This window comes from Luteimonas sp. MC1895 (assembly GCF_016457215.1).
In the GTDB taxonomy this organism is placed as follows: Bacteria; Pseudomonadota; Gammaproteobacteria; order Xanthomonadales; family Xanthomonadaceae; genus Luteimonas.
The window spans coordinates 343,041-457,790 of sequence record NZ_JAEMDY010000001.1 but is presented as its reverse complement, the minus strand read 5'-3'; the positions used below and the strand labels follow the sequence as shown (position 1 = coordinate 457,790).

The 114,750-nt window shown below is 69.3% G+C and carries 100 protein-coding genes and 4 tRNA genes (2 of these 104 running past the window's edge); 65 read left to right on the top strand and 39 right to left on the bottom strand.

The genetic code is table 11. The annotated features are described in order from the left end of the window. The 13 genes from asnB to JG616_RS01945 form a co-directional block, all read left to right on the top strand. Positions 1-1,460 carry the 3' portion of an asparagine synthase (glutamine-hydrolyzing) gene (asnB, locus tag JG616_RS02005; RefSeq protein WP_199391512.1) on the top strand. Its footprint begins 493 nt before the window's first position, so the window shows 1,460 of its 1,953 coding nt (coding positions 494-1,953); the start codon falls outside the window, past its left edge; the stop codon is at positions 1,458-1,460. Beyond that, positions 1,460-2,503, top strand: a complete 1,044-nt coding sequence (locus JG616_RS02000; protein ID WP_199391511.1) for an EpsG family protein — start codon at positions 1,460-1,462, stop codon at positions 2,501-2,503. Before asnB ends, JG616_RS02000 begins: the two co-directional genes overlap by 1 nt. A 10-nt stretch (positions 2,504-2,513) precedes the next feature. Next, positions 2,514-4,475 carry an acyltransferase family protein gene (locus JG616_RS01995; protein ID WP_199391510.1) on the top strand — a complete coding sequence of 654 codons (1,962 nt, stop codon included), beginning with the start codon at positions 2,514-2,516 and terminating at the stop codon, positions 4,473-4,475. Further along, positions 4,475-5,533: an acyltransferase gene (locus JG616_RS01990; RefSeq protein WP_199391509.1), complete on the top strand. Its 1,059-nt coding sequence runs from the start codon at positions 4,475-4,477 to the stop codon at positions 5,531-5,533. The genes JG616_RS01995 and JG616_RS01990 overlap by 1 nt, the downstream gene beginning before the upstream one ends. Positions 5,534-5,537: 4 nt before the next feature. Beyond that, on the top strand, positions 5,538-6,596 hold the full coding sequence (rfbB, locus tag JG616_RS01985) for a dTDP-glucose 4,6-dehydratase (protein WP_199391508.1): 1,059 nt from the start codon (positions 5,538-5,540) through the stop codon (positions 6,594-6,596). Continuing rightward, complete coding sequence (rfbA, locus tag JG616_RS01980) at positions 6,593-7,480, top strand: glucose-1-phosphate thymidylyltransferase RfbA (RefSeq protein ID WP_199391507.1); 888 nt, start codon at positions 6,593-6,595, stop codon at positions 7,478-7,480. The genes rfbB and rfbA overlap by 4 nt, the downstream gene beginning before the upstream one ends. An 18-nt stretch (positions 7,481-7,498) precedes the next feature. Then, positions 7,499-8,659 (top strand): glycosyltransferase family 4 protein, encoded by a 1,161-nt coding sequence (locus JG616_RS01975; protein ID WP_235972910.1) that lies wholly within the window; start codon positions 7,499-7,501, stop codon positions 8,657-8,659. Beyond that, complete coding sequence (locus tag JG616_RS01970) at positions 8,656-9,132, top strand: VanZ family protein (RefSeq protein ID WP_199391506.1); 477 nt, start codon at positions 8,656-8,658, stop codon at positions 9,130-9,132. The genes JG616_RS01975 and JG616_RS01970 overlap by 4 nt, the downstream gene beginning before the upstream one ends. Before the next feature lie 53 nt (positions 9,133-9,185). Beyond that, positions 9,186-10,532: a phosphomannomutase gene (locus JG616_RS01965; protein ID WP_199391505.1), complete on the top strand. Its 1,347-nt coding sequence runs from the start codon at positions 9,186-9,188 to the stop codon at positions 10,530-10,532. Positions 10,533-10,707: 175 nt separating this feature from the next. Further along, complete coding sequence (locus JG616_RS01960) at positions 10,708-11,631, top strand: SOS response-associated peptidase family protein (RefSeq protein WP_199391504.1); 924 nt, start codon at positions 10,708-10,710, stop codon at positions 11,629-11,631. Positions 11,632-11,839: 208 nt separating this feature from the next. Further along, the gene (locus JG616_RS01955; protein ID WP_199391503.1) at positions 11,840-12,088 is read left to right on the top strand and encodes a type II toxin-antitoxin system Y4mF family antitoxin; all 249 of its coding nucleotides are present in this window, start codon (positions 11,840-11,842) and stop codon (positions 12,086-12,088) included. Beyond that, a complete protein-coding gene (locus tag JG616_RS01950) occupies positions 12,085-13,344 on the top strand; it encodes a type II toxin-antitoxin system HipA family toxin (RefSeq protein ID WP_199391502.1) in 1,260 nt (419 codons plus the stop codon). The genes JG616_RS01955 and JG616_RS01950 overlap by 4 nt, the downstream gene beginning before the upstream one ends. Positions 13,345-13,435: 91 nt before the next feature. Then, positions 13,436-13,966 (top strand): outer membrane beta-barrel protein, encoded by a 531-nt coding sequence (locus JG616_RS01945; RefSeq protein WP_199391501.1) that lies wholly within the window; start codon positions 13,436-13,438, stop codon positions 13,964-13,966. Positions 13,967-14,120: 154 nt separating this feature from the next. Here the strand turns inward: JG616_RS01945 and JG616_RS01940 are convergent, their stop codons facing one another. The 5 genes from JG616_RS01940 to JG616_RS01920 form a co-directional block, all read right to left on the bottom strand. Next, complete coding sequence (locus tag JG616_RS01940; RefSeq protein ID WP_199391500.1) at positions 14,121-14,672, bottom strand: DUF2058 domain-containing protein; 552 nt, start codon at positions 14,670-14,672, stop codon at positions 14,121-14,123. 96 nt (positions 14,673-14,768) lie between these two features. Next, a complete protein-coding gene (gene ligD / locus JG616_RS01935; protein WP_199391499.1) occupies positions 14,769-17,468 on the bottom strand; it encodes a DNA ligase D in 2,700 nt (899 codons plus the stop codon). Positions 17,469-17,528: 60 nt separating this feature from the next. Further along, positions 17,529-18,959: a deoxyribodipyrimidine photo-lyase gene (locus JG616_RS01930; RefSeq protein WP_199391498.1), complete on the bottom strand. Its 1,431-nt coding sequence runs from the start codon at positions 18,957-18,959 to the stop codon at positions 17,529-17,531. A gap of 49 nt (positions 18,960-19,008) precedes the next feature. Beyond that, positions 19,009-19,236: a DUF378 domain-containing protein gene (locus JG616_RS01925; protein WP_199391497.1), complete on the bottom strand. Its 228-nt coding sequence runs from the start codon at positions 19,234-19,236 to the stop codon at positions 19,009-19,011. Further along, on the bottom strand, positions 19,233-19,760 hold the full coding sequence (locus tag JG616_RS01920; RefSeq protein ID WP_199391496.1) for a fasciclin domain-containing protein: 528 nt from the start codon (positions 19,758-19,760) through the stop codon (positions 19,233-19,235). Before JG616_RS01920 ends, JG616_RS01925 begins: the two co-directional genes overlap by 4 nt. A 98-nt stretch (positions 19,761-19,858) precedes the next feature. Here JG616_RS01920 and JG616_RS01915 point away from each other — a divergent pair, with 98 nt between their 5' ends. The 8 genes from JG616_RS01915 (at position 19,859) to JG616_RS01880 (ending at position 27,493) form a co-directional block, all read left to right on the top strand. After that, positions 19,859-20,746, top strand: coding sequence for a MerR family transcriptional regulator (locus JG616_RS01915; RefSeq protein WP_199391495.1), 888 nt, complete (start codon positions 19,859-19,861; stop codon positions 20,744-20,746). 82 nt (positions 20,747-20,828) lie between these two features. Then, the gene (locus JG616_RS01910; protein ID WP_199391494.1) at positions 20,829-21,992 is read left to right on the top strand and encodes a zinc-dependent alcohol dehydrogenase; all 1,164 of its coding nucleotides are present in this window, start codon (positions 20,829-20,831) and stop codon (positions 21,990-21,992) included. A gap of 68 nt (positions 21,993-22,060) precedes the next feature. After that, the gene (locus JG616_RS01905) at positions 22,061-22,552 is read left to right on the top strand and encodes a ferritin-like domain-containing protein (RefSeq protein WP_199361576.1); all 492 of its coding nucleotides are present in this window, start codon (positions 22,061-22,063) and stop codon (positions 22,550-22,552) included. Between the two features lie 99 nt (positions 22,553-22,651). Further along, on the top strand, positions 22,652-23,659 hold the full coding sequence (locus JG616_RS01900; RefSeq protein WP_199391493.1) for an NAD-dependent epimerase: 1,008 nt from the start codon (positions 22,652-22,654) through the stop codon (positions 23,657-23,659). Between the two features lie 434 nt (positions 23,660-24,093). After that, a complete protein-coding gene (locus tag JG616_RS01895; protein ID WP_199391492.1) occupies positions 24,094-25,440 on the top strand; it encodes an MraY family glycosyltransferase in 1,347 nt (448 codons plus the stop codon). 36 nt (positions 25,441-25,476) lie between these two features. After that, a tRNA-Leu gene (locus JG616_RS01890) sits at positions 25,477-25,565 on the top strand. A 112-nt stretch (positions 25,566-25,677) separates the two neighbouring features. Then, positions 25,678-25,765 (top strand) — tRNA-Leu (locus tag JG616_RS01885). 93 nt (positions 25,766-25,858) lie between these two features. Beyond that, the gene (locus JG616_RS01880) at positions 25,859-27,493 is read left to right on the top strand and encodes an FMN-binding glutamate synthase family protein (protein ID WP_199391491.1); all 1,635 of its coding nucleotides are present in this window, start codon (positions 25,859-25,861) and stop codon (positions 27,491-27,493) included. Positions 27,494-27,607: 114 nt separating this feature from the next. Here the strand turns inward: JG616_RS01880 and JG616_RS01875 are convergent, their stop codons facing one another. The 5 genes from JG616_RS01875 to JG616_RS01855 are packed head-to-tail and all read right to left on the bottom strand — an operon-like array spanning position 27,608 to position 32,479. Then, complete coding sequence (locus JG616_RS01875; protein ID WP_199361572.1) at positions 27,608-28,855, bottom strand: cation:dicarboxylase symporter family transporter; 1,248 nt, start codon at positions 28,853-28,855, stop codon at positions 27,608-27,610. 1 nt (position 28,856) lies between these two features. Further along, the gene (locus JG616_RS01870) at positions 28,857-29,123 is read right to left on the bottom strand and encodes a hypothetical protein (RefSeq protein WP_199361571.1); all 267 of its coding nucleotides are present in this window, start codon (positions 29,121-29,123) and stop codon (positions 28,857-28,859) included. 10 nt (positions 29,124-29,133) lie between these two features. Continuing rightward, on the bottom strand, positions 29,134-29,970 hold the full coding sequence (locus JG616_RS01865; RefSeq protein WP_199361570.1) for a MurR/RpiR family transcriptional regulator: 837 nt from the start codon (positions 29,968-29,970) through the stop codon (positions 29,134-29,136). Between the two features lie 7 nt (positions 29,971-29,977). Next, positions 29,978-31,081: a dipeptide epimerase gene (locus tag JG616_RS01860; RefSeq protein ID WP_199391490.1), complete on the bottom strand. Its 1,104-nt coding sequence runs from the start codon at positions 31,079-31,081 to the stop codon at positions 29,978-29,980. A 3-nt stretch (positions 31,082-31,084) separates the two neighbouring features. Next, complete coding sequence (locus tag JG616_RS01855) at positions 31,085-32,479, bottom strand: SH3 domain-containing protein (RefSeq protein WP_199361568.1); 1,395 nt, start codon at positions 32,477-32,479, stop codon at positions 31,085-31,087. A gap of 227 nt (positions 32,480-32,706) precedes the next feature. Here JG616_RS01855 and JG616_RS01850 point away from each other — a divergent pair, with 227 nt between their 5' ends. From JG616_RS01850 to JG616_RS01830, 5 genes are all read left to right on the top strand, one after another. Beyond that, the gene (locus JG616_RS01850; protein WP_235972845.1) at positions 32,707-34,293 is read left to right on the top strand and encodes a transglutaminase domain-containing protein; all 1,587 of its coding nucleotides are present in this window, start codon (positions 32,707-32,709) and stop codon (positions 34,291-34,293) included. Between the two features lie 46 nt (positions 34,294-34,339). Further along, entirely contained in the window at positions 34,340-37,321 is a 2,982-nt protein-coding gene (locus JG616_RS01845) for a TonB-dependent receptor (protein ID WP_199391489.1), read from the top strand. A 172-nt stretch (positions 37,322-37,493) separates the two neighbouring features. Beyond that, positions 37,494-38,987: a serine hydrolase domain-containing protein gene (locus JG616_RS01840; RefSeq protein ID WP_343224959.1), complete on the top strand. Its 1,494-nt coding sequence runs from the start codon at positions 37,494-37,496 to the stop codon at positions 38,985-38,987. 84 nt (positions 38,988-39,071) lie between these two features. Further along, positions 39,072-39,905, top strand: a complete 834-nt coding sequence (locus tag JG616_RS01835) for a response regulator (protein ID WP_199391488.1) — start codon at positions 39,072-39,074, stop codon at positions 39,903-39,905. Beyond that, a complete protein-coding gene (locus JG616_RS01830; RefSeq protein WP_199391487.1) occupies positions 39,902-41,125 on the top strand; it encodes an EAL domain-containing response regulator in 1,224 nt (407 codons plus the stop codon). The genes JG616_RS01835 and JG616_RS01830 overlap by 4 nt, the downstream gene beginning before the upstream one ends. A 49-nt stretch (positions 41,126-41,174) precedes the next feature. Here the strand turns inward: JG616_RS01830 and JG616_RS01825 are convergent. Continuing rightward, positions 41,175-41,249: transfer RNA gene (locus JG616_RS01825), tRNA-Val, on the bottom strand. Positions 41,250-41,419: 170 nt separating this feature from the next. On the opposite strand from JG616_RS01825, the gene JG616_RS01820 reads away from it, so the two are divergent. The 3 genes from JG616_RS01820 to JG616_RS01810 all read left to right on the top strand — a co-directional run bounded on the left by JG616_RS01820 (position 41,420) and on the right by JG616_RS01810 (position 44,364). Then, positions 41,420-42,385, top strand: coding sequence for a Ku protein (locus JG616_RS01820; protein WP_199391486.1), 966 nt, complete (start codon positions 41,420-41,422; stop codon positions 42,383-42,385). A gap of 9 nt (positions 42,386-42,394) precedes the next feature. Then, entirely contained in the window at positions 42,395-43,261 is an 867-nt protein-coding gene (gene ligD / locus JG616_RS01815; RefSeq protein ID WP_199391485.1) for a non-homologous end-joining DNA ligase, read from the top strand. Positions 43,262-43,347: 86 nt separating this feature from the next. Beyond that, positions 43,348-44,364 carry an SDR family oxidoreductase gene (locus JG616_RS01810; RefSeq protein WP_199391484.1) on the top strand — a complete coding sequence of 339 codons (1,017 nt, stop codon included), beginning with the start codon at positions 43,348-43,350 and terminating at the stop codon, positions 44,362-44,364. Positions 44,365-44,367: 3 nt separating this feature from the next. Here the strand turns inward: JG616_RS01810 and JG616_RS01805 are convergent, their stop codons facing one another. Next, positions 44,368-45,690, bottom strand: coding sequence for a DUF445 domain-containing protein (locus JG616_RS01805; protein ID WP_199391483.1), 1,323 nt, complete (start codon positions 45,688-45,690; stop codon positions 44,368-44,370). Between the two features lie 15 nt (positions 45,691-45,705). Here JG616_RS01805 and JG616_RS01800 point away from each other — a divergent pair. Together JG616_RS01800 and JG616_RS01795 are read left to right on the top strand one after the other, a co-directional pair. Continuing rightward, positions 45,706-45,781: transfer RNA gene (locus JG616_RS01800), tRNA-Phe, on the top strand. Positions 45,782-46,229: 448 nt separating this feature from the next. Further along, positions 46,230-47,387 carry a DNA adenine methylase gene (locus tag JG616_RS01795; RefSeq protein WP_199391482.1) on the top strand — a complete coding sequence of 386 codons (1,158 nt, stop codon included), beginning with the start codon at positions 46,230-46,232 and terminating at the stop codon, positions 47,385-47,387. 419 nt (positions 47,388-47,806) lie between these two features. Here JG616_RS01795 and JG616_RS01790 read toward each other — a convergent pair whose 3' ends face one another. The 10 genes from JG616_RS01790 to JG616_RS01745 all read right to left on the bottom strand — a co-directional run bounded on the left by JG616_RS01790 (position 47,807) and on the right by JG616_RS01745 (position 56,835). Further along, on the bottom strand, positions 47,807-48,523 hold the full coding sequence (locus tag JG616_RS01790; RefSeq protein ID WP_199391481.1) for a type II restriction endonuclease: 717 nt from the start codon (positions 48,521-48,523) through the stop codon (positions 47,807-47,809). A 101-nt stretch (positions 48,524-48,624) separates the two neighbouring features. After that, entirely contained in the window at positions 48,625-49,290 is a 666-nt protein-coding gene (locus JG616_RS01785; protein WP_235972843.1) for a hypothetical protein, read from the bottom strand. 35 nt (positions 49,291-49,325) lie between these two features. Continuing rightward, complete coding sequence (locus JG616_RS01780) at positions 49,326-50,072, bottom strand: phage terminase large subunit (protein WP_199391480.1); 747 nt, start codon at positions 50,070-50,072, stop codon at positions 49,326-49,328. Then, positions 50,053-50,727, bottom strand: coding sequence for a hypothetical protein (locus JG616_RS01775; protein WP_199391479.1), 675 nt, complete (start codon positions 50,725-50,727; stop codon positions 50,053-50,055). The genes JG616_RS01780 and JG616_RS01775 overlap by 20 nt, the downstream gene beginning before the upstream one ends. Then, entirely contained in the window at positions 50,714-51,058 is a 345-nt protein-coding gene (locus tag JG616_RS01770) for a hypothetical protein (RefSeq protein ID WP_199391478.1), read from the bottom strand. The genes JG616_RS01775 and JG616_RS01770 overlap by 14 nt, the downstream gene beginning before the upstream one ends. 102 nt (positions 51,059-51,160) lie before the next feature. Then, on the bottom strand, positions 51,161-51,886 hold the full coding sequence (locus JG616_RS01765) for a hypothetical protein (protein WP_199391477.1): 726 nt from the start codon (positions 51,884-51,886) through the stop codon (positions 51,161-51,163). 721 nt (positions 51,887-52,607) lie between these two features. Beyond that, positions 52,608-54,551, bottom strand: a complete 1,944-nt coding sequence (locus tag JG616_RS01760; RefSeq protein ID WP_199391476.1) for an AAA family ATPase — start codon at positions 54,549-54,551, stop codon at positions 52,608-52,610. Then, positions 54,548-54,787 carry a helix-turn-helix domain-containing protein gene (locus JG616_RS01755; RefSeq protein ID WP_199391475.1) on the bottom strand — a complete coding sequence of 80 codons (240 nt, stop codon included), beginning with the start codon at positions 54,785-54,787 and terminating at the stop codon, positions 54,548-54,550. Before JG616_RS01755 ends, JG616_RS01760 begins: the two co-directional genes overlap by 4 nt. 81 nt (positions 54,788-54,868) lie before the next feature. Beyond that, the gene (locus JG616_RS01750; protein ID WP_199391474.1) at positions 54,869-55,423 is read right to left on the bottom strand and encodes a hypothetical protein; all 555 of its coding nucleotides are present in this window, start codon (positions 55,421-55,423) and stop codon (positions 54,869-54,871) included. 2 nt (positions 55,424-55,425) lie between these two features. Further along, complete coding sequence (locus JG616_RS01745) at positions 55,426-56,835, bottom strand: tyrosine-type recombinase/integrase (protein ID WP_199391473.1); 1,410 nt, start codon at positions 56,833-56,835, stop codon at positions 55,426-55,428. 295 nt (positions 56,836-57,130) lie between these two features. On the opposite strand from JG616_RS01745, the gene JG616_RS01740 reads away from it, so the two are divergent. After that, positions 57,131-57,574 carry a DUF6491 family protein gene (locus JG616_RS01740; protein ID WP_199391472.1) on the top strand — a complete coding sequence of 148 codons (444 nt, stop codon included), beginning with the start codon at positions 57,131-57,133 and terminating at the stop codon, positions 57,572-57,574. Here the strand turns inward: JG616_RS01740 and JG616_RS13575 are convergent. From JG616_RS13575 to ftsY, 4 genes are all read right to left on the bottom strand, one after another. Further along, the gene (locus JG616_RS13575; RefSeq protein WP_199361558.1) at positions 57,550-57,825 is read right to left on the bottom strand and encodes an oxidative damage protection protein; all 276 of its coding nucleotides are present in this window, start codon (positions 57,823-57,825) and stop codon (positions 57,550-57,552) included. The two genes, JG616_RS01740 and JG616_RS13575, sit on opposite strands and share 25 nt — an antisense overlap. After that, positions 57,822-58,865 carry an A/G-specific adenine glycosylase gene (gene mutY, locus JG616_RS01730; RefSeq protein ID WP_199391934.1) on the bottom strand — a complete coding sequence of 348 codons (1,044 nt, stop codon included), beginning with the start codon at positions 58,863-58,865 and terminating at the stop codon, positions 57,822-57,824. The genes JG616_RS13575 and mutY overlap by 4 nt, the downstream gene beginning before the upstream one ends. Positions 58,866-58,936: 71 nt before the next feature. Then, a complete protein-coding gene (locus tag JG616_RS01725) occupies positions 58,937-60,181 on the bottom strand; it encodes a hypothetical protein (protein ID WP_199391471.1) in 1,245 nt (414 codons plus the stop codon). Beyond that, positions 60,178-61,587 carry a signal recognition particle-docking protein FtsY gene (gene ftsY / locus JG616_RS01720; protein WP_199391470.1) on the bottom strand — a complete coding sequence of 470 codons (1,410 nt, stop codon included), beginning with the start codon at positions 61,585-61,587 and terminating at the stop codon, positions 60,178-60,180. Before ftsY ends, JG616_RS01725 begins: the two co-directional genes overlap by 4 nt. A 62-nt stretch (positions 61,588-61,649) precedes the next feature. Between ftsY and rsmD the strand changes: the two genes are divergently transcribed. The 6 genes from rsmD to JG616_RS01690 all read left to right on the top strand — a co-directional run bounded on the left by rsmD (position 61,650) and on the right by JG616_RS01690 (position 66,356). Further along, positions 61,650-62,246: a 16S rRNA (guanine(966)-N(2))-methyltransferase RsmD gene (gene rsmD, locus JG616_RS01715; RefSeq protein WP_199361556.1), complete on the top strand. Its 597-nt coding sequence runs from the start codon at positions 61,650-61,652 to the stop codon at positions 62,244-62,246. 66 nt (positions 62,247-62,312) lie between these two features. Beyond that, positions 62,313-62,813 (top strand): pantetheine-phosphate adenylyltransferase, encoded by a 501-nt coding sequence (gene coaD, locus JG616_RS01710; RefSeq protein ID WP_199391469.1) that lies wholly within the window; start codon positions 62,313-62,315, stop codon positions 62,811-62,813. A 39-nt stretch (positions 62,814-62,852) separates the two neighbouring features. Continuing rightward, complete coding sequence (locus JG616_RS01705) at positions 62,853-63,350, top strand: hypothetical protein (protein ID WP_199391468.1); 498 nt, start codon at positions 62,853-62,855, stop codon at positions 63,348-63,350. Between the two features lie 69 nt (positions 63,351-63,419). After that, entirely contained in the window at positions 63,420-63,674 is a 255-nt protein-coding gene (locus tag JG616_RS01700; RefSeq protein WP_199361553.1) for a YfhL family 4Fe-4S dicluster ferredoxin, read from the top strand. Between the two features lie 23 nt (positions 63,675-63,697). Beyond that, on the top strand, positions 63,698-65,449 hold the full coding sequence (ggt, locus tag JG616_RS01695) for a gamma-glutamyltransferase (RefSeq protein WP_199391933.1): 1,752 nt from the start codon (positions 63,698-63,700) through the stop codon (positions 65,447-65,449). Between the two features lie 10 nt (positions 65,450-65,459). Continuing rightward, complete coding sequence (locus tag JG616_RS01690; RefSeq protein ID WP_199391467.1) at positions 65,460-66,356, top strand: MBL fold metallo-hydrolase; 897 nt, start codon at positions 65,460-65,462, stop codon at positions 66,354-66,356. 3 nt (positions 66,357-66,359) lie between these two features. Here JG616_RS01690 and JG616_RS01685 read toward each other — a convergent pair whose 3' ends face one another. Then, positions 66,360-67,016: a winged helix-turn-helix domain-containing protein gene (locus tag JG616_RS01685; protein WP_199391466.1), complete on the bottom strand. Its 657-nt coding sequence runs from the start codon at positions 67,014-67,016 to the stop codon at positions 66,360-66,362. A gap of 121 nt (positions 67,017-67,137) precedes the next feature. Further along, entirely contained in the window at positions 67,138-67,767 is a 630-nt protein-coding gene (upp, locus tag JG616_RS01680) for a uracil phosphoribosyltransferase (RefSeq protein ID WP_199391465.1), read from the bottom strand. Between the two features lie 185 nt (positions 67,768-67,952). On the opposite strand from upp, the gene JG616_RS01675 reads away from it, so the two are divergent. From JG616_RS01675 to JG616_RS01665, 3 genes are all read left to right on the top strand, one after another. Next, positions 67,953-70,478, top strand: coding sequence for a TonB-dependent receptor (locus JG616_RS01675; protein ID WP_343224981.1), 2,526 nt, complete (start codon positions 67,953-67,955; stop codon positions 70,476-70,478). Positions 70,479-70,489: 11 nt separating this feature from the next. Continuing rightward, positions 70,490-71,656 carry a phytase gene (locus tag JG616_RS01670; RefSeq protein ID WP_199391463.1) on the top strand — a complete coding sequence of 389 codons (1,167 nt, stop codon included), beginning with the start codon at positions 70,490-70,492 and terminating at the stop codon, positions 71,654-71,656. 113 nt (positions 71,657-71,769) lie between these two features. Next, positions 71,770-73,125: a metallophosphoesterase family protein gene (locus JG616_RS01665; protein ID WP_234446631.1), complete on the top strand. Its 1,356-nt coding sequence runs from the start codon at positions 71,770-71,772 to the stop codon at positions 73,123-73,125. A 72-nt stretch (positions 73,126-73,197) separates the two neighbouring features. Here the strand turns inward: JG616_RS01665 and JG616_RS01660 are convergent, their stop codons facing one another. Further along, positions 73,198-74,691 (bottom strand): aminotransferase class III-fold pyridoxal phosphate-dependent enzyme, encoded by a 1,494-nt coding sequence (locus JG616_RS01660; RefSeq protein WP_199391462.1) that lies wholly within the window; start codon positions 74,689-74,691, stop codon positions 73,198-73,200. Between the two features lie 135 nt (positions 74,692-74,826). On the opposite strand from JG616_RS01660, the gene JG616_RS01655 reads away from it, so the two are divergent. From JG616_RS01655 to secF, 9 genes are all read left to right on the top strand, one after another. Beyond that, positions 74,827-75,258 (top strand): Lrp/AsnC family transcriptional regulator, encoded by a 432-nt coding sequence (locus tag JG616_RS01655; RefSeq protein ID WP_199362227.1) that lies wholly within the window; start codon positions 74,827-74,829, stop codon positions 75,256-75,258. Positions 75,259-75,265: 7 nt separating this feature from the next. Next, positions 75,266-76,297: a tRNA preQ1(34) S-adenosylmethionine ribosyltransferase-isomerase QueA gene (gene queA, locus JG616_RS01650; RefSeq protein ID WP_199391461.1), complete on the top strand. Its 1,032-nt coding sequence runs from the start codon at positions 75,266-75,268 to the stop codon at positions 76,295-76,297. 70 nt (positions 76,298-76,367) lie between these two features. After that, a complete protein-coding gene (locus JG616_RS01645) occupies positions 76,368-77,501 on the top strand; it encodes a Fe(3+) ABC transporter substrate-binding protein (protein ID WP_199391460.1) in 1,134 nt (377 codons plus the stop codon). A 9-nt stretch (positions 77,502-77,510) separates the two neighbouring features. Beyond that, positions 77,511-79,238 carry an iron ABC transporter permease gene (locus JG616_RS01640; RefSeq protein WP_199391459.1) on the top strand — a complete coding sequence of 576 codons (1,728 nt, stop codon included), beginning with the start codon at positions 77,511-77,513 and terminating at the stop codon, positions 79,236-79,238. Next, positions 79,235-80,248: an ABC transporter ATP-binding protein gene (locus tag JG616_RS01635; protein WP_199391458.1), complete on the top strand. Its 1,014-nt coding sequence runs from the start codon at positions 79,235-79,237 to the stop codon at positions 80,246-80,248. The genes JG616_RS01640 and JG616_RS01635 overlap by 4 nt, the downstream gene beginning before the upstream one ends. Before the next feature lie 40 nt (positions 80,249-80,288). Then, the gene (gene tgt, locus JG616_RS01630; protein ID WP_199362222.1) at positions 80,289-81,422 is read left to right on the top strand and encodes a tRNA guanosine(34) transglycosylase Tgt; all 1,134 of its coding nucleotides are present in this window, start codon (positions 80,289-80,291) and stop codon (positions 81,420-81,422) included. 154 nt (positions 81,423-81,576) lie between these two features. Next, on the top strand, positions 81,577-81,912 hold the full coding sequence (yajC, locus tag JG616_RS01625) for a preprotein translocase subunit YajC (RefSeq protein ID WP_199362221.1): 336 nt from the start codon (positions 81,577-81,579) through the stop codon (positions 81,910-81,912). Between the two features lie 105 nt (positions 81,913-82,017). After that, on the top strand, positions 82,018-83,883 hold the full coding sequence (gene secD, locus JG616_RS01620) for a protein translocase subunit SecD (protein ID WP_199362220.1): 1,866 nt from the start codon (positions 82,018-82,020) through the stop codon (positions 83,881-83,883). 16 nt (positions 83,884-83,899) lie between these two features. Continuing rightward, complete coding sequence (gene secF, locus JG616_RS01615) at positions 83,900-84,865, top strand: protein translocase subunit SecF (RefSeq protein WP_199362219.1); 966 nt, start codon at positions 83,900-83,902, stop codon at positions 84,863-84,865. Positions 84,866-85,521: 656 nt separating this feature from the next. Here secF and JG616_RS01610 read toward each other — a convergent pair. Beyond that, on the bottom strand, positions 85,522-86,346 hold the full coding sequence (locus JG616_RS01610; protein WP_199362218.1) for an inositol monophosphatase family protein: 825 nt from the start codon (positions 86,344-86,346) through the stop codon (positions 85,522-85,524). A gap of 86 nt (positions 86,347-86,432) precedes the next feature. On the opposite strand from JG616_RS01610, the gene JG616_RS01605 reads away from it, so the two are divergent. The 3 genes from JG616_RS01605 to JG616_RS01595 all read left to right on the top strand — a co-directional run bounded on the left by JG616_RS01605 (position 86,433) and on the right by JG616_RS01595 (position 90,329). Further along, entirely contained in the window at positions 86,433-87,200 is a 768-nt protein-coding gene (locus JG616_RS01605; RefSeq protein ID WP_199391457.1) for an RNA methyltransferase, read from the top strand. 70 nt (positions 87,201-87,270) lie between these two features. Continuing rightward, the gene (locus JG616_RS01600; RefSeq protein ID WP_199391456.1) at positions 87,271-88,203 is read left to right on the top strand and encodes a phosphate/phosphite/phosphonate ABC transporter substrate-binding protein; all 933 of its coding nucleotides are present in this window, start codon (positions 87,271-87,273) and stop codon (positions 88,201-88,203) included. After that, positions 88,200-90,329 carry a GGDEF domain-containing phosphodiesterase gene (locus JG616_RS01595; RefSeq protein WP_199391455.1) on the top strand — a complete coding sequence of 710 codons (2,130 nt, stop codon included), beginning with the start codon at positions 88,200-88,202 and terminating at the stop codon, positions 90,327-90,329. Before JG616_RS01600 ends, JG616_RS01595 begins: the two co-directional genes overlap by 4 nt. Before the next feature lie 16 nt (positions 90,330-90,345). Here JG616_RS01595 and JG616_RS01590 read toward each other — a convergent pair whose 3' ends face one another. Both JG616_RS01590 and JG616_RS01585 read right to left on the bottom strand, forming a co-directional pair. Beyond that, on the bottom strand, positions 90,346-90,975 hold the full coding sequence (locus JG616_RS01590) for an exopolysaccharide biosynthesis protein (RefSeq protein WP_234446614.1): 630 nt from the start codon (positions 90,973-90,975) through the stop codon (positions 90,346-90,348). Then, positions 90,968-92,275, bottom strand: a complete 1,308-nt coding sequence (locus tag JG616_RS01585) for a hemolysin family protein (RefSeq protein ID WP_199362213.1) — start codon at positions 92,273-92,275, stop codon at positions 90,968-90,970. Before JG616_RS01585 ends, JG616_RS01590 begins: the two co-directional genes overlap by 8 nt. Before the next feature lie 274 nt (positions 92,276-92,549). Between JG616_RS01585 and JG616_RS01580 the strand changes: the two genes are divergently transcribed. The 3 genes from JG616_RS01580 to JG616_RS01570 are packed head-to-tail and all read left to right on the top strand — an operon-like array spanning position 92,550 to position 95,701. Continuing rightward, positions 92,550-93,176 carry a DUF47 family protein gene (locus tag JG616_RS01580; protein WP_199362212.1) on the top strand — a complete coding sequence of 209 codons (627 nt, stop codon included), beginning with the start codon at positions 92,550-92,552 and terminating at the stop codon, positions 93,174-93,176. Between the two features lie 10 nt (positions 93,177-93,186). Next, positions 93,187-94,314 (top strand): inorganic phosphate transporter, encoded by a 1,128-nt coding sequence (locus JG616_RS01575; protein ID WP_199362211.1) that lies wholly within the window; start codon positions 93,187-93,189, stop codon positions 94,312-94,314. Positions 94,315-94,342: 28 nt separating this feature from the next. Continuing rightward, a complete protein-coding gene (locus JG616_RS01570) occupies positions 94,343-95,701 on the top strand; it encodes a hypothetical protein (RefSeq protein WP_199391454.1) in 1,359 nt (452 codons plus the stop codon). A gap of 31 nt (positions 95,702-95,732) precedes the next feature. Here JG616_RS01570 and JG616_RS01565 read toward each other — a convergent pair whose 3' ends face one another. After that, positions 95,733-96,143 carry a hypothetical protein gene (locus tag JG616_RS01565; RefSeq protein WP_199362209.1) on the bottom strand — a complete coding sequence of 137 codons (411 nt, stop codon included), beginning with the start codon at positions 96,141-96,143 and terminating at the stop codon, positions 95,733-95,735. A 41-nt stretch (positions 96,144-96,184) separates the two neighbouring features. Here JG616_RS01565 and JG616_RS01560 point away from each other — a divergent pair, with 41 nt between their 5' ends. Then, positions 96,185-96,517: an MGMT family protein gene (locus tag JG616_RS01560; protein WP_199362208.1), complete on the top strand. Its 333-nt coding sequence runs from the start codon at positions 96,185-96,187 to the stop codon at positions 96,515-96,517. A 65-nt stretch (positions 96,518-96,582) separates the two neighbouring features. Continuing rightward, the gene (locus tag JG616_RS01555) at positions 96,583-97,239 is read left to right on the top strand and encodes a rhomboid family intramembrane serine protease (RefSeq protein ID WP_199391453.1); all 657 of its coding nucleotides are present in this window, start codon (positions 96,583-96,585) and stop codon (positions 97,237-97,239) included. Positions 97,240-97,262: 23 nt separating this feature from the next. Here JG616_RS01555 and JG616_RS01550 read toward each other — a convergent pair whose 3' ends face one another. Further along, positions 97,263-99,269: a M13 family metallopeptidase gene (locus JG616_RS01550; RefSeq protein WP_199391452.1), complete on the bottom strand. Its 2,007-nt coding sequence runs from the start codon at positions 99,267-99,269 to the stop codon at positions 97,263-97,265. Between the two features lie 209 nt (positions 99,270-99,478). Then, positions 99,479-101,557 carry a M13-type metalloendopeptidase gene (locus tag JG616_RS01545; protein WP_199391931.1) on the bottom strand — a complete coding sequence of 693 codons (2,079 nt, stop codon included), beginning with the start codon at positions 101,555-101,557 and terminating at the stop codon, positions 99,479-99,481. A gap of 399 nt (positions 101,558-101,956) precedes the next feature. Here JG616_RS01545 and JG616_RS01540 point away from each other — a divergent pair, with 399 nt between their 5' ends. After that, a complete protein-coding gene (locus JG616_RS01540; protein ID WP_199391451.1) occupies positions 101,957-103,390 on the top strand; it encodes a DEAD/DEAH box helicase in 1,434 nt (477 codons plus the stop codon). 6 nt (positions 103,391-103,396) lie between these two features. Here the strand turns inward: JG616_RS01540 and JG616_RS01535 are convergent, their stop codons facing one another. The 3 genes from JG616_RS01535 to trxA all read right to left on the bottom strand — a co-directional run bounded on the left by JG616_RS01535 (position 103,397) and on the right by trxA (position 106,900). After that, positions 103,397-105,463: a bifunctional serine/threonine-protein kinase/formylglycine-generating enzyme family protein gene (locus tag JG616_RS01535; RefSeq protein WP_199391450.1), complete on the bottom strand. Its 2,067-nt coding sequence runs from the start codon at positions 105,461-105,463 to the stop codon at positions 103,397-103,399. A 72-nt stretch (positions 105,464-105,535) separates the two neighbouring features. After that, positions 105,536-106,006, bottom strand: coding sequence for a DUF4442 domain-containing protein (locus JG616_RS01530; RefSeq protein WP_199391449.1), 471 nt, complete (start codon positions 106,004-106,006; stop codon positions 105,536-105,538). Positions 106,007-106,009: 3 nt separating this feature from the next. Further along, entirely contained in the window at positions 106,010-106,900 is an 891-nt protein-coding gene (trxA, locus tag JG616_RS01525; RefSeq protein ID WP_199362202.1) for a thioredoxin, read from the bottom strand. 142 nt (positions 106,901-107,042) lie between these two features. Here trxA and JG616_RS01520 point away from each other — a divergent pair, with 142 nt between their 5' ends. After that, positions 107,043-107,630: a DUF998 domain-containing protein gene (locus JG616_RS01520; protein WP_199391448.1), complete on the top strand. Its 588-nt coding sequence runs from the start codon at positions 107,043-107,045 to the stop codon at positions 107,628-107,630. A gap of 7 nt (positions 107,631-107,637) precedes the next feature. On the opposite strand, the gene JG616_RS01515 is transcribed toward JG616_RS01520, so the two are convergent. After that, positions 107,638-109,368: a diguanylate cyclase gene (locus tag JG616_RS01515; protein WP_199391447.1), complete on the bottom strand. Its 1,731-nt coding sequence runs from the start codon at positions 109,366-109,368 to the stop codon at positions 107,638-107,640. A 96-nt stretch (positions 109,369-109,464) separates the two neighbouring features. On the opposite strand from JG616_RS01515, the gene JG616_RS01510 reads away from it, so the two are divergent. The 5 genes in view from JG616_RS01510 to rsfS are tightly spaced (at most 47 nt apart) and all read left to right on the top strand, a layout consistent with a single transcriptional unit that may run on beyond the window. Beyond that, positions 109,465-112,224: a class I tRNA ligase family protein gene (locus JG616_RS01510; protein ID WP_199362199.1), complete on the top strand. Its 2,760-nt coding sequence runs from the start codon at positions 109,465-109,467 to the stop codon at positions 112,222-112,224. Between the two features lie 47 nt (positions 112,225-112,271). Continuing rightward, entirely contained in the window at positions 112,272-112,811 is a 540-nt protein-coding gene (gene lptE, locus JG616_RS01505; RefSeq protein ID WP_199362198.1) for an LPS assembly lipoprotein LptE, read from the top strand. 12 nt (positions 112,812-112,823) lie between these two features. Next, positions 112,824-113,861, top strand: coding sequence for a DNA polymerase III subunit delta (gene holA / locus JG616_RS01500; RefSeq protein WP_199362197.1), 1,038 nt, complete (start codon positions 112,824-112,826; stop codon positions 113,859-113,861). Then, entirely contained in the window at positions 113,858-114,535 is a 678-nt protein-coding gene (nadD, locus tag JG616_RS01495) for a nicotinate-nucleotide adenylyltransferase (protein ID WP_199391446.1), read from the top strand. Before holA ends, nadD begins: the two co-directional genes overlap by 4 nt. Before the next feature lie 29 nt (positions 114,536-114,564). Next, positions 114,565-114,750: the start of a ribosome silencing factor gene (rsfS, locus tag JG616_RS01490; RefSeq protein ID WP_199362195.1), read on the top strand. It continues 264 nt past the right edge of the window; the window shows 186 of its 450 coding nt (coding positions 1-186); it begins with the start codon at positions 114,565-114,567; the stop codon falls past the right edge of the window.

Genomic DNA, 114,750 nt, shown 5'->3' with positions numbered 1-114,750 from the left:
GCTCGGAGCTGAAAGCGCTTGCCGCGCATCCGGCGTTCAGTGCGTCGGTCGACCGTGGGGCCTTGGCCTTGCTGCTGCGGCACAATTACATTCCTGCGCCGTACTCCATCTACCAGGGAATCCAGAAGCTGCCGACGGGCAGCTGGTTGCGCCTGGAAGCCGGGCAGCGCGAGCTTGAGCCGGTGGCATGGTGGTCGCTTGTCGATGTCGCGGAGCGTGGCACGGCCCATGGATTCCAGGGCACCGAGGTCGAGGCGATCGATGCGCTCGAAGGGTACCTGGGTAAAGCGGTACGCGGGCAGATGGTCGCGGACGTGCCCTTGGGCGCGCTGCTTTCAGGCGGAATCGATTCGACGGTGATTGCCGCGCTGATGCAGGTGGCTAGTAGCCGGCCGGTACGGACATTCACCATCGGCTTCGAGGAAAGGCAGTACGACGAGGCGGCGCATGCGCGCGCAGTGGCCGCTCACTTGGGCACCGACCATACCGAACTGCGACTGGCAGGCAGCGATGCGCTGGCGTTGGTGCCCAGGATGCCGGCGATGTACGACGAGCCTTTCGCCGACTCTTCGCAGCTGCCGACACATCTGGTCATGGCGCTAGCACGCCAACATGTGACCGTGGCCCTTTCGGGAGATGCAGGAGACGAGCTGTTTGGCGGCTACAACCGATATGTGATGGGTCCCCGAACGTGGGACAGGATCCGCCGGATTCCGCCGGGTCTGCGCGGTACCTTCGGGTCTCTCCTGACTGCACTTCCTGCTACCACCATGAACCGCTGGCTCGGATCTCTCGCTGGTCATGTGGGTATCGCCTTGCCGGGCGACAAGGCGCACAAGCTGGCATCAGCACTCACCGGCGTACGCGGACTCGACGACCTGTATGTGGCGTTGGTTTCGGGCGGGTGGCGGGACCCTGGGGCGATGGTGATTGGCGGCACGATGCCGCCAAACCTGCTGGACGACAGGGCCCGATGGCCACAGCTGGACGATCCAGTGGCACGCATGATGGCGTTGGACTCGATGACATACCTGCCCGACGACATCCTGGTGAAGGTCGACCGCGCATCGATGGCGGCGTCGCTAGAGACGCGGGCTCCGTTCCTGGATCGCGATGTGATCGAGTTCGCATGGTCGCTGCCCATGCACATGAAGTTGCGCGATGGAAATGGCAAATGGCTTTTGCGCCAGCTGCTGGACCGACATGTGCCGCGCACGTTATTAGAGCGGCCAAAGATGGGGTTCGGCATTCCCCTCGACCAGTGGTTGCGCGGACCCCTGCGTGAATGGGCCGAGACCCTCCTGGCCGAAGACCGCTTGAAGCGTGAGGGCTACCTGGACCCTGCTCCGATCCGTGCGACGTGGCTCCGTCATCAGAGGGGCGAGGCCTCCTTCGGTCACCGGCTTTGGGCAGTGCTGATGTTCCAGGCCTGGCTAGAGCAGCAGGGCAGGCCCGCCTGATGTGGCCCTTCTGGCTAATGTTCCTGTTGCCGGCTTTCGGGATGCTGGTCCCGCGGAGCCTTCCAGCAGGGCAGGCGCGCATCGTGTGGCTGGCCGTCGGCACGTTGTTTGCGGTGATGATCGGGCTGCGCCACGAAGTTGGCGGAGACTGGTTCACTTACTTCGTACATTTCCAGCGTGCCGCCGATTTGAGCCTCGCCGATGCTGCGACCATGCCGGACCCCGGCCACTATGTCCTGAACCGGCTGGTAGCCGGGCTGGGCGGCGATATCTACACGGTTAACCTGATCTACGCTGCGATCCTGATGGTCGGCACGGTGATCTTCTGTCGACGCCAGCCCCACCCTTGGCTGGCGCTGCTTGTGGCGGTCCCGTACATGCTGATCGTGGTTGGTATGGGGTACACGCGACAGTCGGTTGCGCTTGGATTTGCGTTGCTGGGCCTGGTGGCGCTGCGCGACGGGCGTCTGAGGAGGTTCGTGCTGTTCGTGGCTTTGGGTGCCCTGTTCCATAAGTCCGCCGTGCTGCTGCTACCGATTGCGGCGCTGGCGGCGAGTCGAAACCGCTGGTTGACTGGCGCTTTGGTCCTGGCGACTACGCTGCTGATGTACTTCCTGTTGTTGGCCGACAGCGCCGAGAATCTGTGGACGAACTACGTTGCAGCTGACATGCAATCCTCGGGCGGAGCTATCCGTGTGGCGATGAATGCATTGCCCGCGGCCCTGCTTCTGTTGTTCCGTCGAAGACTGGTTCCCGACCCCGAGGAGAGGAAGCTGTGGCTTTGGATGGCGGTATTCGCCCTGTTGTGCGTGCCCCTGGTCGGGCTGGCCTCAACTGCGGTGGATCGCGTCGCGCTGTATCTGATCCCGTTGCAGCTTTTCGTGTTCGCGCGCCTACCCCGGCTGGCAAAGACGACCAAGACCAGAACTCCGCTCGTGCTAGGGATCATCGGTTACTACGTGGCGGTGCAGTTTGTCTGGCTCAATTTTGCTACCCATTCACAGTATTGGTTGCCGTACCAGTTCATGCCGCTGTGGAGTTGAGACACGCACGATGAAGTATCAACCGCATATCGACGGCCTCCGTGCCGTGGCCGTGTTGCTGGTGATCTTTCACCACCTTGGAGACTGGGGCGGGCTTGCCGGCGGCTTCGTTGGCGTGGACGTGTTCTTCGTGATTTCAGGATTCCTGATTACGAGTATCGTGAAGTCCGAGATCGAAGCAGGAACGTTCTCCTTTGGCGGCTTCTATAAGCGGCGCGTGGTTCGATTGGCCCCGGCATATTTCACGGTAGTGCTCGCTACCACAGTCGCCGCACTGATATGGATGCTGCCCGCTGAGTTGTTGGCATACGCCCGCAGCATGATTGCTTCCAGCCTGTTCCTGGCCAATTTCCACATGTGGCAGGAAGTGGGTGGCTACTTTGGCGCGAGCGCCGAGACGGTCCCGCTGCTGCACTTGTGGACGCTTGCCGTCGAAGAGCAGTTTTACCTGTTCTGGCCGGTGGCCATGCTGGTTGTTCATCGACTGCTTCCGCAGAAGTGGCGCCTGTGGGTGCTTCTCCTTGTCGTGGTGATCGGCACAGTGGTCTCCCAGTGGGGCGTTGCACACTACCCGGCCGCTGCCTATTACCTGCTGCCCACGCGCTTCTTCGAACTTGCGATTGGTGCACTACTGGCGTACTTGCCCGCCTCTACTCGAGGTAGGTCTTGGGCCTCTGCTGTCTCGTTGGCGGGCATGGCGATGATTCTGTATGCCGGCCTCTACTATTGGAAGGAGACGTTGTTCCCAGGATATGCAGTCTTGATGCCGGTGCTTGGCACCGCGATGGTGCTGCGTTGGGGTGAGGGGACGGTGGTTGGTAAGGCGCTCAGTACGTCTATCGCCACATTTATCGGCAAGATCTCATACCCGGCCTATTTGTGGCACTGGCCAATTATCGCGTTCTTAAATCTCAACGAAGTTGCAATCACCGTGCCGAACGGTGTGTCTGTTGTGGTTGCGACTTTGATGTTGGCTTGGATGACGTACCGTTGCATCGAGTTGCCAGCGCGTCGCTTCCGCTCATTCTCGGGCATGCGCGTAGTGCTGACGGGCGGTGCCGCTCCAATACTGGCTTCGGTGGCGCTTGGGCTTCTCCTCGTGGGTGTTAACGGAATTCCAGGCCGGTTCCCGGACAGCCTCAACAAGAAGAGTGAGGCCCTGCTCGCATCTCCGAGCAAGGCCCGTGGGCGTTGCAACGAAGGGCCACCGACCGCACCGCTTCCGCCTGATCAGTGTGTGGTGGGGCGCTCGAGCGGCAAGGTGGACTTCCTGTTGGTAGGAGATAGCCACGCCAATCATTTCACCGGGTTCCTCGACGTCCTTGGCAAGGATGCCAACCTCAGGGGATACGACATGACACGGAGCAATACGCCGTTCCTGCCTGGCGTCGACCGTTGGTCGGTGCGCGATGGGTCGCTGGATCATCATGGGAACTTCGCTCCTCGCAACAGGTACGTCACGGAATTGCTCGATCGCGAGCGGATCGAAACTGTTGTTCTGGCTGGCAACTACACGCGTTTTTACAACGACGAGATTCTTCGCGCAGGATCCCTTGAGGGACGAGGAGCGTTTGAATCAGGGATGCGGGCGGCTATTGGCGTGGCGCAGTCATCTGCTTCGCGTGTCGTCATCCTTAGCACAATTCCACTGCTCACTAAGGGATTGCACGATTGTGTGCTGCGTGCCGAGCGGTTTCAGACGGATAGGGAATGCGTGTTGCCAACAAAGGATTATCTGGAGCGTACCAGGGATGTCGAAGCCTTCTTCGCCAGCCTTCGAGAAGAGTTTCCCGATGTGATCTGGATTGATCTGTCCAGGTTGATGTGCGGCCCGACGACGTGTGTAACGGAGATGGATGGGACGCCTCTGTATAAAGACGATGGCCATCTCAATGACATCGGGTCAAGGCTTCTGGCCAAGGCGTGGATTGAGAGGTTTGGGAATCCGCTGGCGAGCGGCGGTGTCCAATGATGATGTCAGTTGCGAGAACCAAGAAGCTGGAGGGGCTTGAAGCTCTGCGTGGGTTTGCGGCGTTGTGGGTTCTTCTTGTACATGCTAATCAGGCCACGACGCATTTTGTCAATTGGGATGCGGGTGCGGCAGGTCAGGTGATTGCTAACGGCTTCCTCGGCGTTGACTTCTTCTTCGTCCTCTCGGGATTCATCATCGCGTTTACGTCACAGCGGCTGGCGGATCGGGGCGGCGGATTTCGCGCCTACGCGCAAGCGCGGTTGCTGCGGATCTATGTCCCCTACCTTCCGATCGGCATCGGCATCTATCTGCTCTACATTCTGCTCCCCGGGTTGAGTGAGGCGGAGCGTTCACCCGGTCTTCTGACCAGTTTCGCGCTGCTGCCATCCAATTCGCCACCGGCGCTGTCGGTAGCGTGGACGTTGGTTCATGAGTTGATCTTTTACGCGGTCTTCTCAGTTTGGTTCGTGTCGCGAAGAGTTTTGTGGGCATTGTTGGGGGTGTGGGCTGGAGCAATTGCGGCTGTATGGATGCAGGACGTGGAGTTGTCCAGATTCGCCGGGTACTTCCTCTCCCCGCTGAACCTGTGTTTTCTGCTCGGAGTCGCGGTGTACCGGATCTCAAGGCGGTTGCGGACTGCGGGGGGGGCGAAGACTGCATTGGCGTTGGCAATGGGCGGGCTCGTAGCGGTCTGCTTGCAGGCGTTGCAGCTCGAACCGGTGCGATTCTGGGTTGCCATCGGCTTCGGCGCGATCGTGTTGGCCGCCTCGATGCCGGCCGGAGCACGCGTGAGAATTTGGCGACCCCTCATGGTGCTGGGTGCCGCCTCATACGCGGTTTATCTGATCCACAACCCGCTGCTGTCCGTCGCGGTGCGCGTGGCAGTGAAGGTAGGGGTGCAAGGCTGGGCTGCGTTCCTATTGATCAGCGCGGTCGCGCTGGCGGGTGGCCTGATGTATTGGGCGTTGTACGAACGGCGTGCCCTTGGTCTGACGCGACGATGGCTGACTGGCCGCAAGGCCCGGGAAGAAATCCAGCGATCTGTAGGGAGCTTGTAGTTTCATGAAGAAAGCTTGGCTTGTCACCGGCGGCGCCGGCTTCATCGGCGGCAATTTCGTGCTCGAGGCGGTCGCCGCCGGCGTCCGCGTTGTCAACCTCGACGTGCTCACCTACGCCGGCAACCTGGACACGCTGTCCTCGCTTGAAGGCAACCCCGACCACGTCTTCGTGCACGGCGACATCGGCGACGGCGACCTGGTCGCCCGGCTGCTGGCCGAACACCGGCCGGACGCGGTCGTCAACTTCGCCGCCGAGAGCCACGTCGACCGCTCGATCGACGGCCCGGCGGCCTTCGTGCAGACGAACGTGGTGGGCACCCTGGCGCTGCTCGAGGCCGTGCGCGACTACTGGAAGGCGCTGGAGGGCAAGGCGAAGGACGCGTTCCGCTTCCTGCACGTCTCCACCGACGAGGTCTACGGCACCCTGGGCGAGACCGGCCTGTTCACCGAGACCACGGCCTACGCGCCCAACTCGCCGTATTCGGCGTCGAAGGCGGCCTCGGACCATCTGGTGCGCGCCTTCCACCACACCTACGGGCTGCCGGTGCTGACCACCAACTGCTCGAACAACTACGGTCCCTACCACTTCCCCGAGAAGCTGGTCCCGCTGGTGATCGCCAAGGCCCTGGCCGGCGAGCCGCTGCCGGTCTATGGCGACGGCAAACAGGTGCGCGACTGGCTGTTCGTGACCGATCACTGCGAGGCGATCCGCACCGTGCTGGCCAAGGGTCGCGTGGGCGAGACCTACAACGTCGGCGGCAACGCCGAGATGCAGAACATCGAGGTGGTGAAGACCATCTGCGCGCTGCTTGACCAGCGCCGCCCGCGCGAGGACGGGCAGCCACGCGAGTCGCAGATCGCGTTCGTGGCCGACCGCCCGGGGCATGATCGCCGCTATGCGATTGACGCCTCGAAGCTGCGCGACGAGCTCGGCTGGACGCCGGCCTATATCTTCGAGCGCGGCATCGCCGAAACCGTCGACTGGTACCTGGCCAACCAGCCCTGGGTGCAGCGCGTGCTCGACGGCAGCTACCGCCTGGAACGCATCGGGGCCGAAGCATGACCGCGCGCCGCGGCATCATCCTGGCCGGCGGCTCCGGCACCCGGCTGTATCCGATCACCCGCGCCATCAGCAAGCAGCTCTTGCCGGTGTACGACAAGCCGATGATCTACTACCCGCTGAGCGCGCTGATGCTGGCCGGGATCCGCGAGGTGCTGATCATCAACACCCCGCACGAGCAGGCGCTGTTCCAGCAGCTCCTGGGCGACGGCTCGCAGTGGGGCATGGACATCCGCTACGCGGTGCAGCCGAGCCCGGACGGGCTGGCACAGGCCTACCTGATCGGCCGCGAGTTCGTCGACGGCAAGCCGAGCTGCCTGGTGCTGGGCGACAACATCTTCCACGGCCATGGCTTCACCGAGATCCTCAAGCGCGCCGATGCGCGCCAGGACGGCGCGACCGTGTTCGGCTACTGGGTGAGCGATCCGGAGCGCTACGGCGTGGCCGACTTCGACGCCGACGGCAAGGTGGTGGGGCTGGAGGAAAAGCCGGCGAACCCGCGCTCGAACTACGCCGTCACCGGCCTGTACTTCTACGATGGCCGCGCCAGCGACTTCGCCGCTTCGCTCAAGCCCTCGCCGCGCGGCGAACTCGAAATCACCGACCTCAACCGCTGCTATCTCGAAGAGGGCAGCCTGCACCTGGAGCAGCTGGGTCGTGGCTATGCCTGGCTCGACACCGGCACCCACCAGTCGCTGATCGAAGCTTCGAACTTCATCGAGACCGTCGAGGCGCGCCAGGGCCTGCGCGTGTGCTGTCCGGAAGAGATCGCCTGGACCAACGGCTGGATCGACGACGCCGACCTCACCCGCCTGGCCGCACCGCTGGCCAAGAACGGCTACGGCCAGTACCTGCTGTCGCTGGCCAAGCGCGGAGTGGTGCGGTGACGATGGAGCGTGTCTGACATGGCACACGCGATGCCGCGTGCGTCACACAAGATCGTGCTGTTCGCGAACACCGACTGGTACCTCTACAACTTCCGCCGCTCGCTGGCGCTGGCGTTGCAGGCGCATGGCTACGATCTGTTGCTGATCTCACCCCCCGGCCCATACGGCGAGAAGCTGCGCGCGCTCGGCCTGCGCTGGGAGCCGGTGCCGATGGACCGCCGCAGCCTCAACCCGTTGCGCGAGGCGAGATTGCTGGCATGGCTGGTGTCGCTGTTTCGCACGGAGCGCCCTGCGCTGGTGCATGGCTTCACCATCAAGTGCGCGGTGTACGGGTCGCTTGCCGCGCGCCTGGCCGGCGTGCCGGCGCGTGTCAACGCCGTAGCCGGCATGGGCTACGTGTTCACCAGTAGCGACACCAAGGCGCGCGTGCTGCGCCCGCTGGTGCGCACGTTGCTGCGTACCGCTCTGGATGGCGACAACGCGCGCCTGGTGCTGCAGAACCCGGATGACGTGGCGCTGTTTGCCGCCGCGGAGCTGGTGGATCGCGAGCATGTCCACCTGATTCCCGGCTCCGGCGTGGATTGCTCGCGCTTTGTGGCGCGCGAAGGCCAGCGCGATTCAGCGCGTCCGCTGCGCGTGCTGCTGGCCGCGCGCCTGCTGTGGGACAAGGGTCTGGCGGAGTTCGTGGAGGCCGCACGGCGGCTGCGGGGCGAGGGCAGGGCGATCGAGTTCCTGCTGGCTGGCGACCCCGATCCTGGAAATCCTGCCGCAGTGCCCGAAGCCACCGTGCGCGGATGGGCGGAAGAGGGCGTGCTGGAGTGGCTCGGTCACGTCGATGACATGTCGGCGCTGTTCGCGTCGGTCGACGTGGTGGTGCTGCCCAGCTATCGCGAAGGCCTGCCGAAGGGCTTGATCGAGGCCGCCGCCTGCGCGCTGCCGCTGGTGACCACCGACGTGCCGGGCTGCCGGGAAGTGGTGAGCGACGGCGTCGACGGCCTGCTGGTGCCGGTGCGCGATGCCGCTGCGCTGGCTGCGGCCATTGCGCGGCTGCACGATGATCCCGAGCTGGCCGCACGCCTCGGCAAGGCCGCGCGCGCCAAGGCGCTGGCGGAATTCGACGAGAAGATCGTCATTGACCGCACCATGGCCGTGTATCGCGAACTGCTGCCTGCGCCATGACCGGCGCCGATATGCTGCTGGCAGTCCTGGCGTTGGGCGTGGCGATGCTGCTGGCCCGCGGTAGCCATCCGGTGGTGGCGGTGTTGCTGGTCGCGTCCGCGCTGGCGGTGTCGGCGATGTTGTTCCTGCCCACCGCGATGCTGGGCGAGTGGTTCGGCATGGACCGCGTGCATCGCCTGTACGGCCTGACACGCGACACGCCCCTGGACCCGCCGGAATGGATCCACCTCTTCGCCTTCGCCTGGCTGGGCCTGCTGGTCTGGCTGGCGCGCAAGGACGTGCGCAACTGGTGGGGCGTTGTCTTGATCGCGGCGTTCGGCGTGGCCGCGGAGCTGTCGCAGTGGCTCACGGATGGGCGGCAGCCGAAGCTTGAGGATGCGGCGTTGAATGTTCTTGGCGGGTTGGCAGGAGTTCTGCTCGCGTGGATCGGCTGCTCGCTGGTGGCAGCCTGGGGCCGTCGAAGCGGTCGCTGATGCGACAGCAGCTACCGGTATGATCCGGGTCCCCGCACCACTGGAGCACTCCCGTGTCATCGAAAGCATTCAAGGCCTACGACATCCGCGGCCGCGTGCCGGACGAACTCGATGAGGCCCTGGCCATGCGCATCGGCGCGGCCACCTCGGAGCTGCTCGGCCCTGGTGCGGTCGTTATCGGGCACGACATCCGCCTGAGCAGCCCTGCGCTGCAGGCGGCCCTGGCGCAGGGCCTGCGCGAAGCCGGCCGCGAGGTCATCGATATCGGCCTCTGTGGCACCGAGGAGGTCTATTTCCAGACCGATCACCTGGGTGCGGCCGGTGGCGTGATGGTGACCGCCAGCCACAACCCCATGGACTACAACGGCCTGAAGCTGGTGCGCGAGAACGCGCGGCCGATCAGCGCCGACACCGGCCTGTTCACCATCCGCGACCGTGCGCTGTCCGACGACTTCACCCTGGGGCAGGGCGCCGGCGGCAGCCGCGCGATGACCGACAAGTCGGCGTACATCGCGCACCTGCTGACCTACGTGGCGGGCGTTGCGCTGAAGCCGCTGAAGATCGTCAGCAACCCGGGCAACGGCGGCGCGGGCACGGTCATCGACCTGCTCGCACCGCACCTGCCGTTCGAGTTCGTGCGCGTGCAGCACGAGCCGGATGGCACCTTTCCCAACGGCATCCCCAACCCGCTGCTGCCCGACGCGCGTGCCGCCACCGCCGACGCGGTGAAGGCGCATGGCGCCGACTTCGGCATCGCCTGGGACGGCGACTTCGACCGCTGCTTCTTCTTCGACCACACCGGCCGCTTCATCGAGGGCTATTACCTGGTCGGGCTGCTGGCCAAGGCGCTGCTGGCGCGCAGCCCGGGCGGCAAGGTGGTGCACGACCCGCGGCTGCTGTGGAACACGGTGGAGATGGTGCGCGAGGCCGGCGGCACGCCCGTGCTGTGCAAGAGCGGCCACGCCTTCATCAAGGAGAAGATGCGCGCCGAGGACGCGCTCTACGGCGGCGAGATGAGCGCGCACCATTATTTCCGCGAGTTCGCCTACGCCGACTCCGGGATGATCCCGTGGCTGCTGATCGCGGCGCTGGTGTCGACGAGCGGCCTGTCGCTGGCGGAGCTGGTGGAAGACCGGATGGCGAAGTTTCCGTGCAGCGGCGAGATCAACTTCACGGTGGCGGATGCGGCGGCATCGATCGCGGCGGTGCTGGCGCATTTCAGCGCGCTGCAGCCGGAGCTGGATTACACGGACGGGTTGTCGGCGGATTTCGGGGATTGGCGCTTCAATCTGCGCAGTTCGAATACGGAGCCGTTGATCAGGTTGAACGTCGAGACGCGGGGGGATGAGGGGTTGCTGCGGGAGAAGGTGGAGGAGATCAGTGGGTTGTTGATGGGGTGAGGGGGTTTGCTGCCGCCCTCGAGGCGGCACGGCGGGTCCTGCCAGGCGTCCGCGTCGCTTGCCAGGGTGTGCAGCATGGGTTCAAGGCCGGAAGATTCGCGCTCTGCCTGCGTTGAGGTGCATCCGGGCAACATCGTGGATCCGAGGTAAAACCACTCAGTCAGGAGCTCGCCCGATGTGCTACTCCGCCCTCGTCTACGCCGAAATCCGCAAGCTCGAACGCACCCTCGGTGTGAGGATCGACCCCGACTGGTACGTCGAGGAATTCTGGACTCGCAAGGGCAAGGATGCTGGCAAGCGCCCCAGGATGCCCCGCGCCGTGGAGCGCGAAGCCGTGGCCTTGGCACCCGCCAGCATCGGGGCCGCCATCGCCGCCGCCGACCAGACCGAGATCGACCAGCTGACCCAACTGGTCTTCGCCCAGCGCAAGCGCGTCGCCGACGCCGAGCGCTCGCTGCAGGCGCGCGAGACGAAGAAGGCGCGCGAAGACATCCGCATCGGCACCGGCAAGGTCGAGGCCGCGATGCGCCGCCTGGATGAACTCCGCACGCCGCCCGCCGATGCGGGGCTCGGGCGCATCTATCCGGGCTACTGGTGCCCGGTCGTCATCCGCGAGCGCGGGCGTTACGTGGCGCGCCTCATGCGCTACCAGTGCCGGCTGCCCGACTGGACCGAGGCCATCGAGCGCCGCTACCCGGGCACCTACAACGCACGCCGCGACAACCTGGAGAAGTCCTGGGGCAAGGTCTTCGGCCACGGCCACGGCGTGATGGTGGCCAGCGCCTTCTACGAACACGTTGACCGCGGCGGCCAGGACCAGGTGCTCGAGTTCCGGCCCAGCGACGGCCGCGACATGATCGCGGCCTGCCTGTGGACGCGCACCACCGAGCAGGACGGCTCGGAGCTGTACTCCTTCGCCGCGATCACCGACGAGCCCCCGGCCGAAGTGGCCGCGGCGGGGCACGACCGGTGCATCGTGCCGATCAAGGCCGAGCACCTGGAGGCCTGGCTCACGCCGGATGCGGCCAACCTGGCCGCGATGCACGCGATCCTGGACGACCGCGAGCGCCCGTACTACGAGCACCGCCAGGCAGCGTGAGCGGGCTCCGAAGCGATCGCCGCCCTGGGCGGCTTTCTGCCTCCCAAGCCCACAGCCCGCACCTGTAGGAGCGGCTACAGCCGCGATCCAACCTCGCCGCCCCCCCAAGTCCGCCAGGTTTTCGTTCCCGATCGGGAATTTGTGATTGACGTTCGGCCGTGCACGGTTACATCATCCCGAACAGGAATAATCACGGAGCGGACGCTTCATGAGCAATGTCCATTCCCCTTCGGGAATTCCCTTGGAGCTGTCGGACACCCCTAGCCTGGGCAAGGCGGTCCGCACGGCCCGCAAGACCCATGGCCTGACCCAGACCGAACTGGCCGGCCTTGCGGGCACGGGGCCGCGTTTCATCAGCGATCTGGAGCGGGGCAAACCCACGGTGGAAGCCGGCAAGGTGCTGGACGTGCTCTCCGTGCTGGGCCTGCGGCTTCTGCTCGCGGGGGTGGGCGAGTGATCGACCGGCTGGAGGTGGACCTGTTCGGGAAGCCGGCGGGCGTGCTCGCGATCTCCGGCACCCTGCGCAGCCCCGAAGACTGGACCTTCATCTACGACGGAGGGTATGTGGAAGCCGGCGCGCCTGCGCTATCGGTGACGTTGCCGCTGCGCGAAGAGCCCTGGGGCGGCGCCGTGGTACGCAACTGGTTCTGCAACCTGCTGCCGGAAGGCGCGGTGAGACAGGCGATCGTCCACCGTCTCCGGATTCCGCATGACGACTTCGCCCTGCTGGCCGCGATCGGTGGCGAGTGCGCCGGTGCCGTGAGCGTGCGCGTGCCCGGAGCGGACCCGGTGCTTACGCCGGACGACGACGAAACCGACCTCGAAGCCGTGCTGTTCCTGCAGGGTGATGTGGGAGGCGAAGGCAGCTGGGCGCTTGCAGGAACCCCGATGCGGCTGTCCCTGGCAGGCGCGCAGGACAAGTTGGCCGTGGTGGCCGAAGGCGACGGCCGGTTGCGCCTGCCGCACAGGGGTGAACCCAGCACGCATATCCTGAAACCCGACAGCCGGCGATTCCGCGGCCTGCGCGATGCCGAGGCCATGGGGCTTGCGCTGGCCCGTGCCGTGGGACTGGATGCAGCCGCGGCGCGGCTCGTGGACGTGATGGACCGGCCGGCACTGCTGGTGGAGCGCTACGACCGCGCACGCGCTCGCGACGGCACGCTGCATCGCCTGCACCAGGAGGATTTCTGTCAGGCGCTGGGCTATCCCGACGGGCTGAAGTACGAAGCCAGCGGCGGACCGGGCCTGGCCGCCTGTTCCGCCCTGGTCCGGAGGCTCGCCGTGGGCCCGAAGGCGGTGCAGGGCCTGCTGGATTGGGTGGTCTTCAGCGCGCTGGTGGGCAACGCCGATGCGCACGCCAAGAACCTGTCCCTGCTGTGCGATCGCGAAGGGCGGCGTTGGCTGGCGCCGCTGTACGACCTGGTGCCGACGATCTATCTCCCCGAGCCGCTGGTGGATCGCACCCCGGCCATGCGTATCGGCCAAGCTGCCCGCATCGACCAGGTGGACGCTGGCGATTGGGCGTTGTTCGCCGAGGGCGCGGGTTATCGCAAGCCTTACGTGATCGACCGGGTGCGGACCTTGTCCGGCAGGATCCTCGACTCCCTTGCGGGCGTTGGCAGGACGGTGATGGAGCAGGGTGGAGAGCCGCGGCACGTGGAACGCGTCATGGCCGCGATCGAAGGCAACGCCGTGAGGATGGCAAACCGCTGATGGAACGAATCGTGACGTTTTCATGGCTTCGTTCTGCGCGTGAAGCCTCCATGTTCTGGGGCGTGACTCACAGAACACAGGAGCTCCACCCATGAACACCACCAACCTCCTAGCCGGTACCGTCCTCGCCGCCGCCCTCGGCGCGCTGTCCTTTGGCGCGCAGGCCGCCGAGCCCGTCGGCTTCTACGCCGGCGCCGGCATCGGCCAGTCGATGGTCGACGAAGGCCTGCTGGACGAAGAGGAGACCGGCTTCCAGATCTACGGCGGCTACCAGCTGCACCCGAACTGGGGCTTCGAGCTGGGCTACACCGACTTCGGCAAGATCGAGTACGGCGACGTGGCCGCGCTGGAAGCCGACACCGTCTCGCTGGTCGCCGTCGGCACGCTGCCCTTCACCGACAAGTTCAGCGGCTACGCCAAGGCCGGCGTGCACAGCTGGGACGCCGACGCCCGCGCCGCCGGCATCGGCAGCGCCTCCGACAATGGCACCGACCCGACCTACGGCCTGGGCCTGCAGTACCGCTTCACCGACACCTTCGCGCTGCGCAGCGAGTACAGCCGCTTCGAGATGGACGACGTGGACGTGGACCTGGCGCAGGTGCAGGTGCGGTTTGATTTCTGATCCTTGCGGATCAGGTGCAACGCAGAAGGCCGGGCTTACGCCCGGCCTTTCGCTTCTGTAGGAGCGGCTATAGCCGCGATCGCTTTGCCGTGGCTTGTGATCGCGGCTATAGCCGCTCCTACAGTGGAAGGGTCGGGCGGGGCGGGACTGGCGGTTACCAGACCAGGTCGTCCGGCACCTGGAACTGCGCGTAGTACGCGTCGTCCTCACTCGTCGCCGCGTCCGTCGCATCCCCCGGCTGACCATGGTCCAGCACGATCAATTCAGGGGCGCGCTCGCGCACCTTGTCGCCCGCCGCGCGCGGCAGCAGCTCGTACCGATCCCCCAGCCGCGCAATCACCAGCGCACCTGACGACAGCTTCTTCCGCAGATCGTCATCCACCAGCAGCGTGCGGATCGCGCCATCGGCGGTGAAGCGGTACTCGCTGTCGCCCGTGCGTGGCACCTTCTTGTCCTGGATGATCTGCCGCGCCTGGGCCTTGAGCTCGGACTGGCGGGCGAGGGCCTTGCGCTCGGCTTCGAGTGCGCGGTCACGCTCGACCTTCTCCAGCCGCGCTCGCTCGGCATCGCGCTGGATGTCGGCGGCCGGGGCTTCGGCCTTGCCGTGGCGGGCCTTGGTCTGCTGGCGGGCGACTTCGGAGACCTTGGACTTCTTGACCAGGCCGGCTTTCAGGAGTTGTTCCTGGAGGGGGTTGGCTTTGGCCATGGCGGTGGAGGTCTCCGGGGGTGGGGAGACATGATAGCGAGTGGGGGGGTGGGATCGCGGCTGTAGCCGCTCCTACAGGGGCGAGGGCACCCGGGGTCAGTCGGGCTGTGTGGACCAGCGGGCTAGGTTTTGTTTGATCCTGGCGATGTCGGCCCAGGGGTCCTTGCGGCGGCGCTTCAGCATCGCGGGGACGTCCTGGATGGTGAAGGGGTCGGGGCGGTCGAGCTTGGCCAGTGCGCTCCAGGCGATCGGCATGGCGACCGGCGCGCGCGGGCGGGCGCGCAGCGAGTACGAGGCGACGGCGGTGGCGCCGCGGCCGTTGCGCAGGTAGTCGATGAAGATGCGCTTGTTGCGCTTGGCCTTGGTGGCAGTGGCGACGTAGCGGTCGGGTTCGCTCTGCGCCAGCGCCTGGGCGAAGCCCTGGGCAAAGCGCTTGGTCAGGTCCCAGTCGCAGCCGGGGTTGAGCGGCACGACGACGTGCAGGCCCTTGCCGCCGGAGACGCGCAGGAAGGATTCGAGTTCGGCCTGTTCGAGCAGGCGGCGGATCTGGGTGGCGGCCGCCTTGATCTCGGCGAAGCTGACGCCGGGGCCGGGGTCGAGGTCGAAGATGACGCGGTCGGCGGTGTCGGGGGTGGCGGCGTGCGCGCCCCATGGGTGGAACTCGAGCGCGTTGAACTGCACGAGTTCGAGCAGGCCCGGGGCGTCTTCGATCACGAGGTAGTCGGCGTTGCCGCCGCTTTCTTCCTTCAGGCGCTGGGTGGAGACGAGCTCGAGGCCGGCGGTGAGGTGCTTCTGGAAGAAGCAGGTTTTCTCCGAGCCGGAGGGGCAGCGGATGATGGAGACGGGGCGGCCCTGGACCTCGGGCAGCAGGTGGTCCATGACGGCGGTGTAGTAGTTCCAGACGTCCTGTTTGGTGGCGCGGATGTCGGGGTAGAGGAGTTTGGTGGGACTGGAGAGGGTTGGGGGTTGGCGGGGAGGGGATTCTGGTTTTTTGGCAGGTTTTTTGGTGGTGGGAGTGGTGGGGTTTGCGGTTTTTCTGGTGGGTTTTTTCGCGGCTTTAGCCGCTCCTACAGGGGTGGATCCGGCGGGGGTGGATCCGGCGGGGGTGGATCCGGCGGCGGTGGATCCGGCGGGGGTGGATCGGGCGGGCGTGGATCCGGCGGTTGCGCGGCGGGCGGGGGGTTTGGCGGGGGCGGGCGGACTGCGGTCGGAATCGTGGAGGTCGGTGACCTTCTTGTCGGGGCGGATGGCTTTCAGGGAGGGTTGGCGGAGGAGCTTCTGGCGGCCGATGCCGCGGTAGAAGACTTCGACGACGAATTTCGGCGCGAACCAGGTGGCGGTGCGCAGGTCGGTGTCGGTGGTGCCGACGTGGGCAGTGGGCTGCTTTTCGCCGCGCTTGGGCAGCTTCTTCGTGACCTCCGCCATCAGCCGGTCATTGAAGCCGCTGCCGACGCGGCCGACGTACAGCCAGCCGTGTTCCGCATCAGGCTTGGCCAGCAGCAGGGAGCCGAAGCCCGTGCGGCTGCCCTTGGGCGCGGTGTAGCCGACGACGGCGAATTCGTCGCTGGCCAGCTGCTTGGTCTTGCGCCATTCGTCGCTGCGGCCGGGGTGGTAGGGACGGTCGGCGCGCTTGGAGATGATGCCTTCGAAGTCGTTCTGGCCTGCGAGCTCATAGGCCGCGGTGCCGTCGCCGACGGTGTGCGAGCTGTAGGCCAGATGCCCGACCGCGCCTTCCAGCAGCGCCTGCAGCAGGGCCTTGCGCTCGACCAGCGGCGCATTCGACACGTCCACGCCGTCCAGGTGCAGCAGGTCGAACAGCGCGTAGGCCAGGCTGCCCTGGCGCTCGCCAGAGAGCGTGGACTGCAGCAGGTTGAAGTCGTCCTTGGTGCCGCCGCCGGCGATCAGCTCACCGTCCAGCGCGCCCGACTCCAGCCGCAGCGATTCGATCGCGGCGCGGATCTCCGGCAGCTTGTCGGTCCACTCCAGCGCATTGCGCGACCACAGCCGCACCTCGCCCTCGGCGATGGTCGCGAGGATGCGGTAGCCGTCCCACTTGATCTCGTGCAGCCACTGCTCGCCCTCGGGCGGCGTCTCGTGCAGCTTGGCCAGCTGCGGTTCGAACGGGCCTTCGGGCGCCTTGCCTTTCTTCGCGCCGCTCAGCGCCAGCGCCTGCTTCGACCAGTCCTTGCGCCGGCCCTTGGGCGCGGGGACGGTGGCCAGCTTCTTCTTGACCGCCTTGCCGGCACCGGCGCGCTTCAGGTCGGCCGCGGGCGGGGCGGTGACGCCGGCCAGCAGGTCGTCGGCTTCGAGTTCGCCGGCCCAGGCGTCCTTGTCCTTGAACAGCAGCCACTGCGGCTGCTTCGCCGGCTTGCCCGAGCGCACCAGGTGCCAGCCGCCCTTGAGCTTGTCGCCGAACAGTTCGAACCGGAGGTGGCCCTTGGCCAGCTGGGCCTCGGGATCGCCCTCGGTCGACCAGACGCCGTGGTCGAAGCGCGCGACGTGGCCGCCACCGTATTCGCCCTTGGGGATCTCGCCTTCGAAACCGGCGTAGTCGACCGGGTGGTCTTCCACCTCCACCGCCATGCGCTTCACCGAGGGGTCGTAGCTCGGACCCTTGGGCACCGCCCAGCTTTTCAGCGCGTCGCCGACCTGCAGGCGGAAGTCGTAGTGGCGGCGGCTGGCGTGGTGCAGCTGGACGACGAAGATGGCGCGCTTGCCGCGTGGCAGGGGCTTGCCGGGCTCGGGTTCGCGGGTCTTGTCGAAGCTGCGCTTGCGGCGGTATTCGACCAGGCTCATCGGGACGCACCTTGGCGTGGGCAGTCCGGCCACCTTGTGGCGGCCGCCGTGAACGGCCGGTCAGTCCTGCTCCTCGGGCGGGACGGTGCGGATGCGCTTGAGCGCTTCGAGCGCGGACGCGCGGCCTTCGGCCAGGTCGACGATCGGGCGCGGTGGATACAGGCCGGTGGCCCGGCCGTTCGCGGCGGCTTCCCACGGCGCGTGGCGGGCCGTCGCCGGCAGGCCGCGCAGCTCCGGCACCCAGCGGGCGATGTAGGCGCCGTCGGGATCGAACTTCCGCGCCTGCAGCACCGGGTTGAAGATGCGGAAGTAGGGTGCGGCGTCGACGCCGGTTCCGGCGACCCACTGCCAGCCGAGCGTGTTGTTGGCGAGGTCGGCGTCGACCAGGTTGTCCCAGAACCAGCGCGCGCCCTGCAGCCAGTGCAGGCGCAGGTGCTTGGTGAGGAAGCTGGCCACGACCATGCGCACGCGGTTGTGCATCCAGCCGGTGGCGCGCATCTCGCGCAGGCCGGCGTCGACGATCGGCACGCCGGTGCGGCCACGCTGCCAGGCGCGCAGCAGGCCCGGATCCGGCGCGGCCCACTGGAAGTCGTCGAAGCGCGGATTGAAGTTGGCGTCGGTGGTCCGCGGGAAGTGGTGCAGGACGTGCACGGCGAACTCGCGCCAGGCCATCTCGCGGACGAAGGCGGCGCGCTCTTCCACCGGGCCGGCGCTGGCGACGGCATCGACGACGCGCCAAGGCGCGATCTCGCCGAAGTGCAGATGCGGGGACAGGCGCGAGGTCAGCAATTGCGACGGGACATCGCGACCGCGGCGGTAGTCGGTCAGTCCGCCGGCGACGAAGGCCTGCAGCGCGGCGTCGGCACCGGCCTCGCCGGGCGTCCAGTGCGCCCAGAAGCTGTCGTCCCAGTGGAGATCGGGCTTGAGGCCGAGGGCATCGAGGGTGGTCTCGCCGGGCAGCGCCGTCGGGAACGCGGGGAGCTCGCTCGGCGCCGGGAACGGCGACTGCGGCGCCCAGGCGCGACGCGCGGCATTCCAGAACGGGGTGAAGACGCGGAACGGATCGCCGGCCCTGGTTTCCAGCTGCCAGGGCTCGAACAGCAGGCTGGCATTCCAGGCATCGGCGCGCAGGCCCTGGGCACGCAGCGCGCGGCGTACGCCCTCGTCGCGCCGGGCGGCGACGGGCTCGTGGCGCCGGCTCCAGTAGACGGCTTCGGCGCCGGTCGCCCGGGTGATCGCCTGCAGGGTGGCCAGACTGTCGCCGGCAAACACGTGCAGCCGCGAGCCACGCTGGCGCAGCGACGCGTCGAGCGCGGCCAGCGAACGGTGGCGCCAGGCATTGGAGGCCGCCCCCGGTGCCCACCCACCGTCTTCGCTGGGGGAGTGGATGTACACCGGAAGCGGAGAAAGGCCCGCCCTGCGTGCGGCCTGCAGGGCGGGGTGGTCACGCAGGCGGAGATCGTCGCGGAACCAGATGACGGCGGTGGACATGGTGCTCGGGGGCCGTGGCGCGGTCGCGGATCACGCGACCGCGCGTTGCTCAGCGACGCGCCTGGGCGCGGACTTCGCCGGTATCGCCGGCCTTCAGCAGCGGCACGATCTGCCACAGCGCCGACAGGCCGACGAGGACATAGACCACGCGCGCGAGCAGCGCATCCTGGCCGCCGAAGATCGCCGCGACCAGATCGAACTGGGCGAGGCCGACGAGGCCCCAGTTGATGCCGCCGACGATCACGAGCACGAGGGTGAGGAGGTTGATGGCTTTCATGGCATGAGGACCTTGTCGATGACGTGGATGACGCCGTTGCTGGCGTTGATGTCGGCCTTGGTGACGCGGGCACCGTCGACGGTGACGTTGCCGCCCATGGCCTTGATGTCGACCGTGCCGCCATTGACCGTGGGGGCGCTGTCCAGGCCGGCGACGCGCGCGGCAGGGTAGCGGCCGGCGACGACGTGGTAGGTGAGGATGGCGGTGAGCTTCTCGCGGTTTTCCGGCTTCAGCAGCGACTCGACGGTGCCGGCCGGCAGCGCGGCGAACGCGGCGTCGGTGGGCGCGAACACGGTGAACGGGCCGGGGCCCTTCAGGGTGTCGACCAGGCCGGCGGCCTGCAGCGCGGCGGCGAGCGTCTTGAACTGGCCGGCGGCCACGGCGGTGTCGACGATGTCGGCGGTGGCGCGCGCCGGCTTGGCCGGGGCAGCGGCATCGCTGGCGGGGGCGGCGTAGGCGAGCGGGGCCGCGAGGCCCAGGGCCAGCGCGGCGGTGAGCAGGCGGAGGCGGGACGGGACGTACATGTCGAATCCTTGGGTTGGGGTGACGGCGCCAGTCTCGGTCCGCGGCGGTTAGACCTGTGTACATGCAGGGCTTGTACGTTCGTTGTACATTCGCCGGCATGTACCCGGTCAAGGCCGCCGCCGAACTCAGTGGACTGACCCCCGAAACCCTGCGCGCGTGGGAGCGCCGCCACGGCGCGGTGGTCCCGCTGCGCGACGGGCAGGGGCGGCGCCTCTACGACGCGGAGATGGTGGAGCGGCTGGCGAAGCTGCATCGCCTGACCGATCGCGGCCACCCGATCCGCGACCTGGCGGGGCTGGACGATGCCGCCCTCGACCAGCTGCTGGAGGAGCGCCGGCACGCCGGCTACGGCGGCCTGGAAGCGCTGCCGGCGCAGCTGCTGGACGCGGTGGCGGACTATCGCGTGGACGTCTTCGACCGCGAGCTGTCGGTCGCGATCGCCACGCTTCCGCTGCCGGTGCTGCTGGAACGCGTGGTGATGCCGCTGCTGCGCGAGATCGGCCAGCGCTGGGCCGACGGCCGACTGGCGATCGCCCAGGAGCGGCTGGTCAGCAGCATGCTGCGCGCGCGCCTGCTGTCGATCCTGAACCAGCATCCGCGCGAACGGCGGCCGCGCGTGCTGTTCGCGACGCTGAGCGGCGAGCCGCACGAGCTCGGCCTGCTGGGCGCGGCGCTGCACCTGCACGAGATGGGCCTGCCGGTGCTGTACCTCGGCACCGAGCTTCCGGCGCCGGAGCTTGCGCGGGTCGCCAACCGGCTGGGCGCGGCGGCGGTGGCGGTGAGCTCGGTGGATCCGGGGCATGCGCGGGCCGCGCTGGAGGCGCTTCGCGTGCTGGACGCCGAGCTGGAGCCGCAGATCCCGGTCTGGCTGGGCGGCGCCAACGCGCGCTACCTGGGCGAGGCCCTGGGGCTCCCCCGGGTACGCGCGGTGCAGGATCCGAACGTGTTCGCCCGCCAGGTCAGCCACGCGCAGCGCGCCGGCTGACCAGCGCACCACGCCGGGATCACGGCTTCGCGACCAGTCTGGCCTGCCACGCCCGAAGCGGCGAAGCAGACTGGAATCTCCGATGCGCGCACTCACCTGGCAGGGCAAGCACGATGTCCGCGTCGAAACCATGCCGGACCCTTCGCTGGTGGCCGCCGACGACATCATCCTGCGCGTCACCGCCACCGCGATCTGCGGCTCGGACCTGCACATCTACCGCGGCAAGATCCCCGCGATGGAGGATGGCGACATCCTCGGCCACGAGTTCATGGGCATCGTCGAGGACGCAGGCCCGGCGGTGACGCGGGTCAAGCGCGGCGACCGCGTGGTGATTCCCTTCGTCATCGCCTGCGGGCAGTGTTTCCACTGCCTGCTGAGCGAATACGCCTGCTGCGAGACCACCAACACCGGCCGCGGCGCGATCCTCAATGCCAAGCAGATCAAGCCGCCGGCGGCGCTGTTCGGCTACAGCCGCCTGTACGGCGGCGTGCCCGGCGGCCAGGCCGAGCTGGTGCGCGTGCCGCAGGCCAACGTCGGTCCGCTGGTGGTGCCCGACGTGCTGTCCGACGAACAGGTGCTGTTCCTGTCCGACATCCTGCCCACGGGCTACCAGGCGGCGATCAACGCCGGCGTCGAACCGGGCTCCTCGCTGGCGATCTTCGGCGCGGGGCCGGTGGGGCTGATGGCCGCGGCCTGCGCACGCATGCTCGGTGCGGCGACCATCTTCATGATCGACGACAACGCCCATCGGCTGGCCTTTGCGCGCGCCACCTACGACATCATCCCGATCAACTTCGACGAGGTCGACGACCCCGCCGGGGCAATCGTTGAGGCGACCGCGGGCCGGGGCGTGGACGCGACCATCGAGGCGGTCGGCTTCGAGGCCAAGGGCAGCGTCACCGAAACGGTGATGACCAACCTCAAGCTGGAAGGCTCCAGCGGCAAGGCGATCCGCCAGGCCATCGCCGCCACCCGGAGGGGCGGCACGGTGAGCGTGCCGGGCGTCTATGCCGGCTTCATCCATGGCTTCCTGTTCGGCGACGCCTTCGACAAGGGATTGACCTTCAAGATGGGCCAGACCCATGTGCAGCGCTTCATGCCCGAGCTGCTGGAGGCGATCGGCGAGGGCCGGCTGAAGCCCGAAGTGATCATTTCGCACCGCATGAAGCTTGAGGATGCGGCCAAGGGCTACGAGATGTTCAACGCCCAGGACGACGAGTGCCGCAAGGTGGTGCTGACGCCCTGAGGACTTCACGCCGGATGGATCAGGCCGGCGCGATCTTTCCGCTCCACCCCCAAACCGAGGACATCACGATGGCTGTCAAAACGATGGAAGACCTGTTCATCCACGAGCTTTCGGACATGTACAGCGCCGAGAAGCAGATGAGCAAGGCGCTGCCGCGCATGGCGCGCGCGGCCGAGGCGCCCGACCTCAAGGCTGCGTTCGAGACCCACCTGGAGGAGACCCTGGGCCAGATCGAGCGCATCGACCAGCTGGTCGAGAAGCAGGGCCTGAAGCTCAAGCGCATCAAGTGCGCAGCGATGGAAGGCCTGGTGGAAGAGGCCAAGGAAGTGATCGAAGAAGTGGAAGCCGGCCCGGTGCGCGATGCCGCGTTGATCGGCGGCGCGCAGAAGTCCGAGCACTACGAGATCGCGTCCTACAGCACCCTGTGCGTGCTGGCGACCCAGCTGGGCTACCGCGACGCACTGCCGCTGCTCGAGGCCAACCTCAAGGAAGAGCGCGCGACCGACGAGAAGCTGGCGATCCTGGCCAGGAGCGGCAAGGCTGCGCAGAAGGCGGCCTGACGCCGGGCCTGCGGTGCCGCGCGGCCAGCGCCGCGCGGTGCCGCCGCGGCCCCGGGCGGGAGGCGGGTATCATGCCGCCTCCCCGACCGGAGCCTCGCAATGAAAGTCCTCGTCACCGGCACCGCCGGCTTCATCGGCAGCCATGTCGCCCTGCAGCTGCTGGCGCGCGGTGACCAGGTCGTCGGCTTCGACAGCCTCAACGACTACTACGACGTCAACCTGAAGAAGGCGCGGCTCGCGCGCTTCATGGACCACCCGGGCTATGCCCACGTGCAGGCCGACCTGTCGGACCGCGCGGCGGTGGAAGACGTGTTCGCGACGCACCGGCCCGACCGGGTGGTGCATCTGGCCGCGCAGGCCGGCGTGCGCTATGCCGCCGAGAATCCGCATGTCTATGTATCGAGCAACGTCACCGGCACGCTGCACGTGCTTGAAGGCTGCCGCCACCACGGAGTGGAGCACCTGGTGTTCGCCTCGACCAGCTCGGTCTACGGCGCCAACCGCGCCATGCCGTTCAACGAGCGCCAGCCCACCGAGCATCCGCTGACGCTGTACGCGGCGACCAAGAAGGCCAACGAGATGATGGCGCACTCGTATGCGCACCTCTACGGCGTGCCGGCCACGGGCCTGCGCTTCTTCACCGTCTACGGGCCCTGGGGCCGGCCGGACATGGCGCTGTTCCTGTTCACCAGGGCGATCCTGGCCGGCGAGCCGATCAAGGTCTTCAACCACGGCCACCACCGCCGCAGCTTCACCTATGTCGACGACATCGTCGAAGGCATCGTGCGCGCGCTGGACCGGCCGGCGGTGGCGGACCCGGCGTGGCAGGGCGAGTCCCCCGACCCCGGCTCGAGCGGCGTCGCGCCGTACCGGATCTACAACATCGGCAACGAACAGCCGGTGGAGCTGCTGCGCTACATCGAAGTGCTCGAGGAGTGCCTGGGCCGCAAGGCGGTGATGGAGATGCTGCCGCTGCAGGCCGGCGACGTGCCGGACACCGAGGCCGACGTGGGCGCGCTGGTGGCCGACGTCGGCTACCGCCCGATCGTCTCGGTGGAACAGGGCGTCGCCAACTTCGTCGAGTGGTACCGCGGGTACTACAGCTGATCTGGCGCCTCCCTCGGCTTCGTCCCTGTAGGAGCGGCTACAGCCGCGATCGCCCCGGCCGATATCCACCCCCCTGTAGGAGCGGCTACAGCCGCGATCGCCCTGGTTGTGACGCCCCGCTATCGCGGCTATAGCCGCTCCTACAGTGGCTGTGTGCCTTGTCCGGGACGCTCCGCTATCGCGGCTGTAGCCGCTCCTACAGTGGCTGCGTCCCGGCGGGACGCTCCGCCTTCGCCGCTGTAGCGGCTCCTGCGTGTATTCAGGCTGGCGATGCGGTGTGACGCGTGGCAGCAGTTTGTGCCGGTGACCGCGTCCATCACGTGGTGCAATGCAACAATCGTGTAGAATCCGTGGCTTGCTGCGCATCTGCGCGAGTGGCCCGAAGCTTGCTTCGGTCACGCAGGGCGGGCCCATGAGGGGTCCAGGGAATCGACATGGACATGCTGGAACTTGCGAACGAAATTGGACTGGCCTACGCGCTGCTCGCAGCCGTCGCCACCTGGTGCGTCATGCGGGTCCTGCATCCCCTGGCGCCGCGACTGAACCTCCTCGACTTCCCCGTCGGCCGCAAGGACCACGCGCATCCGACCCCGATAATCGGCGGCCTGGCGATGGTGGTCGGCTGCATCGTGGTGCTGCCTTTGATCCGCGAGCACGCCACCGCGACCATGCTCTCCTTCGTCGCCGCGTCGCTGCTGCTGGTCGGCATCGGCCTGTACGACGACCGCTATGACCTGCGCTGGTACTGGCGCGTGCTGGCCCAGGTGGTCGCCGCGCTGATCATGATCTACGGCGCCGGCGTGAGCGTGGCCAACCTTGGCGGCGTGTTCGGCATGGGCGAGCTGGGCTGGATCTCGGTGCCGTTCACCGTGTTCGCCACCGTCGGCATCATCAACGCCATCAACATGGTCGACGGCGCCGATGGCCTCGCCGGCTCGCTGGTCGCGGCCTGCCTGGTGATGCTGGCGTGCGCGGCCGTCTATGCCGGCAACCCGTCGCTGGCGCGCATCTCGCTGGTCATCGCCGGCGCGGTCTGCGCCTTCCTGCTCTACAACATGCGCTTCCCCTGGCAGCCGCGGGCCAAGACCTTCATGGGCAACGCCGGCAGTGCCTGGCTGGGCCTGCTGGTGGCCTGGGTAGTGTTCCGCCTGACCCAGAACTCGGGCCATCCGGTGAACCCGGTGCTGGCGCTCTGGCTGCTGCCGATCCCGGTGTTGGATTGCCTCGTGCTGACCGTGCGCCGCGTCCGCGAAGGCCGCTCGCCGTTTTCGGCCGGCCGTGACCATATCCACCACTTCATGCAGGACGCCGGCTTCGGCCCGACCCAGGCCGCACTCGTGCTGACCCTCTTCAGCCTCGGCACCGGCCTGGTGGCCGGCCAGCTGATGCGGCTGGACGTGCCCAACATGCTGATCCTGGCCGGGTTCCTCGCGCTGTGCCTGGGCTGGTACGCGCTGAGCACGCATCGCCAGAGGACGCTGCGCTTCTTCGCCGTGCTGCGCGCGCTGCCCGTGTTCGGCCCGATGCCGGAGCGTGCGCACAAGGCACGCGGCCGCAGCGAAGTTCCGCTGCCGATGGTGCCAGGCGCTGGCAAGCATGCAGCGGGATCCCGCAGCGCGGGCACCACCGCGCGGCGCACCGCGCGAGCCGTTGGCAAGGACGGCGCGGCGCCGGCCATGGCGCAGAGCGATGCCGACGCGCGCGCCGATGATCCCGTCAACGACGTCGACCCGTCCGACCGGCACGCGTCCGCGCGCGAGCGTTTACGCAACAGCGCCTGACACTCCGCGCCGCCAGCGCCGGCGGCAGGAGAGCTTGCCCGGATGGCGGAATCGGTAGACGCAGGGGACTTAAAATCCCCCGGCCTCGCGGCCAAGTGTGGGTTCGAGTCCCACTCCGGGCACCAACTCAATTTTTTCGCGCCCCAGCACGCCCAGTACGCCCGCACGTGCGAGGCCGCTTGCGCGGCCTTCACGCGTTCAACCGGTTGCGCACCCCCGGCCACGGGGCGCGCCATGGCCCGGGTGGCGGAACCAGGTAGACGCAGGGGACTTAAAATCTTCCGGCCGCAAGGCCTTGTGGGTTCGATTCCCACCCCGGGCACCAGCGATGCAGCCGCGCCGCTCGCGCAACCGAGTCACATCATCGGGTGACGTAGGATCAGGCCTGCGCCAGCGGGGCGCGCCTCCGGTTTTTCCGATGACCTACCGCTATACCGCCTGGTTCGCCTGCATCGCCATCTGCCTGCTGGGCATCGTGTTGGCGCTGACGTGGTCGTCGGGGTGGTGGTGGGTGGCGGCGGTCGCGGGCGCGCTGTCGCTGTTGGGCCTGCTCGACGTCAGCCAGCGCATCAGCACGCTGCGGCAGCTGTATCCGGTGCTGATCCATTTCCGCTACGGGCTGGAGTCGGTGGGGCCGGAGATCCGCCAGTACTTCATCGAGCGCGAGACCGAGGAGGTGCCGTTCTCCCGCGAGCAGCGGGCGCTGGTCTACCAGCGCGCCAAGCGCGTGCAGGACACGGTGCCGTTCGGCACCATCCACGACGTCTACGGCAACGACTACGAGTGGATCAACCATTCGCTGGTGCCGACCCACCTGGCCGGGCACGACTTCCGCACCACGGTGGGCGCCGGTGGCGCGGCTCCCTACGACGCGAGCGTGTTCAACATCTCGGCGATGAGCTTCGGCTCGCTGTCGGCCAACGCGGTCCGTGCGCTCAACCTGGGCGCGAAGCGCGGCGGCTTCTACCACGACACCGGCGAGGGTTCGATCTCGCCCTACCATCGCGAGTACGGCGGCGACCTGGTGTGGGAAATCGGTTCGGGCTACTTCGGCTGCCGGGATGCGGAAGGGCGCTTCGACCCGGAGCGCTTCGCGGCCAATGCCGCGGATCCGCAGGTCAAAATGATCGAGATCAAGCTGTCGCAGGGCGCCAAGCCCGGCCATGGCGGGATGCTGCCCGGCGCGAAGGTGACGCCGGAGATCGCGCTGACGCGCGGCGTGCCGGTGGGCGTGGACTGCAACTCGCCGGCCCAGCATTCGGCGTTCGGGACGCCGGTGGGGCTGCTGGAGTTCGTGGCCGGGCTGCGTGGCCTGGCCGGCGGCAAGCCGGTGGGCTTCAAGCTGGCGATCGGCCATCCCTGGGAGTGGTTCGGCGTGGCCAAGGCGATGCGCGAGACCGGCATCCTGCCGGACTTCATCGTGGTCGACGGCGCCGAGGGCGGTACGGGCGCGGCGCCGGTGGAGTTCGTCAACCACATCGGCGTGCCGCTGCAGGAGGCGCTGATGCTGGTGCACAACACCCTGGTGGGCCTCGATCTCCGCGACAAGATCCGTGTGGGCGCGGCGGGCAAGATCACCTCGGCCTTCGACATCGCGCGCACGCTGGCGATCGGCGCCGACTTCTGCAACGCCGGCCGCGCCTTCATGTTCTCGCTGGGCTGCATCCAGGCGCGCAGCTGCCACAACGATCGCTGCCCGACCGGTATCGCGACCCAGGATCCGCGCCGCTGGAAACACCTGGACGTGCAGGACAAGGGCGAGCGCGTGGCCAACTACCACCGCAACACAATGGTGGCGTTGCGCGACCTGCTGTGTGCGTCGGGGCTGTCGTCACCGGCGGAGCTGGGGCCTGAGCACATCGTGCGCCGGGTCTCGCAGATGCATGTGAGCTCGCTGGCCAGCATCTACCACTTCCTGCAGCCGGGTGAGCTGCTGGCGGGCGCGGTGCCCGAACGACATGCCGTCTTCAAGACCTTCTGGGACGTCGCGCGCGCCGACACCTTCGCCCCGCCGTCGCGCGTCCTGGAGATGCGGACGTCGAAGAGCCGGTGATTTGCCGGCCGCGCGCCCACTGGGCGATAAACCCGTCGCATCACCCTGTAGGAGCGGCTATAGCCGCGATGCCCTTCTCCCGCAATCGCGGCTATAGCCGCTCCTACGGTGTTATCACGCTCCGCCGGCCTCCAGGCGGTTGACCACGGCGGTCGCCGTCAGGTCGCCGGTGACGTTGCCGACGGTCGAGAACATGTCGGGGATGTTGTCCACCGCCAGCAGCAGGCCCAGCGGCTCCACCGGCAGGCCCATGGCCTGGGTCACGGGCAGGTTGTTGGTCATGAAGCTCACCTGGCCGGGCAGGCCCACCGAGCCCATGCTGATCAGCGCCGACAGCACGATGGCGGTGCCGATCTGCAGTCCACTCAGGTCCAGCCCGTACATCCAGCTGATGAAGCTGACCACGCCGATGTACTGGATCGGACTGGTAATGCGGAAGAGCGACACCGCCATCGGCAGCACCAGTGCGGTGACGTGCAGCGGGTAGCCGAGCCGGGTGCGGGCGCAGTCGATCATCGCCGGAAGTGATGCGAGCGAGGACTGGGTGCTGGCCGCGATCACCTGCGCCGGGAAGATGCCGACCATGAAGCGGCGCACCGGCTCCCTGGCGACCAGGCGCGCGACGCCGTACAGCAGCAGGGTGACCATGATGTAGAGCGTGCACAGCAGCAGCACGTACCAGCCCAGCGCGCCCAGCACCGCCAGGCCCACGCGGGCGCAGACCGCCAGCACCAGCGCGAACACGCCCAGCGGCGCCGCCCACAGCACCCAGCGCACCACCTGGATCATGGTGTCGGCGATCGCCTGCACCAGCTCCAGCAGGCGCGCGCGCCGCTCGGGTTCGATGCGGGTGGCGGCGAAGCCGAAGAACAGCGAGAACACCACCAGCGGCAGCATGGCGTTCGCCGCGGCGGCGGCCAGCGCGTTGCTGGGGATGACGGTGGTGATCCACTCGCCGAACGAAGGAGCACGGCCGATGATGGTGTCGTCGGCGCCGATGGCCAGCCGGAAGGCGTCGACGAGGGCCTGGTCGCGCGGCACCAGCGACAGCAGGCCGGGGGCCATGAACGCGGTGAAGCTGCCCGAGGCGATCAGCAGCACGGCGAACACCGCCATTGCGCGGCGGGCGGTGCGGCCTGATGCGGCCGCGTCGGTGGCGGAGTTCACGCCAAGCACCACCAGCGCCGCGACCAGCGGCACCACGGTCATCTGCAGGGCGTTGAGCCAGAGCCGGCCAATCGGCTGCACCAGGTCGGCCGCACGCGCGCCGAGTTCCGGGTCGCTGTAGGACAACGCCAGGCCGATGATGGCGCCGAGGGCAAGCGCGAGCAGGACGCGCGCCGCATTCGAAAGCCGCCGCACCTCACCGCGCCCCTGTAGGAGCGGCTACAGCCGCGATCGCCTCGAATCGCATCCCTGTAGGAGCGGCTACAGCCGCGATCACACCCGATCGCGCCCCTGTAGGAGCGGCTACAGCCGCGATCACCGGCAATCGCGGCTGTAGCCGCTCCCACATGGGCAGCGTCCCGGCATCCGGCTCACACAGGTGCAGCGTCCCGGCATCCGGCTCCCACAGGTGCAGCGTCCCAGCATCCGGCTCCCACAGCAGCAGCGTCCCATCCTCACCCATACCGCTGGCCTCATTCGATTGGTGCTGCATTTTCCACCAGCATACGCAGGTGGGCCTCGTCCTCGCACAGCAGCAGGAACACCAGGTCCAGCAGGTGCTGGAGCGCGGCGTGGTACAGCAGCAGTTCGACCTGGGGCCGCGGGTCGTGGGCACTGACCAGCAGCGCGATGTCGGCGTGCGCGCGCAGTGCGTTCGCGGTGTGGCGGGTGAACGTGACCACCTTGCCGCCGCGCCGGCGGAACAGGCGCGCGGTGTGGCAGAGCGCGGCCTCCTGGCCGTGCTCACACAGCACCAGCAGGACGTCGCCGGGCGCGGCCGACGAGGTGCCTACCGCCATCAGCGCCGGATCGAACAGGTGGATCGCGGTGCGGCCGATCATCGCCAGCTTGATCGCGATCGCGCGCGAGTGCAGCCCGTCGTTGCCCACGCCGATCGCGTAGACCTTGTCCGCCGCGCGGATGGCCTCGGCCACCCGCGAAACGTCGCTGTGCGCGTTGAGCGCGCGGGTCACGTTGACCGCCTCGGCCTTGGCGCGCCACAGCGACTCGGCCAGCAGGGCCCCGGGATCGTCGTTGCGCGCGGCGCGCGCGGTGCCGGTTCCGCCGCCTTCGGGGTCGAGCCGCGCCAGCGATTCACCGATCGAGAACTTGAGGTCCGGATAGCCCTTGAAGCCCAGCTTCTGGCTGAACTTGACCACGCTCGACTGGCTGATGCCCAGCGCATTGGCCAGCTGCTGCGAGGAGTAGTCGCGCAGCAGGTGGGCGTTGTCGAGCATGAAGTCGGCGATGCGGCGTTCGATCGCCGACATCCGGTCGCGTTCGCCGCGGATCCTCGCAAGCGGCGGCATGCGCCCCTCAGCCGACCGTGATCGGCTCGAGCCCGCGCACCGAGCGGATGCCCAGGCCCGGCGCGTCGCTGATGGCGATCTCCGACTCGTTGAACTCCACGCCGCCTTCGACCGGGTCGAAGGTGCACAGCGAAGGGCCGTCGAGGTCGACCTTGGTGATGGTGCCGGCCTTGGCCACCGCCAGGTGGACGGCGGCGGCCACGCTGATCGCGGACTCGATCATGCAGCCGATCATGCAGTCGACGCCGTGGACGGCGGCGATGTCGGCGATGCGGATGGCGTTCGACAGCCCGCCGGTCTTCATCAGCTTGATGTTGATGATGTCGGCGGCGCGGCGCTGGATCAGATCGATCACCTCGGCCGGGCCGAACACGCTCTCGTCGGCCATCACCGGGGTATGCACCCGTTCGGTGACGTATTTCAGGCCTTCGATGTCGCGCGCGGGCACCGGCTGCTCCAGCAGCTCGAGGTGGATGCCGGCGTCTTCCAGCGCGTGGATGGCGAACACCGCCTGCTTCGGCGTCCAGCCCTGGTTGGCGTCCAGGCGCAACAGGGCGCGGCCGTCGACCGCGGCGTGGATCGCCTTGACGCGCTCGATGTCGAGCCCGATGTCCTTGCCGACCTTGATCTTGAGCGACTCGAAGCCGCGATCGAGCGCCGCCAGCGAGTCGGCCACCATCTTGTCGATGTAGTCCACGCTGATGGTGAGGTCGGTGGTGACCACCGGATCGCCGCCGCCGCCGAGCATGCGGTAGAGCGGGGCGCCGTAGAGCTGCGCCCACAGGTCGTAGAGCGCGATCTCGACCGCCGCCTTGGCGCTGGTGTTGCGCTCCATCGCGCTTTGCACCAGCTGCACGTTGCGGTTGAGGTCGGCGACGTCGCGGCCGATGAGGCGCGGGCCGATGATCCGGTGGATCGCCTCGATCATCGAGCCGTGGGTGTCGCCGGTGATGACCGCGGTGGGCGCGGCCTCGCCGTAGCCGATGCGGCCATCGTCGGTGTGGATCATCACCACGATGTCTTCCACCGTGTCGACGGTGCGCAGCGCGGTCTTGAACGGGGTCTTCAGCGGAACCCGCAGCATCGCGAGCCGGATGTCGGTGATCTTCATGGGTCAGGGCCGGATGCGCTGGATGCTGGTGAGACGGTCGATCGTGGGCGTGGTCGCGTTGGTCATCATCGGCGCGACCGGCGTCACCACCACGCCGTTGAGGTGCAGGCGCACCAGGTCATCGGCGCCTTCGGGCTTCCAGCTCATGCCGCTGGTGTCGTGGATGACGAAGGGTTCGCCGTCGACGTGGCCGATCATCATCATCACGTGGCCCGGCATGTAGACCAGGTCGCCCGGCCGCGCATCGCGCAGCGCCTCCAGCCGCTTGCCATGGCTGTCGGCCTTGTCCAGTGGCAGGCGGTTGAGCGCCGGGCTCACCGCCTGCGCGCTGGTGTTGCGCGGGATCAGCACGCCGAAGCTGCGGTAGATCTCCGAGGCGAAGCCGCTGCAGTCGCGCGCGTTGTAAGAATGGCCCCAGCCGTAGCGCTCGCCGAGGAACTTGAACGACTGGCGGATGAGGTTGGCTTCGGTCAGCGGCAGGTAGTCGCTGGCGACGTCGGCCGAGCGCGGGAGCAGGGCAGGCTCGAACGACAGCCGGCCGTCCCCGCCGCGCACCGGCAGCTCGATGACATGCGCCGCGGCCGGAAGCTGGCCGTTGACTTCGTCCATCGGCGGCCAGCCCGCGCGCACCGGGACGCGCACGCCCATCTCCAGCTGTACGTCGGACACCCCGGGGTTCTCCGGCGTGTACGCGGTGCGCGCGGTGGCGCCGGTGACCACGAGGAATGGCGCGCGGCGGCCCCAGGCGTGGATGGCATCGCGCTCGCCTTCGGCGACGTACTGCGCCTCGATCCAGGCGGCATAGCGCTGGCTGACGATGAAGAGCCACTCGCCGTCGGCGCTCTGGTGGACGATGGCGACCGGATCGCCGGGGAACAGCGCGCTTTCCTGGAAGCGGTCGATGTCGGTATCGCCCGCACTGCTGAACACGCGCAGGCGGGTCGGGAAGGCGCGCAGGTCCGCGCGGCGCACGACCATGCCGTGGCGCGCCGGCTGGCTGTCGGGAATGGCGTCGAGCGCGAGGCTGGCCTGGATGCGGTCGAGTTCGCCGCGTTCAACGGGCTTGCCGTGGACATCATGGAGCGGGCGTTCCGGGAGCTTCGACAGGCCTTCGATCCAGGCCCGCACCTGCGTGCCTTCGATGCGTCCGGGCAGGGCCTCGAGGTCATGGATCGACGGATCCTCCGCCTGCATGCGTGCGTTCTGCGCGGCGATCTGTGCCGGCGTCAGCACGATCCGGTCCGGATCGGGCAGGGCCTCGATCCAGAAGGCTGGCGAAAGATGGGATTCGGTGAGTCCCGGCACCGCGAATGGCGGCGCGGCCGGGGCGGGTTCGCGCGCGGCGAGCGACGCCGGAAGCACGAGCAGGAGGCTGAGGAGCAGCGCAGTGGATCGCATGGATCATCCCCTTCCGGCGATACGGGAGCCGGACGGCATCATGGAATACATGATTCGGACAAATCAACCAAAAAGAATAAATTATTGACGCCCCATGAACGCCATGTTACACAGCCCCGAAGCAGTTCCGGGGGCCGGGAGAGGGGCTTTCAGCGATGCCTGCAGTCGATCCACAGCACACGTCTCCAAGCGCGGGCCAGTCCCCGCGCCGATGGCGTGTCCACGCCTTGGCCATCGCCGCCGCGCTTCCTGCGATCGCCGTCGCCGCCGCTTTTCCTGTAGGAGCGGCTACAGCCGCGATGGCGGCATCCCCTGGACAGGCGACGGATGCGCGCGAGTCGCGGACCATCGACGCCGGTGGCAGGGCGATCGCGGCTGTAGCCGCTCCTACAGGGGACACGGTGGCGAATGCCGACATCGGGGCGCGGTTGGCCGCGCCGCCGGATATCGTCGAGCGCGTCGACTCGGGTGACTTCAAGGGCGCCGAGGCCGCGATTGCTGCGGCGCTTTCCGACGCCTCGCTCGGCGCCGACCACCGCACCGCGCTCGAATTCCAGCGCGAGCGCATGCGCCGCATCCTGCTCGACTTCCGCCTGGACGAGGCCGGCGCCAAGGCGCGCCTGCGCCGCGACATCCCCGATCTCACCGACGCCGAGTTCGCGCGCTGGGACGCTGCCGGCCTGATCGAGGCGCGGGTGATCGACGGCGAGCGGCGCTGGTTCAGCCGCGGTCCCTCCAATCTGTTCCGACTCAGCGAAGAGGCGCGCCTGCGCCGCGCGACTCCGCTGAAGTTCTACGACAGCCCGCTGGAAGTCGCGCATCCGCACCACGCCGCCGTGCGCGAGGCGGCCGTGGCGAGCGGCGAGCGCTCGGTCGCGCCGCAGCGCGTGCGCGTGACCCAGTCGCTGACGGTGAAGCCCGACACGGTGCCTGCAGGCGAGACGCTCCGCGCCTGGCTGCCATTCCCGCGCGCGATCGACGGCCAGCAGGAGGGCATCGCGCTGCAGTCGACGGTCCCGGCGCGCCACCAGCTCGCGCCCGAATCCGCGCTGCAGCGCACCGTGTACATGGAAGCACCGGCCATCGCCGGCCAGCCCACCGCGTTCTCGGTGACCTACGAATTGACGGTCAACGCGCAGTACGCTGATATCGACCCCGCCCGCGTGGTCCCGGCGGACATCACGCCCGAGCTCGCGCCCTTCGTCGCCGAGCGCGCCCCGCACGTGGTCTTCAGCGATGCCATGCGCCTGGAGTCGGCGCGGATCGTGGGCGACGAGACCAACCCCTACCGCATCGCGCAGAAGCTCTTCGCCGCCGTCGACCGGATTCCATGGGCCGGGGCACGCGAGTACTCGACCATCAGCAACATCGGACAGCACGCACTGGAGCAGGGCCACGCCGACTGCGGCCAGCAGACCCTGCTGCTGATCACCCTGCTGCGCATGAACGGCATTCCCGCGCGCTGGCAGTCGGGCTGGATCTTCTCCGACGGCGACTACAACAACATGCACGACTGGGGCTGGATGTACCTGGCCCCCTACGGCTGGGTCCCGATGGACGTGACCTTCGGTCGTCTGCCGGGTGCCGACGGGAAACTCCAGGATTTCTACCTTGGCGGCCTCGACGCCTGGCGCATCGCGTTCAACGACGACTGGTCGCGCGAATTCGTGCCGGCCAAGCGCCATCCACGTTCCGAAACCGTCGACCTGCAGCGCGGGGAAGTCGAGTGGGACGGCGGCAACCTGTATTTCGACCAGTGGAATTACGACTTCGAGTGGCAGCTGCTGCCACCGGTCACGGACGACGGCACCTGATCCACCGCCAACCAACACCTGCACACCTGTTCCGGGGAGAACCGCAATGAAGGCCAGCCACACCCGATTCCGCCGAGCCGCACTCTGTATCGCCCTGGGCACCTGCCTGACCGCACTGGCGCCGGTGGCGCTGGCGCAGAGCGCCACCGGCGCGGTCGCCGGACGCGCCAGCGCGGGCGACCAGATCCAGGTGGTCAACGCCACCACCGGCGCCACCCGCACCGTGACCGCGGGCGCCGACGGCAGCTATCGCCTGGGCCAGCTGCAGGTCGGCAACTACAGCGTGCAGGTCCTGCGCGACGGCGCCGCCGTGGGTGAGCCGGTGCCTGTGAGCGTGGGACTCGGCGGCACCACCACCGTCAACCTCGGCAGCGCCGGCGGCGTGGCCGACATGGCCGCGGTGACCGTGGTCGGCGACCGGGTGGTGAACCGGGTCGACGTGCGTTCGACCGAGACCGCGACCAACGTGACGCGCGAGCAGATTTCCCGCCTGCCGGTCGACCAGAGCCTGGCTTCGGTGGCGCTGCTGGCCCCGGGCGTGGTCGCGTCGGGTGCGACGTTTGGCGGCCTGACCTTCGGTGGCGCGTCGGTCGCCGAGAACGCGGTCTACATCAACGGTCTCAACGTGACCGATCCGTATCGCCGGCAGGGCTTCTCGTCGGTGCCGTTCGGCTTCTACGACGAATTCCAGGTCAAGACCGGCGGCTACTCGGCGGAGTTCGGCCGCAGCACCGGTGGCGTGATCAACGCCGTGACCCGGTCGGGCGGCAACGAGTTCCAGTCTGGCGTGGAACTCACGATGGAGCCTTCGGCCTGGGCTTCGTCCAGGAACGACCACTATCACGACGACGGCACGCTGGATGAGCGCGACCGGACCAGTCGCGACGGGAACTCGTTCTACAAGGCCAACGTGTGGGCGTCCGGCGCCCTGGTGAAGGACCGTCTGTTCTTCTTCGGCATGTACGAAGTGCGCGACAGCAGCCCCAAGGACATCGACGAGACCGAGGCCTACCTGACCAAGGGCGACAACGATTTCTGGGGCGCCAAGCTCGATTGGCAGATCAACGACAACCACCTGCTGGAGCTCTTGGCCTTCTCCGACAAGGCCGAATCCACCACGCGGACCTACGACTATGACTGGGCTTCGGGCCGGACCGGCGACCAGAGCGGCGAATCGACCGCGGGCTCCGGCGGCGACAGCTGGTCGGTGACCTACACCGGACATTTCAGCGACAACTTCGTCGCCAAGGCGATGTATGGCATCAACGAGCGCAGCGCCACCAGCAGCAGCCCGTGGGATGCCGACTGCAGCATCGTGACGGTGTCCGGCTCGGCGCGGCAGGACTGGGGTTGCCATCCCACCAACAGCAGCATCAGCGGGCGCGTGGACGAGCGCGAGGCCATCCGGCTCGACTTCGAGTGGACGCTGGGCGACCACCTGCTGCGCTTCGGCGTCGACCAGGAGGTGATGGATTCCAACAGCTCCGTGCGCTATCCGGGCGATGGCCGCAGCTACCAGGTGCAGAACGTCACTCCCGGCGCATCGCTGAACGGGACCGTCGTTCCTCCGGGCGTGACCCGTATCGTCGACGCGCGCCGCTACATCACCGGTGCCCCGGTGACCACCGAGGCACAGGCGTTCTATCTCGAGGACAACTGGAGCGTCACCCCCAACCTCCTGCTGAACCTCGGCGTGCGCTTCGACAAGTTCCACAACAAGCTGGCCTCGGGCGCCACCTTCGCCCGCGCGGATTTCGAGGACATGGTCTCTCCCCGTGTGGGCTTCAGCTGGGACATGAAGGGTGACGGCACCACCAAGCTGTTCGCGAACGCGGGCCGCTACTACCTGCCGCTGACCAACAAGCTCACCGACTACTTCGGCGGCGGCACCACCGACGAGCACACCTACTACGTGTTCAACGGCTGGACCGACATGATCGATCCGATCACCGGCGCGCCGTACCGGCTGCCGAGCCTCGGTGCGCAGATCGGCGCGGTCAATACCGACATGAACGCACCGCCCCCGGACGACGTGCGCACCGCGGTCGCGCGCGACCTGAAGCAGGTCTACCAGGACGAGTTCATCGTGGGCTTCCAGCAGGCCATCAACCAGGCCTGGTCGTACGGCATCAACGCGACCTACCGCGAAGTGACCCGCGCCGTGGAAGACGCACGCATCAACCACGTCGAGGGCTGCGACTGGTACTCGGGCGACTGGCCGATCATCAACCCTGGCGAGTCGGTCACGCTGTGGTGCCCGGACACCGAGGACTGGGTGCAGTTCGACTCGTCGCGCGACGGCTACATCGCCTCGTTCGGCAATGGCGAGGTGATGGGTTACAGGAAGCCCAAGCGCAGCTACAAGGCCGTCGAATTCCAGCTCGACCGCGCGTGGGACGACAAGTGGGCGGTGAACTTCAGCTACCTGTGGTCGAAGACCGAGGGCAACCTGGAGGGCCCGGTCAACTCCGACACGGGCTATGCGGATACCAACCTGGTGCAGCACTACGACCATCCCGCCAACAACGAGCGCTATGGCGTGCTGTTCAACGACTTCCGCCACCAGTTCAAGCTGCGCGGCAGCTACCGGCTCAACGAGATGTGGAGCTTCGGCGCCACCGCGACCGCGCGTTCGGGCGGTCCGATCACGGCCTTCGGCGTGGTCTGGCCGGATGACACCCGCAGCGCTGGTGGCCCGGGCGAGTTCAGCGGCGGCGGCTCCGGCTGGCTGTGCGTGGCCAACTGCAACAACCCGGCCACGCGCGAGCTGGTCTACTCCGAGCGCGGCGCCTTCGGTCGCATGCCGTGGGTGAAGGACGTCGGCGTCAACGTGACCTGGACGCTGCCGGTGGAGGACATCGACCTCAAGGCGCGCTTCTCGGTCTACAACCTGTTCAACAGCCAGACCATGGTGAACGTGCACTCGCGCTACGAGAGCACGCCGGGTACGCGGATGCCGTACTTCGGGCAGGGAACCGCGTGGCAGGCCCCGCGTTACGCGCAGCTGGTCGTGACCTGGAACTTCTGACGGGCGCAGGGCGCGGGTGGTCGGGTGGCGGTCCGGAGCCGCCACCCGCTCCATCCGCAAGGGAGTAGGTGTGGCAGGAAAGGGTGTCCTCTTCGCGGCCGTTGCCACGGCCGCGATTTTTTTTGTCGCGTCCCCGGTCGGCGCCACCGACGAGGCCTGGCCCTCCCGGGCCGTGGCCGCGGCCGTGGACGACGCGGCGGCGCATTACGGCCTTCCGGGTATTGCCGTGGGCGTGGTGGAAGGCGGCAAAGTTCGGCAGATGGAGCTGCGCGGCGAGGGTGTCGCCGGCAGCGGCGAAGCCATCACCGCCGACACGCTGTTCAAGGTCGCGTCCAATACCAAGGCCATGACCGCCGCGCTGCTGGCGCGCCAGGTCGATGCCGGCCTGCTGGCCTGGGACGATCCGGTGGTGAAGCACCTGCCCGGCTTCCGCATGCTTGAGGAGTGGGTCACGCGCGAGATGCAGGTGCGCGACCTGCTGATCCACAACAGCGGCCTCGGGCCCGGGGCCGGGGACCTGATGCTCTGGCCGGAACCCAATGCCTTCACCCGTGAGGACGTGATCGCCGGCCTGGCCCACCTGAAGCCGCGCTGGAGCTTCCGCTCCCGCTACGCCTACGACAACACGCTCTACATCGTGGCCGGGGAAGTCGCGGCCGCGGCGGGCGGGGCGCCCTACGACGTGCTGCTGCGCCGCGAGGTGTTCGAGCCGCTGGGCATGGACGGCTGCCGCATCGGCGAGTGGCGCGTCGACGAGACCGGCCCGGTGGCCGCACCGCACGGGCGCCGCGACGGCAGCTGGGTGGCGCGGCCCGATGGCCCGCTGGTCGCGGACATGCCGATGGCCGCGGCCGGTGGCGTGCGCTGCAGCCTGCAGGACATGCTGCGCTGGGTGCAGGCCTGGTTGGACCCTGCCACCGCCGGCCCGGACGGGCGGCCATGGCTGTCGGCAACGCAGCGCAGCGCCGTCTGGACGGCACACATGCCGATGCCGCTGACCACGCGCATGCGCGACTGGAACCGCAGCCACTATTCCGCCTACGGCTACGGCTGGCGCCTGAGCGACGTCGACGGCACGGCCAAGGTCGCGCATACCGGCACGCTGTCGGGCATGTATTCCGCCGTGACCCTGCTGCCCGAGCGGGACGTCGGCTTCGTGATCCTGCTCAACGGCGATGCCGGCGACGCGCGGACCGTGCTCGAGCAGACGCTTGGCAAGCACTTCAGCGCGCCGCAGGAACGGCGCAACGTCGCGCACTACGTCCAGGCGCTGGCCGCCGGGCCCGGTCCGCAGGACGCGGCCTCCGGAGACGGGCAGGGTGCGGCACGCGCGCCCGTCGCCCCAGCCCCCGCGCCGGCCTGGCTGGGCCGCTACCGCGATCCATGGTTCGGCGAGGTCACGGTCTGTCGCTCGGGCGACGGCGTCCGCTTCACGTCGGCCAAGTCGCCGCGGCTGTCGGGACCGGTGCTCAGTGCGGGAGGCAGGCTCCTGGTCGACTTCGACACCCTCGGCCCTGACGCCGACGCATGGCTCGACGTTGGTGGCGAGGCTGGCGGCAGGCCAGGGCTGACAATGGCCAAGGTCGATCCCGAGGCGGACTTCAGCTACGACTACGAGGATCTGGCGTTCACCTACGTCGGGGCCTGCGAGGCTGCCGGTCTGTGACGCGCAGCACGGGGGGCGGCAAGCCCTCCGGATAACATGTTGCGAAGCAGCATCGACCGTTTCCGCTGCTCCATGGAGGGGAGCGTGACGGAATTTCCAGGCACAGGGCGACGCATCCTCGTGGTCGAGGACGATGCCACCAACCGCAGCGTGCTGGCCCGCCAGCTGGCCATGGTCGGCGTCGACGCGGAGATGGCCGGCAACGGCATGGAAGGCCTGGAGCGGTGGCGCGGCGGCGACTTCGCGCTGGTCCTGAGCGACCTGCACATGCCGGTCATGGACGGCTTCGGCCTGGTGCGTGCGATCCGCGACGAAGAGGCGGCCATCAGGACGCCCGTGCTGGCCTTCAGCGCCGACGTGCGCATCGGACAGGCCGAAAAGGCGCGTGACGCCGGTTTCGATGAATTCCTGGCCAAGCCCATGCAGCTCGACGGGCTGCGCGCGGTGCTGGGCCGCTGGCTGGCGGCGCCGGCAACGCCGGCATCCGCGCGGGCGACCCCGGGTCAAGCCAGCCAGGCACGCCCGGACGGCACCCTGCCTTGCGCCGAGTTCGATGCCGGCGCGCTCCGCGAGCTGGTTGGCGACGAACCGGCGGTGGTGCTGGAGATCCTGGCCTATTTCGACGAGGTCGCGACCGGCATCCGCGCCGACCTGCTGGCCGCCGCGGCCGCGGGCGATGCCGCCGGGGCCGGGATGCTGGCACACCGGCTGAAGTCGTCCGCGCGATCGGTCGGCGCCGCGCCGCTGGGCCTGCTGTGCGCGCGGCTCGAGGAACACGCCGGGTCGGTGCAGGGCGCGGGTTTCGCCGCGCTGGTGGACGAAGTGGTGCAGGCGCTCGACGCGGCGCTGGTGGCGATGCGCCGCTGGCGCGCCGTTGGCGGCGCGCGTGGGCAGGACATGACGAGGTACGCGCTTTGAAGATCCTGGTAGTCGACGACGACGATTTCACCACCCGGCTGCTGCACATCCAGCTGCGGGCGCTGGGCCTGCGGAAGAGCGGGTATTCCAGCATCGAGCTGTGCTCACGCGGCGAAGAAGCCCTGGAGCGGCTGTCGGCGGATCCGGCCGGCGTCGGCCTGGTGATCTGCGACCTGCGCATGCCCGGCATGGACGGCGTCGAATTCGTGCGCCATCTGGCCAAGGCCGGCTTTGGCGGCGCGCTGGCGCTGATGAGCGGCGCCGACGCGCGGGTGCTGCAGGCCGCGGAACAGGTGGCGCGCGCCCAGGGGCTGCATGTCCTCGGCACGCTGGCCAAGCCGGTGCAGCCCGCGGCGCTGCGCGCTTTGCTGGACGGCCATCGCGACGCCAACGGCACGGGCGACGCAGGCGAGGCGTCGGCCGGGTTCTCCGCGCAGGACGCGGCCGAACTGGAATCGGCGATCACGGCCGGCGAGCTGTTCAACCTCTACCAGCCGAAGGTGGACCTGCACAGCGGTGAAGTGGTCGCGGTCGAGGCCCTGGCGCGCTGGCAGCACCGCACGCGCGGCATCGTCATGCCGGCCGAGTTTGTCCCGCTGGCCGAGAAGGCCGGGCTGATCCGCCCGCTGGCGCGCGTCGTGCTGTCCAACGCGCTGCACGACGCCCGCAACTGGACGACCGGCGGCCGCGAACTGGACGTCGCGGTCAACCTGACCATGGCGAACCTGGCCACGCTTGACATCCCGGAGCGCATCGCCCGCCTGGCCGCGGCCGCGGGCTTCCCGCTGGAGCGACTGGTGCTCGAGCTGTCCGAGAGCCACCTGCCGACGGAGCCACAGGCGCAGCTGGACATCATGACGAGGCTGCGCCTGAAGGGTGTCCGGCTGGCGATCGACGAGTTCGGCACCGGCTTTTCCAACCTCGCGCAGCTGCGGGAGATGCCGTTCTCCGAGCTCAAGATCGACCGGGGCTTCGTCCGCGGCGTCGCCCACGACCCGTCGCGTCGCGCGATGGTGCAGGCGGCGCTGGCGCTGGCACGCGAACTCGACGTGCAGACCGTGGCGGTCGGGGTCGAGACCACCGACGACCTGGCGTGCCTGCGGGAGTTCGGCTGCCACATCGGCCAGGGCGTGCTGATCGCCGAGCCGATGCCGGCGTCGGACGTGATGCGCTGGGTCACGGGCTGGCCGTCGATGCGCGGCGGGTTGATGGCGGCCTAGCCGCGGCACAAACAGAAACCCCCGGCAAGCCGGGGGTTTTTGCTGGATCTGGTGGGCGGTGCAGGGATCGAACCTGCGACCCTTGCCGTGTGAAGGCAATGCTCTACCGCTGAGCTAACCGCCCGAAGTGGCCGCGCAGTATACAGCAGCGGGGACGGGGTCCCGCAAGCCCCGGGCCGTTCCCGGCGAGACGTCGGACCCGGCCGACGACGCCATGGGTCGACCGCGTTTCACCGCCGTCTCACCTTGCCCGGCCTAGCGTCCGGAGTCCTTCCATCGACCTGCGAGGGCTCCATGGCCCGTCCCATCTGGACCGGAACGCTGAGCTTCGGGCTGTTGAACGTGCCGGTCTCGCTCATGTCCGGCGAACGGCGCGTCGACATCAGCTTCCGGATGCTGGATTCCCGCGACAAGAATCCCGTGCGCTACGAGCGCGTCAACGCCGAGACCGGCGAGGAGGTGCCGTGGAAGGACGTGGTCAAGGCCTTCGAGTACGACAAGGGCAGCTATGTCGTGCTGGAGCAGGACGACATCAAGTCGGCGGCGCCGGAGAGCCACGAGACGGTCGAGGTCGAAACCTTCGTCGACGCCGGCGACATTCCCCCGACCTACTACGAGAAGCCCTACATCCTGGTGCCGGGCAAGAAGGCCGAAAAAGGCTACGTGCTGCTGCGCGAGACCCTGCGCGACACCGGCAAGGCCGGGATCGCGCGGGTGGTCATCCGCACCCGCGAATACCTCGCCGCGGTGCTGCCACAGGGCGACGCGCTGATCCTCATGCTGCTGCGCTATCCGCAGGAAGTCGTGGATGCCTCCGAACATCGCCTGCCCGAGGGCGAGGCCGCCGACTACCGCATCAACGCGAAGGAGCGCGAAATGGCGAAGCAGCTCATCGAAGCGATGAGCGGCGAGTGGGATCCCTCGCAGTACCGCAACGAGTTCCGCGAGCGGCTGGAGAAGGTGATCCGCGACCGGATGAAGTCCCAGGGCGTGGTGTCGCGGCCCGACGACGACGATCGCGACGTGCCCGAGGATGCGACCACCAACGTGGTGGACTTCATGGCCCTGCTGCAGAAGAGCATCGGCAACAACAAGCGCACGCCGGCGAAGAAGGGCAGCGGCAAGGCCCAGGCCACGGACGATGCGGCCGAAGCGAAACCGGCAAGGAAGGCCGCGAAGAAGGCCGGCAAGAAGGCCGCGAAGAAGGTGGGCAAGGCGCCGGCCAAGGCCGCGAAGACGGCCGCGCGCAAGGCCGGGTAAGGCGCGGCCATGGGTGAACCGACGCGCCTCACCAGTCCGGACCGCGTCGTCTTCGAAGGCGCCGGTTACACCAAGCAGGACGTGGTGGAGTACTACCGCGCGGTGGCCGACTGGATGCTGCCGGAACTCGCGCGCAGGCCGCTGTCGCTGGTGCGCTGCCCCGACGGCGCGGCCGGCCAGTGTTTCTTCCAGAAGCACTACGCCGAGTCCCTGGGCGACGACGTGCGCTCCATCGACCTGATGCAGAAGAGTGGCGTCGAGCCCTATCTGTATGTCGACGATATCGAGGGCGTGACCGACCTGGTGCAGATGAACGCGCTGGAGTTCCACCCGTGGGGCTCGCGGATCGAGGATCCTGAGCTGCCGGACCGGCTGGTCTTCGACCTGGATCCGGGCGAAGGCACGGGCTGGCCCGATGTGCTGCGCGGTGCACGCGACGTGCGCGACCGGCTGCGCAAACTGGGGCTCGAGAACTTCGTGCGCCTGTCGGGCGGCAAGGGCGTGCACGTGGTCGTGCCGATCGCGCCGGGGCCGTCCTGGGACGACGCGCGCGCGTTCTCCGACGCGTTCGCCAACCACATGGCCCTGCAGGCGCCGGCGCGCTACGTGGCCACCATGTCCAAGGCCAAGCGTCCCGGGAAGATCTTCATCGACTGGCTGCGCAATGCGCGCGGCGCGACCAGCGTCGCCTCCTGGTCCCTGCGCGCGCGCCAGGGTGGGCCGGTGGCGGTACCGATCCGCTGGGAGGAGCTCGGCCGCGTGGACGGGCCCGCCGCCTTCGACCTGCGTGCCGCCCGCCAGCGCGCGGCGCGCATGCGCAAGGATCCCTGGGAAGGCTTCGAGACCCTGGCGCAGACCCTCCCGGCGATCGGCTGACACCGCCTGCACGCGGCGATGACGGGTCGCCAACGCCGGCGCGCGTAGCGTCGACGGCCAACGATGGATTCCGGGAGGCGGTTTCGATGGCGACGAAGAAGGCAGGCAAGTCGGCGAAGACGGGCGGGAGTGCGAAGACGGGCGAGGCGACCGCCGCGCGCCAGCGGAGCATCCAGCGCGAGGCGCTGCAGGCCGCGAAGCAGGCGAAGAAGAAGGCTCCGGCCAAGAAGTCCCCCGCACAGGCCAGCGCACGCAAGCAGCCGACCCGACTGCCGGCCCAGCATCTCGCCAAGCCCGGCAAGGAGGCCGACCTCGACCTCCAGCCGCGCTTCACCGCGCCGGACTACGCCGGCAGCGGCAAGCTCGAGGGCATGGCGGCGATCGTGACCGGCGGCGACTCGGGAATCGGTCGCGCCGTGGCGGTGCTGTTCGCGCGCGAAGGCGCCGACGTCGCGGTGCTGCATCTGGCCGAGGACGGGGACGCGCAGGAGACGCGTCGCCATGTCGAGGCCGAGGGTCGGCGCTGCCTGGTCATTGCCGGCGACGTGCGTGACCCGGCGTTCTGCGAGGACGCCGTGGGCCAGGTGGTCGACGCCTTCGGGCGGCTCGACGTGCTGGTCAACAACGCGGCCTTCCAGCAGCACGTCGAGCGCCTGGAAGACCTGACCGACGCGCACCTGCAGGAGACGCTGCAGACCAACATCGCCGGCTACTTCCACATGGCGCGCGCCGCGCTTCCGCACATGGAGCAGGGCGCCAGCATCATCAACACGGGCTCGGAGACGGGCATCTTCGGCAATCCCAAGCTGCTCGACTACTCGGCGACCAAGGGCGCGATCCACGCCTTCACCCTGTCGCTGGCCAGCAACCTGCTCGATCGCGGCATCCGCGTGAACTGCGTCGCGCCCGGGCCCGTGTGGACGCCGCTCAACCCGGCCGACAAGCCGGCGGAGGACGTGGCGAAGTTCGGCAAGGACAGCGACATGGGGCGTCCTGCGCAGCCCGAAGAGCTGTCGCCGGCCTACGTCTTCCTCGCGTCGCCGGTGATGTCGTCGTACGTGAACGGCGCGATCCTGCCGGTGATGGGCGGACCGCGCGGCTGAGGGTCACACCAGTGCCTGGATCGCGTGCACCAGGGCATACAGCACGCCGCCGATCAGCGCGCCGACGGCGGTGCCGTTGTAGCGGATGAACTGCAGGTCGGAGCCGACCGCGAGTTCGAGCTCGCGCGTGAGTTCCTCGGCGCTCCACTGGTGCACGCGCTCGACGATGAAATCGCGGATGCCTTCGCGGTAGCGCTCGACCTCGGGCAGCACCAGTTCCACCACGCCTTCGTTGATCCACGCCCGCATGGCATCGTCGGCGGCCAGCCGTGAGCCGACTTCCGCACCGATCGAGGAGATGCGGGTCGCGATCGCGGAATCGTCGCGCTCCACGTCCTCGCGGATCCAGGTGGCGAGGTCGCGCCACAGGCTGCGCAGGTAGCGCGACAGGTCGGAATCCTCGATCAGCTGGTCGCGGAAGGCGTTGACGCGCTCGCGCAGCGACGGGTCGTCCTCCAGGCGCACGATCAGCCGCTCGAACTCGGCGCCGATGCGCTGGCGCATCTCGTGGTCGCGGTCGCCAGCCATGTCGCTGACCATGCCGGCCATGCCGGCCACGAGCTTGTTGGCGACCTTGTCGGCCACCACGCCATCGATCTTCAGGTAGCGCAGCACCTTCCACAGCTCGCGCCCGGCGAGATCGGCCACGCGCTCATGGGTTCCGGGTGCCGCCAGGACCTCGCCGGCGTAGCCCAGTCCCGCATCGACCAGCGCCTGGTGGCGGCCATCGGCGGTGAGCTGGCGCAGCACAACCGCCACCACGCCCGACAGGTCGACCTGGCGCAGGCGCGCGTCGGCGATGCGGTGCAGGAAGCGGTGCAGCTCGTCGCTGTCGAGCGCGTCGAGGATGCGGGGCAGGGCGTTGGCGAGCGCGCGGCCCATGGTGCCGGCGAAGGCGGAGTCGGCGAGCTTGCCGGCGATGGCTCCGGCGATATCCATCGACTGGAGCTTTTCCGCCACCTGGCGGGTGCCGAGGAAGTGGTCGCAGATGAAGTCCGCGAGGCTGGCGCCCAGCGCGTCCTTCTTCGACGGGATGATCGCGGTGTGCGGGATCCAGCGCATGCCCATCGGATGCCGGAAGAGCGCGACGATCGCGAACCAGTCGGCCAGGCCACCGACCAGCGCGGCTTCGAACACCGCCGCGAGGAAGCCGAAGGCCCAGTGCGGATGCGTGCGCTCGAGCACCGAGACGACCGCGAGCCCCGCGCCGGCGATGCCCAGCAGGCCGAGCGCGATCGCCTTGCGGCGGCGCAGCGCGGCTTCGCGGGGATCGGTGATCGGCGGCATCGCGACAGGGTAGCGCGAAGACGCGGGCTCCCGTATCATTCCGGGCTCGCCAGTGGCCGGGTAGCTCAGTTGGTAGAGCAGGGGATTGAAAATCCCCGTGTCGGGGGTTCGATTCCCTCCCCGGCCACCATTGCGAAGTTTTGTAACCGATGGCCCTGCAAGGCTTTTTGCCCTGCGGGGCTTTTCGTTTGTGTGGTCGGCGCGCCTTACGGCGGCTGCTATGGCCCGACTGTGGCCCGACTGCGGTACGGGCTCGGTTGCCGGCTCGCAACTCGACAGGGCGAGCCTACAACGGCACGCGGCGAAGCCCTACGGCGAGCCCGCCGCGCGGCCTAGGGCAGTGGCAGGCGAGCGCGGGCACGCTGCACACAGCCCCGGGGCCTAGGCCACCACGCGCAGCGTCGGTCGAACGGCAGCGATACACCGGCCCCGGGTGCCCTACTCGTAGTGGCGGCTTGCCACGTCGCGCGAACAAGCAAGGCAGCGCCGGTAAGGGTCATAACGTCCATCTCGCTCTCGTCCTAGTAGCCCACCGAGGGACTAGCTCCCCTGCAACCCAGTCCAAACTCGCCTTTACGATGGTCAGCCATAAAGGGTTTAATTCAATAGCTGTCACCACTCACTACCTAGAGGATCTCTTGAACAGCCAAGCAGCCTTCGACTTGCGCGCCCAAGGGCCACTTGTTGCGCTTCCACGTTTTCCTGCAACCCGCTACCAAGGCTCTAAGCGCAAGGTATTGCCTCTGTTGAAGCAAACCTTCGATCGCATTGAGTTTGCATCGTGTATCGATCTGTTTTCGGGAACGGGCACTGTAACGCTGCTGCTAAGATTGTTGGGAAAGAAGACCCTATCGAATGATTTCCTTGCGTTTAACCGAGCTTGCGCAAGGCTATTCCAAACGATAACCCCGGAACTACTTTCTGGCACGGATCACGCGACTCAGCTAGCGTATTTAATCCAGTACGCACCTCTTGACGGGCCGCGCTACGTTGGAACCAACTACTCCGGTGTATTTTTCTTAGACGAAGAAAACGAGCAAATCGATAGGTTTGCGCAACATATAAGAGCTGTGGAAGAGCCGTTGCAGTCCCTCTACATCTATGCCTTTGGTCAGGCACTACTTAAGAAGCGACCGTATAACCTGTTTCACAGATCGAACTTGAGCATGAGGACGAAAGACGTGAAGCGCTCGTTCGGCAATGCTGTCACGTGGGAAACGCCCGCAATCAAGCACGCACTGAATGCAGTAGATGAACTGCGGAAATTTCCACTTGGCGATCCCATTGTTGGATCGACCGTGATGGGAGTGAACACTCAGAACATCGAAGACATTCCAAACTCAGTAGACTTGGTTTACTTAGACCCCCCCTATGTAAACTCGCGTGGCACAGGCGTGGACTATTCGGATTTCTACGGATTTCTCGACGGGCTATGTGATCACTCGTTATTCAACAAGCCGGATCACGACTACCCGCACAAACCAATTGGCAGGCAGTATTCCGCATGGATAAAGGCTGACTCTGCTCTTTTCGAATTGGAACGAATTCGCGAGCGGTTTAGCTCTAGCGTACTAGTCATGAGCTATCGCTCAGACGGGTCGCCCGGCCTCCATCAGATAAATGAGGTTCTCGGTGCTGGCGGGAGATGCATAGAAGTGTTCAGCACAGGCGGCTATAAGTACGCCTTATCCCAAGCCCAAGGCTCAGACGAAATCGTCATCGTCGCCTCGCCATAAGCACCAAAAGTGTCCCCGCATCGAAGCGTGCAGCGCCTGTTTAAGAGGTTGCATCGAGCTCTTGACGACAAAATCATCCACCTGAAGCGTGGACTTCCGCGCCTTGGTGATTCTGACCCAAGTACCTACTCTTTGAATTCGATCCTTGTAGTAGCCCGGATAAGAGGAAGTATCCGAAGGCAGCGACCGCGACAGCTCCTCTAATTTATAGACTGAGATACTTCCCACCTTCTTTCCGCTGCTGGGGCCAGTAAGTGCAACATACATACCAGCCTTTGGCACCGTAACACTTGCTATGGGATTCCCGTATTTCCCGAACCAGCAATGTCCTTGAGCCTTGATAACTAGGTTCACTTCGTCGATCGGATTGACCCCGTCGATATTGCTACAACGAATTGCCAAGAATCTAGACATGGCACTCAGATGTAGCTCGCGAAATCTGGGTGGTCGTGCAATTCCTGTGGCGACCCAATCAAACCGCAGTAGTGCGGATAGCCAGCCCAATATCGGTCGCAAGCCTGCTTGCCTCGGCTAAAGTGCGAAAATGGCCCCATCACCGTTTGGAATTCAGCCGGGTTTCGCGTCATGACACTGCCGATGTTTTTCGTGTTGCCGCTCCCGGCCCGCAGACCGGTTATTTCATGTTTCCGACGAATGAATAGCGTGACGTCTCTATACGGACAAGCGATTTCTCCGTTTCCAGGCATAGAATCAAGGTCATATTCCCTGAAGGCGGGGTTTTGTGCATATATGAATCCTAGGACCCAATGTTCCGAATACGTATCGTAATGATGCAAGATGTTCTTTGTGGGGCGAACTAAGAATGAGTTATAGCCTCCTAGAGTGAAGGACATGCGGTTCGAAGCGTAGGTGGTCTTCACATCCAACGCAATTCTGTGCAATACCTGCCCAGCGGGATCGGATACGGACAACGTAAAGTCCGGATAGGTTGTTTGATTGGCGAGCTCCACGACATAACCGCTGCGTTTCGCGATCGTCCGAATAACGGGGCTCGATAGGCGCTCAAAAACTGTGGAGATGACCTTTGTATCAGTGTCTATCGGGTGTACGTAACCCTGATAGTCTAAGAAGCCATGGACGCGCCAGTCCCAGGTCGCTGTGAGCTCCAAAAACATTGTGCGAAAGTGATCTATATTCAACACTTGATAGCCCCCTATTTCCCGCCCAAGAGGCTATCACAGCGGTTTCCGTGAGTCTGCTAGACGTCGCGTCAGGCTTATCTCCTCGCCCACACAATGGGCACGTCCCGCGCCGGCTCCGGGCGACTGAGCCCGAACACCGCAAGGGCAAGCGCCAACACAAGGTCATCGTGAGCGCCTTCGCGCGCGTTGAACGTGGCATTACCCGCATCGGTAAACCGCACGCGGAAGTCCTGTAGCTCACGCAGCAGCACCGGGGCGTCGGGGAGGCTGGCGGCGATGCGAAGCTCGCCAGCGTGCAACAGGGCTTGCAGCTTGCTCACTAGCTCGCCTTTCGGCACCGACCACCCTGCCCTGTGGCGCGTGGTGTCGCGCCCACCCGTAATAACGACGCCTTGCGCCCTGCGCAGCGCGTGGCGGCCCGCGAACATATCGAACACCGGGCGACCCACGCCCGTGTAGTCGACCAACACGCGCGGCGACAGGCGGTTAAGCGGCGGGCGGCACAGCATGGCCTCCAACTGGTCCACCTGCGCCGGGTACGGCATCCCGAGTCGCAGGCGTTCAAGGTGCTGGACCTCATATCGCGGATTACGCTCCGGGTTCAGCGATTCCAGCGCGGGGTTCGCGGCCTTCGACGTGATCTTGGAGACCACGGCAATGGCCGTTGGGTCGTGCGCCTGCCCAATGTCGATGCCCACGGCGATGGCGCGGCGACGTATTAGGGCGATTTCACCCTTCAACCTCGGGCTATCCGAAGGCACGGTGACGTAGGTATCTAGCTCCATAGTGACTGCACCTCATTGGTCAGGGCGGCTTCGATCAACTCCGAAGCAAAGAACTGCTCATCCGTGTCCACGAACTCGGTCAAATATTCTTGGCGGTACTGCCAGTCACCCACGAGGCGACGTTCCTCGGCGAGCCAATCGGCGTCGATGCGTGGGCAGTCGTCGGCGGTCACCTTGGTGCGCTCCCAGCCTTCGCCGTATTCCCACGCCTCGTAAAACCAACCCCGCTTGCCGAACGGAGTCGTGAGCGCCACGAACCGGCCTTGAGTCGTCGCGAGCATCGGGCGCACGGCGGCGAACAACGCGTTATCGACGCGGCTGGCTTCGTCAATGATTACGGTCTTGGCTCCCGAGTAGCCGCGGATGGTGCCCTCGGTACCGGGGAGCGCGATGATGCGACTGCCGTTGGCGAGCTCCAGGCGCATCGCGGACTCCTGCACGACGCGGGGCACGTCGGGCAGGGCGCTGTAAACCTCGCGCACCTTGCGGAACAGCTCCGAGCTCTGGCGCTGCGCCGGCGCAATCAGCAGTACCAGTCCCGGGTCATACAGGGCTTGGTGCACAGCAAGCGATGCCGACGTGGTGGACTTGCCGCTCTGGCGGCTGCACAGCAGCAGCATCCGGCGCGAATCGCTGTTCAGTACGGCCTCCTGCCACGGGTCTGGTTCCATACCCGCGTCGCGCATTACCGACGCAGGCTCCAGCATCCGCGTCAGGTCACGCGCGAGGATCGACACGTTCGGCCTCCACGTCGATCACCTGCGCCTGCCGCTTCGCACGGCTGCGGCGGGTTACTTCCCGGCTCTTCGCCAACTCGGCAACGGCGGCGGCGCGTTCCTCGGGCGACTCCTGCCGTGGCTCGTCGGGCGACTCGATCTGCCGCAGGGCGGCGGCCACGTCGGCCCGGGCTTCGGGGTGCGCTTTTAGCGCCTGCATGATCGTCGTTCGCAGAGCGTGGAACTCGGGCAGCAGCAGGACGTTGTTCGTCACATTCACCGAGCCGGTGCGAATGTCGCCCAGGAGCTTCGCGGTCAGCTCTAGGTTCCGTCCGATCTGATTGCCGATGGCCGCCGCGCCCCGGTAATCGTCTTGCAGGGTGGCGGCGTCCATTAGGCCGTACAGGCGACCACGCACCGCCACGAGGTGCTGGAGCACGCCTTCGGATTCGGTGATGCGCAGGTTCTCGAGGTCCTGCGGGGTCATGCGGCCACGGGTCATTAGCTGGCCGTGCAGCTCGGCGCTCATATGGCGTTGGCCGTGCCTCCATACCGAGTCGGCGGAAAGCCCGTACCGCTTGCCCAGCACACGGATGGGCACCTTGTTTGCAAGCCCGAGCTCAATCGAAGCGCGGTCGGGGTGATCACACACCTTGCAGCCGTTAGCTTTCGTCACGGGTGAGCTCCCATTCGAGCCACGCGATGGTGGATTCCGCATAGAAGATCGCGGCGGCCACGCGACCGCGCTTGGCGAGGGCCTTACGACCCGATTCCCCGAGACGATCAAGGAACGCGGCAGCTTCGGCCCGGTCGCTGGGGTCGGCGTACTCCATGCCGATGGCCTGCATCCGCGCGTCCACGCTGTCGCCAGTGACCTCGGCATCCGCCTTGAAGCTGCGGAGCGCCTCGCGCGCAGCGTCGATGCTGCGAAGGCGCGCCGTGCGTCGGCGGTGCAGGCTGAGCGCGTCGCGCAGCGGGCGCAGGACTTGGCTCGGCAGCGGAGCCATGAAGTCCCACCAGTGAGGCTGGAATTGTTGCGGTTTTTCGAAAGCGCCCGGCCCCTCGCCGCCTCCGCCCCCTGCTGGGGGTGTACCCCCTTGGGCCATGGCTCAGTCCTCCATGAGCGAACGAAGGGCGGCGGCCTTGTCGAAGTCCACCAGTTCATTGATTGCCCACGCCACGCCCTGCTCCAGCGTGTTGAGGTGGCGCTCGCGGTCCTCGACGTCCTTGGGCTCCGTCAGGAGGCCAGGGTCACGGAGGCCGAAGATCGTGTCCCGCATCGCCTTATGAGTCTCGAACGCGACGCCCGACAGCGCAGCCGGCACGCTTGCCACTGCGTACTTGACCAGCATCGCGTCGTCGCCAGTGAGCGAATCGAGGAACGACGCGCGCTCCGCGTAGGTCATGCCGCGAAGCACTTGACGCACTTCGCCTGCCGCTGCGCGCCAGTCGTCGCGGGGCGCGTGCAGGGCGTTGGCAGTGCGGTTGGCGAGGTCGTTGCGCCTAGTAGCAATGATGTATCGCTGCGCTTCGATGTCCGCGCCGATGCTCTCGGCGTGCTTCTTTACCTCGGACTCTGCGCTGAGCAGCTTTTCATTGGCCGTGAGGATCGGATTCTTGTGCAGCTTTGCGAGGTTCAGCGTCAGCCCCGTCAGCCGTTCGGCGACCAGCTTGCGGAACGGTGCGCCAGAGTCGTCGCCGTGGTTTGCGCACGCTTCGTTGAACGTAGCCGGGTCGGGCAGCGTCGGCGGCTTCGGGGCGTTGGCCCGGGCGCGCCGTGCTTCGTCTTGGCGGGCGCGGTTGTCGGCGGCAATGCGGGCGTCTATGGGGTTCATGGCGCGGCGTTCCTAGGGTGGTGCCCTAAGGTGTCGCACCGGCCTGCTACACGGGCGGCGGTTGCGTAGCAGGGTGCAAAAACTCGCCGCGCGGGCCACAGTCGGGCCATCGTGTAACCGGGCAATTGCATGCGCGCAGGAAGCTAGTGTTTATGCGGCCTGCGGGCGTCAAACACGGGGTTACGATGGCCCCGTGTCGGCATATGGAGTAGGGCTCAGTGCTCCGGGTGATGCGGGCAGACAATCGGAAAGTGCATCGACTCGGCCCGCTAACACCGCCAACCCTTACACCACCGATTAATTGGCGGCCTTAACCCCCTAACACTACAAATAACCCTTGTTTTTAAAGGGTATAGTTAAGGCCGCCAGCGTGTGGCGGTGTTGGCGGTCTTAACCTTAACACCGCCAAGGGTTAACACCGCCAACAGCCTTGGCGGTGTTGGCGGTCTTAGTTGTAGCCTTGTTTTTAAGGGGTTTCGCGTGCTTTTTGGCATTAAGGCCGCCAATTAATCGAACGTGTAACGGCTGGCGGTGTTGGTCGGCGAAGCACCGAGCAGGGGGCACCAACCGCTCCGAACCCTGCCGCAGCCTCGACCCTAACCCCCGCTGCCGCCGCAGGCCGCCCCGGCCTGCGCACACGGCCCGCGCAGGGCCGCCCCGCCACTACCCTACCGCCCAGTGCGCCTGCCCCGCACAGGGCCGCGCAGGCGGCTACACCGCGTTAGCGTCTAACACCCTTAACAACGGGCAGGCTCCATGCCCAAATGCCTGCGCCACGCTTGCCCGGTGCGCCTTGGCGGGTGGCGACGATACCGAGCTCGTCTTTGGCGCGTTCGACGGTGCGCCACGCGATGCAGTCGGCGTCGGCGCGCTCCTTTAGTTCCTTCGACGGCACGGGGCCGTCATGGAGCATGGCGCTCAGCCACTCTGCGGCCTCGTCCTTCGGGTGGCGCTTGGCCTCGACCTGTCCGAGCAGTTCGTCTGCAAAGCCGAACAGGGGGCGGCCCCACTCGATACGCGAAACCTGCGTGGGCGTGCCCCCTACGTCCCGGTTCTCGACGGCGATTGAGTACGCGAAGCCATCGCCGGTGGTGCCGATGTTGTTCTTGGCGCGCACGATGCGGCCCTCACCCTCTGACCCCATTGCCGTTGCAAGCACTGTACGGGCCACCGCGTTGAACGCGACCGACCCAATCACGCGGTCCGCCGTGCTGCGTCCTGCGGTGTTCTTGGCGTAGTGCGTAATGCCGACCACTGCTGCCCCTGTGTCGGCGGCGAGATTAAGCACGGGCTGCAAGCCACGGCGAACCTCCGCGTTCTTGTGGCTGTCGCCCTGCACCATGCTCACGATCGGATCGATGATCACCAGCGCCAAGTTCGGCAAGCGGCGCGCGGCGCGCTCAAGCGCGGGCATGTCGGTCGCGGGGTCAAAGACCTGGTCCTCGTTCGTAACAAAGTGGACGCGGGACAGCTCGGCTCCGGCCTCGCGCAATCGAGGCACCAAGGTTTGTGCAACGGCGTCCTCGCCCGACCAGACGATCACGCTCCCGGTTGGGGCTTTCGTGCCGTCGGGCCACTTGCCACCTGTCGTTACCATGGCCGCGATGGTGAGGGCGATGGTCGTTTTACCCGTGCCGCCGTTGCCTGCGATAAGGGTCAGCATTCCACGGGCAAGGTAGCCGCCCCACAGCCAGCTGATCGCCTCGGGAGCAATGTCGCTGGCTCGGGTCAGCCGGAGCCCGGAGCCCTGTGGTGCGATGGTCGGCAGTGCCAGCACGTCGGCTGCGGTGGCGGCGGGGTGCTGTGCGAGCCAATCGGCGGCGTCGTCGCCTTCGGCATCCTGTCCGAGTGCAGTCACATCGACCACGGCGACGGTGCAGCCTTTGTCGTCCAGGACTTCGGCAACGTCGGCAGCGTACTGCTCGCCCGGGGCGTCGTTGTCGGGCCACACGACGCAGGTACGCCCTGCGAGCGGCGACCAGTCGGCTTTAGCGGCGCTCTTGGCGGCTCCGCTGGTTGTAGCCGCGATGCCGATTGCCGCCAGCGCGTCGGCGCACTTTTCCCCCTCGACGACGTAGATGGGGCCGTCGTGTGCCAGCACCTCGGGCAGTCGATACAGCGGCTTGCCAGCGCGCGGGGCAGGGGGCTCCTTGGCGATCCACGTGTCACCGTTATGGTGGAACGGGAGGATCTTCTTGTCGCCGCTCTTGTTCTCGAACCGCGCGCGCCAGCTCCACACCTTGCCCGTGGCGAGTCGGTAGGGATAAAGCGCGGCGAGCTTGTAGCCGGTCATCGAAGCGGGGCCAAGCTCTTTGGCGGCGCAGGCGGCGGCCTCGCGGTCGGCGTCGGTAAGCGGAGCAATGGTCGTGAGGTTCGGCTTCGTCGCGCTAGGCTTGCGCTGAGCCTTAGGCTTTGGCTTCGACTTCGGCGCATGACCAGCCGGGAACAGGTCCGCCGTGGTGATGCCTAGCGCCTCGCACACTGCGCCGGCGGTGCAACCGGCGTGGCAATGCATGCCGACGGTTCCATCCGGCTTGATTGCGACCGACAGCGATGCCGTGCTGTCGTCGTGCGCGGGGCACTTCGCCTTGTGCTGCGAACCCGGTTTGGGCGTAATGCCCAGCACCGCGAACGCGGTGCGAAGTGGGGATGCGTCGGCTTTCATGCGCGCACCTTGCGACCGTTGGTTACGGGGGCCTTGGTGTCGCTGATCTGCTGCAACCACCCGATAACATCGCTGCGGCGATAGAACAGTCGCTTGCCGATGTAGAAGTGGTCGGGCCCGTACCCGTTCGCCTTCCAATACTTCAGGGTCCGAATATGGACCCCGATCTCCTGCGCGGCTTGGCGCGCCGTCATAAAGTCGCTGACGACTTGGGTCAGTTCCTGGGGTGAAGCCATGGTTGCCACCGTTGGGGTTGTTTCGGTGGCACCTAAGCTATGGCCCGGTGCGGCTACGCGGGCAATGGTTGCGTAGCAGGCTTAGCGAAAATCGCGTGCCCTGAGGGCGTCGTATGCATCTTCATAGACTTTGCGGCGTGCCGGGTCAGACTCATCCCTGTCTACGCCCGTCTCCTGTTCCGCCTTCCGCTTCATCCACTCTGTTTCAGCCTCCCGCTTGCTAGTAATCCCAGTGACTGCGTGATCTTCTAGAAGCTGTTTTACTCCACGCTCCCGCTCAATGTGGAACCGTTGCTTGGGGTGAAGGTAACGCGAATCTGTGAAGTCCTTTATGACCTTTACGTTGCGTGATCTAACTGCACTTTCCGGCGGGTCGTTCGCGAACAGATCCGCGATCATCCGAAGCTCTTTGATGTTCTTGCTGTTTCTCGCTCGGTCCCGCAGCGCCATCTCGGCAGGGCTGCTTCCAAGAGGGTTCATGGCGACGTAAAGGCCATCCAAAAGGCTGCGTTCAAAGATGGCCGGGCGGTAGTCGTCGCCTTCATCGGTAATTGTCCCTTGCGCCCCGCTCAATGATGCGTAGAAAACTGAAGTTTGCGCCAAGGCGTGCATCCGGGCCTTCGTAACTGCGTCCATGATTAGCGCCCTCCCATAGCGGCGAAGGGAACGACGTTGTCAGCGAACGAGGGTTCCTTGCCGCGAATCATCGTCTCCAAGTACCGCGCCCACGCTTCCAGTGCTTCGCGACGCTGCCGGATAAAACCGCTCTTGTTGTAGTGCGTATCCGTGACGCCGGTGGTAGCGTGATTCAGCGTGCGCTTGACGATGTACTCTGACACGCCGATATCAAACAGACCCGTCGTTACCGTGCGGCGGAGGTCGTGGGGTGTAAATGATTCGACGCCAAGCCGCGCCAGCCGGGGCGCAATGTCGCGCAGCGCAGCGGCCAAGCGAAACTCAGTCAGCACGCCAGGACCACCGCCGTTCGCCTTGCGGCGACTGCGACCGCTGGGGAACACATAGGGCGACTGGTTGCCTCGCCGCTTGGCGAAGATTTCCATCACCTCGTCAGTAAGTGGCACCACGTCGGCGCGACGCGACTTGCTGCGACCCGGCACGTCGGCGGGCTTGTTCCAAAGCTTGGCGTGGAAGTCGATCTCGCACCATTCAATACCTGCGGCCTCACTAGGGCGGCAGCCGGTAAGCATCATCAGTCGCAGACAATCGCTAATGTCTTCGGCCATGTACCGCCTAGGGCGGGTGAGCAGGTAGAACGCACGGAACTCGCGTTGCGTCACCAGCGCGCGTTCCTTCGGCTGCGGCGGCTTGGCGACCAGCTTTTTCTTCAACCCGCGCGCCGGATTCTCGGTGATGGTATCCAGCTCATCGTCATCGACGGCGAATGCGTACAGGCCATTGACCAGCGAGAGGACGTGGACGACCTCGGACGCCTTGCCCTGCGCGCGAATCGGCCTAACGAGGGCGGCCACATCGGCGCGGGTAATGCTGTTGGCCTTTCGGCTGCCCCACGCGGGGCGCAGGTAGCGCTCTATCCGCCGCTTCGCGCGTCGCAAGGTGTCCGGCCGCAGCTTGGGGCCGTACTCTGCGATATAGCGGTCGCAAAGCTGGCAGACCGTTACGTCCCGGGCCTCGCGCAGTCGGGCAGCCTCTACCTCTGCCGCTGCACGCTCGCGGTCTGCGCGCTCGGCCTCGCGCTCGGCGGCCAGCCGCTCGGCTTCGGCCTTGCGCTCGGCGTAGGGGTCGCGCCCTTCGGCCACGATACCGGCCAGTCGGATGGCCTCTTTGCGCATAGCGGGCAGCACCGATGCGAGGCTGCGGCCACTGGCTGGGGACCACGGGCCAAGCACCATGCGTCGGGCGCTACCGCCTGCAACGCCGCTGCCGTAGCAGTAAAGGAAGGACGGAACGCCGCTCGGCGTAAAGCGGACTGCGAGGCCCTTTGTCTCTGTGTCGTAGTCGATCACGTTGCCCTTAGTGGGGCGCTCGCGTGTGCGGATGTAGTCGTCGCTGAGCTTGATCTTTGCCATGGGCGCGTCCTCGTGTGGCCCGGCTATGGCCCGATTGTGGCCCGACCGGAGTTGCACCGGCCACCATCGCCGGCCACCGTAGTGTACGCCCTCGCCACTTAAAAAGCCTAGAAATATCAAGCAGTTGCGTAACTAGCCAGTTACAGAACAGGGCGGGGCCAACGAAACAATGGCTTACATAGCTTCGACTTGGGCCTTGAAAATCCCCGTGTCGGGGGTTCGATTCCCTCCCCGGCCACCATTGCGCGATGATCGAAGGCCGTTTCCAGCGCCGCGCCGCGGCGGGAGAGGCACCATGCAAGGCAGGCTTCCAGCCGTCGCGATCGCTGCGCTCCTGGCCCTCCAGGGCTGCGCCAGCACCGGCATGACCGGTGCCGAAAAACTCGCCACCTACCGCGCCGCCGCCGGCGAACCCGTGTCCAGCTTCAGCTACCTCGGGCGGATCAGCGGCTGGACGCCGCTCGACGATGGGCACATCGCCGTGTGGACGCGGCCGCGCGAGGCCTGGCTGCTGAGCTTCCACGGCCTCTGCCCGGACGTCGCCTACAGTCCGGTGATCGGGCTCACCAGCCAGAACAGCAGGGTCTACGCCGGCTTCGACAAGGTGCTGGTGGATGGCCGCAGTTCGATGCAGCTGCCCTGCCGCATCCGCGAGATCCGCCCGCTCGACACGATGCGCATCAAGGCGGCGGAACAGGAGGCGAGGGAAGCGGCTCAGGCCCCGTCTTCGGGGACGTAGCCCGCCGGCGCCTCGGCGCCACCCTCGAACAGGAACTTCTGCATCTCGCGCTCGAGAAAGGCGCGATGTTCCGGATCCATCGGCGACAGGCGGTTCTCGTTGATCAGCATGGTCTGGTGCGCAAGCCACGCCGCCCAGGCAGGCTTGCCGATGCCGGCGAAGACGCGCTTGCCGAGCTCGCCGGGCCAGGGCACGAAGTCCAGGCCTTCGGCCTCACGCTTTTCGTATTCGCAATGCACGGTGCGGCTCACGTTTCCTGCTCCTGTTCGGATTCGAACTGCGCCTGGACGAGCGTGCGGACCGGCGCCGGGATGCCCAGGGCGGCCAGCGCGTCGCGCGGTACCCAGCGCAGGTCCTCATTGTCCCGCACCGCGGCGGCGCTGGCGACCGCGCGCCAGCGCCGCGGATGCATGGTGAGGCGGTAGTGGCTGAAGACGTGCGCGACGGAGTCCAGTGCCTCGGCCTGGGCGTAGTCGCCATCGACATGGCCTTCGAACCAGGCACGCGCCGCCTCTTCGTCGGCGGCTTCGGGCAGGGACCAGAGCTGCGCCCAGACGCCGGCCGGCGGCCTGCGCTGCAGCAGCACGCGGCCTTCGGCGTCGCGCATCAGCAGGAGCACGGCCTCGCGCGTGGGCAGCGCCTTCGTGGGTTTGGGCGTGGGCAGTTCCGCGGTGCGCCGCTGTGCATGGGCTTCGCAGCCCTGTCGCAGGGGACAGGCGCTGCAGGCCGGTGCGTGGCGGGTGCAGACCGTGGCACCGAGGTCCATCTGCGCCTGGGTGTAGTCGGCCAGGCGGCTCGCCGGCAGGTGCTGCTGTGCGAATTCCCACAGCCGCTTCTGCACCGCGGGCTGGCCGGGCCAGCCCTCGACGCCGTGGTAGCGGGCGAGCACGCGCCTGACGTTGCCGTCCAGGATCGCGAAACGGTCACCCCAGGCCTGGGCGAGGATCGCGCCCGCGGTGCTGCGGCCGATGCCGGGCAGCGCGAGGAGCGCGTCGAAGTCGCGCGGCAGGTCGCCGCCGTGGATTCCCGCGCAGGCGCGGGCAGCGGCATGCAGGTTGCGCGCGCGTGCGTAGTAGCCGAGGCCCGACCAGAGGCCGAGGACCGCGTCCAGCGGCGCGGCGGCGAGCGCGGCGACCGAGGGCAGGCTGGCGACGAAGCGCTCGAAGTAGGGCACGACCACGCGCACCTGGGTCTGCTGCAGCATGATCTCCGACAACCACACGCGGTAGGGCGTGCGCGGGTGCTGCCAGGGCAGGTCGTGGCGGCCGTGGACGTCGAACCAGTCGAGCAGCGGCGTCGCGAAGTCGTCGGCCGGTGCGCCCGGACGCTTGGCCGCGCAGTGCGAAGGGTCGATGGCTTGGCTCACGGCGCGTCACCCGGTTCCAGTTCGACCTCGACGCCCTCCAGCACCGCGCCTGCGATCTCGATCCTGGGTGCGCTGGCGCGGGCGTGCAGGGGAGGCAGCGGCGAGCCCGTGGCCGCGGCGTCCATCCACGTGAGGACGTCCGCGATGCGCAATCCCGCGACCGCCTGTGCGCCGTCCCGCCGCAGGTGCAGGCCGACCGGGTCCGAGGCGTCGCGCGCGCCGGCATAGACGAGGGTTGCCGCTAGCGGCGACGTCGATGTGCCCAACGGCGCCGGAAGCGCCGGCCACGTGGCAGGCCAGGCCGGCATCGCGCCATCGAGTCCGAGCAGCAGCGCGTCGCCGAACGCGAACCGTCCGTGGGCATCCACATCGGGTATCAGGTCCTTGCCGCGCAGGGCGATGGCCGCCGGCACCAGGGTCCAGATGCCGTCGCGCAGGCGCAGCGGCCCGTGGGCACCCAGCGTGAAGCGCAGCGGCTCGCCGTCGCCGCGGTACTCCGCCGACATGCCCAGCTTCAGCGGTGCGACCCGCAGCACGCCGTCGTCGAAACGCAGCGGCCCCGATGCCGCGACAAAGGCCGGCAGCCGCCAGCCTGCGCCGTGGATCTGCACCTTGCCCCGGGCGCTGACCCCGGCGCCGTTGGCCGGCCGCGTCGCGGCCAGGCGCAGGTCGAAGTCGACGCGGAGCGGCGCCGCCAGTTCCAGGATGCCGCGGGCTCCGGCCGCCACCGGCTGGCCTTCGGCGAACGAGGCCACGTCCAGGTCCAGGCCGGCGAGTGCCCAGCCGTCACCGAGCAGGCGGCCATCGCGCACGCCGATTCCGTCGGACAGGGTCGGCAGGCGGCCGGCGCCGGGCGGCCGGCCGGCCAACCAGGCCTGCAGCCGCGCGAGCTCCAGCACCGGCGCGTCCAGCTCGATGCGCTCCAGGACCAGCGGCGCGCCGCGATCGCGCAGCGTCGACCACGGCAGCGACACCAGCACCCGCCTGGCGCGCAGCAGGGGTTCGCCGCCACCGGGCGCCCGCGCCGCCACGTCGTGGACCTCCAGCAGCGGCGTGCCGCGCAGGCGATAGCGCGCCTCACCTTCGAAAGCGATGTCGAGGCCAAGCGCGTCGCCGACGCTGCCCAGTGCGATCCGGGCCAGCTGGCGCGGCTGCATCAGCACCGCCGCGGCAAGCGCGACCAGAAGCAGCACGACCACGGCGATGCCGGCGGCGAGCGCGAGCCCGCGGCGCAGCCTCACGCCCCGAGCGCCTCCGGCAGCAGGGCGTCGACGAAGGCCTCGGCGTCGAAGACGCGCAGGTCCTCGGGGCGCTCGCCGATGCCGGCGAAGCGGATCGGGATGCCGAACTCCTGCGCCAGCGCGAACACCACGCCGCCCTTGGCGGTGCCGTCGAGCTTGGTCACCACCAGCCCGGTGACGCCCGCGGCCTGGTGAAAGTGGCGCAGCTGGCTGAGCGCGTTCTGGCCGGTGGTGCCGTCGATCACCAGCAGCACCTCGTGTGGCGCGGCCGCGTCGACCTTGGCGAGCACGCGCTTGATCTTCGACAGCTCGGCCATCAGGCCCTGCTGGGTGTGCAGCCGGCCGGCGGTGTCGGCGATCAGCACGTCGGTGCCGCGCGCCCGCGCCGCCTGCAGCGCGTCGAATGCGACCGCGGCGGGGTCGGCGTCCTGGCCCTGCGCGACGACCTGCACGCCGTTGCGCTCGCCCCAGGCCTGCAGCTGGGCGACGGCGGCGGCGCGGAAGGTGTCGCCGGCGGCGAGCATCAGGCCGCGGCCCTCGTCCTTGAAGCGCTTGGCGAGCTTGCCGATGGTGGTGGTCTTGCCGACGCCGTTGACGCCAACGGTGAGGATCACGAACGGCTTGGCCGCCGGGTCGATCACCAGCGGCCTGGCCACCGGCTCCAGCAACCCGACCAGGTCGGCGCGCAGCGCGCTGCGCAGCGCGTTGGCGTCGGCGAACTCGCGCGCCTTCATGCGCTTGCGCAGCGAGTCGACCAGGCGCGTGGTCGCGGAAATGCCAACGTCGGCGGTCAGGAGCGCGGTCTCGATCGCGTCCAGGAGGTCGTCATCCAGGCGCGGATTGCGCGAGAACAGGCCACCCAGGCCGCGGGCGATGCCGCTGCCCATCAGGCGCTCGCGCCAGCCCGACCTGCCGGGTGCAGCCGCGGGCTTTTCCTGGGTCAGTGCGACAGGAGACGCGGAGGGCGATTCCAACGGAATCGACGGAGCCGGCGGAACCGACGAAACCGACGGAGCCGACGGAGCCGACGGAACCGACGGAACCGACGGAGCCGTTGCTTCGGGCGCCGCGCGGGTCCGCTGATCCCCGGACACTTGTGCCACTTCGGCCACTGCAGGCGCTTCCGCAGCCTCGGCAGGCTCCACCGCGGACAGCGACGCCGACTGCGACGCGGCTGCCTCCACCGCATCCGCCGCATCGACGACGTCAGCCCCGGCCAGCTCGGCTTCCCGCGACACGCTCCACGGATCGAGCACCTCCGCCGCCGGCGCGCGCTCGGCCGCCGCCTCGCCCATCGCGCGCGCAGCCTCGATCGCCTCGGCGGCCGCGCTCAGCGGGGAGCGTTCGTCCTTCGCCGGCTTCGCCTTGTCGGCGTCGGGTTTCCAGCGGCGGAACAGGCTGACCATCGCAATCGGACCGGGAAAAAGGGGGGTGCGCATGCTCGCGCAAGCGCGGACAATGCCGCGTCATGGTACCACCGGCCCCACGCGCTCCTTCCCGTTCCGCAGCCCCCGGCAGCGTGCGCATCATCGCCGGCCGCTGGCGTGGCAGCCGGCTGCCGGTAGCCGCCGCGCCCGGCCTGCGGCCGACGTCGGACCGCGCGCGCGAGACCCTGTTCAACTGGCTGCAGCCGATGCTGCCCGGCGCGCGCGTGCTCGACCTGTTCGCCGGCAGCGGTGCGCTCGGGCTGGAAGCGCTGTCACGCGGTGCCCGCGAGCTGGTGCTGGTGGAGCGCGACCCGGCGCTGGCGCAGTCACTGCGCGACACCTGCGCCCGGCTGGACGCCGGGGACGCGGCGGTGGTGCTGCGCGCGGACGCGCTGGAGCTGCTGCGCGCGCCGCTGCACGGGCGCTTCGACCTCGTGTTCCTCGATCCGCCCTTCGATTCCGGTGCCTGGGACGTAGCGCTCGCCAGGCTCGGGCCCTGGGTGACCGACGACGCCTGGCTCTACCTCGAGTCGCCGGCGACCGCCCCGGCACTGGCCGGGCCGGACTGGCGCTCCTTCCGCGAAGCGTCGACCCGCGACGCCCGCCATGCGCTGTTGCGGCGCGCGCCCGCGCCCTGACCGGCGCCATCCGGCGCTGATACACTCGCGCGGCATCGACCACCCAGGGACACGGCGAAGCCAGGCATGAGCACAGCCCGAAACAGGATCGCGGTCTATCCCGGCACCTTCGATCCGATCACGAACGGCCACGTCGACCTGGTCGACCGCGCCGCGCCGCTGTTCGACCGGCTCGTCGTCGGCGTCGCCGAGAGCCCCGGCAAGGGCCCGGCGCTGCCGCTGGAGCTGCGCGTGGACCTCGCGCGCCAGGCGGTTGCGCACCATGGCAACGTCGAGGTCCGCGGCTTCAATTCACTGCTGGCCCACTTCGTGTCGGAGATCGGCGGCGGCGTGCTGCTGCGCGGCCTGCGCGCGGTGTCCGATTTCGAGTACGAATTCCAGCTGGCGAGCATGAACCGCCACCTCATTCCCGAGGTGGAGACCCTGTTCCTGACGCCGGCCGAGCAATACGGCTTCATATCCTCGTCGCTGGTACGCGAGATCTCCCGCCTTGGCGGCGATGTCTCGGGCTTCGTGCCGGCGGCGGTGGCCGAGGCGCTGCAGGCCGAATGGCGGCGCGCGGGATAGACTGACCACCAACGCAACGAAACATCCTGGGGAACACGAATGAAGACCATCCCGCGCCTGATGCTGACCGCCTGCCTCGCGCTGCCGCTGCTCGCCGCCTGCAAGAAGGACGAAGCGCCCGTCGCCACCGTCGCCGCGCCGGTGACCGCGCCGGCCACCGCCGACGACGCCGCGTGGCGCACCTACGTCTCCGACGTGGTGACCCGCAACATGGAAGGCATCGGCAACCAGCCCTACGTCTACTACCTGCCGGCGCCGACCGGCGACGAGGCCGCGGACGCCGGCAACTACGAGCGCCTGGCCGACAAGGCCAGCAGCGACGTCTCGCGCGGCATCGTGCGCGGCAACATGCTGGCCTACGCCTCGTCGGATTCGACGAAGATGGCCGACATCGTGGTCGACGCCTTCGCCAGCGTCGCGCCCGACACCATGAAGGGCGTGCGCGTGGTGTTCATCGGCAGCGGTGCCGACCAGGCCCGCGTCTCCGAGGCCGTCGCGCCGGCCGGCGTCGAGTTCGTCTTCGTCGAGGCGAAGTAAGCCCGACCGGGTTGCCGCCGGCCTCCAGCGCCGGCGGCGGCTCCCGCGCCCAGGGTCTACAATGGCCCCATGGCGCTGCGCATCAACGAGCTCTGCATCAACTGCGACGTCTGCGAGCCTGCGTGCCCGAACGAGGCCATCGCGCAGGGCGAGACCATCTATCTGATCGACCCCGCGCGCTGCACCGAGTGCGTGGGGCATTTCGACGAGCCGCAGTGCGTCGTCGTCTGCCCGGTCGAGTGCATCGACCCGGATCCCGACATCCCCGAGACCCATGAGCAGCTGCTGGCCAAGCTCCGGCGGCTGACGGAGGAGGCTGCGTGACGCCATCGACCCTGCTACGCCGGATGGCGCTGCCGCTGCTGCTCGCCCTGGTTCCGACGGGCCTGGCCGTAGCCGCGGACGGAGCGGCAGCCCAGCCGCTTGCTGCGCAGGCGGCGCAGGGCGCGAAGCCGCCGGGTGCCGCCATCGCCTCGGCACACGCACTGGCCACCGACGCCGGCATGGCCGTGCTGGCCGACGGCGGCAACGCCTTTGACGCCGCGATCGCCGTTTCCGCGGTGCTGTCGGTGGTGGAGCCGATCAGCTCCGGCATCGGCGGCGGCGGATTCTTCCTGCTGCACGACGCCAGGACCGGACGCGACGTCTTCGTCGATGCGCGCGAGACCTCGCCGGCGGCGGCCACGCCCGAGCGCTACCTCGATGCCGAGGGCGGATTCGACCGCGACCGCGCCACCAACGGCGCCTGGTCGGCGGGCATCCCGGGCCTGCCCGCGGCCTTCGTCCACCTGCAGGCGAACTACGGCAAGCTGCCGCTGTCGCGGAGCCTGGCCCCGGCGATCCGCATTGCGCGCGAGGGCTTCCCCGTCTACGGCCGCATGGCCCGCGGCTACGAAGCGCGACGTACGGTCATGGAGCGCTATCCCGGTACCCGCGAGGTCTACCTGGCCGGCGGGCGCCCGATCCGCGAAGGCGACCTGTTCCGCCAGCCCGACCTTGCGCGCACGCTCGAGCTGCTGGCCGAGCGCGGCCATGACGGCTTCTACCGCGGCGACGTCGGCCGAAAGCTGGTCGCGGGCGTCAATGCCGAGGGCGGACAGTGGACCGCGGACGAACTCGCCGCGTACCGCGTGCGCGAACGCGAGCCGATCCGCTTCCGCTACCGCGACTGGGACATCGTCACCGCGCCGCCGCCGTCTTCGGGCGGGATCGCGCTGGCGCAGATGCTGCAGATCCTCGCGCCGTACGACCTCGGCGCGATGGACGACGCGCATGGCACCCACCTGGTGGTGGAGTCGATGCGCCGTGCCTTCCGCGACCGCACCTTCTACCTGGGCGATCCCGACTTCGTCGACGTGCCCCAGCGCCTGCTGACCAGCCCGGACTACGCCGCCGGCCTGCGCGCCACGATCCATCCGGAGCGCGCGACGCCCAGCGACCTGCTCTCGGGCGCACCCACGCCGCTCGAGGACGAGGAGACCACGCACTTCTCGATCATCGACGCCGAGGGCAACCGGGTCGGCGCGACGCAGACCGTCAACCTGCTGTACGGCTCGGGCCTGGTGGCGCCGGGCACCGGCGTGCTGCTGAACAACGAAATGGACGATTTCGCGCTGAAGCCCGGCACGCCCAACGCCTTCGGCGTGATGGGCTTCGACGCCAACGCGCCGGCACCGGGCAAGCGCATGCTGAGCTCGATGGTGCCGACCTTCATGCTCTCCGACGACAAGGTCGCGGTGCTCGGCACGCCGGGCGGCAGCCGCATCATTACCATGGTGCTGCTGGGCGTGCTCGGCTATGACGCCGGGCTGTCGGCGACCGACGTGGCGGCATTGCCGCGCTACCACCACCAGTGGATGCCCGACGCCATCCAGGCCGAGGCCGGGACCTTCGACGTGGCCACCGCCCAGGCGCTGCGCGCGATGGGCCACAACGTGGTGCGGCCCGAGGACGAGGTGGCCGAAGGGCGCCGCTCCAGCGATGCCTGGGGCAATTTACAGACCGTCGCCTGGGACATCGCCAACACGCGCATGGAAGGCGGCACCGACCCGCGCAATCCCGTCGGCAAGGCCGAAGTGCGCGCCTCGCGGAAGCCCTGAGGACGTCGCGATGAAGCTCTGGTCGATCGAAGGCAATACTCAGCGCCTGGACGGCGGCTCGATGTTCGGCAACGCGCCGCGGGCGATGTGGTCGAAGTGGATGCAGCCCGACGAGGCGAACCGCATCCCGCTGGCCACCCGCGCCCTGCTGGCGACGCCGCTCAACGGCCGCACCGTGCTGTTCGAGGCCGGCATCGGTGCCTTTTTCGAGCCGAAGCTGCGCGAGCGCTACGCCATCGGCGGCGACGGCCACGTGCTGCTGGACTCGCTGCGCGACGCCGGCTTCGGCCACGGGGACATCGACGTGGTGGTGCTCAGCCACCTGCACTTCGACCATGCCGGCGGCCTGCTGTCGGCCTGGAAGGAGGGCAGGGCGCCGGAACTCCTGTTCCCCAATGCCACCTTCGTGATCGGGCGCGAGCAGTGGGAGCGCGCGCGGGATCCGCATCCGCGGGACCGGGCGAGCTACATCCCCGAGCTGCTGCCGCTGCTCGAGGCCAGCGGCCGCGTCGAACTGGTCGATGGTGACCGGACGTCGGCGCTCGGGGACGCGGTGCGCTTCCACTGGAGCCACGGCCACACCCCCGGAATGATGCTGTCCGAAGTGCTGGGGCCGGAGCGCCGCGGCGACGGCCACCATGGCGGCGTGGTGTTCTGCGCGGACCTGGTGCCCGGGCTGCCCTGGGTGCACGTGCCGATCACCATGGGCTACGACCGCTGCGCCGAGACCCTGATCGACGAGAAGCAGGCCTTCCTCGACGACAAGCTGGCGCGGGGCGTGCACCTGTTCTTCGCCCATGACCCGGACTGCGCGCTGGCGCAGCTGGAGCGTGACGGACGCGGGCGCTTCACCGGCGTGCACCAGGTGCGAAGGCTGCAGGCGCGGCCGCTAGCAGCTGCTGGCTGAGGATCAGCCCGGGCCCGCGCGGTTCAGCAGCAGCCAGGCGAGGCCGCCCGAAAGCAGGGTCGCCAGCGCGGCGATGGTCCACGGCAGCCAGAGCTGCCAGGCCGGGGCACGCTCGGGCGGCGTGCGTTCCTTGCCGGAGGCGTCGGGTATCGGCCTCGGAGGCTGCAACGCTTGGTCCGCTGCCGCTGCCGCTGCCGCTTGCGCTGGCGGTGCCTGTGCCTGTGCCGGGCCGCCCCGGGGCATCGAAGCGGCTCCGATCGGCTTCGGTCGCAACGGCGACTCGCGCGCGGCGCCGTTCCCCGCGCCGGCCGATCCGTGCAGCGTGGCACCCGTGCCGGGCCTCGGCGGCAACAGCGTCGCCGGCAGCGCCAGCCGGTAGCCCTCGCCATAGATCGTCTGCAGGATCGTGCCGTGGCTGTCGCCCAGCGCCACCCGCAGCCGGCGCATGACCTTGGAGACCGCGCTGTCGAAGACGATGCTGGCCTCCGGCCAGGCCTCGGCGATCAACGTGGGGCGCGGCACCACGCGCTCGGCGTGGCGCAGCAGGCACTCGAGTACCGCGAGCGCTCGGGCATCGAGCTCCACGCTGCGCTCGCCGGCATGCAGCCGACGGAAGGCGGGCACCAGGCGATAGCGCCCGAACAGCCATTCCTCCGCCAATGAAGCCTGGAGCGGCGGGATCCGGCCTCCGGGGGCCGGGGATGTCGGCGGGAGCGGAGCGGTGGCCACACCCCGGGCAACGCGGGATGCCGGGCCTGCAGGCCAGCCGGCTGGACGCCTGTCAGGCGCCGGTGCCGAAGATCTTGTCGCCGGCGTCGCCCAGGCCCGGGAGGATGTAGCCGAGGTCGTTGAGGCGTTCGTCGATCGAGGCGACGTAGACCTCGACGTCGGGATGGCGCGCCTCGAGCGCGCGCAGGCCCTCGGGCGCGGCGACCAGGAACAGGCCCTTGATCCGCGTGCAGCCGGCTTTCTTCAGCATGTCGACCGTGGCCACCAGGGTGCCGCCGGTGGCCAGCATCGGATCGAGGATGAGCGCGGTGCGGTCGGCCATGTCGCCGACCAGGTTCTCGTAGTACGCCATGGCCTCTAGCGTGGATTCGTCGCGCTTGATGCCGACCACGCCGACCTTGGCCGCGGGAATCAGCTCCAGCACGCCCGGCAGCATGCCCAGGCCCGCGCGCAGGATCGGCACCAGGGTGATCTTGCGGCCCTTGATCCGGCGCACGCGGACCGTGCCGGCCCAGCCCTCGACGTCCGAGTCCTCGCACTCCAGGTCGGCGGTGGCCTCGTAGGTCAGGAGCGCGGCGACCTCGCCGGCCAGCTCGCGGAAGGTCTTGGTGCTGTTGTCGACGCGGCGCATGAGGCCGAGCTTGTGCTGCACCAGCGGATGGCGGACTTCGACGATCTTCATGGCGGAAGTCTAGCGCGCAGCGGCGTTCGTGACGCCGGTAACCCGGCTGAAACATCGCGGAAATAGGGTGTGCGGCGTCGACCATACCGAGTCCCGCCGTGTCCAAGCATCATCCGCTCCATCTCGCCATCGTCGCCGGCCTTGCCCTGGCCACCGCCGGGCACGCCCATGCCCGCGATCGGGTCGTGTCGCCCGATGTGGCCGGAGCTGCTCCGCCGCCGGCCGCTGCGGCGGCGCAGGCGGTGGCTGCCGCCGCGGCCGTCGATTTCGCCGCCATCGAGGTCCGCGGCCAGTTCGAATCGCAGATGCGCGCCATCGACTTCAAGCGCGCCTCGGATGCCATCCAGGACACGGTGTCCGCCGACTCCATGGGCCAGTATCCGGACCAGAACGTGGGCGAGTCGCTCTCGCGCCTGCCGGGCATCAGCGTCACCCGCGACCAGGGCGAAGGCCGCTACGTGGTGATCCGCGGCCTGGACGCGGCGCAGAATTCGGTCACCGTCGATGGCATCGGCATGGGTACGCCCGAAGACGGCAGCCGCGCGGCGCCGCTGGACGTGATTCCCTCCGAGTCCACCGAACGCCTCACCGTGGTCAAGGCGCCGACGCCGGACATGCCCGGCGATTCGCTGGGCGGAACGATCATGGTCGAGTCCGCGTCGGCCTTCGACCGCGCCGGCCGCAACATGCGCTTCAAGGCCGAGGCCAGCCACCAGAACCTCAGCGGCGAAACCAGCCCCAAGGCCGCCTTCAACTTCAGCGAGGTCTACAACGATACCTTCGGCGTGGCCTTTGGCCTGAGCTGGCAGGACCGCGACTACGAGTCGGACAACATCGAGGTCGAGTACGACGACCCGTTCGAGGACGTCACCGGCGACCGCCTGACCCCGGTCGAGATCCAGCAGCGCAAGTACACGATCAACCGCGAGCGTACCGGCGTGAACCTCAACCTGGACTGGCGCCCGGACAACGACAACCAGTACTACCTGCGTACGCTGTACACCGACTTCACCGATGCCGAGACCCGCCAGAACCACATCATCCCGGTGGGCGAGGGCGACATCGCCGGCTACGACGGCAACAGCTGGACGGTGGAGGACATCTCCGCCGACGACTTCGGCCGTCGGCTGCGCTACCGCACCAAGGAAGAGGACACCTTCACCGTCAGCGCCGGCGGCATGAACCGCAGGGGTCACTCGAAGTTCGACTACCAGCTCGGCTACACCCAGGCGCGCGAGCGCGTGGACGACGAGGTCGAGATGCGCTTCGAGTACCTCGGCGACGAGGACATGGCGATCCGCGTCGGCCCCGGCCGCATCCCGGCGTTCGACGTGATCGATCCCGCCGGCGGCGATGCCTGGCTGCGCAACGCCAATTACGGGCTGGATCGGCTGGTCGTGGCCCCGAAGCAGGTCGACGACGAGGCGATCAGCGCGAAGTTCGACTTCACGTATGCCGGCGATGCGGTGACCTGGAAGACCGGCCTGCTCGGCCGCTGGCGCGACCGCGACGTCAACGTCGACGAGGCCGAGTACCGCATCGGCCCCGACATCGACCTGTCGGGCTGGACCACCGGCTCGCCGTCCTGGCGCCACGGCAACCTGGGCGATGGCCTGTCTTCGAATGCGATGCGCCGCTATCTGCGCGAGAACCGCCAGCTGTTCTCCGAACGCCCGGGCGACGTGGGCGAGAACGCGATGATTTCCCTGGTGGAGGACTACACCGCCAGCGAGGACGTGCTTGCCGCGTACCTCATGGGCACCATGGACTTCGGCAACCTGCGCGTGGTCGCCGGTGCCCGCATCGAACGCACCGACTTCGACGCCACCGGCTGGATGGTGGACCTGGACGAGGACGGCGTGCTCACCGCCGCGCCGTCGTCGGCGGCCAAGTCCTACACGAGCGTGCTGCCCGGCCTGCACCTGCGCTACGACACCAACGGCGACTGGGTGCTGCGCGGCGCGGTCACCAAGACCATCGCGCGTCCCGGCTTCGGCGACATCACGCCGCGCGCAAGCATCAACCGCGATGACGAGGAGGTCGACCTGGGCAACCCGCAGCTCGATCCCTACGAGTCGCTGAACTTCGACCTGTCCTTCGAGCGCTACATCGGCGACTCGGGCATCTTCTCCGCCGGCATCTTCCACAAGTCGATCGACGGCTACATCGTCGACACCTGGAGCAACGACGATCCCGCCTTCCCGGGCTATGACGTGACCCGTCCGGTCAACGGCGAGGACGCGAGCGTGCTGGGCGCGGAGCTCAACTGGCAGCAGAAGCTCGACTTCCTGCCGGGAGCCTGGAGCGGCCTGCTGGTGGGCCTGAGCGGCACCTGGCTCGACACCGAGTTCGTGGCCGGCACCGAGGATCGCGCGGGCGAGAAGTTCATGCTCCCGCTGTCGTCGGAACGCCTGTACAGCGCGCACATCGGCTGGGAGAACGAGCGCGTCAGCACCCGCCTGGCGGCGGTGTATCGCAGCGAGTACCTGGACGAGATCGGCAGCGACCGCCGCTACGACCTCTGGGTCGCGCCCAATACCCAGCTCGACTTCAGCCTGGACTACAAGGTCGCCGACAACTGGAGCCTGTACCTCGAAGCCTCCAACCTGCTCGACGAGCCGCTGGAGCTGTACCAGGGCACGCCGGCGACCACGCTGCAGAACGAACTCTACGGCCGCAGCTACACGCTCGGCGTCAAGGTCAATTTCTGAGGATGCACATGATGAATTACCGGACCATCCCGAGCGCAGGCTGGCGCGCACTTGCCATCGGCGGACTGGCACTGGCGCTCGCCGGCTGCGGCGGGGCAACGGCACCCGGTGCCGGCAACGCGACCGTCGAAGGCGCCGAGGACCGTGCAGACCGCGTCCGCGAGGCCGTGCGCGCGGATGTCGCGGAGGCCGTGACCGTTCCAGAGGCCTTCGCCACCCCGATGACCCCGGATGACAACATCGACTCGGTCGCAAGCTGGACCGCACCCGACGGCCAGGTCCTGCTGCTGGCCACCGCAAAGTCCACCCATCGCCTGGTGGTGTACGACGGCGCCACGGGCGCGCTCGTGCGGCACGTCGGCGGGCGCGGCGCGGGTGCGGGGCAGTTCGACCGCCCCAACGGCATCGCCGTCGCCGACGACCTCGCCTTCGTGGTCGAGCGTGACAACCGTCGCGTGCAGGTGCTTCGCCTGCCGAGCATGCAGACCGTCGCCGAGTTCGGCGCCGACGTGCTCAAGCTGCCCTACGGCTTGTGGATCAACGAGGTCGACGGAGGCTACGAGATCTACGTGACCGACGCCTGGATGACGGGGGAAGACGCCCAGGGCGAGGACATCCTGCCGCCACTGGACCAGCTCGACCGTCGCGTGCACCGCTTCGCCTTCGCCCCGCAGGGCAACGGCTTCGCGGCCCGTCATGTCGGCGCGTTCGGCGACACCAGCCCCGACGGCGCGCTGCGCGTGGTCGAATCGCTCTGGGGCGATCCCGCCAACGACCAGCTGCTGATCGCCGAGGAAGACGAGACCTACGCCAACGAGTTCAAGGTCTACGACCTCGCGGGCAAGTACAGCGGACGCACCATCGGCGCGGAATTCCTGCAGGCGCAGGCCGAGGGCATCGTGCTCAAGACCTGCGCCGACGGCAGCGGCTGGTGGATCACCACCGAGCAGGGCAAGGGCCGAACATCCTTCCACCTGTTCGAGCGTGGCTCGCTGGACCACGTCGGCGCGGTGGCCGGTCCCACAGTCGCCAACACCGACGGCATCTGGCTGCACGACGCGCCGGCCACGGGCTTCCCCGACGGCGTGCTGTACGCGGTGCACGACGACCAGGGCGCCGTGGCCATCGACTGGCGCGAGATCGCCTCGGCCCTGGAGTTGCCTGCATGCGCGCGTTGACCCGCGCCGACGGGTCGATGTCACCGCGCGACGGCGCGGCTGCAACCGTGAACAGGTCCAGGCCCGCGGCCAGACCTCGCCGCGCGCGGCTGCTGACTGCGCTGCTGCCCGCCCTGCTGCTGGCCGGACCCGCCTTCGCCGATGAAGCCTTCGGCCCCGGTATCGTCGCGCTGGAGCCCAACACGCTGGTCCCGGCAGGTGATCTCCATTACGCACCCGCGGCGTACCCGGACCGCATCGTCGCCTCTCCGGTGGAAGATCCCGCGCGCGGCTTCCAGGTGTCGTGGCGCACCGCCGCAGGCGTCGAAGCGCCGCGGCTGGAGCTGGTGGTCGCGGGCGACTCGCCCGCCGTCGGCGAGCCGCGCAGCCTGGCTGCCCGCAGCACCGCCTTCACCACCGAAAACGGCGCCGGCAGCCAGCACCAGCTGGACGTCGACGGCCTCGAACCCGACACGCTCTACGCCTTCCGCGTACAGGGCGGCACCGGCTGGTGGAGCCCGTGGCGCCAGCTGCGCACTGCCGCCGCGCCCGGCACCGCGCTCGAGTTCCTGTACTTCGGCGACACCCAGAACAAGAACGCCAGCCACGGCAGCCGCGTCCTCCTCGAAGCCCTGCGCCACGCCCCGCGCGCGCGCCTCGCACTCTTCGCCGGCGACCTGGTCAGCGGCGGCGACGGCGAAGACGACAACGAGTGGGGCGAATGGACCGACATCACCGCCCCCGTCGCCGCGACCATGCTCATCGCCCCCGTGACCGGCAACCACGAATACTTCGAGGAGTTCGAGGACACGCCGCAGGAGCGCCGCGTGCTCGGCCTGCACTGGCCACACATGTTCGCGCTGCCCGGCAACGGGGCGCCCGGCGCCGAAGCCACCACCTACTGGTTCGACATGCACGACGCCCGCTTCGTCGTGCTCGACGGCACCTCGGCCCTGGACCTCGGCACCGCCGCCGCGCAGGCGCAATGGCTGGATGGCGTGCTGCGCGACAACCCGCGCGCCTGGTCGATCGTCACCATCCACCAGCCGATGTACTCGCCGCGGGAAGGGCGCGACAACGCCCTGCTGCGCGAGCACCTGATGCCGGTGCTCGAGCGCCATGACGTGGACCTCGTGCTGCAGGGGCACGACCACACCTACGGCCGTCGCGCCGGTGACTCGGGGGCGGCCACGCCCCAGTACGTCGTCTCGGTGGCCGGCGCCAAGCAGTACCTCCTGTCACAGGAGGCCCGCGACACCATGGCCCCGGTGGGCGAAGACACCCAGCTGTTCCAGGTCGTGCGCATCGACGGCGACACGCTGCGCTACGAAGCGCGTACGGTGACCGGGCGCCTGTACGACGCCTTCTCGCTGGTCGGAGACCGCGCGGGGAGCCGCAGGGTGGTCGAGCACACCGAAGGCCGGATCGCCCCCCGCGACTGTGGGCGTACCGGAACGCTCAAGGGCCGCGCGGACCGCTGCTGGGAGTAGGGCGGCTGCACCCGCGCGCTTCGGTGCAGCGATCCAGTCCACGACCGGATTCCAGTGGCGCGGGTTTCGGTATCAGGCCGCGGCCTTCACCCGCGGCCCTTCCAGCAGCGCGCGCTTCACCATCGACACCACCAGGTCGAGTTCGTCCTCGCCCATTTCGAAGCGCGGGGTGAAGCGCAGCGAGTTCTCGCCGCCGTGGATCACGCCCAGGCCCTGCTCGCGCAGCCACTCTTCGGTCGAGCCCGCGCCGTAACCCTTGAAGCCCGGTGCCAGTTCGCACGAGAACAGCAGCCCGGTGCCCTGGACCTTGGTGATCAGCCCGTCCAGCTCCGCCTTCAACGCCTCGAGCTTCGCCAGCGCCTGCTCGCCGCGGAGGCGGATGTTCGCGCGCACGGCGGGCGTCACCATTCCCAGCACGGTGACGCCGACGTCGGCCGCACGCGGGTTGCCGGTCATGGTGTTGCCGTAGGTGCCGCGCGTGTAGATGCCCGCCGCGCGCGCGTTCACCGCCAGCACCGACAGCGGGAACTGGCCGGCGTTGAGCGCCTTGGAATAGGTCTCCATGTCCGGCGCTTCCTGGCCCTCGAAGCCGGGGTAGTCGACGATCGACAGCGCGCCGGTGGCACGCAGGCCGGCCTGGATCGAATCCACCAGCAGCAGCGAACCGTGCGCCTTCGTCAGCGCGCGCGCCGCGGCGTAGAAGTCCACCGGCACGCTGCGGCCGGGATCGCCTTCGCCCATCACCGGCTCGAGGAACATCGCCTCGATGAACCAGCCCTTGGCATCGGCATCCGCGAAGGCCTGCTTCAGCGCGCCGATGTCGTAGGGCGCCACCACCAGCACGCTGTCCTCGTGGCGGTAGCTGGCCAGCGCGTTCTCGTAGGCCTTGCGGGTGGAATTGGAATACAGCGCCGGGGCTTCGGTGCGGCCGTGGAAGGCGCCCTTGACCACCAGGCGCTTGACCGTGCGCCCGGCGTGGCGGCCGCCGGCGTCGGTCATGGTCTTGGCGTTGGTGTCGGCGATGCGTGCGGCCAGCGACACCGACTCCGAACCGGAGTTGAGGCACATGAAGGCCGCGTACGGGCAGGCGCCGGCGGCCTGGCCGATCTCGGCGCGCAGCGCGCGGTCCAGCCGCAGCTGCGAGAGGTTCGGGGTCATGATGTTGGCCAGCGCCTGCGGCTTCGCCATGGCCTCCAGCACCTGCGCGGGCGCGTGGCCGAAGCCGAGCATGCCGTAGCCGCCGGTGTCGTAGAGCACCGCACCCTTGAGGGTCACGATCCAGGGGCCGCGGGCGGCCAGCGCCACGTAGGGGTTCACGCCATCCTGGGGATAGAAGTTGACGAACCCGGCCTGGACCGCCTGGATCTGGGCGTCCTCGTCGAGATCCAGCAGGTCGGCGCAGTCGGCCTCGATGCGCGCGAATTCCGCCGCGGCGGCGTCGATGGCGGCGACCAGGTCGGAGTGCCCTTCGGCGAAACGCGCGATGGTGGCGTCGTCGAGACCCGTGGTCCGGCGATGGCCCTTGCGGGCGCGGAGCGGGGCGAGGGCGGTGATGGTGGCGGTCATGGCGGTTCCTCCGGACGTGGCGAGGCCCGGATGGCCGGGCGATTCCCTATCGTATCGGGAGGCGTTCGTCGGTTGGTAGGTGCGATCTGCTCGGAAACCCTGTGGTTTTCGGCGGATCGACGATAGAATCCGGCCATGAAGCTGAGCCCCGCCGACGAAGCCCTGCTTTCGCTGCTGCGCGAGGACGCGCGCATGCCCACCGCGGCGATCGCGCGCAGGCTGCAGCTGTCGCGGACCACCGTGCAGAGCCGGATCGAACGCCTGGAGCGCAGCGGGGTGATCGCGGGCTACACCGTGCGGGTGGACGACCAGCACGAACGCGAGCGCATCCGCGCGCTGGTCATGATCACCGTGTTCCCCAAGCAGGCGCCGGGCGTGGTCGAGGCGCTGCGCCAGTACCCGGGCGTGCGCGCGCTGCATTCGGTCAACGGCGCCTGGGACCTGGTGGCGATGGTGGTGGTGGCGACGATCGGCGAGATGGACGCGCTCACCGACCGCATCGGCGCCCTGGATGGCGTGGAACGCACCACCTCGACCCTGCTGCTGTCGACCAAGTTCGAACGTTGAGGCCCGCTTGAAGAAGTCCGATTTCGCCTTCGACCTGCCGCCGGCACTGATCGCGCAGGTGCCGCTTCCCGAGCGCTCGGCCAGCCGCATGCTGGTGGTACCGCCCGGCGACGCCGGCCATGGCGACCACCAGGTGCGCGACCTGCCGGACTTCCTGCGCGCGGGCGACCTGCTGGTGTTCAACGACACCCGGGTGATCCCGGCGCGCCTGTTCGGGCGCAAGCAGGGCAGCGGCGGGCGGGTCGAGATCCTGATCGAGCGGCTGCTGCCGGGCAACGAGGCGCGCGCCCAGGTCGGCGCCAGCAAGACGCCCAAGCCCGGCAACCTGATCGAGCTCGACGCGGGCGGCGTGGCCGAGGTGGTGGGGCGCGACGGCGGCTTCCACCACCTGCGCTTCCACGTCGACGGGGCGCTGCAGTCCTGGCTGGAGAAGGCCGGGCGGATGCCGCTGCCGCCCTATATCCAGCGCGACCCCGGCGCCGACGACGCCGAGCGCTACCAGACCGTGTTCGCGCGCGAGGCCGGCGCGGTGGCCGCGCCCACCGCGGGCCTGCACTTCGACCAGGCGCTGCTCGACGCGCTGCACGCGCGTGGCGTGCAGGCCGGCCACGTCACCCTGCACGTGGGTGCCGGCACCTTCCAGCCGATGCGCGTGGACGACGTGCGCGAGCACCGCATGCACAGCGAGTGGATCAACGTCGGCGCGGCTCTGGTCGAGCAGGTGCGGCGCACGCGCGCCGCTGGCGGCCGGGTGGTGGCCGTGGGCACCACGGTCATGCGCGCGATGGAATCGGCGACGGTGGAGGGCGAACTGCATCCCTTCGCCGGCGAAACCGCGATCTTCATCGTGCCCGGCTACCGCATCACCTCGGCCGACATCCTGCTGACCAACTTCCACCTGCCGGAATCGACGCTGCTGATGCTGGTGTCGGCCTTCGCCGGGCGCGAGCGGGTGCTGGCGGCCTATGCGCACGCGGTCCGCGCGCGCTACCGCTTCTTCTCCTATGGGGACGCGATGTTGCTTTATCGCAACGATTGATCCGGGTGTTGTCGAGTATCATTCTCATTAAGCGGCCCGGCCGCGCTCGTGCCTGCCACAGGAGTTGTCCGTGAACCCTTCATTCCGCCTGCCCCGCGCCGCGCTCGCCAGCGCCTGCGCCATCCTCCTGCTCGCCGCGTGTGGCGGCAGCCAGCCCGCGGCCGATGCCGACGCCAGCGCGGCGGCCACCAGCGCGGCGGCCACCGGCACGGCGTCGACCGATGCCCCGGCCGCTGCGCCGGCCTCGGGCGGCGAGGTCAACCTCTACACCACCCGCGAGCCGGGCCTGATCCAGCCGCTGCTGGACGCGTTCACCGCCAGCTCCGGCATCCGGGTCAACACCGTGCTGCTCAAGGACGGCCTGCTCGAACGCCTGGGCGCCGAGGGCGAGCGTTCGGTGGCCGACGTGCTGATGGTGGTCGACACCGGCAACATGCTCGACCTGGTCGAGGCCGGCCATACCCAGCCGCTGCAGTCCGAGGCGCTGGAATCGGCCATCCCGGAACACCTGCGGGGCGGCGACGACCAGTGGTTCGCGATGAGCCTGCGCGACCGCGTGCTGTACGCGCACAAGGACCTCGACCTCGAGGGCTTCCACTACGAGGACCTGGCCGACCCGAAGTGGAAGGGCAAGGTCTGCATCCGCTCCGGCCAGCATCCGTACAACACCAGCCTGTTCGCCGCGATGATCGCCCACCATGGCGCGGCGCAGACCGAGGCCTGGCTGCGCGGCGTCAAGGCCAACCTGGCGCGCAAGGCCGCCGGTGGCGATCGCGACGTGGCCCGCGACATTCTCGCCGGCATCTGCGACATCGGCATCGCCAACGCCTACTACGTCGGCCGCATGAAGAACGCCGAGCCGGGCTCCGAGCAGCACCAGTGGGGCGAGGCGATCAAGGTCATCCGCCCCACCTTCGACGTCGACAACGGCGGCACCCACGTCAACATCAGCGGCGCGGCCCTGGCCCGCCACGCGCCCAACCGCGACAACGCGGTGGCGCTGATGGAATACCTGGTGTCCGACGAGGCGCAGAGCCTGTACGCGCGCGCCAACTACGAGTATCCGGTGAAGGCCGGCGTCGAACTCGACCCGGTGGTCGCGAGCTTCGGCGCGCTCAAGGTCGACCCGCTGCCGCTGGCCGAGGTGGTGGCCAACCGCCGCGAGGCCAGCGCGCTGGTCGACAAGGTCGGCTTCGACAACTGATCCGGCGGCATGGCGGCAACGGCAATGCCCGCGGGTGCGCTGCATCCGGTGGTCCACGGCGTGCCCCGTCGCGGCCTGGGCCACCTCTTGCCCGAAGGACCGTGGCAGTGGGCCGCCGCCGCGATTGCCGCACTGGTGCTGCTGCCGCTGGCCTCGCTGGCCTGGACCGCGCTGCAGGGCGGGCAGGAGGGGCTGTGGACCCACGTCGCGCGCTATGTCCTGCCCGGGGCGGTGCGCAACACGCTGGCGCTGCTGCTCGGCGTTGGTGCGCTGGTGGTGGCGATCGGCACCGGCGCGGCCTGGCTGGTCACCGCGTTCGACTTCCCCGGGCGGCGCACCGTCGCCTGGGCGCTGCTGCTCCCGCTGGCCGTGCCGACCTACATCGTCGCCTTCGCCTACCTGGACCTGCTGCATCCGCTGGGGCCGGTGCAGGGCCTGGTGCGCGACCTGCTGGGCCATGAGAGCCCGCGCGACTTCCGCCTGCCCGACATCCGCGGCCTGGCCGGCTGCATCGTCCTGCTGGGCTTCGTGCTCTATCCCTACGTCTACCTGACCACGCGCGCGATGTTCATGACCCAGGCCGCCGGCCTGCTGGACGCGGCGCGCACCCTGGGGGCGACTCCGCTGCAGGTGTTCCGGCGCGTGGCGCTGCCGCTGGCGCGGCCGGCGATCGCGATCGGCACGGCGCTGGCGCTGATGGAAGTGCTCAACGACATCGGCGCATCCGAGTTCCTCGGGGTGCAGACGATGACCGTCGCGGTCTACACCACCTGGGTGACGCGCTCGGACCTGCCGGGCGCTGCGCAGATCGCGCTGGCGATGCTGGCGATCGTGGTCGCGCTGCTGGCGCTGGAGCGCCATGCGCGGCGGCGGCAGCGCTATGCGGCCGGCGAACGGCCGCGGCCGATGCGGCCGCGGCGGCTGCGCGGCGGCGCGGCGGCGCTGGCGCTGGCGCTCGGCCTGTTCCCGGTGCTGGTCGGCTTCGTGCTGCCCGCGGGCTACCTGGCCTGGGAGGCCCTGGAGCGCATCGGCCGCCACGGCGTCTCGCCGCAGCTGCTGGCCAGCGTCGGCAATACCGTGGGCGTGGCGCTTGCGGCGACGGTGGTGACCCTGGCCGCCGGCCTGGTCCTGGGCTGGTCGATGCGCCTGGCACAGGGCCGCCGGCGGCCCGCCGGCGCGCTGCTCGCGCTGCGCGCCGGCAGCCTCGGCTACGCGGTGCCGGGCACGGTGCTGGCGATCGGCCTGCTGCTGCCGCTGGCCTGGTTCGACGACGGCGCGAACGCCCTGCTGTCCGGCTTCGGCTTGACGCCGCGGATGCTGCTGATGGGCTCGGCATCGGCGCTGGTGCTGGCCTATGCGGTGCGCTTCCTGGCGATCGCCGCCGGCGGCGTCGAATCCGGCCTCGCGCGCATCCCGCCCAGCCTCGACCAGGCCGCGGCCAGCCTCGGCCACGCGCCGGGCAGCACGCTGCGGCGCATCCACCTGCCGCTGCTGCGCCCGGCGATGGCCGCGGCCGCGCTGCTGGTCTTCGTCGACGCGATGAAGGAGCTGCCGGCCACCCTGCTGCTGCGGCCACTGAATTTCGAGACCCTCGCGACCTGGCTCTATGCCGAAGCCTCGCGGGGCACCTATGAGGAAGGCGCGGTGGCGGCGCTGCTGATCGTCGCCGTCGGCCTGCTGCCGGTGGTGCTGCTGGCACGCACCGGCGTGCGCTATGGACGGGAGAGGATGGCGTGACCGAGGCGCTGCTGGACATCACGGGCATCCGCGTCGGCTATCCGGCCCCGGAAGGCGGGACGCGCGTCGTGGTCGACGCCCTGTCGCTGGCGCTGGGCGCGGGCGAGATCGGCTGCCTGCTCGGCGCATCGGGCTGCGGCAAGACCACGGTGCTGCGCGCGGTCGCGGGCTTCGAGCCGGTGCTGGACGGCAGCATCGACGTCCAGGGTCGCCGCGTGGCCGCGCCGGGGCTGTCGCTGCCGCCGGAGCAGCGCAGCGTCGGGATGATGTTCCAGGACTACGCGCTGTTCCCGCACATGGACGCGGCCGCGAACATCGCCTTCGGCCTGCGCGGCCGCGCGCGCGCGGAGCAGCGGGCGAGGGTGGCCGAAATGCTGTCCCTGGTCGGCCTGGGCGATCGGGGCGGTGCCTATCCGCACGAGCTGTCCGGCGGCCAGCAGCAGCGCGTGGCCCTGGCGCGCGCGCTGGCGCCGGGGCCGGCGCTGCTGCTGCTCGACGAGCCCTTCTCCAACCTCGATACCGATACCCGGCAGCAACTGGCGGCCGAGTTGCGCGGCCTGCTGAAGGCCTCCGGCGCGACCGTCCTGATGGTGACCCACGACCAGTCCGAGGCCTTCACCATGGCCGACCGCATCGGCGTGATGGACCGCGGCCGCATCCTGCAGTGGGACTGCGCCGAGGCGCTGTACCGGCGCCCGCTGGACCGCTTCGTGGCCGGCTTCATCGGTCGCGGAACCCTGGTGCCGGCGTCCGCCGTCGGCCTGGGGCGCCGCGGCGAGGTGCTGCTGCGGCCCCACGCGCTGCGGCCCGACCCCGAGGGTCCGGTGGCGGCGGAGCTGGTGGCGCTGTCGTTCCGCGGCCCCGGCCATGTCATCGGGCTGCGCCTGGGCGGCGGCGAGGTGGTGGAGGTGGACCTGGAGGATGCCGACGTGGCCGCGCTGCGCGCGCTGGCGCCCGGCGCGCCGCTGCGCCTGCGGCTGGCCGAGGACGCGCTGGTCGGCTTCGACTGAGACCGCGACAATGGGCGGCCCTTTCCACGCCAGGCCGCCGATGTCCCGAATGCAGTTCGAATTGCTCGCCAGCGACGGCGCCGCCCGCCGCGGGCGGCTGACGTTCCCCCGCGGCACGGTGGAGACGCCCGCCTTCATGCCGGTGGGCACCTACGGCACGGTGAAGGGCATGCTGCCCGGGCAGGTGCGCGACCTCGGCGCCGAGATCATCCTCGGCAACACCTTCCACCTCTACCTGCGCCCGGGCCTCGAAGTGATCGAGGCCCACGGCGGCCTGCACGGCTTCGCGCGCTGGGACGGTCCGATCCTCACCGACTCCGGCGGCTTCCAGGTGTTCTCGCTGGCGCACCGGCGCAGGATCACCGAGGCCGGCGTGACCTTCGCCGCGCCCATCGACGGCTCCAGGGTCTTCCTCGGCCCCGAGGAATCGATGCACATCCAGAAGGTGCTGGGCTCGGACATCGTGATGATCTTCGACGAGTGCCCGCCGGTGCAGAAGGACGGCCAGCCGGTCGACCCGCGGGTGATCGAGCGCTCGATGGAGCTGTCGCTGCGCTGGGCCGGGCGCTCGAAGCGGGCCCACGAGGGCAACGACGCGGCGCTGTTCGGCATCGTGCAGGGCGGCGTGCACCAGGACCTGCGCACGCGCTCGGCGGCCGGCCTCCGGGACATCGGTTTCGACGGCTATGCGATCGGCGGGCTGGCGGTAGGCGAGACCGAGGCCGAGCGCAACGCGATGCTCGAGCACACCTGCCCGCAACTGCCCGTCGACCGGCCGCGCTACCTGATGGGCGTGGGCCGGCCGGAGGACCTGGTCGACGGCGTGGCCCGCGGCGTGGACATGTTCGACTGCGTGATGCCCACCCGCAACGCCCGCAACGGCCATTACTTCACCTCCACCGGCACGGTGCGCATCCGCAACGCGAAGTACGAGCGCGACCTGCGGCCGATCGAGGAGGGCTGCGGCTGCGCGGCCTGCAGCGGCGGCTACACCCGCGCCTACCTGCGCCACCTCGACCGCTGCAACGAGATGCTGGGACCGATCCTCGGCACCCTGCACAACCTCTGGTACTACCAGAAGCTCATGGCCGACATGCGCGCCGCGATCGCCTCGGGAACCTTCGGGGCCTTCCGGCGGTCTTTCCTCGCGGCACGGCAGGCCCCCGGGGCCTGACCCGCCCACTTGTAGGAGCGGCTACAGCCGCGATCGGCGTCCGGTCCCGGTCGGACCTGGCAATCGCGGCTGTAGCCGCTCCTACAGGTCGGAGCACGGGCCCGGTGGGCCCGTGGCATACTGTTTCGCTGATTTCCGCATCGGACCGCCCTGAATGAACCTGCTCGACTTCTTCATCGCCCCCGCCTACGCCCAGGCCGCTCCCGCGGCGCAGAGCCCGCTGAGCATGTTCGCCTTCCCGGTGATCCTGCTGCTGATCATGTACTTCCTGATGATCCGCCCGCAGATGAAGCGCGCCAAGGAACACCGCGCCATGGTCGAGAAGCTCTCGGTCGGCGACGAGGTGATCACCAGCGGCGGCATCGCCGGCGTGGTGCGCCGCGTGGGCGACAGCTTCATCACCGTCGAGATCGCCGACAACGTCGAGATCCGCGTGCAGAAGAACGCCGTCGGCAACGTGCTGCCCAAGGGCTCGCTCAAGGCCGCCTGACACCCGCCGGAGGCACGGGGCCCGGCGTAAGCGCCGGCCCGTGCCGACGCCTGCTCCAGAACCCGTCACTCCCGCCCGCGGGACGACCTCGCGCAAGACCTGACCATGCTCGAATTTCCCCGCTGGAAGTACGTCACCATCCTCCTCGTGGTGTTGCTGGCGACGCTCTACGCGCTGCCGAACATCTACCCGCAGGATCCCTCGGTGCAGATCACGTCCAACCGCGGCGCCGCCACCGGCGTCGAACTGGACGCGAAGATCGACCAGGCGCTGTCGACGGCCGGCGTGACGCCGAAGTCGGTCGACACCGAAGGCGAGGGCGAGCGCATGGTCCGGTTGCTGGACCTGGACGACCAGACCCGCGCCGCGGACGCGCTGCGCCCCGTGCTCGGCGAAGACTACGTGGTCGCGCTCAACCTCGCGTCCACCGTGCCGGACTGGCTGTCCTGGTTCGGCGCCAAGCCGATGCTGCTCGGCCTCGACCTGCAGGGCGGCGTGCACTTCGTGCTCCAGGTCGACCAGAAGGCCGCGCTGGACAAGCGCCTGGACGCCTACGCCGACGAGGTCCGCGCGATCCTGCGCGACAACCGCATCCGCTATGAATCGGTCGAGCGCAACGCCACCGGCACGACCGTGGCCCAGCTGAGCGACGCCGCCGACGCCAACCGCGCGATGACACTGCTGGCCACCGCGCAGCCGACGCTCCTGCGCGAGGCCGTGGGCAGCCGCATCACCATCCGCGTGCCCGAGACCGAGCTCAACCAGATCTCGGCCGACGCGATCGACCAGAACATCACCACCCTGCGCAACCGCGTCGACGAAGTGGGCGTGGGCGAGCCGGTGATCACCCGCCAGGGCAACGACCGCGTCGTCGTGCAGCTCCCGGGCGTGCAGGACACCGCCGAAGCCAAGCGCATGATCGGCGCCACCGCGACGCTGGAATACCGCGCGGTGATCGATGGCGACCCCTACGACGCCGTGGCCTCGGGCAGCGTCCCGCCGGAAGCACGCGTCTACTACCGGCGCGAGACCGGCATCGACGGCAAGCCGATCCCGGTGCTGCTGTCCAAGCGCGTGATCGCGTCGGGCGAGCAGATGGTCGCCGCGCAGTCGACGCTGGACGAGAACGGCATGCCCGCGGTCAGCGTCACGCTCAACAACCTCGGCGGCCAGCGCATGTTCGACTTCACCACGGTGAGCGTGGGCAAGCCGATGGCGGTGGTGTACATCGAGCGCGTGCCGCAGGTGACCACGAACGCCGCGGGCGAGGACGTCCGCAGCTTCCGCGTGAGCGAAGAGGTGATCTCGGTCGCCAACATCAACGGCGTCTTCGGCAAGCAGTTCCAGACCACCGGCCTGGAGAAGGCCGAGGCCGACGGCCTGGCGCGGCTTCTGCGCTCGGGCTCGCTGGCCGCGCCGATGGACTTCATCGAAGAGCGCATCGTCGGTCCCAGCCTCGGCAAGGAGAACGTGGCGCGCGGCACGACCGCGGTGCTGTACGCCTTCGTGTTCACCCTGCTGTTCTTCGGCATCTACTACCGGATGTTCGGCCTGTTCACCTGCGTCGCGCTGCTGCTCAACCTCCTGATGGTGGTCGCGATCATGAGCGTGTTCAACGCGACCATGTCGCTGCCGGGCTTCGCCGGACTTGCGCTGTCGATCGGCATGTCGGTGGACGCCAACGTGCTGATCAACGAGCGGATCCGCGAGGAGCTGCGCGCGGGCATGCCGCCCAGGGCGGCGATCGCCAACGGCTACGACAAGGCCTCGGGCACGATCTTCGACTCCAACATGACCGCGCTGCTCGCCGGCATCGCGCTGTTCGCCTTCGGCACCGGCCCGCTCAAGGGCTTCGCGGTGACCATGGTGATCGGCATCCTGACCTCGGTGTTCACCGCGGTGACCGTCTCGCGCGGCATCGCCACCCTGGTCTACGGCGGCAAGCGCAAGCTCAAGACCCTGGCCATCTGACGCGGGCACACGACACATGAACATCTTTCCCCTGCGCCTCATCCCGGCCACCCCGAACATCGACTTCATGCGCCTGCGCTGGGTGTCGGTGGCCGCCTTCGTGCTGCTCACCGTCGTCGCCATCGGCGCGATCGCCGGCAAGGGCTTCAACTACGCGCTCGACTTCACCGGCGGCACCGTGGTCGAGCTGCGCTTCCAGCAGCCGGCCAACGTCGACGGCGTGCGCGAGCGCCTGGCCGACGCCGGCTATCCGGGCGCACAGGTGCAGACCTTCGGCAGCGGCAGCGACCTGCTGGTGCGCCTGCAGCCGCGCGATGGCGAGACCAGCGCCGAGGCCACCTCGCGCACCGCGACCGAAGTGCTGGAAGCGGCGTCGGTCGAGGGCAACAGCGCCACCATCCAGAGCAGCGCGTTCGTCGGGCCGCAGGTTGGCCGCGACCTGGCCTGGAACGGCCTGTACGCGGTGCTGTTCGTGGTCGTCGGCTTCCTGATCTACATCGGCTTCCGCTTCGAATGGAAGTTCGCGGTCGCGGCCATCGTCACCACACTCAACGACGTGCTGATCGTGGCCGGCTGGTTCGCGATCAGCGGCCAGGAGTTCGACCTGACCGTGCTCGCCGGCCTGCTGTCGGTGATGGGCTTCTCGATCAACGACACCATCGTGGTCTTCGACCGCGTGCGCGAGAACTTCCGCAGCATGCGCGCGCCGCCGATGGAGGTGCTGAACGCCTCGATCAACCAGACGCTGTCGCGCACGATCATCACCTCGGTGGTGGCCTTCCTGACCGTGCTGGCGCTGTTCCTCTACGGCGGCGGTTCGCTGGAAGGCATGTCGCTGGCGATGATGGCCGGCATCGTGATCGGCACGCTGTCGTCGATCCTGGTGGCCTGTCCGCTGCTGACCATGGGTTTCCTCAGGGTCACCAAGCAGGACCTGCTGCCCAAGGCGCGCGACGAAGCCGAGCTCGCCCGCAGGCCCTGAGGCGCTGGCACGGCAGCCACGGCAGCAAACAGGAAACCCCGCCTCGTGGCGGGGTTTTTTTGTGGCTGCTCTCCGGGGGAGGCAACGCGCAGGTGCTGCCTGCTCCGCGGCGCTTCGACGCATGGCCTGCTGCCGCTCATGTCCCCCGATGCCGGCCCGTCGGGCCGGCATCTCCTCCTTGACTTCCCGTCAGCAGGCCACGCGCCAAAGCGATGCGGGGCGCGGTGAACCGGAGCAAGAGCAAGAGCAGGAACCGCGGGCCGCCGTGGTGCAGGCGCTGCGTCCGGCGTGCAGCGGCCGCAGCCGCATCGCAGAACTGCCAAGTGTAAGGCGGGCTTGGCCCTTGAGGCTTCATTACGCGGTCTGAGTCGACGCTCTTGAAGTCCGCTCCGAAGCCGACGAAAGCGGGTGCCCGTCCCGCGCGCAGGGGGTGTGCGTACAGCCGGCCATGGATGGCCGGCGGCCGGCCTTGGGAGCAGGATGCGGACAGGACGGGGGAGCACACCCCCTGCGCGCGGGACGGGCGGCGCGGATCATCACGAAGCGACCGGATCGGGGCGAACGCCCTGAACAAGGCTCCGCCCCCACAGACAACACCGGACAAGTCGTGAAGCAGCGCCGCCGCAAAGCTCCCGGGCAGGGGGCTGACGCGAGGCTCAGTACGCCGCGGCGTAGCCCGAGGCGACGATGTTCTTCTGCAGCGCCTCGGACACCCGCAGGTTGCCGGCGACGATCTGGCGGCTGTGCATCGCCACGTGCACAGGACCCATCACGGCGCCCTTGTAGTCGGTGACCTTGCCGCCGGCCTCGCGCACCATCAGCATGCCCGCGGCGATGTCCCAGGCCTGCACCCCGGCCTCGAAATAGCCATCGAGGCGCCCCGCGGCCACGTAGGCCAGGTCGAGCGCGGCCGAACCCGTGCGGCGCACGTCCTCCGCGACCGACAGCACCTGGCGCAGCGCGTCGAACTGCGCGGCGGTGCGCTGGCGCTCGCGCGGATGGAAGCCCGTGGCGATGGTCGTCCCGGTGAGGTCCTTGCGTTCGGCCACGCGGATGCGCTTCTCGTTGAGCTGCGCGCCGCCGCCGCGGGTGGCGGTGAACAGCTCGTTGCGCAGCGGATCGAAGATCACCCCGTGCAGCGGCTCCGGGCCTTCGCACAGCGCGATCGAGACGCACCAGTGGGGAAAGCCGCGGAGGTAGTTGCTGGTGCCGTCGAGCGGGTCGATGACCCAGGTGTAGCGGCTGGCGCCGCGGCTGCCCTTCTGCTCGCCGTATTCCTCGCCGAGCACCGCGTACTCCGGATAGGCCCGGCGCAGTTCCTTCACCACCGCCGCCTCGGCGAGCCGGTCGACCTCGCTGGCATAGTCCATGCGGTCCTTCTCGACGACGTTGATCGCGTCGAGCTTGTGCATGTGGCGCAGCAGGATGTTGCCACCGGCGCGAGCCGCCTTGACCATGATGTTGACGGCAGGTTGTTGCATCGCAGGGGGGCTCCGGCGTTGGGATGGGCAGCAGGGGGAAAGAGCGGGACGGCTCGAGGCCGCCGCACAGTTTACCATTCGCGCCCATGAACACCGTCCAGCCAGCGGGCGAAGTCCGCATCGTCCTCGTCGGCACGTCGCATCCGGGCAACATCGGCTCGGCTGCCCGCGCCATCAAGACCATGGCCCTGGAGCGGCTGGTGCTGGTCGCGCCGGAGCGCTTCCCGCACGCCGACGCCGTGGCGATGGCGGCCGGTGCCGACAATGTGCTGGAGAGCGCGACGATCGTCGGCAGCCTCGCCGAGGCGGTCGCCGACTGCAGCCTGGTGCTGGGCTGCACCGCGCGCAGCCGACGGATCCAGCTCGAGGAGCTGTCGCCGCGCGCGGGCGCGGCGCGCCTGCTCGATGCGGCGCTGCCGGGCGCGCCCGTGGCCCTGGTCTTCGGCCGCGAGCGCACCGGGCTCGAGAACGACGAGCTGCAGCTCTGCCACGCGGCGGTGCATATCCCGGCCAATCCGGGCTACAGCTCGCTGAACCTGGCCGCGGCGGTGCAGGTGCTCGCCTACGAGCTGCGGGTGGCGACCCTGGAGCGCGCCGGGCTGCCGACCGGCGGCGGCGACGGCCACCGCGAGGCGCCGGCAAGCCATGCCCAGCTCGAGGGCCTCTTCGACCAGCTCGGCGAGACCCTCGACGTGATCGACTTCCACAAGGGCCGGGCACCCGAGTCGGCGATGCGCAAGTTGCGCCGGATCTTCCTGCGCTGCGACCTGGACGAACGCGAGGTGCGCCTGCTGCGCGGGGTGCTTGCGGACGCCCAGCGCATGGCGAGGCTGGCGGGCCGGGAACCGGATTGATATGTGCTGGCGGTCATGTTTTCGGCTAACCTGCGGCATTCCCCGCCTGCACGGTGCGAGCACACGCAAGATGCCCCGCCGCCTCCGCCAGCTCCTGCTCGCGATGGCTGCATCGCTCGCCTTCTGTGTCCCGGCACTCGGTGCCCCCGTGGCGGCCGCCGAGCCGGGGGTGCTGGTGCTCGGGCGGATCAGCGACGATCCCGCCGCGCATTACGACCAGCTGCGCCAGCTGCTCGACTACGTGGTGCCGCGCATGGCCGATGTCGGCATCCGCGAGGGCCGCGTGCTGATGGCGCGCGACAGCAAGCAGATGGAGAGCTATCTGCGCCGCGGCCGCGTGGACTGGGTCACCGAGACCTCGGGCAGCGCGATGGCGCTGCAGACGCGCGCCGGTGCCACGCCATTGCTGCTGACCGAGCGCGACGGCGTCGGCGCGTACCACACGGTGTTCATCGCGCGCCGTGACAGCGGCATCGCCGGGCTGGCCGACCTGCGCGGGCGCAGCATCGCGTTCCAGAATCCCAGCTCGACCAGTGCCTACTTCGTGCCGGCAATGACCCTGATCGGCCGCGGACTGGAACTCGAGATCCTGCTGTCGCCGACCGACCGGCCGGCGGAAGGCTCGATCGGCTACCTGTTCGCGCGCTCCGAGCTCAACATCTCCACCTGGGTGCACAAGGGCCTGGTCGACGCTGGTGCCTTCAGCAACCTCGACTGGGAGAGCGTGCAGCGGATGCCCGAGAGCTACCGCCGCGACCTCGTCGTGTTCCACTCCACCGCCGCCTTTCCGCGCGGGCTGGAGATGGTGCGCGGCGACCTCGAGCCGGCGATCGCCGCGCGGCTGCGCGAGGTGCTGGCCGGCGCGGCCAACGACCCCGCGGCCAGCGAGGCCCTGCAGCGCTTCTTCGGCACCACGCGCTTCCTGCCGATCGACGCCGAGACGGCGCGCGCGCTCGACCTCCTGCGCGCCGGCGTGGCCAACGTCGGCAAGGTGATCGAATGAGGGCGGGCGGCGGACTGTACGCCCGCTTCCTCGCCTCCCTCGTCCTGGCCGTGCTCGCGGTGCTCGCCGTGGTGGCGGTGGTCCTGCACCGCCAGGAAGTGATGCGCAGCGAAGTGCTCGACCTCGGCCGCGAGTCGATGCACGCGCTGGCCTTCGACCGCCTGGCCGAACGCTCGGAAGCCGCTGCGGTCGAGACCGCCCGCGGCCTGGTCAACCCGCTGTACTACTTCGACCTGGACGAGATCGGAAGCCTGCTGCGCGCCGCGCTGCGCCAGCCCGACGTCGCCTATGCCCTGGTCTACGACAACGACGGCGCGGTGATCCACGACGGCTCGCGCGACATCCGCACCTACGGCCAGGTGATGGACGACCCGATGGCCTTCGAGGTGGTGACCGCGCGCTCGCCGCACATCCAGGCCAGCGACGAGGTGCTCGACGTCGCGGTGCCGCTGTACATCGGCGACGTGCGCCTCGGCGGGCTGCGGCTTGGCTACTCGTTGGCCTCGGTGATCGACGACGAGCGCCGGGCCACCGCCGGCATGGGCGCGCGCCTGACCGCGATCGGGCAGCGCCACGCCGGCTGGATCGCCACCCTGATGGCCGGCCTGGTCCTGCTGGCGGTGGGGCTGGGCATGCTGGTGCAGCGCACCCTCGTGCGCCCGGTGCGCGAGCTGGCCGATGCCGCGCGCCAGATCGAGGGCGGCAACTTCGTGGCCGGCATGCCCGACAGCCGCCGCAGCGACGAGGTCGGCGACCTGGTGCGTGCCTTCGGTCGCATGCGCGAGAGCATCGCCCGCCACGACCGCGACATGCGGCGCATGGCCTACACCGATGCGCTCACCGGGCTCGGCAACCGGCTCGCGTTCCGCGAGGCGCTGGACCGCAGGCTGATGGAGCTGCACGGCGCCGGCCGTCAGCTTGCGCTGTTGTTCGCCGACATCGACGACTTCAAGCGCGTCAACGACACCCTGGGACACGACGCCGGCGACGAAGTGCTGGTGCAGTTCGCCAACCGCATCTCCGAGCAGGTGGACCGCCTGGGCGGGGAGGGCGCGGTGCTGGCGCGCTTCGGCGGCGACGAGTTCGTGATCCTGGTGGAGTCCGACGTCGATGCGTCCGACCCGATCCGCGAGGTGGCCGGCCACCTGGCCGAGACCCTGGTGGCCGAGCTCAGCCGGCCGATCGTGGTCGGAGGCCGGCAGGTGTTCCTGGGCACCTCGATCGGCGTGACCGTGTTCCCCGACGACGCGGTGGGCGCCACGATGCTGATGAAGAACGGCGACATCGCGATGTACCAGGCGAAGGTCGCCGGCAAGAACTGCCACCGCTTCTATAGCCGGGCGATGGACCAGGCGGTGGAGCGCAGGGTGCGGATGGAGCAGGACCTGCGCGGCGCCTGGGAGCGCGGCGAACTCAGCCTGGCCTACCAGCCGGTGTACCGGCTCGAAGACCGCCGGCTGGTCGGCGCCGAGGCGCTGCTGCGCTGGCAGCATCCCGAGTACGGCGCGGTGGCGCCTTCGGTGTTCATCGACGTGGCCGAGCAGAGCGGCCTGATCGAGACCATCGGCCCGCAGGTGCTGCGCGCGGCGTGTGCCGATGCCATGCAGTGGCGCCGCGACTTTCCCGGCTGCGAACTCTTCGTCTCGGTCAACGTCTCGCCGCGCCAGCTGCGCAACGGCGACCTGGCGACGGTCGTCGACGAGGTGCTCGAGGACATCGGGCTGCCGGCGGCCTGCCTGCACGTCGAGCTGACCGAGACCGCGGTGATCGGCGACGAGCTGCGCGTGAGCAGCCTCCTGGCGCGATTGCGCGATGCCGGCGTCAAGGTCTGGCTGGACGACTTCGGCACCGGCTTCTCCGGCCTGAGCCACCTGAGGCGGGTGCCGGTGGACGGCGTCAAGATCGACCGCAGCTTCATCGCCGACGTGCTGCGCGATCCCGACGACCTGGCGCTGACCACGGCGATCATCGCCATGGCGCACTCGCTGGGCATCACCGTGGTGGCCGAGGGCGTGGAGAAGGAAGGCCAGTACGACGTGCTGCGCGAGCGTGGCTGCGACCTGGCCCAGGGCTACTGGCTGGGCCACCCGATGACCGGACACGACTTCCGCGGCCTGCTGGGCTGAGGCGACGTGGCGGGCCTCAGCGGCCGGGCGTGATCCAGTCCACCGCCAGCGCGCCCAGCGTGCCGCCGGCGGCGCCGAAGGCCGCGATCGCCACCAGCCCGGCGCCCCAGACCACCAGCATCAGCGCGCCATCGCGCTCCAGCAGGGCGAAGGCATAGCCCAGCAGCAGCACGCCGAAGACGTAGTTGGTGAACGGGATCGGCAGCGCCAGCAGCACGCCCAGCAGCACCAGCAGCAGGCCGGTGAAGAAGGTCGCGGCGGGGTGGTCGATCATCCCCGGCAGCCGCGGTCGCACCAGGCGCTCCAGGCGCGCAAGCCACGGCGAGATCCGGTGCTCGAAGCGTGCCAGCGTGCCGCGCCTGGGACCCCGCCGGGCGACCACGCGCGGAAGCCAGGGGCGGCGCATCAGCACCAGCAGCTGCAGTCCGACCAGGATCACCAGCGGTCCGCTGAGCGCACCGGCGACGCCGGGGATCGGCAGGAAGGCGGGCAGGGTGGCGATGAACAGCAGCATGCCGAACAGGCTGCCGCCCAGGCCTTCCAGCATCGAACTCAGGGTCACGACGTCGTCGGCCGGACCCGCCGCCAGCGCGGCCAGCACCGCGCGCGCGGTGGCGCGCGGCGGCGGCGCGTGCGGCTCAGCCATCGCCGACGGACGCGGCATCGATCCGCTGCAGCAGCAGCTTGTCGATGCGGGGACCGTCGAGGTCGACGACCTCGATGCGCCAGCCGGCCCATTCGAAGTGCTCGCCGACGCTCGGGATGCGGCCGAAGTGGGCGATGGTCATGCCGGCGGCGGTGTTGTAGTCGCGGTCGTCGCCGTCGGGCAGGGCCTTGCCGTCGAGGAGTTCGCGCAGCGAGTCCGCGCCCAGCGCGCCATCGACCAGGAGCGAGCCGTCGTCGCGCTCGACCACCAGCGGATGGGCATCCGCGCCTTCGCCGCTCGAGGTGCGGCCGATGACCGCCTCGAGCACGTCGTTGACGCTGATGATCCCGGTGACGTCGCCGTATTCGTCGACCACCAGGGCCAGCGACTGCTGTTCCTCGCGCAGGATCTCGACCAGCTTCATCGCCGGTGTCGACTCGGACACGAACAGCGGCTCGCGCAGCTGCTCGAACAGGTCGAAGTCACCGGTACGCAGCCGGTCGATCAGCGACTTCACCTCGAGGATGCCGACCACTTCGGCGTCGCTGCCGCGATACACCGGATAGCGCGAGAAGGGCGTCTCGCGCATCGTGGCCAGGTTCTCGTCCAGCGTCTCGGCGGCGTCGAGCCAGGCGATGCGGGTGCGCGGCGTCATCAGGCTCTCGGCCTGGCGGTCGCCGAGCGCCATCACCCGGTGCATCATGTTGCGCTCGTCGGCATCGATCACGCCTTGGGCATGGCCTTCGCTGACCAGCATGCGGATCTCCTCCTCGGAGATCGCGCCGCGCTCGTCGTCGCGGATGCCCAGGAGGCGCAGCACGCCGCGGTTGATCGCGCCGAGCAGCCAGACCACCGGCTTGGCCGCCGTGGCCAGGAACTCCAGCGGCAGCGCGACCATGCTGGCGATGGTCTCGGCATTGGTCAGCGCCAGCCGCTTGGGGATGAGCTCGCCGAAGATCACCGATCCGGCGGTGATCAGGCCGACCGCGGTGCCCAGCCCGATCGGGCGCGCGTACTCGGCGGCCGCCGGGACGACGTCGTCGATCCAGTCCGCGACCAGCAGGCCGATGGCCTCGCCACCGAGCAGGCCGGTCAGCACGCCGATCAGGGTGATGCCGATCTGCACCGTGGACAGCAGGTTGTCGGGGTGTTCGGCCAGCTTGACCGCGGCGCGGGCGCCACGGCTGGTCTCGGCCATCTGCCGCAGGCGCGGCAGGCGCGAGGTGACCAGGGCCATCTCCGACATGGCGAAGAAGCCGTTGAGCGCGATCAGCGCCATGACGACGATCAGCTCAATCATCGCGACCGGCGTCCTTGGCCCGTCGGGCCGGAAGCGGGTGTAACCGGGGGGGCAGCGCGGCGCAGCGGGGGTGCAGGCGGCGCTGCGGGGATCTAGGGTCGTCGTCCATGGTGTTCCGGGGCGGGGTGCGCAGCGCGCACGGCGGGATCATACCAGTCCGCCGCGGCGTCCCGATGAGTGGCGCGGGCTGGGCGGATGGTCACGATACCGTCATAATTCCGCGGCCCGCGATCCCGGGCAGTTCCCCAGCCCCCCGCGGAAGAGGCGACGCGCCATGTTTTCCCTGCAGACCATGTTCGGCCAAGGCAAGCAGTTCTACACGCTGCTCGAGGAGGCCGCCCAGGCCGCGCTGGACGCCGCCACCGCGCTCCACGTGATGCTGCGCGAGGCCGACCGCCAGCCGGCGCTGGATGCCTTCAAGCTCGCGCGCCTGCGCGAACGCGAGGCCTCGAACAAGATCAGCCAGGCCCTGGTCGACAGCTTCATCACGCCGATCGAGCGCGAGGACATCGAGGCGCTGGGCTCGGCGCTGTACAAGATCCCCAAGCAGATCGAGAAGTTCGCCGACCGCTACGCGCTGGCGACCGCGCACCTCGAGCACATCGACTTCGCGCCGCGCGCGGCGATGCTGGAACAGGCCGCCGGCGTCGTGGTGAAGATGGTCCGGCAGCTGCGCCACCTGAAGCTGGAGCCGATGAAGGCGCTCAACGACGAGCTGCGCGCGCTGGAGAACGAGGCCGACCGGCTGATGCTCGAGCTGTATCGCGACATCTACTCCGGCAAGCTCGACGCGCGCGAGATGTTCCTGCTCAAGGAGTTCTTCGAGATCCTCGAGAAGGCCATCGACCGCTGCCGCGAGGCGGGCGTCGTGGCCTACGAAATCGTGCTCAAGAACAGCTGAGGCCGGCACCATGCTTACCCTGGTGCTGGTGGTCATCCTGGTCGCGCTGACGTTCGAGTACATCAACGGCTTCCATGACACCGCGAACTCGATCGCCACCGTGGTCGCGACCAAGGTGCTGTCGCCGATGCAGGCGGTGGGCCTGGCCGCGGGCATGAACCTGATCGGCGCGCTCGCGGGGACCGCGGTGGCCAAGACGATCGCGTCCGGCCTGATCGACGCCGGCGTGGTCGAGGTGGGCTCGCAGCTGATCCTGTGCGCGCTGCTGGGCGGCATCACCTGGAACCTGATCACCTGGTGGTTCGGCCTGCCGTCCTCGTCCTCGCACGCGCTGATCGGCGGCCTGATCGGCGCCGCGCTGGCGGCGACCTCCAACAACTGGGACTCGATCATCTGGTCGCAGCCGGCCGAGCCGGTCTACAACAGCGCCGGCGTGCTGTGGAAGGTGATCGTGCCGATGGTCAGCTCGCCGGTGCTCGGCTTCGCCGCGGGCTTCCTGATGATGGGCGTGCTGTTCTTCGTCATCTCGATGATGGCGCGCAGTGGCGGGGTGCTGGCGCGCATCGCACGGCCGCGCTGGGTCAACGGATTCTTCGGCAAGGCGCAGATCGTCAGCGCCGCCGGCATGGGCTTCGCGCACGGCATGAACGATGCGCAGAAGACCATGGGCATCATCGCCCTGGCGCTGGTCAGCGCGCAGTCGGCGGGCACGCTCGACGCGTTGCCGCCGTGGCTGGCCTTCCTGCACCCGTCCGAAGGCGCCCTGGCCGAAGGCGACATCGACACCTGGATCAAGATCAGCTGCGCGCTGGTGATGGCCGCGGGGACCGCCGCCGGCGGCTGGCGGATCATCAAGACGCTGGGCCACAAGCTGGTCAAGCTGCACCCGATCCACGGCTTCGCGGCCGAGACCAGTGCGGCCTCGGTGATCCTGGCGGCTTCGTCGCTGGGCATCCCGGTGTCGACCACGCACAACATCTCCTCGGCGATCATGGGCGTGGGCACGGCCAAGCGGCTCAATGCCATCCGCTGGACGGTGGTCGAGAAGATGATCGGCGCCTGGATCCTGACCATCCCGATGTCGGGCGGCATCGCGTACGGGCTGTACTGGCTGCTGGGCTGGCTCGGGTGGCTGTAGGCGGCGCGCGGTCCCGCGTGGCGGGGTGATGCGCATCCACGCGGGCTGGATCGTCGCCGCGGTCGTCCTGCTCGCGCTGGCGATCGCGTCGGTCTTCTACCTGGAGGTGCATGCGCATCCGGTCTGCCACGACGCGCGAGCCTACTGGCGCATCGCCGGTGTCTACGGGGAGGGCGGGATCTTCGCGGGGCACCACGCCGCGAACATGCGGACCTGGCTTTACCCGGCCATGCTGATGCTGGTGCTGCAGCTGTCGGCAACCCTGGCGCTGGGGGCGGCGCCGCTGCTGTTCGTCCTGCAGTTCATCCTCCACCTGGGCTCGTGCGCGCTGCTGGGCGCGCGCGTCTTCGTCGGGAGGCCCGCCCCGGCCCTGCTGCTGTTCGCGCTCCTGGCCTGCAATCCATTCGTGCTGCCCTATGTCGGCGTGTCGCTGACCGACGGCGCCGCGCTCGCCTGTTTCAATGTCTGGCTGGCGGCGATGGTTTCGGGCGCGCGACCCGGACGGTACCGCTGGGCATGGATCGCGCTGGCCGGCGCCATGGCGGGCGCCGCCTGCGCCATCCGGCCGGCCTATGTCTACCTGGTGCTGCTCACGCCTCTGGTTGCCTTCGCCGCCCGCAGGGGCTGGCGCGAGGGGCTGGGAGCGGTCGTGCTGGCGCTGCTGATGCCCTTCCTCGCGCTGGGCCCCCAGGTCGCGATCAACCAGCTGCACTTCGACCGCGCGACGCCGCTGCCGGTCGGCGACCTCCGCGCGGGCCAGATCATCTGGGGGATCACCAACCTCAAGTACGGCACCAGCCCGGTGCCCGAAGACGATCCGCGCATGTTCTACCCGAACCCGCTGGCGACCGGGACGGCCGGAGACGTGGACGGACTGGGCTGGTACCTGCGCCATCCCGCGCGCGGCGCCGGCACGCTGGCGCTGAAGCTGGTCGGTGCCTTCGACTTCGACTTCCTGCCGGCCTACGTCCGGGACCGCGACCCACCGCTGCAGTGGCTGTTCCGGCTGCTGTCCATCGGCCTGCTGCTCGCCGGCCTGTCCGGCATGTGGCTCTACCTGCGATGGACCCGGTTGGCGCAGGCCACCAGGCTCGGCCCGCGCTGGATGCCGGCGCTGGTGTTCACGGCATGGGCGGCGGTGACCCTGCCTTCGGCGGTGGAGCTTCGCTTCACGCTCCCGATGCTGCCGCTGCTGCTCGCACTGGCCGTGGTCGCCGGGGTCGGCCTTCGCGACCGCCAGTGGAACCTGTCGCGCCGGTCGCTGGCCGTGCCTGCGCTCGCATTCGTCGCCATGGTGCTGGCGGCGGGCTTCGTCGGTCGGCAGAACGTGATCTTCGACCCGACGCCTGCCGACGCCGCGACCATCGCGCTGTTCGAGTGCAAATGAGCCGCGCCGCCGGGCAGGCCCGACGCGGGTGTCAGAGCAAGTCGCCGTCGGCGCTGAGCACGCGCTCCAGGCGGTCGCCCATGCCGCCGATCTCCAGCACCAGGCGCCCGACCTCGGCCGCGTCCAGGCCGTCGTAGGGCCGGTTCTCGCACAGCTGCAGGTAGGGCACGCCATCGAGCTGGCCGATGGCCAGGTAGCCGACGCGGCTGTCCCAGTTGTAGGCGAGGGCGCGGCGGGCGTCGACGCCGGTGATCGGCGCCACCGCGGTGCTGACCCGCAGGTAGCAGCGGCCGTCATCGTCCTGGAGTTCGGACAGGAAGATCGACTGGTGGCGGCGGCCCGCGTCCAGGCTCAGCTCGACGCCGACCACGAAGGCCTCGCTGACGGTGGTGCGGAAGCCGTTGCTGCCGAGATGGCGGCGGACCTGTTCGAAGTTCTGCATGGCGGAACCCCCGCGTCGGGACGTGTCGCTATCCTAGCGCAATGGCTCCGGTCGACCCTGCAGAGCGCATCCTCGCCGCCGTGCGCGGCATTCCGCGCGGCGAAGTCGCCGGTTACGGCGAGGTCGCGCGCCGCGCCGGGCTGCCGGGGCGGGCGCGCTGGGTGGCGAAGCTGCTGGCGGCCAATGAGGACCCCGCGCTGCCCTGGCATCGGGTCCTGCGCAGCGACGGGCGGATCGCCTTCCCGCCGGATTCGGACCCGTGGCGCGAGCAGGCGCGACGCCTGCGCGCGGAGGGCGTGGAGGTGGTCGCCGGACGCGTGCGCACGGCGCGTCCCGCGCGTTCGCTCGACAGCGAGGTCTGGGGTCCCGGCTGAGCGCCCGCGACGACGGGCGCCTGCGGCCCAACCGGTATCATGGGGGTTGCCCGCGAGGACCCCGAATGCTGACCAATCTCCCCCCCGTCACCAAGGCGCTGCTGATCGCCAACGCCGGCGTGTTCCTGCTGCAGAAGCTGCTCGGCAGCGCGCTGTTCGCGCCACTGATGCTGTGGCCGATGGGGATGGAAGCCTATGCCCAGGCCGCCGGCGTCCCGGGCTTCCTGCCCTGGCAGCTGCTGAGCTATGGCTTCCTGCACGGCAACCTCGCACACCTGCTGTTCAACATGCTGGCGCTGGTGATGTTCGGCGCCCAGCTCGAGTACGTCTGGGGGCAGAAGCGCTTCCTGACCTATTTCCTGGTCTGCGTGGCCGGCGCCGGCCTGTGCCAGCTGGGCGTGGCCAGCTGGGCGGTGCTGGAAGGCGGCCTGCCGTATCCGACGGTGGGTGCCTCGGGCGGCGTGTTCGGCCTGCTGCTGGCCTACGGCATGCTGTTCCCGCACCAGCGGGTGATGCTGCTGATCCCGCCGATCCCGATGAAGGCGCGCACGCTGGCCATCGTCTACGGCGTGGTCGAGCTCTACCTCGGGATCACCGGCACCCAGTCCGGCGTGGCCCACTTCGCACACCTCGGCGGCATGCTGTTCGGCTGGCTGCTGATCCGCTACTGGCGCGGCCAGCCGCCGTTCCGTCGCGGCCCGACGCGGGCGCGGCACTTCTAGGCCGCGCCCGCGCCTGCCGGGCGTCAGCGCCAGAGGCTGACGCGCTCCTCGTCCTTGCGGAACATGGCGTTGCCGGCCTTGCAGCCGTAGACCTCGCTGAAGGCGGGCAGGTTGGACAGCGGCCCGTTGCTGCGCCACTGGCCCGGCGCCTGCAGCGCGGTGCCGGCGCGCTGCTCGGCGACCACCGGCGACACCTGTTCGCGCCACAGCCCCGACCACGCGGCGAAGAAGGCCTGTCGGCCTTCCTTCGCGGCTTCCGGCTGCGCCTGGCTGAAGGCGTCCCAGGCGATCTCGACCGCGGCCAGGTCGGCGGCGTTCTCCTCGCCGGTCAGGCTGGCGTTGAGCTTGCGGCCGGTAAGGCCCGGGTAGTCGTAGTTGCCGTACTGCGCGGACAGCGCGTTCAGGCGGTCGGTCCAGGCGGTGGCGGTGCCCGGCGTCCACCAGTCGCGGATCTCGCCGCGGGCGTCGAGGTGGCGGCCCTTGCCGTCGATGGCGTGGCTGAGCTCGTGCGCGACCATGGCACCGAAGCTGCCGTAGTGCGCGGCGCCGTCCCGGGACATGTCCAGCACCGGCGCCTGCAGCACCGCGGCCGACACCAGCAGGCGGTTGTGCGCGGCGTCGTAGGCCAGCGCGGGCTCCTGCGGCTGCAGCGGCCAGCGGCGCTGGGCGTTGCCACGGCCGATGCGCTTCATCTCCTCGCGGTGCTGCCAGGTCGAGGCGATCAGCATGTTGCCGCCGAAGCTGCCGCGGCCCATCGGCTGCACGGTGTAGTCGATGTCGCGCACCGGGGCGCCGATCTCGATCCTGAGCGCGTCGAGCTTGGCGATGGCGCCGGCACGCGTGGCGTCGTCCATCCACGCGGCGCGTCCGACCGAGCGCTTCAGGGCGTCGCGCACCTGCACGGCAATGGTCTCGGCGCGGCTGCGGTTGGCGTCCGGCAGGTGGCGGCCGACGTATTCGCGCGCGAGCATCTGCCCGGCGGCGTGGTTGATCGCGTGCAGCACCAGGTGCTCGCGCGACGGCTGCGCGGACTCGCCGCGCAGCACGCGGCCGCGGAAGTCGAAGGCGGCGTCGCGGAAGCCCTTGGAGAGGTAGGGTGCCATCGCGTCGCCGACATGGAAGCGCAGGTAGGTCTTCCACTGCGCCGGCTTGAGGCTGCCGACCAGGCCGTCGAGGGTGGCGAAGAGCTCGGGGTTGGCGATCGAAACGGTGTCGTCGGCCACGGCCTGGGCGGCGAGGAAGTCGTCGAGCTGCAGGCGCTTGTAGGCCTTGCCCAGGTCGGCGGTGGGGACCGGGGCGTAGTTCCGGCGCGGGTCACGCAGGTCGGCGACCGGGCGCGATGCGCGCGCGATGCGCGTCTCGAGGTCGATCACCAGCTGGGACTCGGCCTCGAGGTCGGCCTCGGCGGTGCCGGTCAGGGCCAGGATGCGGCGGACGTAGGCGTTATAGAGGCCGAGGATTTCGCGCGCGGCCGCGTCTTCGCGGGTGTAGTAGGCAGGGTCGGGCAGGCCGGTGCCGCCCTGGGCGAAGTAGCCGATGTGGCGGTCGAGGTCGGCGAGGTCGAGGTCGGCGCTGAAGTTGAAGACCACCGGGATGCCGACCTGGTGCAGGGCAGCGATCGACGGCGGGATGTCCTTCGCACGGCGGATGCCGTTGATGCGGGCCAGCAGCGGGGCGATCGGGTTGGAGCCGTCCGCCTCCACCGCGGCCTCGTCCAGGCCGCTGGCCCAGAAGTCGCCGAGGAGCTTCTGCACGCCACCCTGCGGCGCGTTCATCGCCGTGGAGAGCAGCTCGCGCTGCTGCTCCAGCACCCGCGCCTGCAGTTCGCCCAGCGCCGAGACCGCGCCCGACTCCGGCACCGGATTGGCGGCCAGCCAGTCCTTGTTGGTGAAGGCGTAGAAGTCGCCACAGGCGGTCGGACCCGCCGGCGCGCGCGCGGCGCCGCGGCGCTGGGCATTGGCGTCCGGGGCCACCATGGCGAGGACGAGGCTTGCGCTGAGCGCGAGGGCGAGGGGGGCGTGCTTGGGCATGAGGGAGTCCGGCGAAATGACGGCCGGAGTCTAGCAAGCCCGGGGTCCGCCGGAGGTCATCCCCACCTGCGTCTGCACGGCTGGGCAGGACGTGCTGGTCCGCGTAGTGCAGCGATCCGCGCGCGTCGTGCCGGGCGAAGTGTGCCGCAGGAGCCAGAAAAAAAGGCCCGGCGGATGCCGGGCCTTTCCGTGATGCCGGTGGAGCGGGATTACCAGATCACGACCTGGGCATCGCCCTCCCGCACCATCGCGTCGCCAGGCTTGCACTGGAATGCCGCCGCGAACGCCGGCAGGTTCGACGGCGCGCCGATCGCGCGGAAATTCGCCGGCGCGTGCGGGTCGGTGGCGATGCGCACCTTCAGCTCTTCGCCGGTGAAGTTGCGGCGCCACACCGTGGCCCAGTTGGCGAAGAAGCGCTGGTCGCGCGACAGGCCCTCGATCATCGGGTCCTCGCTGCCTTCGGTCGCCTTCTTCATCGCGTCGTAGGCGGTGGCCAGGCCGCCGAGGTCGGCGATGTTCTCGCCCAGCGTCAGCTTGCCGTTGACCATCAGGCCGGGCGCCGCCTCGTAGCCGTTGAACTGCGCGATCAGCTTGTCCGTGCGGCCCATGAAGCCCTTGGCGTCGGCGTCGGTCCACCAGTTCTGGAACTTGCCGGTGGCATCGAAACGGCTGCCCTGGTCGTCGTAGCCGTGGGTCATCTCGTGGCCGATCACCGCGCCGATGCCGCCGTAGTTGAGCGGGTCGTCGGCCTTGGCGTCGAAGAACGGCGGCTGCAGGATCGCGGCCGGGAACACGATCTCGTTGGCCAGCGGGTTGTAGTAGGCGTTGACCATCTGCGGCGGCATCGCCCACTCGGTCTTGTCGACCGGCTTGCCGATCTTGCCCAGCATCCACTTGTAGTTGAACGCGTTCGCGGCCAGCAGGTTGCCGATGTAGCTGTCGCGCGACGTCGCCAGGCCCGACCAGTCGCGCCACTTGTCCGGGTAGCCGATCTTGGGCGTGAAGCTGGCCCACTTCTCCATGGCCTTGGCCTTGGTCTCGGCGGACATCCAGTCGAGGTTCTCGATGCGCGCCTTCAGCGCCTGGCTGAGGTTCTCGACCAGGGTCTCCATGCGCTCCTTGGCCTCCGGCGTGAACGCGACATCGACGTACATCTGGCCCAGGGCCTCGCCGGTCTGGCGGGTGATGGTGTCGAGCACGCGCTTGCCGCGCTCCTTCTGCTCCTTCTGGCCGCGCAGGGTGCGCTGGTAGAAGTTGAAGTTCTCGTCGGCGAAGGCGTCGGCCAGGAAGGGCGAGGCGCTGTCGACGGTGTGGAAGCGCAGGTAGGACTGCCAGGTCGCCGGGGCGACGTCGCCGAGCATGCTGCTGACCTCGGCGTGGAAGCCGGGGATCGCCAGCGAGAACTTCTCCGGGGCGGCCACGCCCTGCGACTCGAAGAACTTCGTCCAGGTGAAGTTGGGCGCGAGCTTGTCGGCGTCGGCCAGGCTGACCGGGTTGTAGAACAGGCCGACGTCGCGCGACATCTCCTCGCTCGACTTCGACACCTTGGCCAGGCGGGTCTCGAAGGCCACCACGTCGGCGGCCTGGGTGGCGGCGTCCGCGGCGGGCACGCCGGAAAGCTCCAGCACCTTGGCGACGTGCGCCTGGTAGGCCTCGAGCTTGTCCTTCTTGTCGGCGTCGAAGTAGTAGGTCTTGTCGGGCAGGCCCAGGCCGGCCGGGAACGCGTAGGCGATGTTCATGGACGAGTCCATGAAGTCGGCCTCGGGGCCGAAGCCGAACACGGTGAACTGGCCCTTGGCGGCGCTGGCGCGCAGGTAGTCGGCGATCTTCTCCGGCGCGTCCAAGCCGGCGATGGCGGCCAGCTCGGGCTCCAGCGGCGCAAGGCCCTGGGCGTTGATCGCTTCGGCATTGGTGCCCGAGGCCCAGAGGTCGCCGACGATCTTCTCGACGCCGGTCGCGCCTTCGACGGCGGCCGCGTGCTCGGCCAGCTGGCGCTGGATCGCCTGCGAACGCTCGTCGAGCATCTCGAAGGCACCCCAGGACGTGCGGTCGCCCGGGACCGGGTTCGCCGCCAGCCAGGTGCCGTTGACGTAACCGCCGAAGTCGGTGCAGGCGTTGCCGTTGGCGTCGAAGTCGGCGGCCTTGAAGCTGTTCACGCCCGGCAGGGTCGACTCGTCGAGGGTGAAGGCCGGGGCTTCGGGCGCGGTGCCCGCGGGCACGGTGGTGGCGGGCGCGGGGTCGCGCTGGCAGCCGGCGACGGCGCCGGCGATCGCCAGGGACAGGAGCAGGAACTTCGGTGCGGACTTGGAAGCGTGACTCATGCGGACTCCGCCCTTGCGGGCATGGGAATAGGGAACGGCCACCCCCAGGGGGCGGCCGGGGACCGAATGTACGCCTGCGCCGCGGCTGGCGCAGGGTGCAGAAGGTCATGCGCACGGGTCGCCCCGCTGCGTCGGGGCCAGGTGTCGGATTCAGGCGCGTTCACGTATGATGCTCCGGTTGGCGCACGGCAGCCCGTTATCCGGTCATTGCCCAGCCGCGGCCCGCAAGGCGCCCCGGCTCTTTAACTCCCGCACGTCTCTCGTCGCGCAGACACGGCCCGGACATCTCCGGCAGCCGTCTAATCCATTGCCCGCCGCGCGGTTCACGGAAAGCGCCGGGCAAGCTGCGAACCAGGAGTTCAATCCATGTCCGATACCCGGACCTTCGAGGCCCTCGGGCTCTCGTCCGCGCTGCTGCGCACGCTCGAAACGAGCGGCTACACCGTTCCCACCCCGATCCAGGAACAGGCCATCCCGCTGATCCTGGCCGGCCATGACGTGCTGGGCGCCGCCCAGACCGGCACCGGCAAGACCGCCGCCTTCGGCATGCCGATGCTGCAGCGCCTGTCGAAGGAAACCCCGCCCAAGGGCCCGCGCAAGCCGCGCGCCCTGGTGCTGGTGCCGACCCGCGAGCTGGCGGTGCAGGTCGCCGACAGCCTGAAGGAGTACGGCCGCCACCTGCGCCTGAACGTCACCACCATCTTCGGCGGCGCCGGCATGCAGCCGCAGATCGACAACCTGCGCCGCGGCGTCGACATCCTCGTCGCCTGCCCGGGTCGCCTGATCGACCACATGGACGCCGGCCACGCCAAGCTCGACGCGGTCGAGGTGCTGGTGCTCGACGAGGCCGACCGCATGCTCGACATGGGCTTCCTGCCGCAGATGAAGCGGATCATGGGCCGGGTGCCGAAGTCGCGCCAGACGCTGCTGTTCTCGGCCACGTTCGAGTCGCGCATCAAGGCGCTGGCGCTGGATTACATGCAGTCGCCGAAGCAGGTCGAGGTGGCGGCGCAGAACACCATCGCCGAGACCATCGTGCACCGTGCGCATCCGGTCGATTCGGCCAGCAAGCGCGACCTGCTGGTCGACATCCTGTCCAAGCGCCACACCGACCAGGTGCTGGTGTTCGGCAAGACCAAGCACGGCTGCAACCGCCTGGCCGAGCAGCTCGAGAAGTCCGGCCTGCCGGCGGTGGCGATCCATGGCAACAAGAGCCAGGCGCAGCGGCAGAAGGCGCTGGACGCGTTCAAGTCCGGGCGCGCCCGGATCCTGGTCGCGACCGACGTCGCCGCCCGCGGGCTCGACATCCCGAACCTGCCGCTGGTGATCAACCACGACCTGCCGATGGTGGCCGAGGACTACGTGCACCGGATCGGTCGCACCGGCCGCGCCGGCGCGACGGGCGAGGCGCTGTCGCTGGTGTCACCGGAAGAGGGCGCGCTGCTCAACCAGATCCAGAAGATGCTCAAGGGCGAGATCCGCATGGACGTGGTGCCCGGCTACGAGCCGAGCCGCCCGATCCGCCTGGATGCGCCGATGCCGCCGCAGGGTGGGCGCGGGCAGCGTCCGGCCGGCCAGCGTGCGGGTGGCCAGCGCCGCGGTCCGCCGCAGGCGTCGGGCGACCAGCGTGCCGGCGAGCAGCGTCCCAGCCGGGCACCCGCCCGGCCTGCGCATCGCCAGGGTGGCCACGGCAAGGTGCAGCCGACGGCTGCGCAGGCGCATGCGGGCCCCAAGGCGGCCAGTGAGCGCAGCCGTGGCGGCCGTGGCCGTCGCGGCAGCCAGGGCGGCTCGTCCGCCTGAGGCCGGTCAGTCCGCGGCCAGGTCGCGGACCAGGCGGAAGCCGACGTCGTCGAAGCCGCGGTCGGCTTCACGGGCAGCTGGCGCGGCGGAGTCGTCGCGCCAGCTGCTGCCGTGGGCGACGCGCAGCTCGCAGTTGCCGCTGCAGTCGACGTTCCATTCGGCAAGGCGGCGCGCGCCGCTCGACGAGGGCAGGCGTGCCCATTCCGAGGACGTGGCCAGGCGATAGACCTGGCCCTCGCGCTGGCCCAGCCACTGGGCATAGGCGCGCGCGTCGTCCCATGACACGCAGACCACCGGGTCGCCACCCTTCTGCTCGAAGCCCGGGCTGCGCCAGTTCCGCGGCGCGACCACGCGCAGCAGCGACGCGCGCTCGCGGCAGCGGGCCGGCTCGCGCCCGGTCGCATCGGCAAAGGCCGCGAATTCGTTCCGGCTGACCAGCCGCCGCATCGTGCCCAGGCGCATCCCGCCCTGCTGCACCAGGACCATGTCCACGCCGTTTCCGCCGAGGCGCTCGCCGGGGAGGGGAATGGTGCGTGCGCGACGATCCAGCTTGGCGAGCATCGCCGCATCCAGACCCATGCGCTTGCCAGCCTCGACCGCGTCCAGCGCTTCGGCGCGGTCGTACTTCGCGGCGGCGCGCTCCACCTGCGTCGCCACCACCTTGCCCACGCCGGCCATCGCGCCGCGCAACGCGTCGCCGTCGGCGCGCGAGGTGCGCGATGCCAGCTGGCTGGCCTGCATGACCGCGGTGCGCGCGGCGTCGGTCTCGCCGCGGGCGAACGCGCGTTCGGCGGTGGCACCCAGGGCCTTGATGAGTGCGTCGATCGCCGGTCCCAGCCGCAGGTGGCCGGCGTCGGCCTGCCAGGCGTTGAGCAGGCTGGTATAGGCGTTGTCGCCGGCGGGCGCGGTCAGCCGTCCGGCGGCCAGCTGGCGCTCGGCGCTCACCAGCCAGCGTTCGGCGTCCGAAGCCGGCGCGGCGCGCAGCATCGCATCGTCCGGGCTGCCCGGCGTCGCGGCCTGCGGCGACAGCAGCGAGCCGCTCGCGTCGCCGGGTGCCACCAGCGCGGGCTGGCCGGCGCCATCGGACGCGCGGTAGAAGGCATGCGAGGCGTCGCGACCGTCCAGCCACATGCCGGCGGCGATCGTGCCCGCCGCGAGCACGCCCACGGCTGCCCAGCCGGTGGGGGGGACCGCGCGCATGCGCCCGCCCAGGCCGTCAAGGACGCCACGCAGCCCGCCGTGGGCGCGGGCCGGCACGTGCTCCAGTGCGTCGAGCATCTGCGCCGCATCGGCGAAGCGCCGGGCCGGCGACTTGGCCAGCGCGCGGTCGATGAAGGGCTGCCAGTGGCGCAGCCCGGCGGGCAGGCGCGGGATCGGGTCCTGGACGTGCATTACCGCCATCGACAGCGCGTCGGCGGCGTTGTACGGCAACGAGCCGACCAGCATTTCCCAGGCCAGCACGCCCACGCTGTACAGGTCGGCGCGCGCGTCGACGCCTTCGCCGCGGGCCTGTTCCGGCGGCATGTACGCGGTGCTGCCGACCGCCAGGCCGGCGGTGGTCACGCGCGACCCGTAGCCGCGACGCAGCGCGATGCCGAAGTCGGCCAGGAGCGGCCGGCCGCCGTCGTCGAACAGCACGTTCTCCGCCTTGACGTCGCGGTGCACGATGCCGCGCGCGTGTGCGTACTGCAGCGCGGAGAGCAGGCTGCGCAGGATGCCGCGCACCGCCTGTTCGTCGCCGCGCAGGTCGCGCTGGGCGAGGTGGCCGCGCGGCAGGTAGGGCATCGCGTAGTAGGGCAGGCCGTCGCGGGTGCGGCCGACGTCGTGGATGCCGACGATGTTGGGATGGTCGAGGCGGGCAACGGTGCGCGCCTCGTTCTCGAAGCGCCGGCGGCTGACCTCGTCGGACAGGGCTTCGGGCAGCATCACCTTGATCGCGACTTCGCGGCCGAGCGAGAGCTGCTCGCCGAGATAGATGGTGGACATGCCGCCGATGCCGACGACGCGCGTCAGCCGGTAGCCGCGGATCTCCGGCATCGGCTCGGCGGTGCTGCTTGGATTGTCGTGCGTCATGCCGGCCCCCCTAGGCGCAAGGGAGGATAGCCCTCCCGTGCAGGGATGTGATGAAGGCGGTTGCGACGTCCGTCACGCGCCGGCGCTTCCGTCGCGCGCCGCGGGCTTGCGGCGCACGTAGACCTGCTTGCGCACGGCGGCGACCGTCTCGCCGGCGTCGTCTACGATCGGAGTCTCGAACCAGTGCAGGTGCTTGGTGCCGTCCGCCGTGGCCGCGCGGATGGCATCGAGTACGCCGTCATCGAGGTCGAAGCGCGCGTGCACGGTTCCGCGGCCCGGTTTGAGGAAACGGATCTCCGCGGCCTGGTCCCAGACGTAGTAGTCGCGGCCCAGCGCCCGCATCGTCAGCAGCATCCAGAACGGATCGGTCATGGCGAACAGGCTGCCGCCGAAGTGGGTGCCGACGTAGTTGCGGTTGTACCAGCGCCGGCGCAATTCCACGCGGGCATGGCGGAAGTCGTCGGACAGTGCGGTGATGTGGATGCCGGCGAACAGGAACGGCGGCCACGCGTTCATGCCGTGGCGCAGGATCGAGGCGCGCACCGGTCAGGACAGCAGCAGCGCCGACATCTGCCTGCGGTAGCGCGACACCAGGTCCGCGTCCTCGATCACCCGGAAGGCCTCGATCAGCGCCTTGCGCGGCAGGCCGTCCTGGTAGCCACGGTCCTGGCGCAGCATCTCCATGAACTGCTCCAGCGCCGCCTCGTGGTGGCCCTCGACCATGTGCCGGGCGCCCAGCAGGTGGCGCGCGCGCAGGTCGGCCGGGTCCGCGGCGAGCGTGGCTTCGAGGGCCGGGGCCTGCGGCGCGTCGCCCAGCAGCGCCGCGAAGCCGAGGGCGGCGCGGGCACGCAGCGCGCGGTCGTCGGTGGCGAGGTTGGCGGGCAGGGCATCCAGCAGCGCACCGGCCTCGGTGGTCTCGCCGATGGCGAGCAGGGCGACCGCCAGGTCGAGCCGCAGCGCATCGTCTTCCGGCGCGGCCGCGATCACGTCGCGCAGGCGGGCGACTTCGGCCTGCGGATCCACCGGCGCGGCAGCGTCGGCGTCCGGCGCCGCAGCCTCTTCGATGGCCGCCGGCGCATCGGCCGGGACGATGCCGTGGCCGGCCAGGAACTCGCGCAGCTGGCCCTCGGGCATCGCGCCGGGAAAGCCGTCCACCGGCTGCCCGTCCTTGACCAGGATGATGGTCGGGATCGAGCGGATCTGGAACGCGCCGGCGAGCTGCTGTTCGCGGTCGACGTCGATCTTGGCGAGCACGAAGGCACCGTTGTAGTCGGCCGCCAGCTTCTCGAGGATCGGGCCGACGGTCTTGCAGGGTCCGCACCATTCGGCCCAGAAATCGATCAGGACCGGCACCTGCATCGAGCGGTCGAGGACGTCGGCCTCGAAGGTGTCGGCGGTGGCGTCGAAGACATGGGTCGTGGCGTGCGTGGAGGACATTGCGCGATCCGGTATGCGGGAAGCATGAGATTGTGCCAGTGCTTGCCGTTTGCAAGCCGGCGGGGCCAGGATGCGCGCTTTCCCCGGGACGTGGCGGCGCATGGCAGGAACATCTCCGGGGGGACGGGACAGGGCGGTGCGCGTGGCGGGCGTCGCCGCGGCGCTGTGCTTCGCCGGCGCGCTCGCGGGTTTCGGTGCCGCGCTCGAAGGCTACGACCACCGCGCCTGGCCGGTCGCGCTGCTGGGCGCGTCGGGGGTGCCCCGCGCCAGTGCATTCAATGTGCTGGCCTATCTGCTGCCGGGGCTGCTCGCGGCCTTCGTCGCGCTGCAGCTGCGCGCACGGCTCGTGCTCGGCGGAAGCTACGCCGAGCGCATGGGCTGGAGCCTGGCCCTGCTGGCGGCGCTCGCCTTTGCAGCACAGGGCCTGCTGCCGCTGGACGCATCGGCGCCGGACGCGGGACGCGGGCGCCTGCACGGGGTGGCGTGGGCGCTGTGGGGCCTCGCCTTCGCGGCGTCAACGTTCGCGCTGGCTGCTGCCGCGGCGCGCCACCGACGCGTGGCTGCGGCGCTCGCGCACCTGGGCGCTGGCCTGCTGGTGTTCGCCCTGGGCTGGCTGGCGGCCGAGCTGGTGCCGGTGGCGCTGGCGCAGCGCCTGGCCTTTGCGGCGTGGTTCGCGTGGCTCGCGTGGGTGGCCTGGACGGGCCGGTCCGGAGCGCCCGCGACCGGGTGAACGCGGCTCAGCGGGCGGGCACGCCCGCGTTGGCGTCGGCATCGGCGTCGGCGTGCAGCACGCGGTCGCGGCCTTCCGCCTTGGCGCGGTAAAGCGCCGCGTCCGCCACCTCGAACAGCAGCTCCGGGGTCACGCCGTCCTGCGGGAAGACCGCCACGCCCATCGAAACCGTGACCGGGCCCAGCGTGCGTCCGTTGTGCGAGATGGTCTGCTGCGACACCGCCCGGCGGATCGCTTCGGCGCGCGCCAGCGCGCTTTCGAGCTCGGTTTCGGGCATGACGATGGTGAACTCCTCGCCACCGTAGCGGCAGGCCATGTCCTCCGCGCGCACCAGCGAGGCGATGCAGCGGCCGACCTGGGCCAGCACGGCGTCGCCGGCGCTGTGGCCCTGGTTGTCGTTGAAGGACTTGAACTGGTCGATGTCGATCACCGTCAGCGCCAGCGGCAGGCGCCGCCGCTCGCAGCGCAGCATCTCGCGGCGCAGGCTTTCCTCGAAGTAGCGCCGGTTGAAAAGGCCGGTCAGCGGGTCGCGCAGCGACTGCTGGCGCAGCGTCTCGCGCAATCGCAGGTTGGCGATGGCGAGCGCGAGCTGTTCGCCCAGCAGCTCGATGATCACCGCGTCGTTGTCGCCTTCTCCGCCGTCGGCGGGGCCGCTGGCGTGGAGCATGCCCAGCGTTTCGCCCTGCGCCGAAAGCGGGATGCACAGGGTGGACAGCCCGGCCATCGAGGCACCATGGTCGACGTGGGCGCAGCGCACGCCGGCGCCGGCCTGGTTGTGGTGCGGCTGGCCGCGGCGCAGCGCCCAGCACTCGGCCGGCGCGAGCACGTCGGCGCTGGCGATCGCCGGTCGGCCGAAGCTGGAGCGGCTCTCGAGCAGGTCGCGCGACCCGCGCCCCAGGTAGCACTGGCCGCCGAGGTGGGGCAGCAGGCGTTCGAAGGTGCGCGAGGTGAGCTCCATCGCCTCGTCGAGGTTCTGCGCGCTCTGCAGCATCCCGGTGTACTCGCTCAGCGCCCAGCGCTGCGCCGACAGGCGTTCGGTCATGGTCTGGGCGCGCTTCAGGTCATCCAGCGCACCGCGGGTCTCGCGCTCCAGCTTGCGATTGCGCGAGTTCTCGCGCGACAGGCTCACCAGCAGGGTCCAGAACGTCGCCAGCGAGATCGCCAGGCTCAGCAGCACGAACCCGAGCAGCAGGTTCGAGTGGCGCGCGTTGGTGGCCCGTCGCTCCTCGAGCAGGCGCAGCTCCTCCGCGCGCAGCGCTTCGCTCGCGGCGTTGACGCCGTGCATGCGCTCGACCATCTCGTTGACCCGCATGGCCGCGACGGCGGCCTGCGGACCGTCGCGATCCTGGATGTCGGCCAGTTCCTGCATCCGCCGGACCTGCTCGGTCGACTGCTGCAGCAGGACCTTGGCCCGCGCGTGCTGCGCGGGGTTGTCGCGGGTGATCCGGGCCAGCTCGCGCGCGGCGGCCACGGCCTGCGGACCCGCGCGGTCGAACTCGCTGCGCAGCGACGGGTGCCCGGTGAGCCGGTAGCCGCGGCCGGCGGCCTGGGTGGCTGCCAGCAGCCACTGGCTGCTTTCGAGCTGCCCGATCACGCGATGGCTGTGCTCGACCCAGCGGTTGCTTTCGGTGAGCAGGCGGACGCCGAAGACGGTCACCGCGGCCACCGCCACCAGCAGCAACAGCGCCGCCACGGCGGCGGCCAGGCGATAGGGGCGGAGCCGGGACGTCGACGTCATGCCGCCATGATAGGGCAGGCCGGCGTGGGCGCCGCGTGGCGGCTGCCGGCGCCACTGCGGTAGGCTTGGCAGCCCACTTTCCGCGGCAACCACGACGTGTCCGACCCCAGCGCAGCGCCCGAAACGACCTCCTACCGACCCGCCGACGTGGAGGGCGCGGCCCAGGGCTACTGGGACCGGTCCCGGGCCTGGGAAGTCGTCGAGGATCCGTCCAGGCCGAAGTTTTTCTGCCTGTCGATGCTGCCGTACCCGTCGGGCGCGCTGCACATGGGGCACGTGCGCAACTACACCATCGGCGACGTCATCAGCCGCCACAAGCGCATGACCGGCCACAACGTGCTGCAGCCGATGGGCTGGGACGCCTTCGGGCTGCCGGCCGAGAACGCGGCGATCCGGAACCGCACGGCGCCGGCGAAGTGGACGTACGCCAACATCGAGCACATGCGTGGCCAGCTGAAGATGCTGGGCTACGGCATCGACTGGTCGCGCGAGTTCGCCACCTGCAGCCCGGACTACTACGTCCACGAACAGCGCATGTTCACCCGGCTGATGAAGAAGGGCCTGGCCTACCGCCGCAACGCGGTGGTGAACTGGGATCCGGTGGACCAGACCGTGCTGGCCAACGAACAGGTCATCGACGGCCGCGGCTGGCGCTCCGGGGCGCTGGTGGAGAAGCGCGAGATCCCGCAGTGGTTCCTGCGCATCACCGATTACGCCCAGGAGCTGGTCGACGGCCTGGACGCGCTGCCCGGCTGGCCGGAACCGGTCAAGACCATGCAGCGCAACTGGATCGGCCGCAGCGAGGGCCTGGAGATCCGCTTCCGGGTCGATGGCGAGGACGCGCCGCTGTCGGTCTACACCACGCGCCCGGACACGCTGATGGGCGTGACTTTCCTCAGCATCGCCGCCGAGCACCCGCTGGCGCTGAAGGCCGCACAGGAAGACATGAAGCTGGCGGCGTTCATCGCCGGGCTGCGCCAGGGCGGTGTGTCCGAGGCCGAGCTGGAGACGCAGGAGAAGCGCGGCATGGCCACCGGCCTGTGGGCGATCCATCCGCTCACCGGCGAGGACCTGCCGGTCTACGTCGCCAACTTCGTGCTGATGGGCTACGGCACCGGCGCGGTGATGGCGGTGCCGGCGCACGACCAGCGCGACTGGGAGTTCGCCAAGGCGCACGGCCTGCCGGTGCGGCCGGTGATCGTCCCGCCCGCGGTGCGCGATGCGCTGGCCGAGGTGATCGGCGACGTCGCCCACGACGCGGACCCGTTCCAGGCCGCGCTGGCCGGCGGCAGCGTCGATGCCTATGACACCGCGGCCGCCGTCGCGGTGGTGCGCGGCTACCTCGACGGCATCGAGCAGCGCGAGGCCCATACCGAACGCGGCTTCCTGATCAACTCCGGCGAATACAACGGCCTCGACTACGACGCCGCGTTCGACGCCCTGGCCGCGCGGCTGGAAGGCGAGGGCATCGGCGCGCGCAAGGTCAACTTCCGCCTGCGCGACTGGGGCGTCAGCCGCCAGCGCTACTGGGGCTGCCCGATTCCGGTCATCTACTGCGCCGCCTGCGGCGCGCTGCCGGTGCCCGAGGACCAGCTGCCGGTGGTGCTGCCCGAGGACGTGGCCGACGCCTTCGCCTCCGGCGTGGTGCAGTCGCCGATCAAGGCCGATCCCGAGTGGCGCCGGACGACCTGTCCGCAGTGCGGCGGCGCGGCCGAGCGCGAGACCGACACCTTCGACACCTTCATGGAGTCGAGCTGGTACTACGCGCGCTACACCTCGCCGGGCGCCGCCGACATGGTCGACGGCCGGGCGAAGCACTGGACGCCGGTCGACCAGTACATCGGCGGCATCGAGCACGCGATCCTGCACCTGCTGTATTTCCGCTTCTACCACAAGCTCCTGCGCGACCAGGGGCTGGTCGACAGCGACGAGCCGGCCGTCAACCTGCTGACTCAGGGCATGGTCGTGGCCGACACCTATTACCGCGAGGACGGCAACGGCGCGCGCGAGTGGTTCAATCCCGCCGAGGTCGAAGTCGAGCGCGACGAGCGCGGCCGCATCACCGGCGCGCACCTGGCATCCGACGGACAGCCGGTGAAGGTCGGCGGCACGGAAAAGATGTCCAAGTCGAAGAACAACGGCGTCGACCCGCAGGCCATGGTGGACCGCTACGGCGCGGACACCGTGCGCCTGTTCTCGATGTTCGCCTCTCCGCCGACACTGTCGCTGGAGTGGAACGAGGCCGGGGTCGAGGGCATGGCGCGCTTCCTGCGCCGCTTCTGGCGCCTGGTGCACGAGCATGGGCGCTCGCTGGACACGGGTGGCCGGCCGGCCATCGACGTCGCCACGCTGTCGATCCCGCAGCGGACGCTGCGACGCCAGCTCCACGAGACCATCCAGAAGGTCGGCGACGACTACGGGCGCCGGCACAGCTTCAACACCGCCATCGCCGCGCTGATGGAACTGTTGAACCACGTCGCGAAGTTCGACGACGCCAGCGAGGCCGGGCGCGCGGTGCGCCACGAGGTGCTCGAGGCGATGGTGCTGATGCTCAATCCGGTCACCCCGCACACCTGCCACGCGCTGTGGCAGGCGCTGGGCCACGCCGAGCAGGTGGTCGACGACGTCGCCTTCCCGTCCGTCGATCCGGGCGCGCTGGTGCGCGACGCGGTGACCCTGGCGGTGCAGGTCAACGGCAAGCTGCGCGGCACCATCGAGGCCGCCGCGGATGCGCCGCGCGAGGCGGTCGAGGCCGCGGCGCTCGCCGAGCCGGGAGTCGCGCGGGTGCTCGAGGGCCTGACGGTGCGCAAGGTCATCGTGGTCCCCGGCAAGATCGTCAACGTGGTGGCCGGATGAAGCGCCGCCGCCTTGCCGGACGCGACGGCCTCGTCCAGACTCGCGCGATGACCGCACCCCGTCTCCGCATCGTCCTCCCGGCGCTGATGCTGCTGGCCCTTTCGGCCTGCGGTTTCCACCTTCGCGAGCCGCTCCAGCTCCCGCCGGGCCTCGACGGTGTCCGCGTGGTCGCCGCCGACCCCTACAGCGCGCTGGCCCAGGCGCTGACGCGCTCGCTGGAACACGCCGGCCTCGAGGTCAAGGACGGCGTGGCGCAGGGCACCGGCGTGCTCCGGATCCATTCCGAAGGCTGGGATTCGCAGGCGATCAGCGTCGACCAGTTCGGCCGCGCCCAGGAGTTCACCCTGCGCTATGCGGCGGTGTTCTCGGTCCAGGACGCCAATGGCGACGAGCTGGTGCCGGAGCAGGTGATCGAGCTGTCGCGCGAGTACGTCTCGCTGCCCGAGAACTCCACCGGCTCGGAGAGCGAGCGCGAGATGCTCTCGCGCGAGCTCCAGCGCGAGATGGCCGCCTCGGTGCTGCGCCGGATCGACGCGGTGAACCGGGCGCGCATGCGCGACGCCGGCCCCGCCGCCAGCGACGACTGAGCCGCGCGGCCGATGGCCCGTGAGCTGACGCCCGAACAGCTGGCCTCCGGGCTGTCGCGCGGACCGCTGTCGCCGGTGTACCTGGTGGCCGGCGCCGAGATGCTGCGGGTGCTGGAATGCGCGGATGCCATCCGTGCCGCGGCGCGCGGGCAGGGTTATGCCGAACGCGAGGTGTTCGAGGTCGAAGGCCGGGACGTCGACTGGGATGGCCTCGAGGCCAGCCTGCGCGCGCCCAGCCTGTTTTCGGCGCGGCGGCTGATCGAGGTCCGCCTGCCCACGGCCAAGCCGGGCAAGCAGGGCGCGGAGGTGATCGCCGGCTACTGCGCCCAGCCGCCGCCGGACACCTGCCTGCTGGTCACCGGCGGCGAATGGAGCCGCAAGCACGGTGGCAAGTGGAGCGAGGCGATCGCCGGCGCCGGGGCCATCGCCGTGGCCTGGCCGGTCAAGCCCCACGAGCTGCAGGTCTGGGTGGAGGCGCGGCTGCGCCGGCGCGGCGTGCGCGCCGATACGGCCGCCGTGCAGCTGCTGGTGGAGCGGGTGGAAGGCAACCTGCTCGCCGCCGCGCAGGAGATCGACAAGCTGGCGCTGCTCGCGCCCGACGGGACCCTGGACGCCGCGCGGATGCAGGCGCTGGTTGCCGACGCCGCGCGTTACGACGTGTTCCGCCTGGTCGATGCCGCGCTCAACGGCCAGGGCGCCCAGGCGGTGCGCATGCTCGCCGGGCTGCGTGCCGAGGGCGAGGCGGTGCCGGCCCTCATGGGCATGGTGGTGATGGAGCTGCAGCGCACGGCCGCGCTTGCGCGGGTCAAGGCCCGCGGCGGCAACCTGGGCGCGGAATTCAAGGCCCAGCGCATCTGGGATGCCAAGGAGGCGGCCTATCGCCGCGCGCTGGAGCGCCATCCGGCGGCGCGCTGGGAGCGCTTCGTGGCCGTGGCAGGCGAGGTCGACCGCGTCGCCAAGGGCCGCGGCGCGGGCGACGAGTGGCTGCTGCTGGAGCGCCTGCTGCTCGCCGTGGCCGACCCGCGCGCGGTCGCCCTGCTGGCGGCGTGAGCCTGCTCGCCTGCTACGGCGGCAGCTTCGATCCGGTCCACCTGGGACACCTGGCCGTGGCGCGGACGGTCCGCGACGCGCTCGCGGCCGAGGTCGCGCTGGTGCCGGCGGCCGATCCGCCGCACAAGGACGCCACCCACGCCGGCGCCGCCCGGCGCGGGCGCATGCTCGAGCTGGCGATCGCCGGCGAGCCCGGCCTGTGCATCGATCCGCTGGAATTCGAGCGCGATGGACCGTCGTACACCATCGATACCCTGCGCATGGTCCGCGCCCGCCAGGGCCCCCATCGGCCGGTCGCCTGGGTGGTCGGCGGTGATTCGCTGCTCCAGCTCGACGCCTGGTACCGCTGGCGCGAGCTGTTCGCGCACGGCCACGTGCTGGCGGTCGCCCGCCCTGGCTCGCCGCTGGGGCCGGAGGACATCGCCGCGCGCGCGCCGGCCGTCGCCTGCGAGATCGGCAGCCGCCGCCGGCCCGCCGAAGCGTTGGCCGACACGCCCGCGGGCGGCTTCGCCGTGCTCGAGCTGCCGCGCCTGCGCCACGAATCCTCGACCGAGGTGCGCCGCAGGATCGCCGAAGGCGGCGACTGGGAATCCCTGCTGCCGGCCCCCGTGGCCGGTTTCGTGCGCGAACACCGGCTGTACGGATACAGGGCCGCGACGGGCCCTTCGCTATAATCCCGCCTCACGCCAACGAGCCACAGCCTTTGTCCAGCCAAGCCCAAGTCATCAAGACCAGCCTGCCCAGCCCGCCGCCGTCGGTCGACGTGCTGCTTTCCACCGTCCTCGAGGCCGTGGCCGAGATCAAGGCGGTCGACGTCGCCGAGATCGACGTCCGCGGCAAGACCAGCGTCTGCGATTTCATGGTGGTCGCCTCGGGCACCTCGACGCGC

Excerpts from the sequence above, each read along its gene's own strand:
- JG616_RS02000 (WP_199391511.1), top strand. The coding sequence starts at position 1,460 with ATGTGGCCCTTCTGGCTAATGTTCCTGTTGCCGGCTTTCGGGATGCTG.
- JG616_RS01995 (WP_199391510.1), top strand. The coding sequence starts at position 2,514 with ATGAAGTATCAACCGCATATCGACGGCCTCCGTGCCGTGGCCGTGTTG.
- JG616_RS01990 (WP_199391509.1), top strand. The coding sequence starts at position 4,475 with ATGATGTCAGTTGCGAGAACCAAGAAGCTGGAGGGGCTTGAAGCTCTG.
- rfbB (WP_199391508.1), top strand. The coding sequence starts at position 5,538 with ATGAAGAAAGCTTGGCTTGTCACCGGCGGCGCCGGCTTCATCGGCGGC.
- rfbA (WP_199391507.1), top strand. The coding sequence starts at position 6,593 with ATGACCGCGCGCCGCGGCATCATCCTGGCCGGCGGCTCCGGCACCCGG.
- JG616_RS01975 (WP_235972910.1), top strand. The coding sequence starts at position 7,499 with ATGGCACACGCGATGCCGCGTGCGTCACACAAGATCGTGCTGTTCGCG.
- JG616_RS01970 (WP_199391506.1), top strand. The coding sequence starts at position 8,656 with ATGACCGGCGCCGATATGCTGCTGGCAGTCCTGGCGTTGGGCGTGGCG.
- JG616_RS01960 (WP_199391504.1), top strand. The coding sequence starts at position 10,708 with ATGTGCTACTCCGCCCTCGTCTACGCCGAAATCCGCAAGCTCGAACGC.
- JG616_RS01955 (WP_199391503.1), top strand. The coding sequence starts at position 11,840 with ATGAGCAATGTCCATTCCCCTTCGGGAATTCCCTTGGAGCTGTCGGAC.
- JG616_RS01945 (WP_199391501.1), top strand. The coding sequence starts at position 13,436 with ATGAACACCACCAACCTCCTAGCCGGTACCGTCCTCGCCGCCGCCCTC.
- JG616_RS01940 (WP_199391500.1), bottom strand. The coding sequence starts at position 14,672 with ATGGCCAAAGCCAACCCCCTCCAGGAACAACTCCTGAAAGCCGGCCTG.
- ligD (WP_199391499.1), bottom strand. The coding sequence starts at position 17,468 with ATGAGCCTGGTCGAATACCGCCGCAAGCGCAGCTTCGACAAGACCCGC.
- JG616_RS01930 (WP_199391498.1), bottom strand. The coding sequence starts at position 18,959 with ATGTCCACCGCCGTCATCTGGTTCCGCGACGATCTCCGCCTGCGTGAC.
- JG616_RS01925 (WP_199391497.1), bottom strand. The coding sequence starts at position 19,236 with ATGAAAGCCATCAACCTCCTCACCCTCGTGCTCGTGATCGTCGGCGGC.
- JG616_RS01920 (WP_199391496.1), bottom strand. The coding sequence starts at position 19,760 with ATGTACGTCCCGTCCCGCCTCCGCCTGCTCACCGCCGCGCTGGCCCTG.
- JG616_RS01915 (WP_199391495.1), top strand. The coding sequence starts at position 19,859 with ATGTACCCGGTCAAGGCCGCCGCCGAACTCAGTGGACTGACCCCCGAA.
- JG616_RS01910 (WP_199391494.1), top strand. The coding sequence starts at position 20,829 with ATGCGCGCACTCACCTGGCAGGGCAAGCACGATGTCCGCGTCGAAACC.
- JG616_RS01905 (WP_199361576.1), top strand. The coding sequence starts at position 22,061 with ATGGCTGTCAAAACGATGGAAGACCTGTTCATCCACGAGCTTTCGGAC.
- JG616_RS01900 (WP_199391493.1), top strand. The coding sequence starts at position 22,652 with ATGAAAGTCCTCGTCACCGGCACCGCCGGCTTCATCGGCAGCCATGTC.
- JG616_RS01895 (WP_199391492.1), top strand. The coding sequence starts at position 24,094 with ATGGACATGCTGGAACTTGCGAACGAAATTGGACTGGCCTACGCGCTG.
- JG616_RS01880 (WP_199391491.1), top strand. The coding sequence starts at position 25,859 with ATGACCTACCGCTATACCGCCTGGTTCGCCTGCATCGCCATCTGCCTG.
- JG616_RS01870 (WP_199361571.1), bottom strand. The coding sequence starts at position 29,123 with ATGGGTGAGGATGGGACGCTGCTGCTGTGGGAGCCGGATGCTGGGACG.
- JG616_RS01865 (WP_199361570.1), bottom strand. The coding sequence starts at position 29,970 with ATGCCGCCGCTTGCGAGGATCCGCGGCGAACGCGACCGGATGTCGGCG.
- JG616_RS01860 (WP_199391490.1), bottom strand. The coding sequence starts at position 31,081 with ATGAAGATCACCGACATCCGGCTCGCGATGCTGCGGGTTCCGCTGAAG.
- JG616_RS01855 (WP_199361568.1), bottom strand. The coding sequence starts at position 32,479 with ATGCGATCCACTGCGCTGCTCCTCAGCCTCCTGCTCGTGCTTCCGGCG.
- JG616_RS01845 (WP_199391489.1), top strand. The coding sequence starts at position 34,340 with ATGAAGGCCAGCCACACCCGATTCCGCCGAGCCGCACTCTGTATCGCC.
- JG616_RS01820 (WP_199391486.1), top strand. The coding sequence starts at position 41,420 with ATGGCCCGTCCCATCTGGACCGGAACGCTGAGCTTCGGGCTGTTGAAC.
- ligD (WP_199391485.1), top strand. The coding sequence starts at position 42,395 with ATGGGTGAACCGACGCGCCTCACCAGTCCGGACCGCGTCGTCTTCGAA.
- JG616_RS01810 (WP_199391484.1), top strand. The coding sequence starts at position 43,348 with ATGGCGACGAAGAAGGCAGGCAAGTCGGCGAAGACGGGCGGGAGTGCG.
- JG616_RS01805 (WP_199391483.1), bottom strand. The coding sequence starts at position 45,690 with ATGATACGGGAGCCCGCGTCTTCGCGCTACCCTGTCGCGATGCCGCCG.
- JG616_RS01795 (WP_199391482.1), top strand. The coding sequence starts at position 46,230 with ATGGTCAGCCATAAAGGGTTTAATTCAATAGCTGTCACCACTCACTAC.
- JG616_RS01790 (WP_199391481.1), bottom strand. The coding sequence starts at position 48,523 with ATGTTTTTGGAGCTCACAGCGACCTGGGACTGGCGCGTCCATGGCTTC.
- JG616_RS01770 (WP_199391478.1), bottom strand. The coding sequence starts at position 51,058 with ATGGCTCCGCTGCCGAGCCAAGTCCTGCGCCCGCTGCGCGACGCGCTC.
- JG616_RS01765 (WP_199391477.1), bottom strand. The coding sequence starts at position 51,886 with ATGAACCCCATAGACGCCCGCATTGCCGCCGACAACCGCGCCCGCCAA.
- JG616_RS01760 (WP_199391476.1), bottom strand. The coding sequence starts at position 54,551 with ATGAAAGCCGACGCATCCCCACTTCGCACCGCGTTCGCGGTGCTGGGC.
- JG616_RS01755 (WP_199391475.1), bottom strand. The coding sequence starts at position 54,787 with ATGGCTTCACCCCAGGAACTGACCCAAGTCGTCAGCGACTTTATGACG.
- JG616_RS01750 (WP_199391474.1), bottom strand. The coding sequence starts at position 55,423 with ATGGACGCAGTTACGAAGGCCCGGATGCACGCCTTGGCGCAAACTTCA.
- JG616_RS01745 (WP_199391473.1), bottom strand. The coding sequence starts at position 56,835 with ATGGCAAAGATCAAGCTCAGCGACGACTACATCCGCACACGCGAGCGC.
- JG616_RS01740 (WP_199391472.1), top strand. The coding sequence starts at position 57,131 with ATGCAAGGCAGGCTTCCAGCCGTCGCGATCGCTGCGCTCCTGGCCCTC.
- ftsY (WP_199391470.1), bottom strand. The coding sequence starts at position 61,587 with ATGGTCAGCCTGTTCCGCCGCTGGAAACCCGACGCCGACAAGGCGAAG.
- rsmD (WP_199361556.1), top strand. The coding sequence starts at position 61,650 with ATGGTACCACCGGCCCCACGCGCTCCTTCCCGTTCCGCAGCCCCCGGC.
- coaD (WP_199391469.1), top strand. The coding sequence starts at position 62,313 with ATGAGCACAGCCCGAAACAGGATCGCGGTCTATCCCGGCACCTTCGAT.
- JG616_RS01705 (WP_199391468.1), top strand. The coding sequence starts at position 62,853 with ATGAAGACCATCCCGCGCCTGATGCTGACCGCCTGCCTCGCGCTGCCG.
- JG616_RS01700 (WP_199361553.1), top strand. The coding sequence starts at position 63,420 with ATGGCGCTGCGCATCAACGAGCTCTGCATCAACTGCGACGTCTGCGAG.
- ggt (WP_199391933.1), top strand. The coding sequence starts at position 63,698 with ATGGCGCTGCCGCTGCTGCTCGCCCTGGTTCCGACGGGCCTGGCCGTA.
- JG616_RS01690 (WP_199391467.1), top strand. The coding sequence starts at position 65,460 with ATGAAGCTCTGGTCGATCGAAGGCAATACTCAGCGCCTGGACGGCGGC.
- upp (WP_199391465.1), bottom strand. The coding sequence starts at position 67,767 with ATGAAGATCGTCGAAGTCCGCCATCCGCTGGTGCAGCACAAGCTCGGC.
- JG616_RS01670 (WP_199391463.1), top strand. The coding sequence starts at position 70,490 with ATGAATTACCGGACCATCCCGAGCGCAGGCTGGCGCGCACTTGCCATC.
- JG616_RS01660 (WP_199391462.1), bottom strand. The coding sequence starts at position 74,691 with ATGACCGCCACCATCACCGCCCTCGCCCCGCTCCGCGCCCGCAAGGGC.
- JG616_RS01655 (WP_199362227.1), top strand. The coding sequence starts at position 74,827 with ATGAAGCTGAGCCCCGCCGACGAAGCCCTGCTTTCGCTGCTGCGCGAG.
- JG616_RS01640 (WP_199391459.1), top strand. The coding sequence starts at position 77,511 with ATGGCGGCAACGGCAATGCCCGCGGGTGCGCTGCATCCGGTGGTCCAC.
- tgt (WP_199362222.1), top strand. The coding sequence starts at position 80,289 with ATGTCCCGAATGCAGTTCGAATTGCTCGCCAGCGACGGCGCCGCCCGC.
- yajC (WP_199362221.1), top strand. The coding sequence starts at position 81,577 with ATGAACCTGCTCGACTTCTTCATCGCCCCCGCCTACGCCCAGGCCGCT.
- secD (WP_199362220.1), top strand. The coding sequence starts at position 82,018 with ATGCTCGAATTTCCCCGCTGGAAGTACGTCACCATCCTCCTCGTGGTG.
- secF (WP_199362219.1), top strand. The coding sequence starts at position 83,900 with ATGAACATCTTTCCCCTGCGCCTCATCCCGGCCACCCCGAACATCGAC.
- JG616_RS01610 (WP_199362218.1), bottom strand. The coding sequence starts at position 86,346 with ATGCAACAACCTGCCGTCAACATCATGGTCAAGGCGGCTCGCGCCGGT.
- JG616_RS01605 (WP_199391457.1), top strand. The coding sequence starts at position 86,433 with ATGAACACCGTCCAGCCAGCGGGCGAAGTCCGCATCGTCCTCGTCGGC.
- JG616_RS01600 (WP_199391456.1), top strand. The coding sequence starts at position 87,271 with ATGCCCCGCCGCCTCCGCCAGCTCCTGCTCGCGATGGCTGCATCGCTC.
- JG616_RS01595 (WP_199391455.1), top strand. The coding sequence starts at position 88,200 with ATGAGGGCGGGCGGCGGACTGTACGCCCGCTTCCTCGCCTCCCTCGTC.
- JG616_RS01590 (WP_234446614.1), bottom strand. The coding sequence starts at position 90,975 with ATGGCTGAGCCGCACGCGCCGCCGCCGCGCGCCACCGCGCGCGCGGTG.
- JG616_RS01585 (WP_199362213.1), bottom strand. The coding sequence starts at position 92,275 with ATGATTGAGCTGATCGTCGTCATGGCGCTGATCGCGCTCAACGGCTTC.
- JG616_RS01580 (WP_199362212.1), top strand. The coding sequence starts at position 92,550 with ATGTTTTCCCTGCAGACCATGTTCGGCCAAGGCAAGCAGTTCTACACG.
- JG616_RS01575 (WP_199362211.1), top strand. The coding sequence starts at position 93,187 with ATGCTTACCCTGGTGCTGGTGGTCATCCTGGTCGCGCTGACGTTCGAG.
- JG616_RS01570 (WP_199391454.1), top strand. The coding sequence starts at position 94,343 with ATGCGCATCCACGCGGGCTGGATCGTCGCCGCGGTCGTCCTGCTCGCG.
- JG616_RS01565 (WP_199362209.1), bottom strand. The coding sequence starts at position 96,143 with ATGCAGAACTTCGAACAGGTCCGCCGCCATCTCGGCAGCAACGGCTTC.
- JG616_RS01560 (WP_199362208.1), top strand. The coding sequence starts at position 96,185 with ATGGCTCCGGTCGACCCTGCAGAGCGCATCCTCGCCGCCGTGCGCGGC.
- JG616_RS01555 (WP_199391453.1), top strand. The coding sequence starts at position 96,583 with ATGCTGACCAATCTCCCCCCCGTCACCAAGGCGCTGCTGATCGCCAAC.
- JG616_RS01550 (WP_199391452.1), bottom strand. The coding sequence starts at position 99,269 with ATGCCCAAGCACGCCCCCCTCGCCCTCGCGCTCAGCGCAAGCCTCGTC.
- JG616_RS01540 (WP_199391451.1), top strand. The coding sequence starts at position 101,957 with ATGTCCGATACCCGGACCTTCGAGGCCCTCGGGCTCTCGTCCGCGCTG.
- JG616_RS01535 (WP_199391450.1), bottom strand. The coding sequence starts at position 105,463 with ATGACGCACGACAATCCAAGCAGCACCGCCGAGCCGATGCCGGAGATC.
- trxA (WP_199362202.1), bottom strand. The coding sequence starts at position 106,900 with ATGTCCTCCACGCACGCCACGACCCATGTCTTCGACGCCACCGCCGAC.
- JG616_RS01515 (WP_199391447.1), bottom strand. The coding sequence starts at position 109,368 with ATGACGTCGACGTCCCGGCTCCGCCCCTATCGCCTGGCCGCCGCCGTG.
- lptE (WP_199362198.1), top strand. The coding sequence starts at position 112,272 with ATGACCGCACCCCGTCTCCGCATCGTCCTCCCGGCGCTGATGCTGCTG.
- holA (WP_199362197.1), top strand. The coding sequence starts at position 112,824 with ATGGCCCGTGAGCTGACGCCCGAACAGCTGGCCTCCGGGCTGTCGCGC.